This is a genomic window from Steroidobacter flavus (assembly GCF_042651805.1).
Taxonomy (GTDB): domain Bacteria; phylum Pseudomonadota; class Gammaproteobacteria; order Steroidobacterales; family Steroidobacteraceae; genus Steroidobacter; species Steroidobacter flavus.
In genome coordinates, this window is record NZ_JBHSDU010000003.1 from 2,072,196 (window position 1) to 2,186,385 (window position 114,190).

The window sequence follows — 114,190 nt, forward strand, 5'->3', positions numbered from 1 at the left end:
TACGTCATGCCGCTCCGACACGGCGCGAAACCGAAGCGCCTGACGTCCACCGAGATGCCGGAGTTTCATCCGAGCTGGTCGCCCGATGGCAAGCACCTCGTCTTCATCACCTGGACTGCGAAACAAGCCGGCCAGGTGTGGACCGTCGACGCGAGCGGCGGGACGCCGCGACAACTCACCACCGTCGCGGGCTATTACTCACATCCGGTCTTCACGCCCGATGGCAACTCGGTGCTGGTCGTGAGATCGGAGAACGAGGCGCGCTTGCGCAGCTCGATGGAATTCGGTCAGCACGTTCGAGATGCCACGCTGGTCTCGCTGCCCGTGGCAGGAGGCGTCGAGAAGGTCGTTGCGACCGGAACGTTCGGCGGCAAGCCGCATTTCTCGGCCAGCCCGAATCGGGTGTATGTGAGACAGGCCGCGGGCCTGAGCAGCATCGATCTCGCCAGCGGCGAGATCAAACCCGCAGTGGATGTGCAGGGGCCCAACTGGTACTTCGCCGAGAGTCTTGCGCAGGTGGATGACAGCCGATTGAGCCCTGACGGCAAGTGGGTGCTGGCGATCATTGCTCAACAAGCTCACATCCTCGCCGCGCCGAAGCCGGGCGAGACGGTCGACTTGTTGAAGCCTGGTCGCGAACATCGTCGTATCACCGACGTCGGCGCGGATTTCATCGACTGGTCTCACGACGGCAAGAGCGTCACCTGGTCGGTGGGCTCGACGTTCTATCGACGCGCGCTCGCCGATATCAAACTCAATCCCGCCAACAGCCCGAGCTGGAACGCCGATGTCCCCAAGCGAGGCGTCGATTCGTTTCAAGCCGTCGTCGAGGTGCCGCGCGATGATCCTCGTGGCAGCTTGGTGCTACGTGGGGCGCGTGTGATCACGATGCGTGATTCGGAAGTGATCGAGAATGCGGATGTGTGGGTTCGCGACGGGCGCATCGCTGCCGTTGGCCCGAACGGCTCGCTGAAATTTCCGGCGAACACCGATGTTCGCGATGTCACCGGCAAGACCATCTTGCCGGGATTCATCGACGTTCACGATCACGTGGCCGACATCCGCCGCGATGTGATTGCGATGGAGAGCTGGGGCCTGCGCGCACGCCTGGCTTATGGCGTCACGACTGCGTTCGATCCTTCGACGCTCAGCATCGATATGTTTGCTTATCAGGATCTGGGCGATGCCGGAATTCTGGTGGGCTCGCGCGTGCCGAGCACCGGCACCGCGATGTTCTCGTTCAATCGGCTCTCCTCGGTCGATGAGGCGCGTGCGTTGCTGACCCGGTACCGCGATCACTACCGTACCCGCAACGTGAAGCAATATCTGATCGGCAATCGTCAGCAACGCCAATGGCTGATCCAGGCCGCGAAAGAAGTGGTCGTGATGCCGACGACCGAAGGCTCGCTGTCGCTGAAGCTCGATCTGACACAAATCATGGATGGGTACTCCGGCAGCGAGCACGCGTTGCCGACGCCGCTTTATAACGACGTCATTCAATTCGTGGCACGCAGTGGCACGAGTTACGACGCAACGTTACAAATCAAAAACGGCGGCCCGGGGGCGCAGGACAACTTCGTCATTCGCGATCGGCCCTTCATGGATGCGAAGTACCGCCGATTCCGGCCGTACTACATCGCGGCTCAGCAGGCGCTGTCCCGTGAATGGGTCGAGCCGTCCACGATGCTTTACCCCCGCATCGGCGGCGATGTGGCTCGCATTCAGCGCGCCGGCGGCGTCACGGCGATCGGCTCGCATGGTGAGATCCAAGGCCCGGGGTTCCATTGGGAGCTGGAGGCGCATGTGGAAGGCGGCATGACGCCGCTCGAAGCGCTCCGCGCCGGCACCCTCGGGGGCGCGCAGGCGATCGGTCGGGTCGCTGAATTCGGCAGCCTCGAGCCGGGCAAGTTCGCGGACCTGGTCGTGCTCAATACCGACCCGCGGCAGGATATCCGCCGGACTCGAGATATCGCGCTGGTCATGAAAAACGGCCGGTTATATGAGGCCGCCACCCTGGATGAGCTGTGGCCCCGGCCGCGCCCGCTGGAAGCGCCCTGGTTCGCCACGGAGGGCCCGCCGGCCGCCGAGGAGTAGAGAATCAGTCCCTGGCGGCCATCGTTGCAACTCCCGATAATGCGGCTCTGATCCGGCCGCTTCGGCCTGCAACCCATTCAGTCGCCATGCCCCTGTCCATCGTCATCCTGGCCGCCGGCCAGGGCAAACGCATGAAATCGGACCTGCCCAAGGTCCTGCAGCCCCTGGCCGCCCGCCCCATCCTGTCGCATGTCCTGGACACCGCGAAACAACTGAAGGCTGATGCCATTCATATCGTGTATGGCCACGGCGGCGAACAGGTGCAGAAGGCGCTGGCGGCCGAGCCCGTCAGTTGGGTGTTGCAGGCGGAACAGCTCGGTACTGGCCATGCGGTTGCGCAGGCGATGCCGTCCATCCCGGACGATCACGATGTCCTCATACTGTACGGCGATGTGCCACTGGTTCGTCAGCCGACCTTGCAAACATTGCTCGAGCAATGCAATGCCAAGGCCATGGGCGTGCTCACCGTCGTGCTCGCCGATCCGACTGGTTATGGCCGCGTCGTTCGCGATAACGCCGGCAACGTCGTGCGCATCGTCGAGCAGAAGGATGCGAACACCAAAGAGCGCGCCATCAACGAGATCAACACCGGTCTCATGGCCGTGCCCGCGGCGTCCTTGCGCAAGTGGCTCGCCGAGCTGAAGAACGACAACGCGCAGGGCGAGTATTACCTCACCGATATCATCGTGATGGCCGTGCGTGCCGGCATGAAGGTCAACGCGGTGATCGCGCCGACGGAAATGGAAGTGCTCGGTGTGAACGACAAAGTGCAGCTGGCCCAGCTCGAAGGCGCGCTGCGCGCCGAGCGGGCCCGTGAATTGATGATCAATGGCGTGACGCTGGCCGATCCCGCGCGCATCGATATTCGCGGCAAAGTCACTGTCGGCCGCGATGTTTTCATCGACGTGAACGCGGTGCTCGTCGGCGACGTCCAGCTCGGCGATCGCGTGCGCATCGGACCGAATTGCTATTTGAAGGATTGCCGCATCGACGCCGACACGGAGATTCATCCGAACTGTGTCATCGATCGCGCCGTCGTCGGGCCGCGCAATGTCATCGGTCCGTTCGCCCGCCTGCGACCGGAGAGCGTCCTGCACGGCGACGTGCACATCGGCAACTTTGTCGAAGTGAAAAAGAGCGAGATCGGTCAGGGCAGCAAGGCCAATCACCTGACCTACCTGGGCGACGCCAGCGTCGGTAGCAATGTCAACGTCGGCGCCGGCACGGTCACCGTGAATTATGACGGCGTGAATAAACACCGCACCGAGATCGGCGACGGCGCGTTCGTCGGCTCCGGCTCCATGCTGATCGCCCCGATCAAGATCGGCCCGAACGCCAACACCGGCGCCGGCTCGACCCTGAGCAAGGACGCCCCCGAGGGCAAGCTCACCCTGGCCCGCGCCCGCCAGGTGACCATCGACGGCTGGAAGCGCCCCCAGAAAAAGGCGAAAGAATAGGCCAGCGGCCTTAAGGTCGGTTCCCGGCCGGCTCTCGAGCTGTGAGACTTTCCGCAGCCCCAGGGAACCCCGGTCGGCTACACTCTCTTTTTATAAACCAGCGGCTAAAACGGACCCTATTCCCATGTGTGGCATCGTCGGTGCGATTGCGGATCGCAACATCGTTCCCATCCTCATCGAAGGCCTGCGGCGCCTGGAATATCGAGGGTATGACTCGGCCGGTCTGGCCATTCTGAACGGCACCGGCCACCTGCGCCGGCTCCGCACTGTCGGCAAAGTTCGTAAGCTCCAGGACGCCCTTGCCGAGACCCCGGTCGACGGCCACCTGGGCATCGCGCACACCCGTTGGGCGACCCATGGCGTGCCGTCCGAGCGCAACGCGCACCCGCATATCTCGCGGGACGGCATCGCCATCGTTCACAACGGCATCATCGAGAACCACGAAGAGCTGCGTGAGGAGCTGACCAAACTCGGCTATCAGTTCACCTCCGAGACCGACACCGAAGTGATCGCGCACCGCATTCACTTCCACAAGCAGAAGCTCGGCGACATTTTTCGCGCCGTGCGCGCCACGGTTGCTGAATTGGAAGGCGCCTATGCGCTGGCCGTCGTTTCCGAAGATGCGCCGGACAGCATGATCCTGGCTCGCGCCGGTTGCCCGGTCGTGATCGGCGTCGGCAACAACGAACATTTCGTCGCTTCCGACGTCGCGGCGTTGCTGCCCGTGACGCGCAAGTTCATCTTCCTCGATGAAGGCGATGTCGCCGAGATCCGCCGCACCGGCGTGCGCATCCTCGATCACGAAGGAAACAATGCCCAGCGCGAAGTGCGCGAAAGCCAGCTGTCCGCCGACGCGGCCGAGAAGGGCGAGTTCGCGCACTACATGCTCAAGGAAATTCACGAGCAGCCTCGTGCTATCGCGCAGACGCTGGAAGAGCGTGTCGCCGGCGGCAAGCTGCTCGAAGCCGCGTTCGGCCCGCTCGCAACCGAAGTGTTCCGTCGTTGCGAAGCCGTGCAGATCGTTGCGTGCGGCACGAGCTATCACGCCGGCGCGGTGGCCAAGTACTACATCGAGCAGATCGCGCGTCTGCCTTGCTGGGTCGAGATTGCGAGCGAATATCGCTATCGCAGCCCGGTCGTGCCCAAGAACACGTTGTTTGTTTCCATCTCGCAGTCGGGCGAGACCGCCGACACACTGGCCGCGCTGCGCATGGCCAAGCAGTCCGGCTATCTCTCGACCTTGTCGATTTGTAACGTTCCGGAAAGCTCGCTGGTGCGCGAGTCCGAGCTGGTGCTGCTGACTCGTGCCGGCCCGGAAATCGGTGTCGCTTCGACCAAGGCCTTCACGACGCAGCTGTGCGCGCTCGGCATGCTGGTCATCGCGCTCGCCAAATTCCACGGCACCGATCCGGAGCGCGAGCGCGGCCTCGTGCAACGCCTGATCGAAATCCCGAGCCTGATCGAGAAGACCCTGCACCTCGACGAGACCATCAAGAAGCTCGCCGAACGCTTTGCCGACAAGCATCACGCGTTGTTCCTCGGTCGCGGTCAGATGCACCCGATCGCAATGGAAGGCGCGCTGAAGCTCAAAGAGATTTCATACATCCACGCCGAAGCCTATCCCGCCGGCGAGCTCAAGCATGGCCCGCTCGCACTGGTCGACGCGGATATGCCGGTGATCGCCGTGGCTCCGAACAACGATCTGCTGGAAAAGCTGAAATCCAATCTGCAGGAAGTGCGGGCGCGTGGCGGCGAGTTGTATGTCTTCGCCGACCCGGACTCCGGCTTCCAGCCCTCCGAAGGCGTCACCGTCATCACCATGCCCAAGCACGTCAGCCACTTCCAGGCGTCCGCTGTTTACACCGTGCCGCTGCAGTTGCTGGCGTATCACTGCGCCATCCTCAAGGGCACGGACGTGGATCAGCCCCGGAATCTGGCGAAGTCGGTGACGGTGGAATAGTTCCGCACCGCAAGTAGTCGCCGCCTCACGATCCCTCGGAGGCGGCCGATTGTACGGCCCTGGGTCTCGTGCCACTGTGTCCCAACCACAGGCCACGGAGATACCGCCATGAGCCGCCCAATCGCATTGCTGATATTGATGTCCGTCGCATCGACCGCCTTCGCGATGGATCAAACCACCCAACCCCCGCCCAGCTCCACCGAGCCCAGCGCCGCCTCGACTCCCCACCAGCAGCAGGCCATGCACGATCAGATGATGAAGGACTGCATGAAGAAGGAACATCAGAAGGATTCGTCCATGTCCAAGGACCAGCTGAAGAAATATTGCCAGGACCAGATGAAGATGAAGGAGCAGCCGAACGGCTGACTCTGTAGGAACTGCGGCGCCCGGATCTAAACGGCGCGAGTCCGGGCGTCAGGGCGTCCGTGCGCTCAGTCGTGAGCTTGCACTTCGCAAACCCTCCAGGATGCGCGTAGCAACGGCATCTGGAAACCCCTTGGGAATCAGCGCCGCGACCGTGTCGATGACGCGCGGAGTTGTATCGACCAGCTCCTGAATCAACGTATCGAAAGCGTTGGACATGCCGGTTTTGCGCGCGGTCTCCTGCCAGTGTCGATACAAAATCGAATCCCAAAGGTAGTGCCGATTCCTGCCGTCTACCGCCATCGCCATTTTCACTTTCTTTGGCGAGAGCTTTCCGGTGGAGGTTCCGAGCACGGGATACGCTGAGAGAATGTCGTATCGCGGAGTGAGACGATAGGCGCCTGCGGGCTCGAGGAAGATGCTGAAGTTTTTCGCATGGCCGTCGATGGCACACAGCATCCAGAACAGTATCTGTGTTTTGAAAAAGTCTTTGCGATCGTTCTGCGCGTTCGATGAGCCAAGCAATAGATCCATGATGACTCGTATGCCGGGTCCGCCATCGACTTCATATTTCCGATCGCCGGGTAAGCCGGTCGCCTGGCACATGTCCTCTTGCGGCAGACGGATGATCCACGAGCGGTCCATGGAAAAGCGACGATCGAAGCGTTCCACGACGAGGACGCGATACTCGCCAAACTGATCTATCCAGCAGTGCGAGACGGGCACACCGTAGGCTTTCAGAATCTGTGCGCACAGCCATTCATTCTCGACGGAGGTCGTGAGGTCGATGCCGCCGCCGCCGGTTCCCAGGGGGAGTTTGAGAATGTGTGTCGTAGGTGTCGTGCCCCCGGCACGCATCCATTTTCCCTCGAGTTGCAGCAGCGCTGTTTTTTCCTGAGCGCCGGCCAGCGAGATTCTGAAGTCATCGTCTTCGGCCTGACTGCCCGGTAATGCACGCAGCATCATCGAGAGTTGCTGGGAGACTTGAGTCGGAGATAGTGGTTCCGCCGTAATGGTCCGAACATTGGGAGGAGCGCTGTCCTCCGGTAACAGCTGGATGGCGCCCACGCAATCGCGTCCGATCTCCATCAGCAGATCGAAAGCACCGGTGGTGGCGGTTTCGAAGCGCCGCTGCAGTCGCTGACGAATACGTTGATTGTCGGGAAGCAGGTTATCGAAGAAGGCGGCGACCCGAGGTCCTTTGAACGGCTCGGGTTGTAGCACCATCGATAGCGATAGAGGACGAGCGTCCTCGGTCGCGAGCCACTCCTCGGCGTATACAAATTCGTCGGGGCGGCCCGGATGAGACGTCCATGTTCCTACGCGCTCTCCATTCATCCAGACGCCGAGGTCCCGCCGCGAAGACGGCCGCGGCATGAGCTACCACTCCCTCGGTTTTTGGGTACGTGCGGACTTGCCTCCGCGCTTCTTGTCGCGGATGACCAGTTCGAGATTCAGTGCGGAAAGCATCTTGTAGAGGGTTTCCACGCTGGTCCGTGCACCGATGTTTTCCAAGGAAGAGACAGTTTTCTGTTTCACGCCAACGCTAGATGCCGCACTTGTCTGCGACAGCCCCCGTCGGATACGAGCGCTTTTGAGAGCAGCACCAAGTTGGGCTGGGGTTCTCGCGACGACGTCCATCGGCAGCTCCTATAGGGTATAGGGGAATTTATACCCTATGGGTGATAAAGGCAATTTACCCCCTATAGGGTATATCTCGACGGTATACCCTATAGGGTGTAAACAGGTTGGAGACCTGAAGCTACAACGCGCTGTCCGGCGCCCCGTCCAGCAGCTTCTGCTCCCGAGACAGCCGTACCGCATCCCGGCGCGAGTTGACGCCGAGTTTTTCGTAGAGCGACTTCAGATGATATTTGACGGTGTTCGGCGAGATCTTCAGCAGGCGAGCGATTTCTTTGTTGGTATAGCCCTGGTCCAGATGCTTGAGCGTCGACAGCTCCGGGCCGCTTAGCAGGGTCGACTCGCGGCTCTGGGCTGAGTGGCGTTCCAGGGATTTGCGCAAGCGGCGAAGGAAATTTTCGCGGAAGCGGTCCGTGTGGCGCATCGTGCTCTGGCGGGCGTCGATGGTGGCGGACAGGCTGATGAAGCGCCAGCAATCCAGGAAAGGGCCGATGAAGCCCTGGAACATCGACATGCTCACCGCTTCGTCGAAACGGGCAATCGCCGGTTCGGGCTCTTTCGCCAGACGATGAGCGTGAGCCGCGAGGATACAGAGCGTGATCAGCAGCCGGCCGTGGCCGTGTTGTCGAGCCCAACGCTCGGTGCTCTCGATTTCAGACAACGCGGCGACATGATCGCCGCTGCATAGATAGATCTTCGCGAGACACACCGACGCGGCGAGCGCTACGTGGCGATAAGCGGGAATCTCTTCCTTCATCGCCGCCGCCATCTCACGAATTCCGATATCCTGGCCACGCTGACTGGCGGCATCGTTCCGGCCGGCGTGAATCAACGCCTCGACTTCATAAATATCTGCCAGCATCTGCAGCTGCTTCAGATGACGCCGATCGGCAATCGTCCGCATCCGAGCAATCAGTCGCTCTGCCTCCGCCGGGCTCCGGCCGAACGCAGCGCGAATAGCCGTGCAAAATCCGGATGCGTAGATCTCGAACCAACCGTCGGACTGCTCCATATGAGGCAGCGCCCAATCGAGCAGCGCCATCGCTTCATCGATCGCATCACGCTCGAACAACGTCTCTGCTTGATACACAGCGCAGTTCGCGGCCAGATCGGATCGGGGCCCGTAGGCGTGATGAATATCCGCGGCCGCTTCTTTCAAAACAATTTGAGCTTCGTCCAACCGGCCCTGCGCGAGCCGGATCCGCGCTTCGAGCAGGCGAGCAAACATTTCGCCATAAAGCGAACCGAGCGCCCGATGATGCTCACGCGCACGTCGGGTAGGCTCGAGCGCACGCTCGAGCCAGCCGCAATCGCAATAGCGTTCGCCCAACGACTCGCACACATTGGCGAGCATCAGATGATCGTTCGACGGCAAGCTGAGAATCAGCGCCTCTTTCGCGAGCAAATCCTCGCGCTTCACCGGCGCGTTCTCGTATTCCGAAAGCACCTCGCCGACCAGGTTCACCTCGGTCCACAAATCCGGCGACAGACTGGCGCGATCCACCGAGTTACGGAACAAATCGTAGCTGGTGCGCGCCGTCGTCATTTCGCCTTGCTTGATCAGGCGATACACATTGGCCAGCGTGAGGCGCGGATAGCGCGCGATGGTCGCACTGGAAACATGAGTGAGGCCGGCGAGCAGCGTCTCCATTCTTCCTTCCGGAATCATGCGCCAGCCGCCGGCGTCATCGAGAATGACGGCCAGAAACTCTTCGTCCGCCGCCCCGATAGCGTGAGCCACAGCCTCCGCCACCTGTCCGTGCGAGCTGAACCAATTCGCCGCCTGGCGATGCAGCTGTCGAAACAGCGCCGGATCGCGGCGTGCGAGCCGGTCGCGCAGGATCTGAGCGAACAGCTGGTGATAGCGATAGGTGAGGTGCTGCGCGTCCAGCGGCATCAGAAACAGATGCTGCTTCTCCAATTGCTCCAGCATCATCTGTCCATCAACACGCCCGCACAGCAGATTGACCAGATCGCCATTCAGCCGCTCGAGAATCGCGGTCCGCGTGATGATGTTTTCAATCTCTGGCGGCAGACTCGCCAGCACTTGTTCGGAGAGATAGCTCGCCAGCTCCCACGCCGGCCCGGAAAAATTGGCGATCAGCTCCGCGTGGTCGCAGCCTTTGCGTAACGACAAGGCGGTCATCTGGAGCGCGATGGGCCAACCTTCGGTGCGCTTCACCAGCCGCGCGATATCGTCACCGGCAAGCTGCTCGGACGCCGCGCGGTTCAGCAGCACCTGCGCTTCGTCGAGCGTGAACTTGAGATCGTCGACGCCGATCTCGAGCAGATCCTCATTCGCCGCGAGCACCGCCTGTCCGAGCTTCGGGTAATCGCGTGAGGCGATTACAACATGCAGCCGAGCGGGCGCGAGCTTGATCAAGCCGCGCATGAAATGCAGCACGTCCTCGCTTTCGGCGCGATGGAAGTCATCGAGGATCAGAACCGTATCGCGTTCAGCGAGCGACAGTCGGTTGACGATGGCGGACAGCGCGGCGCGAGTCGGCATGCTTTCGCCGCTGGTGCCGCCGCCGATCGCGACCATGAGGTATTCGGCGAACCGGGCCGCGTCGGACTCTTCTTCTTCCAGGGTGAGCCAGGCGACCTCGACCCCGCGCTCCACCAGCAGCCGATGCCACTGAGACAGCAAGCTGGTCTTGCCGTAGCCCGCGGGCGCGTGCACGAGCGTGAGCCGGCGGGTGACCACGTCGGCCAGGCGTTGAATCAGCAGATCGCGCGGCACGTGCTGGCTAGGCCGGGCCGAGGGCGCGGTCTTGGTGAGTATCGGATCACCGAGGCTGTTCACGGGGTGCCATGGTAAAGGTCTGGGAGCTCGGCCGAGCATAGCAAATCAATCGCGCTAACCATCGCAAGCGCTCCGACTGCCCACCGGCACCAGAAGTCCTACCCGTCTTAGCGCTGGGCGGGCGGATGCGCCCACGTAGACTGCCGCCCATGCGATTGGGTATCGATGTAGGGGGCACGAATACGGACGCCGTTCTGGTTTCAGGACGGACCGTATTGGCCTCGGCAAAACGGCCGACCACCGGCGACGTCAGCAGCGGCATTGTGAGCGCAACTCGCGCCGTGCTCGATGCTGCCGCCGTTCAGGCGTCGGAAATTGAAGGCGTGATGATCGGCACCACGCACTTCGTAAATGCACTGGTTGAGCGCAAAGGGCTGCTCGGCGTCGGCGTACTGCGCCTGGCGGGTGCGGCCGGCGAAGCGCTGCCGCCGATGAGCGGCTGGCCGGAGGATTTGAAGCGTTGTATCGGCGGCGTGAGCTTTCAGCTGCCCGGCGGCTACGAGTTCGACGGCCAGGAGAACACGGCGTTCAATGAGAATGCGGTTCGTAACGCGGCTCTGCAATTGCGTCGGAAGGGACTGCAATCCATCGCCATCTCGTGCGTGTTCTCGCCCATCAACCGCTCGATGGAGCAGCGGGCGGCGGCGCTCGTCAAAGAAGTCGCACCGGAAATTTCGGTTACCGTGTCGAGCGCGTTGGGACGGATCGGATTTCTGGAGCGTGAGAACGCCACCATTTTGAATGCCTCGCTGTCGCGAATGGCTCGGCATGTGATGGCATCCTTCACCACCGCATTCTCGGACATGGGCATTCGCGCGCCGCTCTACGTCAGCCAGAACGACGGCACATTGATCTCCGCCAAATACGCCGCGCAGTATCCGGTACTCACATTGGGCTCCGGCCCGACCAACAGCATGCGAGGCGCTGCGTTTCTGACTGGCATTCAAGACGCCATCGTGATGGATGTCGGTGGCACGACGACGGACATCGGCGCGCTGGTGAACGGGTTTCCGCGCGAATCTTCCATCGCGGTCAACATCGGCGGCGTGCGCACGAACTTCCGCATGCCCGACATCCTGTCGATCGGATTGGGCGGCGGCACGCGCATCAATCTCGACGCCGAGGGCCGGCTGCTCGCGATCGGTCCGGATTCCGTGGGCTACCGTCTATCGGAAGAAGGGTATTTGTTCGGCGGCTCGACCCTCACCGCCAGCGATATCGCAGTGAAGGCGGGACTGGCGCGCTTCGGCAACCCTGAAAAAATCCCGTCGCTCCGTCAAGGCGTGACCGAACAGATCCTCGCACGCTTCCGCGCCATCTTCGAAGACGGCATCGATCGCATGAAGACCGCGGCGGCCGATGTGCCCGTCGTGCTCGTCGGCGGCGGCAGCATCCTCGTCCCGCCTGAACTGAAAGGCGCGTCGAAAGTGATCAAGCCGGAGCATGCATCGGTAGCGAATGCAGTGGGCGCCGCCATCGCTCAGGTCGGTGCGGAAGTCGATCGCATCGTGGCCTACGACAATCAAAATCGCGACGAAGCGCTCCAACAGATCGAACGGGAAGCAGCGGAGCGCGCCATCGCCGCCGGTGCCGACGCCCGGACGGTGCGACTCGTCGACGTCGAAGAAACGTATCTTTCTTATCTTCCCGGCAACACGGTGCAGCTGCGCGCGAAGGTGGTCGGAGATCTGGCGGTGAGTGCCGCATGAACGCATCCCCCAAACTCAAAGGCAAAACGCTGACCCTCGAGGACGTCGCCGATCTGGCGCGTGGCTGTGCATTCCTGGGCTCGGGCGGCGGCGGCGATCCGCACACGGCGTTCATGGAGATCGAAGCGGCGCTGGCTGACGGCGATGTCGTCGAGCTCATCGATGTAGCGTCGTTGCCCGACGATGCCTTCCTCGCACCGTGCGGCTGGATCGGCGCACCGACGATTTCAGCGGAGAAACTGCCGAGCGGACGCGAAGCGTTGCAAGGTCTGCGCAGGTTGGAAGCGATTTCCGGTCGGCGTGTGGATGCAGTGCTGCCCGTCGAAGTCGGCGGAAGTAACGGACTCGCGGCGCTGGTGCTCGCGCTCAGGGCGGGCGTTCCAGTCGTGGACTGCGACGGCATGGGTCGCGCCTTCCCCGAATCGCAAATGGTGATCTTCAATATCCGCGGTCAGAAGGCGTGTCCCGCCATCCTCACCGACGACAAGGGCAATTGCGTGGTGCTCGAGACTGTCGACAACGTGAGCGAAGAGCGTTTAGCTCGCTCGGTCGCGGTCACGCTCGGGGGCTCCTGTCATCTCATCGAATACTCGGCGTTCGCTCACGAAATGAAGGCGAACGCACTACGAGGCACGATCTCCGACGCGCTCGCCATCGGCAGAAGCATTCGTATCGCGCGCGAAGCCGGACGTGATCCCTTCGAAGCGTTGTTCCAGGCGCTGAAGTCGTCGCGACAGTTCGACAAAGCCGGCGTGCTGTTCGATGGCAAGATCGTCGATCTGAAACGCGAGACTCGCAACGGATTCTCCGTCGGCCGCGCGGTGATCGATGCCTTCGGCGGCGGTGACCGCATGGAGGTGGAATTCAAGAACGAGAATTTGATCGCGCGCTTGAACGGTGAAGTGCGTGCGCTGGTGCCCGACATCATCAGCATTCTCGACCGCGAGACCGCCGAGACCATCGTCACCGAATGTTTGAAATACGGGCAGCGAGTGAAGGTCGTCGGAGCGAGCGCTCCGCAGGCGCTGTGCTCGCCACAATCTTTGGCCGTGCTGGGACCCGATGCTTTCGGATTGCCCGGACCCTATCGCTCGATCGCAGAGCTCAACGGATGGTAGTGATGTTTACATCGACCCATGGTTAGCGCCGTCAACGAACCCAAGACCACCGAGCACTTCGCCAACGCGCCGGTGCCGGAGAGCGAAACCGTCGGCGGCTGGCGAGTCGCGCTCATCTTGATCGGGTTCGCGATCTCACTGCCGAGCTTTCTCAGCAGTGCACAGATCTCGGCGGCGCTGGGCATGCGCGATGCGGTGTTCGTGGGATTCGTCGCCGGACTGATCCTGTGCGCGATGGGATGCCTCACCTCCCTGGTCAGCGTTCGCACGCGGCTCACCACTTATCTGCTCGTACAACGATCGTTCGGCATCCGGGGCGCCGCGCTGGTGAACATCGCGATCGCCTTCGTGCACTTCGGCTGGTTCGGCGTGAACGCGGCGTTCTTCGGTGACGCGATGGTGGCCGGCACGCAGGAAGTGCTGGGCGTCTCGGGCCCGTTCGCGGCCTTCGTAATCGTCGGCGGTCTGCTCATGGCGATCACGACGATCTATGGCTTCCGTGCGCTGGACCGATTGGCGTTGTTTGCTGTGCCCATCCTTGCACTGATCTTGGGCGCGGTGGTGGTCATGGCGGTGCGTCGCTACGGCGTCGTGTCCGCGCCCGATCCGACACCGCCGGAGCCGATGACCTTTGGTATCGCGCTGTCTGCATTGATCGGCGGCAACATGCTGACGGTCGCGGCGATGCCCGATCTCACGCGCTACATCCGTTCGGCTCGCGAATCCATCCTGGGCATGGTGCTGTCATTTCCTGTGGCGACACCGCTGCTCACATTGGCCGCCGCCATCCCGGTGCTGGCGACCAGCGAGATCGACATCATGAAGCTGATCATCGGCTTCGGCCTCGGCGTACCGGCGCTGCTGGTGCTGATTCTTTCCACCTGGACCATCAATTCCGCGAATCTCTATTCGGCCAGTCTTAGTCTCACCGCGACATTCCCTAAAGTTCCGCAGTGGAAGTTCACGATCGTCGCAGGCCTGCTGGGCTCGCTGATCGCGGTCGCCGGCATTCTCGATGCGTTCGTGTCGTTCCTGTTGTTGCTCGGCGCCATCATTCCGCCGATCGCAGCCATCTACGTCATCGACGCCTTCCGTTCCCGTAGTTCGCCAGGGCCGGTGAACTGGCCCGCCATCGTGACCTGGGCGGTGTCGGCTGGCATCGCGTTGCTGGCCAATTCCGGCTACTTCACGTTGACCACCGTGCCCGCCCTCGATGCAACGCTCGCCGCGTCATTGATTTACGGCATTTGGTCGCGGGTAGGCCGCAACGCGCGGTGGGTAGTGGACTAGCCACCGTCGGCTTCGACGCCCTACCTTCCATCGCAACGCTGGCGATATTTCCAAAGATCAGCATGGGGAGTGAAGGATGAACAAGATTTCTACGGCCGTTGCCTGCGCGCTGGCGCTCGCTTCGGCACAGCGAGCACAGGCCGCCGAGAGCGAAACGCTCGAGGAAGTGACAGTCCTCGCGGATCGCGCCGGTGCCGCGACCAAAACAGACACACTGATCGTCGAGATTCCACAATCCATCAGTGTCGTCACCGCCGAGCAAATCATGGAGCGCGGCGCGACCAGCTATCAGGAAGTGTTTCGTTATTCCGCCGGCGTGGCCACCGAGCTTTCCGGCGGCGACACACGGTCGGATTACTTCGCGGCTCGCGGCTTCGCCCTGAAACAATATCTGGACGGGCTGAACAAAACGCCGAAGGGTTTGTACGGCTCGACCACCGAAGTGTTCACTCTCGAGCGAGCGGAAGTGCTGCGCGGCCCATCGGCCGTGTTGTACGGCGCCGGCAGCTCGGGCGGCTTGTTGAACGCAGTCAGCAAACGACCGCAGTTCACCGCGGGCGGCGAGATCGGCCTGCAGCTCGGCAACCGGGATCGCAAACAATTGCAGGTGGATTTCACGGGGCCGCTGGGCGACGACTTCGCCGCACGTTTCGTCGGCGTCGTGCGCGACGGCGATCTGATGTGGGAAGGGCAGGCGAATGACAAGTACGTCGCGATGCCGTCCTTCACCTGGAAGCCAGGCGAGAATACCGACGTGACGCTGATCGGCTTGTATCAGAAGGAAGATATGGGCACGCAGACCTATCTGCCCATGTCCAAGACCCTGCAGGCCAACGCCAGCAATCCGAAAATTCCCATCGACTTCTTCGTCGGCGAGCCGGACTTCAATCACATGAAGACCGACCAGTACGCCGTCACGTTGCTGGTGAACCATCGCTTCAACGATCTGGTCGCGGTGTCGAGCAGCACGCGTTACCTGGATCAGAAGGTGGACTACGGCGAGGTGTATCCGACCTTCAACTACGGCGTCGATACGTTCATCGATCCGCAGCGCACGACATTGACCCGCGCGTTCTATCTGCTCGATGACTCGTACACCATCGTCAATTCCGACAATCACGCCCAGTTCGATTTCGAGACCGGCCCGCTGAGTCACAAAATCCTGGTCGGCATCGACTACACCTTGTTCGAGCAGGATCGTCGCGAAGGCTATTCCTGCGTCTTCTACTATCCGGGCTGCTTCCAGCAGATGACCATCCCGCTGAACGTCTACAACCCGGTGTACGGGCAGTCGTTCAACTACGGCTACAGCAACGCGTTCGACAGCCGCAGCACGCAGCTGGGCGTGTATCTGCAGGATCAAATGAAAGTGGGCGACCGCGTTTCATTCGTGCTCGGCGTGCGCCGTGACCGCGCCACGTCCGAGGCGACCCTCAGTCCGAAGGACACGATCGACGCGACCACGTTCAAGGTCGGTGTGATCGCCGAAGTGTTCAAAGGCTTCTCGCCGTTCGCGAGCTACTCCGAATCGTTCTCGCCGATCTTCGGCGGCGACTTCTACGGCAACCCCTACAAGCCGCAGGAAGGCGAGCAGTACGAAGTCGGTATCAAGTGGCAGCCGCTGCGGAACAGCCTGATCACCGCGACCTACTTCGACATCGAGGACAGCAACTTCCTGACCAGCGATCCGACCAACCTGCAGAACTTCGTCCAGAGCGGCGTGATCGGTTCCAAGGGTGTCGAGCTGGAAGCGGAAGTCAGCTTCGACATGGGCCTGCGTGTCAACGCCAGCTGGAGCTACACCAACGCCGAAGTGCTCAAAGGCACGTCGTCGCATCCCGCCGGCGATCGCATCGAAGATCTGCCCAACCATCTGGCGTCGCTGTGGCTGAGTCAGATGCTGTACGTCAACAACGACCTCACGATGCGCTTCGGTGCGGGCGTGCGTCGCGTGGGCGACAAGCTGGATTACTACCAGATCCAGAAGACGCCGGCGGTCACGCTGGTGGATGCGAGTGCCGAGGCCACTTACAAAGATTGGAGCCTGTCGCTCAACGTGAACAACGTGTCCGACAAGGAGTACTACGCCACCTGCGCCGCGTGGGCCGTGCCGTTCGAAGGCATGTGCACGCCGGGACAGACGCGCAGCATCCTCGGCACTGTGAGCAAGAAGTTCTAAGCAGGTGTGAACGCTTGATGAAAGTGCAAGTAACGCGGGTTCTGGTATTGGCGATTGCGGCTGTGGCGGCGGCGTGCTCGAAACACGAGCCGCCTGCCGCAAGCAGCGCCGCTGCGGATATCGTCCTCAAGAACGGTCATATCTATACCGTCGATCCCGCGTCACCGAGCGCGACCTGGATCGCTGTCAGTGGCGGGAAGATCGCCGCGCTCGGTAGCGGTGAAGCCACGAGCGCACTCATCGGGCCGAACACTCGCGTGGTCGATCTGCAAGGCCGGCTGGTGCTGCCGGCCTTTCACGATGCGCACACGCATCCGGTGTGGGGCGGTCTGAGTCACGCTGGCTGCAATCTCTACGACGGCAACTCGCCCGAGGATTATCAGAAGATCCTCGCGAAGTGCGCGGCCGACGAGCCGGGCGACGGCTGGATCTACGGCTCGGGTTGGAAAGATGGTTTGTTTCCTCCCGACGGCGTGCCGGACAAGAAGGTGCTGGACGCGGTCGTGTCGAATCGACCGGTGGCCTTCACGAACGTCGGCGGCCACGGCATTTGGGTGAACTCCAAAGCCCTCGAAGTCGCGGGCATCACGCGGGATACCAAAGATCCGCCGAACGGGCGCATCGATCGGGACAAGAAAGGCGAGCCCATCGGCTCGTTTCAGGAAGCGGCGGTGGAGTTGATCGTCAGCAAACTCCCGCCGCCCTCGGATAAAGCTCGCGAGCAGGCACTCGGCTATGCGCGAGATTACTTCAACAGCAACGGCATCGTCGGTTGGCATGACGCGCTCGTGCCGATTTCCGGCGACGAGCCGGGCCAGGCGATTCCGCCGGGCGTTCCGCAGACCTATGCCGAGATGGCCAAGAACGGCACCTTGAAGGGCCATGTTCGTTTGGCGCTCGCGTGGGACAAGAAGCGCGGCGTCGAACAGATTCCAGATTTGATCGCGGCCGCGGAGAAGCTTGCAGCGGCCGGTGTGCCTGCGAGATCGGTGAAGTTTCTGTTGGACGGCGTCCCGGCACAGCGAACGGCGGCACTCATCGAGCCGTACTCCGACATGCCGGGATTCAAAGGCGATCTGCACATCGATCCCGCAGTGTTGAAAGACGCAGTCACTCAACTCGATGCCGCGGACTTCCAGATTCATATCCATGCGATCGGCGATCAGGCGGTGCGAACTTCGTTGGACGCATTCACTGCAGCTCGCGAAAAAAACGGGGCAAAGGATCATCGTCACCTGCTGTCGCATGTGAATTTGATTGCCAAGGACGATCTGCCGCGCTTCAAGGATCTCGGTGTCGTCGTTGTCTTCCAGCCGCTGTGGGCCTGCATGGATGACTACATGGTCCTGGTGCGCGATCGCGTCGGGCCGGCTCGTATGGAACATATGTATCCGGTCATGAGCCTGCTGAAGGCCGGAGGAAAGGTCGCGTATGGATCGGACTGGCCGGTCGCGTCCGCCAATCCTTTGGAAGGCATCGAAGTCGCACTGACGCGGCTTGCTCCCGGCTCGACGGGTGGCGAGCTGTTGGCGCCCGACGAGCGCGTCACGCTCGAGCAAGCCATCGAGAGCTACACGATCGATTCGGCGTACGCCATGCATCTGGAGGATCGCAGCGGCTCGCTCGTGGCGGGCAAGAGCGCCGACCTGGTCGTGCTCGATCAGGATCTGTTCAAAATTCCGGCGAACCAGATCGCCAAAACCAAAGTGTTGTTGACGATGTTTGCTGGCGAAGCGGTGTATGGCGATCTGGATGTAGGGTCCGCGCCCGTCGCGAAAACGGCTTCGGTCGTGCTTGGCCGGACAGCTCATCGGGATTGACGCCATGAGTAGCACGGACAAGTGGGTCGAGTATCCGAAGCTCTTCATCGGTGGCGCGTGGGTTGAACCTGAAGACGGCGGCATGCTCGAGAGCATCGATCCGTCGACCGGCAGACCGTGGGCTCTCGTTGCGTATGGTGGCGCGAAGGACATCGACAAAGCAGTGGCCGCCGCGCGCAAAGCATTCGGGCCGTGGAGCCGGATGCCGGGGCATGAGCGTGCTGCGCTGATGCGTCGATTCGCCGATTTATACCGCGAGCGAGCGCCCGAACTGGCGGTGCTTGAGACTCGCGATAACGGACGTGCGCTCCGGGAATCGCGAGTGGATATTGGCGGTCACGCTACTGCGTATCACTGGTACGCATCGATGGCCGACAAGAACGCCGGCCGAACCATTCCGATCGACGACAGCGTGCACGCATTCACGACACGCGTGCCGGTCGGTGTCGTCGGTGCGATCACGCCTTGGAATGTGCCGATGATGGCGGCGATGTGGAAGCTCGGTCCGGCGCTGGCCGCGGGCTGCACCGTCGTATTGAAGCCCGCCGAGCAAACACCTGTGACTTCATTGGAGCTGGGCAAGCTGTTCGAGCAGGCTGGCTTTCCGCCGGGCGTCGTGAACATTGTGCCGGGCTACGGCAAAGGCGGCGCAGGCGAACGTCTCGTTCAACATCCCGATGTGAACAAGATTGCGTTCACCGGCGAAGGCACGACGGCTCAATCCATCCTGCGCGCCGGTGCGGATACGCTCAAACGTTTCACGTTCGAGCTCGGTGGCAAGGCGCCGCACATCATCTTCGCTGACGCCGACATCGAGCAGGCGCTGAACGCAGCGACTGGATCGGCCTGGGCGCTGTGCGGCCAAAGCTGCGCGTTGGGTTCGCGCGTTCTGGTCGAGCGACCCGTCTACGATCAGGTCGTTGCTGAATTCTCACGCCGCGCGAAGAAGGTGCGTGTCGGCATGCCGTTGCTGGAAAGCACGCACATGGGACCGCAGGCGCATTCCGAGCAGCTCACGAAGACGCTTTCATACATCGACATCGGTCGCAATGAAGGTGCCGAGCTGGTGGCCGGCGGACGCCGCTTGAGCGAAGGCGAGCTCGCCCGCGGATATTTCATCGAGCCGACGGTCTTCGCCAATGTTCGCAACGATATGCGTATCGCTCGCGAAGAAATCTTCGGTCCGGTCGCGGCGCTGATTCCATTCGATGGCGAGGACGAAGCCATCGCGATGGCCAATGACAGTTCCTATGGACTCGCGGCCGGGCTGTGGACGCGCGATGTCGGCCGATCGCTGCGCGTTTCATCGCGCATCGAAGCGGGCATCGTGTGGGTCAACACCTATCGGTTCATTCGCTGGTCCACACCGTACGGCGGCTTCAAGGCCAGCGGCTGGGGCCGCGAGAACGGACTCGAAGGATTCGATGCGTATCTGGAAACACGCACGACCGTCATCAGCACCGCCGGCCGCTTTCCGGATGCCTACGCTCAATAGAGCTCGATTGGTTTAGGGGGATTCATGCGCCTTGCAGGCAAACTCGCCGTCATCACCGCGGCTGCATCGGGAATGGGACGCGCGGGCGTCGAGCTGTTTTTGCGGGAAGGCGCCAAGGTCGCGGCTGTCGATATCAATGCTGGCGCGCTCGCGGATCTCGCCGGTTTGATGAAGCAGCAAGGTCACACCATCGAAACCGTGCAGGCCGATCTGTCTCGCACCGAAGATGCTCGCCGCTCGATCAATGAGGCTGCCGCGAAGCTCGGCGGTATCGATGTGTTGTGGGCACATGCTGGCATTCCCGGGCCTGCGAGCGTCGAAGGGTTGGATCTCGTCGAATACGATCGGGCGATCACGTTGAATGTGACTTCCGCGGTGCTCGGTGCGGGTGAAGTCATCGGGCACATGCGTAAGCGCGGTGGTGGCTCGCTGATCTTTACTGCGTCCGTTTCTGGCCTGGTCGGTTCGATGTTCAGTCCCATCTACTCGGCGGCCAAGTTCGCCGTCGTCGGCTTGACCAAATCATTGGCGCTGCGTTTCGCGGCCGACAACGTGCGCGTCAACGTCGTGTGCCCGGGGCTTGCGGATACGCCGATGAAAAGCGGCTTCACCGGTCGCTCCGGCGATCCCGCCGAGGCCGCTGCAAATCAGGCGCGATTGCTGACTAACGTGCCGATGGGGCGGCTGTGCAAGGCAGAGGAAGTGGCGCATGCCGCGCTGTGGCTCGCGTCGGACGATGCGTCGTTTGTGACTGGCGTGGCGCTGCCCATCGACGGGGGATTCACGGCGCGCTGATGAATGGATAGGGCAGCGACAGGGGGACTGACGCGTTGCTCGGAATTAGCAAACAAACCAAACGGGTGCTCGTCCATCGAGTGCTGGATGCGACCGCGCACGATAGGCGAATGGCACCACGGCCGCTCGCCCACGCTTCCGGGCAGAGTAGGCGAGCGGCCCCACGGCCGGACACTCATCGGCGGCCGCGCTTGGCGGGACGGGTTACGTCAGCGCTAGTTGCCCAGCTCGCGGGTGTATTGGCTGCGGCGTTCTTCTCATCGGCGCACGCGGCGGAGCCGCTAAAGGTCGGCGTGCTAGCGCCTATCACTGGCGCGACGGCTGCGGACGGTGCGCGCTTGCTCAAAGCGCATCAGCTCGCGGTGAACGAGATTAACTCTGCAGGCGGCATCGCGGGCCTGGGCGGCGCGAAAGTCGAGCTGCTGATCGCCGACACTCAATCGAAGCCCGAAGTCGGTCGACACGCCGCCGAACGTTTGATCGCTCGCGATGAAGTCAGCGCGCTGCTCGGCGCTTGGGCGTCAGCAGTGACGATGCCTTCGATGCAAGTGGCCGAGCGCTATCGCACGCCGTTCATCGTAACGAGCGCCGTCACCGATTCGATCACCGAGCGCAATCTGCAGTTCGTGTTCCGGGTCTCGCCGAAAGGCAGTTGGGCCGCGCGCGACGTCGGCAGCTTCATCAACTATTTGCGCGGTAAAGGCGTGACCATCGACAAGGTTGCGCTCGCGTACGAGGACGGGCCATTCGGTCAGGCGGTCTCGAAAGGTTACAAGAAGGGCTTGCCTGCCCAGGGCATCCATATCGTCGGCGAGGAAACCTTCCGTACCGGCTCGCCCGATATGTCCACTCAGGCTGCCAAACTGAAAGCCACCGGTGCGGACCTCCTGCTGATCGTTTGTTACGTCGACGATGAGGTCGTGCTGCTTCGAGCGCTCGCGGCTCAGCGATACAAACCGATGGTGCTCGGTTACGGCGGCGGACACGTGCATCCGACCTTGTTGCAGCTCGGGCCGATGGTCGACGGTGCGTTCGGTATCGTCGAATGGATGCCCGACCTGAAGAAGACGGCCACCGAGCAGTTCGCGAAAGCATACAAGGCTGCATACGGCGAAATGCCTTTGAGCAACGCCGCGCAAGCCTACGCCGCGACCTGGGCCATCGCGCTTGCGGCCGACGCCGCGCGAAGCCGCGATCCCGTCAAGCTCCGTGATTCTTTACGAACCCTGCGTCTCGATAAAGGCCCGGCATCTCTGTTGCCCAACGAGGCCTTGGATTTCGATGCGGCCGGCCAGAACAACGTCGGCAACGTGATCTCGCAAGTCATCGACGGGCGGTTCGTCACCATCTGGCCGGAAGCAGTCGCCGGCCAGTCGCTCAGGTTGGCGCACTGATGACGTTCGATATCTTCCTGCAAGCCATCGTCAGCGGACTCGCGAACGCGGCGATGTATGCGCTGATCGCGGTGGGGCTGACGCTGGTATTCGGCGTAATGCGCATCATCAACTTCGCGCACGGCGAGTTTTTGATGATTGCGATGTACGCCGGCTACTTTGCATGGTCGCTACTGGGCATCGATCCAATCGTCGCAATCGTGCTGGTGACGCCGGTGCTGATGCTCCTGGGCACGCTGTTGTACAGCGGAGTCATGCGCTTCGCTCTGCGGGTGCCGGAGATCAATCAGATGGCAGTGACGCTCGGGCTGTCGTTGCTACTTCAGCATCTGGCACTAGTCGCGTTCACGGGCGACAACATGCTCGTGACCCAGTCACGTGCCGTCGCCGGCGTGGAGCTTGGGCCGGTGGTTGTGCAGGTCAATCAGCTGATCGCCTGCGGGATCTCGATGGCGCTGCTCGGCGCGCTGTACCTGGTTCTGCAACGTACCGACTTCGGTTTGATCATGCGGGCGGTCGCGCAGTCACGCGATGGCGCGGCGTTGTCGGGCATCGACGTGACGGGCGTTTATAAGTGGGCTATGGCGGTGGGCATCGGCACGCTCGGCGTGGCGGGGCCGCTGCTCGTGTCCATTCTGTACGTGAACCCGCATGTCGGGGCGCTGTTTACGCTCAAGGCGTTCGTCATTGTCATCCTCGGCGGACTGGGAAATTTCACCGGCGCGCTGCTCGGTGCGTTGATCGTCGGCCTGGCCGAGAGCATCGCGGGCGCGTGGTTCTCTGCTTCGATCGCGGCTGCTGTGCCGTTCGTGATCCTGATCTTGATTCTGCTGACGCGGCCGGAGGGGCTGATGAATCGGAGCCGCCGCGCATGAGCAGCTTTCGTACGGTGACGATGGTCGCTGCCGTGCTGCTGGCCGCCTTCGTGGCGGTGAGCGGCAATCGTTACTACATGGATATTTTCATCTTCACGTGTTTCTACGGGACGCTCGCCGTCTGCTGGAACATGATGGCGGGGCTGACGGGTCTCATGTCGCTCGGGCATGCGCTGTTCGTGGGGATCGGCGCGTATAGCGTCGCGTGGGGCATGTCTGTTCATGGATGGTCGCCGGTTGTGACGTGGCCGTTGGGCGTGGGCCTCGCCGTGGCCGCTGCGTTCGTCATCGGAATGCTGTGCTTTCGTTATGGGCTGCGCGGCTACTTCTTCGCCATCGCGACGTTGGCGTTTGGTGAGGTGGCGTTCTTCACGGTCTCGGCGACAGAAACCTTGGGCCGCTCGGATGGCATGATCATGCCGATCTCCTCGGCGGATATTCCGGGGCAGTTGCAGTTCTTCGAGAAGTGGCCGTACGCACTGATCATCATGACGATTCTGATCGGCACCATCGGCATCGGCGAGGCGCTGATGAAATCGCGCACTGGCTACTACTGGCGAGCGCTGCGCGACAACGAGCAGGCGGCGGAAGCGTTGGGTGTGAATGCTCGCGCCTTCAAGTTGCGATGTTTCATGCTCAGTGCCGGAATTTCCGCGCTCTGCGGCGCGTTCTACGCAAACTACGTCGCCTTCGTCGACCCGCGCTCGGTCCTTGGTGTCGAGCTGTCGATTCAGATGCTCGTGTATTCGATCGTTGGCGGCATGTCGTTGCTGTGGGGACCGCTGGTCGGCGCGGCCGTGCTCGTGCCTTTCAGCATTCTGCTGCGTGATTACAGCGCGATGCCGGGTGGCGATATCGTCGTTTATGCAGTGCTGCTCGCCGTGCTCGCGCTGCTGTTGCCGCAGGGAATCGCGGGCTGGTTCGTTGGGAAGTGGCGTCGGACCGCGGACGTGGTCTCATGACACCGCTGCTCGAAGTCCAGAGTGTGAGCAAGTCATTCGGCGGCTTGCACGCGCTCAGCGACGTTAGCTTCGAGGTCGCGGCGGGCGAAATATTCGCTGTCATCGGACCGAACGGTGCGGGAAAGACGACGCTGTTCAATTGCCTCGCCGGCGCGGCGGCGCCTACCGCTGGGGCGATTCGTCTTGGAGGGGAGCGCCTCGACGGTCGACCGCCGCATGAGATTTGTCGTCGAGGTCTCGCGAGGACGTTTCAGCTGGTCAAACCGTTTCGCGGCATGACGGTGTTGGAGAATGTGAAAGTCGCTGCCTTCTCTCGGCATCCGTCTGCGAAGCAGGCAACTGCCGCGGCACAAGCTGTGCTCGATCGCGTCGGCATGGCGGACCTCGCAGAGGTCGATGCCGAAACGCTGAACGATGCCCAGCTGCGCCAGCTCGAGATCGCGCGAGCGCTGGCAACGCGGCCGCAGTTATTGCTCCTCGATGAAATGTTGGCGGGATTGACCGCGACCGAGTCGGCGGCGATGTGCGAGCGGATTCAACAGTTGCCCCGCGAAGGCATCGCGGTGATCGTCGTCGAACATTCGATTCCAGTGGTCACCAGTCTTTGTTCGCGAGCCGTCGTGTTGTGCTTTGGCAAAGTGCTCACGCGAGGCGCGACCCGCGATGTGATTGCCGACCCGCGCGTGCAAGAAGCGTATCTGGGTAACGCACACACATGAGCGCGCTTCGGCTAAAGGATGTTTGCACGGGCTACGGCCACATCAATGTGGTTCGAGGGATTGATCTGGATATCGGGTCGGGCCAGCGAGTGGCGCTCGTCGGATCGAATGGTGCGGGTAAGAGCACGATCGTACGCGCGATCAACGGATTGCTCCCGTTGCGCGACGGCCGCGTCGAATGGGACGGCGCTTCCATTGGTTCCTTGGGCGCATCTCAGCGCACGCGAGCGGGCATTGCGACGGTACCGGAAGGTCGACTGCTGTTTCCTGAATGCACCGTGCTCGAGAATCTGATCGCTGCCGCGACGTTCGGCGATGCCAAGGTGCATCGAGCGCAAAGTCTGGAGACCGTGTTCGAGTTGTTTCCTCGGCTGCGCGAGCGCGCCAAACAAATGACCGGCACGTTGTCCGGCGGTGAGCAACAGATGGTCGCCATCGGACGCGCGCTGATGACTCGACCGAAGCTCTTGATCCTCGACGAACCCTCGATCGGTCTCGCACCGAAGGTGGTTGGTGAAATCTTCGATGTCCTCGGGCGCCTGGCGAAGAGCGGGTTCAGTTTGCTGCTGGTCGAACAGAATGTGCAGCTGAGCCTGCGCTCGACCGACTATGCGTATGTGCTACGCCAGGGACAGATCGTGTTCTCCGGCGAGAGTGGCGCGCTGTTGGATCATCCAGAGGTCAGGCGCGCGTATCTCGGCGATTGAGCGCGCTACGTCGCTTGGCTATTTGCTGTTTCCATCTGCGCGAGGTACGACGCAGGATCCAGCACGAAATGCGCCGCCTTCGACTCCGCGGCGGCACGTAACAGCTGATCCACGTCCAAGGGCAGGACGCTGCTTGTTTCAACGACCACGATGGCGAGGCGCAGCTCCTGTGCCATGTGAATCACCTGCTGCACGAGAGTCATGTTCGGTTGGCGCAGGTCGAAGTACGCCACTACCGAGCTCACCTTGCCTTTACGACGCGACAACTGGATGCCGTCGGTCTGCTCGCTGCCCCAGGCGATGAGATCCGAATGCCAGGACTTCCGCTGGCTCAGCGCGCTGCCCAGAATTTGTTCGAGGTTCGGGTGCCGATAAGACCCCCACGCCGCCGCGGCGTCGAAGCCCCGCTCGTCGAACAACGAATGCACATCGCCGCCGGCATCGATCCAGTCCTGCGGCACGAATGCTATTGAGAATTGCCAAACAGCCACGGCGCGTGCTCAGTCAGCTAAAATAAATGGATGATTCATCGCATCGACGTTGGGTCAACGGAGCAAACAAATGTCGCCAGGAAAGATTGTCGCTACGTTGTTCGGCATCGTTGTCGTCATCCTCATTATGTTGAAGCCAGAAGGCGGTATGTTGCTGTCGGCGCAAACCGATGGTGTCGTGACTGTCTCGAAGGACGATCCTCATATGCTGGCCGCGCACCAGAAGGCACGGGATAGCCTCGACCGGTTTCTCGAGCTTGCCGCCGCTCCGCCGCCAAATACCGCTGGCTTCGCGGTCAAGGTGGGGATTTCGGACGGCGACGAGAAAGAGTACTTCTGGATAACGCCGTTCTCGCGCAATGGCAATTCATTCTCCGGTCAGGTCAACAATACGCCGCGGTTGGTCTCGACGGTCGCCGAAGGTCAGGAGATACACTTCGACCGCGCCGACGTGGTCGATTGGACGTACGAGAACACGGTGGATCACCAGAGTTTTGGCAACTTCACGGCCTGCGCTTTGCTGGTCCGTGCCAGCAAGGAGGAAGCCGCGGCGGTCAAGGCGGAGTACGGGCTCGATTGCGACACGTGAGTCAGCGCGAACATCACTTCTTGCACTGACTCGGGTCTTTGCTCGCCTGCTTCAAATAAGCGATCACATCCTTCCGATCCGCTTCCTGGCTGAATCCGGGGAAGCCCATGATCGTGCCGGGCAGGGCGAGGTACGGCGCAGCGAGGAATTCATCCAGGGTTTTCTCATCCCAGACCAGGCCCGAGGAGCGCATGGCTTCGGAATAAGGGAAGCCGGGCACGGTGCCGGCCTTGCGACCGAACAGGCCACAGTGCATCGGTGCGTTCTCGGTGCTGGCGGAGAGGGAATGACAGGCGGCGCACTCCTTGGTGTACAGCTCGCGACCGCGGGTCGCGTCGCCGCCCTTGGAGCCGCAGGCCGTCACGGCCAGCGACAGCGCCCCCACCAGGATCCAAGACCCATTCAACTTTGGCGAATACATTCAGGCACCTCCCCGAGGGCGGCGGAGTATATCCAACCTGGGCAAGTTGTCCCCGGGCCGGCGACGGGGCGGGCGTTTGCGCCTTCGATGGTCCATAATGCGCCGTTTCGGCCACCTGACTTTCGGGCCTTGTCATGCAAATTACTCAAGACGCTGTCGCACTGATCCACTACACGCTGACCGACGATGAAGGCAAAACCATCGACAGCTCGGCCGGCGGCGAGCCGCTCGCCTACATTCATGGCAACGGCAATCTGATCCCGGGCCTGGAGCGCGAGCTGGAAGGCAAGGGCGAGGGCGACAAGCTGGACGTGAAAATCACGCCGGCCGACGGCTACGGCGAATTCGACAAAGCGCTGATTCAGCAGGTGCCGCGCCGGGCGCTCAAGGGTGTAGGCAATATTCACGTCGGCATGCAGTTGCATGCTCAATCGGAGCACGGTGTGCGCGCCGTGACGGTCACCCACATTCAGGGCGACATGGTGACGCTCGACGGCAACCATCCGCTGGCCGGCAAGAATCTTAACTTCAAGGTGGAGATCGTCGGCGTTCGTGCCGCGACCGAAGAAGAACTGGCCCACGGCCACGTGCATGGCCCCGGCGGTCATCACCACTGATCGCGACCTGGAGGCTGTGCGACAGCACGGCTGAGGAAATCCCGCGGGAGACCGGAACGTACGCACTATCGACGTGCGTACGCCGCAGATCCCTGCACTCGTTACGCGCGGCTTTCCGACATTTCCTGGTCATATCCGCACCGTAGAATGACGCCGCCTCGGTGGCACACTCCATGCTTGCTCAAGGAGTGCTCACTCACGGTTCGAGGAAATGTCGATGGAAATCACCCCTGATTCCTCACCCGGCAAGCGCGCTCGCGCCAAGTCCAAGGTCGTCTCCAAAGATCCCGTCGAAGCGAAACCGGCCGCGGCAAAAAAACCGCGTGCTCCTCGCAAATCACCGACAGCCAAAACCGCGCAGGCGGAGATGGCGATCGTCGCGGCCACACTCGAGCCGATGCCCGAAGATGTAGGCAGCATGATTGCTACCGCTGCCTACTATCTGGCGGCGGCTCGGAATTTCTCGCCCGGCCATGAGCTGGACGACTGGCTGGAAGCTGAGCGCGTCGTGCACGCCAAGCTGTACGGCTGACGTCTGCACGCATTTCATCGCGCGTGTCTTTGGGAGTAGGCTGGTCCTCCTATAAGAAGGAGGGCTGCAATGCTGCGTGTAAGTTACCTGCTTGCCTTCAAGAACAAGTCGGTCTGGACCATCGGTCCCGAAGAGCCTGTGCTCGAAGCCATTCAGCTGATGGCCGACAAGCACATCGGCGCGCTGCCGGTCATGCGCGACCAGGAGCTGGTCGGCATCGTCTCGGAGCGCGATTACGCCCGGAAAGTGATTCTGCTGGGCCGCTCCAGCTCGGATACGCCGGTCTGGCAGATCATGAGCTCGCCAGTGACCACGGTGACCGCCGATGAGGGCGTGCATCGCTGCATGGAACTGATGACGGAGCTGCGCATCCGCCACCTGCCGGTCATGGAAAAGAACCGGCTGGTGGGGATGGTCTCGATCGGCGACTGCGTGAAGGCCGTGATTGAAGAGCAACAGCAGACCATCACCCAGCTGGAACGTTATATCGCTGGGTGACCCAGAACCCACCCCCTGGCCCCCTCCCGTAACCGGGAGGGGGAACAAGGAATGTTTGTTTTCTCCTGCTCAGCCCTGGGCGGTCGCGACGGGCATCGCGTCGTCCAGCAGGCCGCGCTGCAGGGCGCGGTTCACGGCGCTCAGCACAGCGAGCAGTGAGGCGGTCACGATGTTCTCGTGATAGCCGACACCGAACAGCGTGGCGCGTGCCGGTGTGGTGATCTCGACGAAGGCCATGGCCTTCGCGCCGCTGCCCGTGCCCACCGAATGTTCTTCATACGACAGCACGTCGAAGCGCAGACCCAGTGCGTCGACGATGGCGTCGATCGGGCCGTTGCCTTCGCCGTGAAGCAGGGCGCCCTGGCCGTTGCACTTCAGCTTCAGCGACAGCCGCTCGACTTCATGTTGATCTCGCAGGGAAGTCAGCTGGTGACCGCCATAAACATACGAGCCGTTGTCGCCGAGGAATTCCTGTTGGAACAGCGCCCAGATCTGCTCGGATGACAGTTCCTTGCCGGTCGCATCGGTGACCGCCTGCACGACCTGGCTGAACTCGATCTGCAAACGGCGCGGCATGGTGATGCCGTAGTCGCGCTCGAGCAGATAAGCGATGCCGCCCTTGCCCGACTGACTGTTGACTCGAATGACCGACTCGTAAGTGCGGCCCACGTCGCGCGGATCGATTGGAAGATAAGGAATCTCCCAAATGTCGCCTTCGCGGCGCGCGGCGAAGCCTTTCTTGATCGCATCTTGATGCGAACCCGAGAAGGCCGTGAACACCAGGTCGCCGACGTACGGATGACGCGGATGAATCGGCAGCTGATTGCAATGCTCGGCAATGCGCGCCGCTTCGTTGATGTTCGAGAAATCCAGGCCCGGATTCACGCCCTGCGTGTACATGTTCAACGCCAGCGTCACAACGTCGACGTTGCCCGTGCGCTCGCCGTTGCCGAACAACGTGCCTTCGACACGATCCGCGCCAGCCATCATCCCGAGCTCGGCGGCCGCGACACCGGTGCCGCGATCGTTATGAGGATGCAGCGACAGGATGATGCAATCGCGGTTCTTCACATTACGCAGGAACCATTCGATCTGGTCGGCATAGATATTCGGCGTCGCCATCTCCACCGTCGCGGGCAGATTGATGATGACCCGGCGCTCAGGCGTCGGTTGTAACACCGCATTCACGGCGTCGCAGATCTCAACGGCGAAATCCAATTCCGTGCCGGTGAAGCTTTCCGGGCTGTACTCGAAGCGCCAGTCGGTTTCCGGATGGCGCTCGGCGTGCTCGCGTACGCACTGTGCGGCCTTCACGGCGATATCGGTGATGCCGGCGCGATCCAGGCCGAACACTACGCGACGCTGCACCGTCGAGGTCGAGTTGTAGAAATGAACGATCGCGCGCCGGGCGCCTTTGAGGGCCTCGTACGTGCGAGCGATCAGCTCGGGGCGACACTGCACCAGCACCTGAATAGTCACATCGTCCGGAATCAAGTTCTGTTCGATGAGCTCGCGGACGAAGTCGAAGTCGGTCTGGGAGGCGGCCGGGAAGCCCACTTCAATTTCCTTGAAGCCGGTCTTCACCAGCAGATCGAACATGCGGCGCTTGCGGGCGCCGTCCATGGGCTCGATCAGGGCCTGGTTGCCATCGCGCAGGTCGACGCTGCACCACATGGGCGGCGCGCTGATGACCTTGCTCGGCCAGGTGCGGTCGGGCAGCGGGATGGGGGCGAATGAACGATATTTGCTAGCGGGTTCCTGCATCATGGTTCCGTTTCCTAGTACGCAGCTGGCATTGACCTTGTCAGCCGCTGTGAGCGATTCGAAGTACGGGACTTATTTTTTAGCGCCGATCCCGGATCTCATTTCAGAGGGGGAGGCGTTGGGGGTGTTATGTGCGTCTAGCGACGCAGGTGCAGGCGCGCACGCAGCAGCCCACTGCCGGGGGGCAGAGCAGACAATTGCTGGTTCGTACGCATGTGCATGAATCTAGCAGGCCACCTCCGCGAAACGCAAGGAGTTCCTGCGGCAATCCGTTACGGGGGTCACGTACAGTAGGGGAACTGCTCCCCGGGGCCTAGGGTTGATTGGATATGGTGCAACGGACCTTAGCCATGTATCTGCTGCTGGCGGCGGCCTTGGTCGCCCGCCCGGCGATAGCCCAGGAGGGGCCGTTCCAGATCGTCTGGGTCGTGATCGGCGAGGCCGCCAGCGGCTCCGACAAGGATCCGGCGCATGCCGGACGCCAGCTGTTCATGGCGTCCGACCTGGTCTCTAAGAGCCTGGCCAACGTCAAAGTGGAACAGGTCGATGTCGAGCCGGTGGTGAATGAGCTGGCGATCGGGCAGCGTCTGTGCGTGGCGAAGATGAATATCCGGGCCCTGGGCCCGGGCAAGCAGCCGATCGGCGGCGCGCCGCTGTCGATCTCGATACGACAGGATCACAAACAACGCCTGGGCCTGAGCCGGAGCAAACGAGATATTTGTTTGCAACCGAGCGAGGCGGGCGAATACCCGGTGCGCCTCACAAGTATGTTACCGGCGCGTGATGGCACGACGCGGGGCGCGCAAGTGTACTTACGGGTGAAACCGCGCGATCAAACCAACCATCCGTCGGCCGCCGACAATCTCTGACGCTCGTTAGAGACATTGCCCCTTCGGGCCAATCCCGAATTTCACGCGTTCTTCACGCGCGCAATCACTTTGTCGTCACGAGCCGGCGGCAAAGTCTCCACCATGAAAATCAGACACTCATTGCACGACTGCATTGCCGCGCCTTCGGTTGCTGAAGCTGCGCTCATGTCGCGCAACTGGGGCCGCTCTGGACAAGGTTTACAACTGTGGAGTACGACTCGTGAACATTCATACCAGGCTCGTTGGCGCTCTCGATGCCATTATTCTCTCTACCCTCGTGACCGTGATGGTCGCGATGATGCTCGCGTTGCTCGGCCCGCCGCCCAGCAGCGACTCGCATGAGTTGCTGAGCAAGCACGCAACGGTGACGATCGAGCAGATCGCGTAAGGGAAAGATCAGGACAGGGACAGAATCTGCAGCCAGTCGCGCCCGCGATCGCCGTAAACAAGGAAGTGCGGATTCAGCAGATCCGCTTTGGTGTTGTAACGCAGGCGCTCACCGTTTGTTTTGACCACCACGCCACCGGCGGCCTCGACGACTGCTTGCGCGGCCGCGGTATCCCATTCGCTGGTCGGACCGAAGCGCGGATAAAAATCCGCGCTGCCTTCGGCGACCAGGCAGAACTTCAGCGAGCTGCCGACGGCCACCAGCTCATACGGCGCCAGCTTCGGCAGATACTTGTCGAGCGTGTCGCCGCGATGTGAGCGGCTGCCGACGATTCGTAGTGGACTGTCGGCCGGCGCGCGAACCCGCAGCGGCTCCGGCGCCTGGCCATCGACTTGCTTGAAGGCGCCGACGCCCGTGGCGCCCGTGTATGTCGTGCTCGTGACAGGCACGTGCACGATGCCAAGCACCGGCACGTGATTTTCGATCAATGCGATGTTGACCGTGAACTCGCCGTTGCGGGACACGAATTCTTTTGTACCGTCGAGCGGGTCCACGAGCCAGTAACGCGTCCACTCGCGTCGCTGCTCGAAAGGAATATCGCTCGCTTCCTCGGACAGCACCGGCACGTCCGGTGTCAGTGTTCGCAATCCTTTGGAAATGATCTCGTGCGAGCGCAGATCCGCGACCGTCAGCGGCGACTGATCGGTCTTGTGCGTGACTTCGAACTGCTCGCTGTAGACGCTCAGGATCGCGTCGCCAGCCTGCTGGGCCAGCTTGACGACGTTCGCCAACAGTTCTGCTTGAGTCACGGCAATTCCTTACAAGCCGGACAACTCGTCCGCCGGATACAGCATACCGGCCTCACGCAGCTTGTTCATGATCTCCTCGGCCGCGGCTTCCGGAGAAGACAGTGCGGTGCGCAGATGAATCTCAGGATGCTCCGGCGCCTCGTACGGCGAATCGATGCCAGTGAAATTGCGCAGCTCGCCGCTGCGCGCCTTCTTGTACAGACCCTTCGGGTCGCGCTTCTCGGCTTCCTGCAGCGGCGTGTCGACGAACACTTCGAAGAATTCGCCCTGTTGCATCAGTTCGCGCGCCAGTCGGCGCTCGGAACGGAACGGCGAGATGAACGATACGAGCACGATCAAGCCCGCGTCCACCATGAGCTTGGAGACTTCGGCAACGCGACGGATGTTTTCGACGCGGTCCGCGTCCGTGAAGCCCAGATCCTTGTTCAGGCCATGACGCACGTTGTCGCCATCGAGCGTGTACGTGTGTCGACCGAGCGAGTGCAGACGTTTCTCGACCAGATTCGCGATCGTCGATTTGCCCGCGCCCGACAAGCCGGTGAACCAGAGCACGCAGGCCCGCTGTCCCTTCAGCCCCGCACGCGCGTATTTGTTCACATCGAGTGCCTGCCAATGGATGTTCTCGGCGCGCCGCAGAGCGAAGCTCAGCAGGCCGGCACCGACCGTGTCATTGGAGATCTTGTCGATCAGGATGAAACCGCCGGTCTCGCGATTGTCCGTATACGGATCGAAGGCGACGGCGCGGTCCAGGCTCAGATTGCACACGCCGATTTCGTTGAGCTCCAGCTGTTTCGCGGCCAGATGCTCCAGCGTGTTGACGTTCACCTTGTACTTCGGCGTCGTGATGCTGCCGGTGACGGTGCGCGAGCCGAGCTTGATCAGATAAGGACGGCCGGGAAGCATCGCTTCCTCGTGCATCCAGATGATGGTCGCTTGGAACTGATCGGCAACCGCCGGCGGCGAGGCGGCCGCGGCGATCACGTCGCCACGACTGATATCGACTTCGTCGGTCAACGTGAGCGTGATCGATTGTCCCGCGACGGCCTGCTCCAGATCGCCATCGTGAGTGACGATGCGGGCCACCTTGCTGGTGCGTCCCGACGGCAAGGCGCGAATCGTGTCGCCTTTGCGGATCACGCCGCTCGAGATCGTGCCGGCGAAACCGCGGAAGTCCTGGTTCGGACGATTCACCCACTGCACCGGCAGACGGAACGGCCGCTGCTGTAGGTCGTCGTCGATCTCGACGGTCTCGAGATATTCCATGAGCGTCGGACCTTGATACCAGCTCGTCGCTGAGCTGCGCTCGAGCATGTTATCGCCACGCAGCGCCGAGAGCGGCACGGGCGTGATATTCGTGAGACCGATCTGAGCCGCGAACTCGCGATACTCGGCGACGATCTTGTCGAAGGTCTGCTGCGAATAGCCGACCAGGTCCATCTTGTTGATGGCCAGCACCACATGTTTGATGCCGATCAATGACACGATGTAGCTGTGCCGGCGCGTTTGCGTCAGCACGCCCTTGCGAGCATCGATCAGAATCACCGCGACATCGGCTGTCGACGCGCCGGTGACCATGTTGCGCGTGTACTGCTCGTGGCCCGGTGTGTCGGCGACGATGAACTTGCGACGGTCCGTGGAAAAGAATCGATACGCGACGTCGATGGTGATGCCTTGCTCGCGCTCGGCGGCCAGGCCATCGACCAGCAATGCGAAATCCAGCTCGCCGCCCTGCGTGCCGACCTTCTTGGAATCGGCCTCCAGCGTAGTGAGCTGATCCTCGAAGATCATCTTGGATTCGTACAGCAAGCGACCGATCAGGGTCGACTTGCCGTCATCGACGCTGCCGCAGGTGATGAACCGCAGCAGGCTCTTGTGCTCGTGAGACTTCAGGTAGGCCTGAATGTCGGTGGCGATGAGATCTGATTTATGAGCCATGATTCAAATTACCGAAGCCGCGCTGGGCAGTTCTGACCAGTCAGTAGTCATTAGTCACCAGTCACTTCGGCCTAGAAATAACCTTCCTGCTTCTTCTTCTCCATCGACGCGGCGCTGTCGTGATCGATCACGCGGCCCTGCCGTTCCGAACTGGTCGTCAACAGCATTTCCTGGATGATCTCGGGCAGCGTGGCTGCCTCGCTCTCGATGGCACCGGTCAACGGATAACAGCCGAGCGTGCGGAACCGCACGGACTTCATTTCCGGTTTTTCGCCGGGGCGCAGGGGCATGCGGTCGTCATCGACCATGATCAGCGTGCCGTCGCGCCGGACGACCGGGCGCTTGGCGGAGAAATACAGCGGCACGATGGGAATGTTTTCCAGATAGATGTACTGCCAGATGTCCAGCTCGGTCCAGTTGGAGAGCGGGAACACACGCAGGCTCTCGCCCTTGTTCTTGCGCGCGTTGTACTGGTTCCACAACTCGGGGCGCTGACGCTTCGGGTCCCAGCGATGCTGAGCCGAGCGGAACGAGAACACCCGCTCCTTGGCGCGCGACTTTTCTTCGTCGCGACGGGCGCCGCCGAAGGCCGCATCGAAGCCGTACTTATCCAACGCCTGCTTCAGGCCCTGGGTCTTCATCACGTCGGTATGCACGGCTGAGCCGTGGGTGAACGGGCCGATGCCGCGATCCAGGCCGTCCTGGTTGATGTGAACCAGCAGCTGCAGCCCCAGGTCCTGGGTCAGCTTGTCCCGGAACGCGATCATGTCGCGGAACTTCCAGGTGGTGTCGACGTGGAGCAGCGGGAACGGCGGCTTGGCGGGATAAAACGCCTTCATCGCCAGATGCAGCATCACCGCGCTGTCTTTGCCGATGGAGTACAGCATCACCGGCCGCTCGCACTCGGCAACCACCTCTCGGAGGATGTGGATGGACTCGGCTTCGAGTCTTTGTAAATGGGTCAATCTGGTCATCGAAGAATTGTGCGTTAAGCGCCTTTGACTGCATATCGCAACTGGTACGGCGACGCTGCAATCTGGTTATAAGCAGGTCACCGTCAGCGGGCCGTCAGGACGGCGTCGCTAAAATTGCGGCCTTTTCAGATACATATGCTTACAATCTTTTAACACTACTTGGCCAGGGGCCGTGCTGAACTTCCATCCTGGCGCGGTAACTAACCAGCAGGCCAGCCCCTGGCCGGCCATTCGTATCGAAGGCTGGCCATCACGAAGAAGTCGTCCAGCATGCCCAGAACGCTCGCACAATCGTATTCGGCGTCGCCGTCGATAACGGCACGAAGCGCCGGCCTCTTCCGCTCGGTCGTGGCGGGGGCGGTCGTCGTGGCGCTCACCGGTTGTGCCGTGGGGCCGGATTATCGGCCGCCGCAGACAGTAACCCCCGACCAGTGGCACGAGTTGCCTGCGACCGGCGTGCGCGTCGAATCGCCGGATGCGCCGTCGCTGGCCGCCTGGTGGACCACGCTCAACGACCCGCAATTGAATGAATTGATTGAGCGTGCGCTCGCCGAGAACAAATCGGTGAAGCAGGCGTATGCCCGCGTCGTTCAGGCGCGTGCGCAACGGGCCATCTCGGGCGCCGGGTTCTGGCCGAATCTCAGTGGCTCGACCAGCGCCAGTCGCAGCGAGTCCGAGTCGAATCTCAATGAGCGCGGCGAGGCGGTCAGCACCGTCGGCGAAAGTTATAGCGCCGGCTTGTCGGCCAGTTGGGAATTGGATCTTTTCGGCGGACAGCGGCGCTCGTACGAAGCGGCCACTGCGCAGCTCGCCGCAACTGAAGCTGAGTTACGCGACGTGCTCGTGGTTCTGCTCGGCGACGTGGCGTTGAGCTACGTTGGTGTCCGAACTGCGCAATCGCGCCTCGATTTCGCCGAGCGCAATCTCGAATCACAGCGGGAGGCGCTGGATATCACACGCTGGCGGGCTGATGCCGGTTTGACGACCGTGCTCGATGTCGAGTCGGCCAACACCAGCTACCAACAGACGCGCTCGCAGATTCCGTTGCTGGAATCGAACCTGGTCCAGAACATGAATCGCCTGGCAGTGCTGACGGGCCAGACACCCGGCGCCCTGGAATCCGCGCTCCAGACGCGCAAACCGATTCCAGTGGCGCCCGTCGATATCGTCGCCGGTGTGCCTGCCGATGTACTGCGGCGTCGACCGGACATTCGCAGCGCCGAGCGTCAGCTGGCGGCACAAACCGCACAGGTCGGTGTCGCCACGGCCGCGCTCTATCCAAGCTTGTCGCTGACCGGCTCGATTTCCTGGCAATCGTTGACGGCCAGCGATCTGCTCGACGGCTCTCGCCTCGAGCGCAGCGGCGTGTCGTTGAGCCTGCCGCTGTTCAACGGCGGCGCCCTGAGACAGAACATCAAAGTCCAGAATGCGCTGGTCGATCAGGCGCTCGCTTCCTATGAGTCGGTGGTGCTGGCCGCGTACGAAGAGGTGGAGAACTCGCTGGATTCCTGGACCAGCGAGCAACGACGCCATGTCGCTTTGATCGAGGCAGTCGGCAGCGCGCGTCGCGCGGCCGAGTTGGCGCTGGTCCAATACAACTCCGGTCTGGTCGATTTCCAGACCGTGCTCACCGCCGATCGTCAGCTGCTCTCGTTAGAAGATTCGCTCGCGGTCAGCGACGGTGAGATGACTTCCAATCTGATTCGTTTGTACAAGGCGCTCGGCGGTGGCTGGTCGGTGTTCCCGACTGCGACCACTGGCAGCTGATGCCGCATCCTAAGGTTCCGCATGGACACTGAAACCACCAACTCCACCGACCTCTCGCGCACGTTGCGAGAAGGGCTCGAAAGCTCGCCGTGGCAGCGCTACCTGAAGTGGGCGGCGATCGTCATCGTGATCCTCGCGGCCGGCTATTTCACCTTCGGTCGCGGCGACAGCAAAGAGATCACCTACACGACGCAGGACGTCGTCAAAGGCGATCTGACCGTCACGGTCACGGCCACCGGCAATCTCGAACCGAGAAATCAGGTCGAGATCGGCAGCGAGCTGTCGGGCACGGTCTCGAAAGTGAATGTCGATGTGAATGACGAGGTCAAAGCGGGCCAGGTGCTCGCGGCCCTGGACACCACGCGCTTGAAAGCCCAGGTGTTACAACAGGAAAGCTCGCTCGCGTCGGCCGAGGCGCGAGTGTTGCAGGCGGATGCGGGCGCCAAAGAAGCTCGAGCGAACTTCGCACGCTTACAGAAGGTGCGCGAGTTGAGCGGCAACAAGCTGCCTTCGCAACAAGATATGGATGTAGCGGAAGCCGCGGTTGCACGCGCGGACGGTGAGCTGGCAGCGGCGAAGGCGGCGGTCGCTCAATCCCGTGCGAGTTTGGAAACGGTGCGCACCGATCTGGGCAAGACCGAGCTGCGCTCTCCTATTAATGGCGTGATTCTGGTCCGCTCGGTCGAGCCGGGTCAGACCGTGGCGGCTTCGTTGCAGGCGCCGGTGCTGTTCATCATGGCCGAAGATCTGAAGAAGATGGAGTTGCACGTGTCGGTGGACGAAGCCGACGTGGGCTCGGTTCAGGTCGGGCAGGAAGCGTCGTTCACGGTCGATGCTTATCCGAACCGTCGTTTCTCGGCGCACATCACGCAGGTTCACTTCGCGTCGAGCAATACCAAGGCGACGTCTTCTTCGAGCAGCTCCAGCCAGGCGAGCGCGACGTCGACCGGTGTTGTGACTTACGAGACCGTGCTCGAAGTCGATAACCCCGAGCTGCTGCTGCGTCCGGGCATGACGGCGACGGCTGAAATCGTTACGACGAATATCGACGACGCCGTGTTGGTGCCGAACGCAGCGCTGCGCTTCTCGCCTGAAGCCGCGAACGCGTCCGGCCCGCAAGCAGGTGGCGGTCCGCTGTCGGCGATCATGCCGAGAATGCGATTCGGCGGTCCTCGACAACAGCAGAAGGGCACGGGGCGCCGCCTGGGCCGTGCTTATATTCTTGAGAACGGCAAGCCGGCGCTCGTGATGTTCCGTGCGGGCGCGACCGATGGCCGCATGACTCAAGTGCTGCCGTTCGAGCGTCCGCCCAATGCTCCCGAAGGCGGCGGTGCCCCCCGCATGGGCGGCGGCAATGGCAACGCGCCTCCGGGCGTGGATCCGGAAGAAATGAAGAAGGCGTTCGAGCGCAAGCTCGAGCCGGGCACCAAGGTGGTCACCGACTCCTCTGGAGCGCCGACGCCGTGACCGGCATGCCTTCGGGGCCCACGCCCATCATCGACCTGTCGCAAGTGACCAAGATCTATGGTCACGGCGAAGGCGAGGTGCGCGCGTTGCGTGGTATCGATCTGCGCGTCAACGCCGGCGAGTTCATCGCGGTGATGGGGCCCAGCGGCTCGGGCAAATCGACGTGCATGAACATTCTCGGTTGCCTCGATACGCCGACCGGTGGAACGTATAAGTTTCTCGGCGTGCCCGTCGGCGGCATGAATCCGGATCAACGCGCGTTGTTACGCCGGAATTATCTGGGCTTCGTGTTCCAGGGCTTCAATCTGTTGAGTCGCACGACGGCATTGGAAAACGTCGAGCTGCCGCTGGTGTATCGGCACGTTCCCAAAGAACAGCGTCGTGCGCTGGCGCGCAAAGCCTTGCAAGAAGTCGGGCTCGGCGGCCGTGAGACTCACGTGCCGAGTCAGTTGTCCGGCGGTCAGCAGCAACGTGTCGCGATTGCGCGTGCCATCGTGTCACAGCCGCAAGTGCTGTTCGCCGACGAGCCGACCGGTAATCTCGATACCGCCACCAGCATCGAAATCATGAAGCTGCTGACCAGCTTGAACGAGCAGCGCGGTATCACTATTGCCATGGTCACGCACGAACCTGACATCGCCGGTTGGACTCGCCGCATCGTGCGTTTCCGCGACGGTCATATCGAAAGCGATCAGGTCAACGAGCCGGTGCGGGAACTGTAATGTTCGGCAATGCCATCATCCTCGCCTTGCGCGAGATCCGCCGGAACGTACTGCGCTCGACGCTGACCATTCTCGGCATCGTCATCGGCGTCGGCGCCGTCATCACCATGGTCACCATCGGTGAAGGCGCGACCGCTCAAGTGCAGCAGGACATTCAGAAGCTCGGCTCGAATCTGCTTCAGGTGTTTCGTGGGCAGGGATTCGGCGGTGGCGGTGGGTCGCGCTCGTCGGCGCCGCCGTTCACGATGGAAGACGTGAACGCGATCAAGAACGAAATCGCCGGCGTGCGTACGGTGGCGCCGAGCATCGGCACCGGTGCGCAGGCGATCTATGGAAATTCCAATTGGTCAACCCAGGTGCAAGGCACCGACGATCAATTCGTCATCGTGCGTGACTGGCCGCTTGCGAGCGGACGTAACTTTTCCGAATCCGAGCTGCGAGCGGGCGCGGCGGTCTGCATCCTCGGCTCGACTGTTCAGCGCGAGCTGTTTGGCTCGGAAGATCCGGTGGGCGCGAGCATTCGCCTGGGCAAGTTGTCGTGTCAGGTCATCGCCACGTTCACGTCCAAGGGTCAATCGGGTTTCGGTCAGGATCAGGACGATCTGGTGGTCGTGCCGATTCGCACCATGCAGCGACGCATGGTCGGCAACTCCGACGTCAACTCCATCATGGTGTCGGCGCGCGACGGCGTGTCGACCGAAAAAGTACAAGCCGACGTCGAATCGCTGTTACGCGAGCGGCGCAAGATCCGCCCCGGCGCCGATCCTGATTTCAATGTGCGCGATCTCAAGGAGATCAGTAGTGCGATGACCCAGACGACGCGCGTGCTCACCAGTTTGCTTGCGGCCGTCGCGGCGGTGAGCTTGCTGGTCGGCGGCGTCGGCATCATGAATATCATGCTGGTGTCCGTGACCGAGCGAACGCGCGAGATCGGCACGCGTCTGGCGGTCGGCGCCATGGCGCGAGATGTACTACTTCAATTCCTGATCGAAGCGGTCACGCTAGCGGCGTTCGGCGGCGTCATCGGAATCGCGTTGGGACTGTCGGCAGGCGCGCTCGCCACCCACGCATTCCATGTGCCGTTCGTATTGAACGTGGGCATCGTGATGCTGTCCTTCGCCTTCTCGGCGGCGGTTGGCATCATCTTCGGTTATTTCCCTGCACGGCGCGCCGCGCAGCTCGACCCCATCGAGGCATTGCGGCACGAGTAGCGGGGATCCAGATGAGTGACCGTCATGTCGTCACGCTCTGCGATCGTCCTGTGCGCATTGTTGCTGTCCGGCTGTGCCACGTTGCCGGACGACAAAGGCTGGGGTGAACAGGCGACGTTGACGCCGGGTTGGGGACGCGTTCGCGAGTCCGCTGTGAACGCTGCGAAGGACCCTTGGACCTGGGGTCCGTTGCTCGGCGCCGCCGCGTTTCAAATCGACGACTTCGATCGACGCACCTCCGACTGGGCCCGCGACCACACGCCGGTCTTCGGCTCACAACACAGTGCCGAGCAATGGAGCGACGACCTTCGCTCCGCGTCCAGCATCGCTAACTACGTCACCATCCTGGCGACACCGAGTGGCGATGAGCCCGGCGAGTGGCTGCTCAACAAGCTCAAAGGAACATTGGTGGACGTCGCCGCGGTGGCCGCGACGGGCAAGATCACCAACGTCATGAAGGACGCGGCCGGTCGCGAGCGACCGAACGGTGCCGATGACAAGAGCTTTCCTTCCGGCCACACCTCATCGTCGGCGGTGCATACACGACTCGCCTCGCGCAATCTGGAATCGATAGAAATGTCGGACGGGACGCGCACCGTACTCGACGTTGGCTTGCACGCACTCACAATCGGCACATCGTGGGCCCGCATCGAAGCCGGCTGGCACTATCCGTCGGACACGCTCTTCAGCATGGCGCTCGGCAATTTCATCGCGTCGTTCGTCAACGACGCCTTCATGGGTGCGTCGCCGTCGCAGCCGGCACTGACGATGCAGGTCGTCGACGACGGCGCGGTCATCGGGTTGCACGTGCGCTTCTAGGCAGGTGGCGCGACTTCGCCCGAAGGAGGACAATCCCAGGTCCCCCTTCAATAACACCAGCACCGCCATGAAAACCCGTGCCGCCGTCGCCCTTGCCGCTGGCAAGCCCCTCGAAGTCATGACCCTGGATCTGGACGGGCCGCGCGATGGCGAAGTGCTGGTGGAGATCAAGGCGTCCGGCGTCTGTCATACCGACGAGTTCACGCGCTCGGGCGCCGATCCGGAAGGCTTGTTCCCGGCCATCTTCGGTCACGAAGGTGCCGGTGTGGTGGTCGATGTCGGTCGCGGCGTGACCACGCTGAAGAAGGGCGATCACGTCATCCCGCTGTACACGCCCGAATGTCGGCAATGTAAGTCGTGCCTGTCCCAAAAGACGAACCTGTGCACGGCGATTCGCGCCACCCAGGGCAAGGGCGTGATGCCGGACGGCACCAGCCGCTTTTCCATCGGCAAGGACATGGTCCATCACTACATGGGCTGCTCCACGTTCTCCAATTTCACGGTGATGCCGGAGATCGCGCTGGCGAAGATCCGCGAGGACGCGCCGTTCGATAAGGTTTGCTACATCGGCTGCGGCGTCACGACCGGCATCGGTGCCGTCATCAACACGGCCAAGGTCCGGCCTGGCGACAACGTCGTCGTATTCGGCCTGGGCGGCATCGGCTTGAATGTGATTCAGGGCGCCCGTCTCGCCGGCGCCAACAAGATCGTCGGCGTCGACATCAATCCCGCTCGCAAGGCCCTCGCCGAGGAGTTCGGCATGACTCACTTCGTCAACCCGAAGGAAGTGCAGGGCGAGCTCGTGCCGTATCTGGTCGCATTGACCGATGGCGGCGCCGATTACAGTTTCGAATGCGTCGGCAACGTCGATCTGATGCGTCAGGCGCTGGAGTGCTGTCACCGCGGCTGGGGCGAGTCGATCATCATCGGCGTCGCCGGCGCCGGTCAGGAGATCAAGACGCGTCCGTTCCAGCTGGTCACGGGCCGCGTGTGGAAGGGCACGGCTTTCGGCGGCGCCCGCGGCCGCACCGACGTGCCGAAGATCGTCGACTGGTACATGGATGGCAAGATCAAGATCGACGAGCTGATCACGCACAAGATGCCGCTCGACGACATCAACAAAGCGTTCGATCTGATGCACTCGGGCGAGTCGATCCGTTCGGTGGTGGTTTATTGATCAACTCTGAGCACAAGGGGCGCCGGTCATGACACTCAATCTGGTTTCGGAGCACGCCTGTTTCGGTGGCTGGATGCGTTTTTATTCGCACGAGTCGCGCGAGTGTCGTACCGAGATGCGGTTCTCCGTGTATGTGCCGCCCCAGGCCGAGCAGGGCAAAGTGCCGGTGCTGTATTACCTCGCCGGCCTCACCTGCACCGAAGAAACTTTCATGGTGAAGGGCGGTGCGCAGCGCCTCGCCGCCGAGTTGGGATTGATGCTGGTGGCGCCGGATACCAGCCCGCGCAAGGCGCGGGTGCCGGGCGACGATGCGAATTGGGATTTCGGGTTGGGCGCCGGGTTCTACGTCGATTCCACGCAAGAGCCGTGGGCGCAGAACTATCGCATGTACAGCTATGTCACCAAGGAGCTACCAGAGATCGTGCAGTCGCTCGGCTCGGGCCGTGCGGATCGTCAGGGCATCTTCGGTCATTCCATGGGTGGGCATGGCGCGCTGGTGTGCGCTTTGCGTAACCGCGATCAATATCTGTCCGTGTCGGCGTTCGCGCCGATCTCGGCGCCCATGCAGTGTCCGTGGGGCCACAAGGCGTTCAGCGGATATCTGGGCGAGGACCGCGAGCTGTGGAAACAATATGACGCCAGCGAATTGATCCGTGCGCAGCGTTATCCGCGACCTATTCTGATCGATCAGGGCGACAAGGATAAATTCCTGACCGAACAGTTGAAGCCGGAGATCTTCGCCGCCGCCGCTCGTGAGTCGGGCAGCGAGCTGCGCTATACGCTGCGGCCCGGCTATGACCACGGTTATTACTTCATCTCCACCTTCATGGAAGATCATTTGCGTCATCACGCGAGGCAATTGATCTCTTCGTGACCCGATCCTCGCGTCGCTTACCCAGTTGGCTGATTCTTGTCGCAGCGATGACCGCCGTCGGGCCGGTCTCGATCGATATGTATTTGCCTGGCTTTCCCGCCATCGAGCAGGAGTTCGGCACGCGCGGTGTCGAAGTCACGATGGCGGCGTTCATCATCGGCATTGCCGTCGGTCAGTTGTTCTATGGACCGATCAGCGACCGCTTCGGTCGCAAGCCGCCGCTGTACGTCGGCTTCGCGGTTTACATGATCGGCGCGTTGGGCTGTGCGTTGGCCGTCAACATGACGATGCTGACGGTGATGCGCGTCGTTCAAGCGCTGGGAGGATGTGCTGGGTTGGTTATTGGTCGCGCGATCGTTCGGGATCGCTGTGAGCCTCACGAAGCCGCTCGTGCCTTCACCACACTCACGATGATCGTCGCTCTGGGCCCGGTACTGGCGCCCGCGGTTGGCGGTGTCGTTGTCACTTACTTTGGCTGGCGCGCGACGTTTGTCGTGCAGGTGGCGCTTGCACTGACGCTGATGCTGACCATGCATCGGGTGCTCACCGAATCCAATGTGACTCGCGATACCGGCGTGAGCTTTGCCGACATTCTTCGTAACTACGGACGGTTGAGTCGCGATCGCCAGTTCATGGCGTTCTCGCTGCTGCTCGGCTTCTCGATGGCGTCGATGTTTTGTTACGTGACGGGCGCGCCCAAGGTCATCACGCAGAACTATGGACTGTCGGCTCAGCAGTTCGGTGCGCTCATCGGGTTGAACGGACTGGCGTTCATGTCGGCGAGCATATTGAACATGCGCGCCCTGCGGACGATGACGCCGCGGCAAGTGCTTGCTCGATATGTGTGGGCGTCGCCACTGCTTGGATTCGCCCTGTTTACGCTGAGTTTGCTATTCGCTCTGCCGCTCTACGTGGTTGTGGGCTTGCAGCTGCTCTTCTTCCTCACCGTTGGCCGCGTCAGCCCCAACGTCTCCGCCCTCGCTCTCGCCCCTCACGGCCGCGCCGCCGGCACCGCTTCGGCGTTGATGGGCGCCACGCAGTCCGCGTTGACCACATGCGCCGGCATCGCCGTCGCCATCTTCAACGACGGCACCGTCCACACCCTCGCCGCCATCATGGCGACCGGCGCGTCGTTAGCGTTGCTGTGCTATCTGTGGATTAGGCAAACCCTGACGAAGCAGGGTTAATTCGTTTCTTAGCGTCAAGATTCAGGTCACGGCCTGAACAGTGATGGATTTACGCTTCGTGCATGCCATCACAACAACATGAAGTCCTGGTCGATCTTTTTCGCAATCGCCCGCAACTCGCGCCCCAGCGAAGACCGGGCCCGGCTGTATTTTGATTTGATTCTGAATTCAATTAGCGAGGCGGCCCGCGAGGTGCTGTTGGAGACCATGCGTCCATTCAAATACGAATATCAAAGTGACTTCGTCAAAGGTTACGTCGCCCAGGGTCGGGCGGAGGGGCGAGTCGCGATCCTCACGCGCCAGCTGACAGTGCGATTTGGTTCATTGAGCGATGAGGTGAAGGCGCGCATTGCGTCCAAGTCCATCGAGGAACTGGACGCAATTGCCGATCGCTTGCTGACCGCCGTGACCTTGGAAGAAGCGTTAGCCCTGCAAAGCTAACGCTGACGCTTCAAGTCCAGCCTTCCAACTTCGCCTCCATCGTAATCTCCGCCTTGAGCAGGCGGGAGATCGGGCAGCCGGCTTTGGCAGCTTCGGCGGCTTTTTGGAAATCTGGAGGCGTGGCGCCGGGAACCTTGGCGCGGACTTTCAAATGGACGGCGGTGACGGTGAAGCCGGCGTCGGTTTTCAGCAAAGTCACGGCTGCCTCGGTCTCGATCTTCTCGGCCGTTCTGTTTTCATTGCCCAGCTGAGCGGACAGCGCCATGCTGAAACATCCGGCATGGGCGGCGGCGATCAACTCTTCGGGATTCGTTCCTTTACCTTCCTCGAAGCGAGTGGAAAAGGAATATTGAGTGTCGCTGAGCACACCGCTTTCGGTGGAGATCGAACCCTTGCCGTCTTTCAGGCCGCCTTTCCAGACGGCGGAGGCCGTGCGTTTCATGACGTTGCTCCCGTGGAAGTGGGTTGAGACTCGACGAGTGTGATGGTGTGCGTCAGCTCGGCCGTCTTGGCCAGGATGGCGCTGGCCGAGCAGTATTTCTCGGCGGACAGCGCCACCGCACGCTCGACTTTCTTGCTGTCGAGCGCGTGGCCGGTCACGGTGTAGTGCATCTGGATCTTGGTGAAGACCTTCGGATCGGTGGTGGCGCGCTCGGCTTCGATCTCGACGACGCAATCGGTCACCGCTTCACGGCCGCGCTTCAAGATCAGCATGACATCGAAAGCGGAGCAGCCGCCCAGGCCGAGCAGCAGCATCTCCATGGGCCGGAAGCCCAGATTCCGGCCGCCGGCATCGGGTGCGCCGTCCATCACGACGGAATGGCCCGAGCCGGACTCGCCGACGAACATCACGTCCTGAACCCATTTGACCCGCGCTTTCATCAGCTGACTCCGCCGATGCACAGGTACTTGATCTCGAGGTAGTCCTCGATGCCGTACTTGGAGCCTTCCCGGCCGATGCCGCTTTCCTTCACGCCGCCGAACGGCGCAACTTCGGTGGAGATGATGCCTTCGTTGATGCCGACGATGCCGCTCTCCAGCGCCTCGGCCACGCGCCATACGCGCGCGATGTCACGAGTGTAGAAATAAGAAGCCAGGCCGAACTCGGTGGAGTTGGCCAACCGAATCACTTCTTCTTCGGTCTCGAACTTCATCAAAGGCGCCACCGGGCCGAATGTTTCTTCGCGCATGGCGAGCATGTCGGCCTTCACGTTGGTCAGCACCGTCGGCACGTAGAAGTGACCACCGCCTTCGGCGCGCTTGCCGCCGACCAGCACTTTCGCGCCTTTGCTCACCGCATCGCGCACGTGCTCTTCGACTTTAGCGACGGCTTTCTCTTCGATCAGCGGTCCGATGATCGTGCCCTGATCCAAACCGTTGCCGACCTTCATCGCCGACACCTTCTCCGCGAGACGCGCGGCAAAGCGGTCATAGATGCCGCTCTGAACGTAGATGCGGTTGGCGCACACGCAGGTCTGACCGGCATTGCGATACTTGGACGCGATCGCGCCATTGACCGCCGGCTCGAGGTCCGCGTCGTCGAATACGATGAACGGCGCATTGCCGCCCAACTCCAACGACACCTTCTTCACCGTGCCCGCGCACTGAGACATCAGCAGCTTGCCGACCGGCGTAGAGCCCGTGAAGGTCAGCTTGCGCACGAGCGGATTGCTGGTGAACTCGCCGCCGATGGGCTTCGGATCGCCAGGGACGACGGAAATGATGCCAGGAGGCAGGCCCGCCTTCTCAGCGAGCACGCACAAAGCGAGCGCCGAGTACGGCGTGAGTTCCGAAGGTTTGATGACCATCGTGCAACCCGCCGCGAGCGCAGGCGCGACTTTGCGAGTGATCATCGCGGTCGGGAAATTCCAAGGCGTGATCGCGGCACACACGCCGATGGGCTGCTTGATCACCACGATGCGCTTGTCCGGGCCGTGACCCGGAATCACATCGCCGTAAACGCGTTTGGCTTCTTCCGCGAACCATTCGATGAAGGACGCGGCATAGGCGATCTCGCCGCGGCTTTCCACCAGCGGCTTGCCCTGCTCGACGGTCATGAGCACGGCCAGATCTTCCTGATTCGCCATGATCAGATCGAACCATTTACGCAGCAGCTGGGCGCGTGCTTTCGCGGTCCGTGAGCGCCACTCGGGCAGCGCTTTATCGGCGGCTTCGATGGCTTCGCGCGCTTCCTTGGCGCCGCAGTTCGGCACGGTGCCGATGAGTTGCCCATTGGCGGGGTTGAGGACTTGCTTCACTTCGCCGCTGGCTGCATCCACCCAGCGTCCACCGACGAAGGCTTGCTGGCGAAACAGACTCGGATCGCGAAGAGAAAGCGTGCTCTGAGGGGCGGCGGCCATGAAATGCTCCGGCTAGATGAAAGTCAGTCAGCCGATCGATCAATCGTCGACCAGCTGCTGACCAGGAAACAAAGCTTCGTTGAAACCAAAACTGCGCAGGTCGCGGATGCGCATGGGATAGAGGATGCCGTGCAAGTGATCGACTTCGTGTTGCACGACGCGCGCGTGAAAGCCGTCCACGGTGCGATCAATGGGCTGGCCTTTGGGATCGAAGCCGCGATAGCGCAGCTTGGTATAGCGCGGCACCAGGCCACGCATGCCCGGCACCGACAGACAACCTTCCCAGCCTTCTTCCATCGCGTCGGTCTGCGGCTCCAGCACCGGATTGATCAGCTCGGTGTACGGCACTTCCTCGGCCTGCGGATAGCGGGGATTCTTACCCACGCCGAAGATCACGACTTGGAGGGACGTGCCGATCTGCGGAGCCGCGATGCCAGCGCCGTTCAGCGCGGCCATCGTGTCTTTCATATCCTGCAGCAGGGCGTGCAGCTCGGGCGTGTCGAAGCGCTCCACAGGCTTTGCCACCTGCAGGAGCACGGGATCGCCCATTCTCAAGACCGGCCGGACCGACATGTCGATAATCGTCGTAAAGCAGAGAGATGAGATACCAGTATAGTCTCGCCCTAGATAGTATCGTCATGGGCAAGCCCAAGAACTTGACCTGGAACGCCTGTCATCCAACTGTCACCGCCTGTCACTGATGTCCGCTCCGCCTCATGTCCTGGTGTTGGCCGCCGGCGCGTCCCGTCGCTTGGGTCAGCCGAAGCAATTGGTGAAGCTGGCCGGCCGGCCGGCACTACATATTGTCGTGTCGAACGCGGTGGCGGTCGCAGGTCATGCGGTCACCGTCGTGGTCGGCGCGCAGGCGCGGGAGATGACGCATTTGCTGGCACACTCGCCGGCCTCGGTCATCGTCAATCGGCATTGGGAAGAAGGCATGGCGTCGTCGCTGCGCTTCGGCGTCGCATCGCTGCCGCCGGGCTGTCAGGCGGTGATGGTATTACTGGGCGATCAAGTGGCGGTGACCGCCGACGATCTCAAACGCCTGGTGAGTGCCTGGAAAGGTGAGGAAAGCATGATCGCCGCCAGCGTGTACGAACAGCGCGTCGGTGTGCCCGCGATCTTTCCCCGCTTGAGTTTCGGTGAGCTCGCCGAGCTGCGCGGCGATCAAGGCGCACGCATGGTGCTCGAACGTAACAATTACCGCCTGGTGCGCGTGCCCATGGCAAACGCGGCCATCGATCTGGATACGCCGGAAGATCTGGCCGCGCTGAACGAGCGTTTTCAGCGGGCGGAATCGACCTACAACCCCGAGAAGTAAAAGATTGCGCGTCGTCATCATCCTGCTGCTCATCGCCTTTGTGATTGCGGTCATCTGGCTGCGAGCCAAGCGCAAACGCTGAAACATCGTTCGGCGCTCAGCCGTTTACCGTTGCGACCGTCGTCGCGGAGGTAGGCGTCATGCAGGAGTTTTTCCAACAGCATTTAGCGGCTGTGGGGGTATTGATCGCGCTGGCGATCGCACTCACCGTCTTCGTGTTCCGTAAACGGAAGTTCGACCCCGGCTACCGTAAGGGCGAGGCGGCGAATCCACAGAAGGTCAAGGAACAGAACCGGCCCGACGAGTGGAGCCGCAGTCACTGAGCGGCATCAGTCCTGAGGCGACGGCGCGGGTACGCCGAGCGAGGCGAGCGCGCCGATCAACATGGAGGCCGTGTATGGCTTCACCAGGACGCCAATGCGCTTGTCCGCGGCAAATTTGTCTTTGAGCTCGCGCTCGCTACGGCCGCTGGCGATCAGGATGGGCAGATTCTGCAACTTGGCGCGCAGCTCGGCCGCCAGCTGGTCGCCGGGTCGATCCGGTAATCCCATGTCCACGATGACTGCCGAGACATCCGTTGCGCCGGCCAGGGCGGAACTCGCCTCAGAGGCGTCGCCCGCCTGCAACACCTGGAAACCGACATCTTCCAGGGCGTCGACGGCGAACATGCGTACCAGCATTTCGTCTTCGACGATGAGTACTCGAGCAGGTCCCGATTGCTGATCTGTCATGGGTATTGGTATTGCTTGGTTGCCGCCATGGCGACCTTGAGCGCTGCGGCGGAGTGTACTGCAGTCCCTGGGCCGTGCGTATAACGTGCGGTAAAACTCGGGAAAAGTACGTCATAACGCACCTCAGGTAAGTTTTTCAAGGACAGCGCGGCAGATTCGGGCGCGGCGGCGCGGAACTTTCTACACGAGTGGCGCATTGGGTGGTCTGCGTCGCGACCTGGCTCGAAACAACGACATATTCTCAAGGTGCCGCGGGTTCGGGTGCAGTAGGGCCGTGGCCGCCTTGGGTGACGAGGCCCGTTTTGACGCAACAACTTCCGGAGTAGCGGCGCGGTGGACGAGCTCATCGCATGCACATGAATTCCGATCCTTCCGCAGCGGCCGCTAGCACGCGCGTATTACGCGTATTGATAGTCGAGGACGAATCGCTGGTCAGCCTGTTCCTGCAAGGCGTGTTGCGGGATCTGGGCCATGAGGTCAGCGGTATCGCCCCATCCTTGAGAACTGCCCTGGCGTTTGCCGCGGGCACTCCAACGGACCTGGCCATCGTGGATGTCGGCCTGGCCGGCGACGGCGGAGACGGCATCGATGCAGCCGTTGCCTTGCGCGCCCGCCATGGAATTCCCGCCCTGCTGATGACAGGAGCCCCGTTGGCCTCCCTGGGCGAGCGGGTCAAGGATGCCCAACCTCTCGGCTTCCTCGCGAAGCCTTATACCGAAGCGGATGTGGAGCGAGCATTGATCGAGGCAGTGGCACAGCTGCCGCTAAAGATCTGACAGCTCCCAGCCGCACCTGGACCGTCGACGGGTGAGCAATGGCCCAAGCTGTAATTGATACGACATCGTCACTGGACCGCGGCGATATCCTCAAAGCCCTGCGCTTGCTGAAGCGCGGCGACTTTTCGGTGCGCATGCCGATGGATCTGGCGGGCATCGACGGCGAAATCGCCACCGCCTTCAACGATGTGGTCGAGCTCAACGACTCCATGACCCGCGAGTTCGCGCGCCTGCGCGAAATGATCGGCCGCGAAGGTCGCATCTCCGAGCGCGCCCGCCTCAACACCGCCAGCGGCAGCTGGTCGCACTGTATCGATTCGGTGAACGGCCTCGTCGGCGAAATGGCGTACCCCGTGTCCGAAGTGGCGCGCGTGATCGGCGCGGTCGCCAACGGCAACCTGTCGCAGTCCATGAATCTGGAAGTCGACGGCCGACCGATGCGAGGCGAGTACCTGCGCATCAGCACCGTCGTGAACACGATGGTGGACCAGCTCGCCTCGTTCGCGTCCGAAGTGACGCGCGTGGCGCGCGAAGTGGGTACCGAAGGCAAGCTCGGCGGCCAGGCGCACGTGAAAGGCGTCGCCGGCACCTGGAAAGATCTGACCGATTCCGTGAACCACATGGCCGCGAACCTCACCGGCCAGGTGCGAAACATCGCCGAAGTCACCACCGCGGTGGCCAGCGGCAATCTGTCCAAAAAAATCACCGTCGATGTCAAAGGCGAAATGCTGGAGCTGAAGAACACCGTCAATACGATGGTCGACCAGCTCAATTCGTTCGCGTCCGAAGTGACGCGCGTGGCGCGCGAAGTGGGTACCGAAGGCAAGCTCGGCGGCCAGGCGAAGGTCGAAGGCGTCGCCGGTACTTGGAAAGATCTCACCGACAACGTGAATCACATGGCCGCGAACCTCACCGGCCAGGTGCGAAACATCGCCGAAGTCACCACCGCGGTGGCCAGCGGCAACCTTTCCAAGAAAATCACCGTCGATGCGCGCGGCGAAATTCTGGAGCTGAAGAGCACCGTCAACACGATGGTCGACCAGCTCAATTCGTTCGCGTCCGAAGTGACGCGCGTGGCGCGCGAAGTGGGCACCGAAGGCAAGCTCGGCGGCCAGGCGAAAGTGGAAGGCGTCGCCGGTACCTGGAAGGACCTGACCGACAACGTGAACCACATGGCCGCGAACCTCACCGGCCAGGTGCGAAACATTGCCGAGGTCGTGACGTCGGTGGCCGATGGCGATCTGAAACGCAAACTGGTCGTGGAAGCGAAGGGCGAGATCGCCGCGCTCGCCAACACCATCAACGGCATGATCGACACGCTCGCGACGTTCGCCGACCAGGTGACCAACGTGGCGCGCGAAGTGGGTACCGAAGGCAAGCTCGGCGGTCAGGCCAGCGTGCCGGGCGCCGCCGGCTTGTGGCGCGACCTCACCGATAACGTGAATCAGCTCGCCGCGAACCTCACGACGCAGGTGCGAGCCATCGCCGAAGTCGCGACCGCCGTGACCAAGGGCGATCTCACTCGATTCATCACGGTGGAAGCCTCGGGCGAGGTGGCCTCGCTCAAGGACAACATCAACGAGATGATTCGTAACCTCAAGGACACGACTCAGAAGAACAACGAGCAGGATTGGCTGAAGACCAATATCGCGCGCTTCAACCGACTGCTGCAGGGCCAGCGCGATATCCGTCACGTCTCGAATTTGATTCTGTCGCAGCTGGTGCCGCTGGTGAACGCGCACCAGGCCCTGTTCTATCTCACTCGTCAGGACGGGGGAGAGAACATTCTCGAGCTGGTGGCGAGTTACGCCGCGCCGAATCGTCGTCGTCCGCCGCCGCGCCTCCGCCTGGGCGATGGCCTCATCGGTCAGTGCGCGGCCGAGAAGCGCTCGATGCTGTTGACCGATGCGCCTCACGATTACATGCGCATCACGTCGGGCCTCGGCGAAGCGAAGCCGTCCACCGTGATCGTGTTGCCTGCCCTGTTCGAAGGCGAAGTGAAAGCGGTGCTGGAACTGGGCTCGTTCGAGCGCTTCAGTACCATTCACACGTTGTTCCTCGATCAGCTGATGGAAAGTATCGGCATCGTGCTCAACACGCTGGCCGCGAACATGCAGACCGAAGCGCTGCTCGCTCAGTCGCAGTTGCTGACCGGAGAGCTGCAGAGTCAGCAGGAAGAGTTGAAAAAGACCAACGACCGCCTCGAACAGCAGGCCGCGACCCTGCAACGTTCCGAAGACCTGATGCGCTCCCAACAGGAAGAGCTGCGCGGCAAGAACGAAGAGCTGGTCGAGAAAGCCAACCTGCTGTCCTGGCAGAACAAGCAGGTGGAAGCGAAGAACCAGGAAGTGGAGCGCGCCAAGGAAATGCTCGAGGAAAAAGCCGAGCAGCTGGCGCTCACGTCCAAGTACAAGTCCGAGTTCCTCGCCAACATGTCGCACGAGCTGCGCACGCCGCTCAACAGCTTGCTGATTCTTTCCAAGCTGCTCGCCGACAACGCCGACGCCAACCTGACCGGCAAGCAGATCGAGTTCGCGCAAACCATCAATCGCGCGGGCACGGAGCTGCTGGCGCTGATCAATGACATTCTCGACCTGTCGAAGATCGAGTCGGGCACGGTTACGCTCGATGTGAGCACCGTGCACTTCGCCGAAGTGGTGGACAACCTGCAGCGGAGCTTCGAGCAGGTGGCCAGCGACCGGAAACTGCAGCTCAAGATCGAGCTGGATCCGTCCTTGCCGCGGACCATGATCACTGACGAGAAACGTCTGCAGCAGATCTTGAAGAACCTGCTGTCGAACGCGTTCAAGTTCACTCACGAGGGCGGCGTCGAGCTGTCCATCTACCGTGCCAGCAATGGCTGGAATCACGGCAACCAATCGCTCAACGCGGCGTCGTCGGTGGTCGCCTACTCCGTGCATGACACCGGCATCGGCATCGCGGCCGACAAGTTGCGCGTGATCTTCGAGGCATTCCAGCAAGCCGACGGCACGACCAGTCGCAAGTACGGCGGCACCGGCCTCGGCCTGTCGATCAGTCGTGAAATCTGTCGCTTGCTGGGCGGTGAGATCAGCGTGGAAAGCAAGCCGGGCGTCGGCAGCACGTTCACGCTGTACTTGCCGATGACGCACGATTTCTCGAAGGCGCCGGTCACGCATACCCCGGCTCCTCCGCCGACCACGCTCATGCATACGCATGCGCCCTCGCAGATCGTCGTGAGTCGCGAGTCGACGCCGCTGCTGGTCGCGTCCGAGCTCACTGACGATCGACAAAATATCCAGCCGGGCGATCGGGTGCTGCTGATCATCGAAGACGATGTGAAGTTCGGTCGCATTCTGCTCGACCTCGCGCACGATCGCGGCTTCAAGGCGGTGGTGTCGGCGACGGGCAGCGGCGCGTTGCCCCTGGTGCGACGGTTCAATCCGTCCGTCATCACGCTGGATATCAACTTGCCGGACATGGATGGCTGGCGTCTGCTGGATATTCTCAAACGCAGCGCCGAGACGCGGCACATCCCCATTCACATCATCTCCGTCGACGATCCGCGCGAGCGCGGTCTGCAAATGGGCGCGTTCTCCGTGCTGGAAAAACCGGTGGATCACACGACGCTGCAGCAAGCGCTGGCTCGCACCGAAGAGTTCATTGCTCGCAAGGTGAAAGAGCTGTTGCTGGTCGAGGACGACGACCTGCAGAGCAACGAGATTCAGAAGCTCATCGGCAATGGCGATGTGCACCTCACGCGCGTGACCAACGGTCGAGAAGCGTTGAAGGCGCTGGAGTCCAAGGAATGGGACTGTGTGGTGCTCGACCTGGTGCTGCCGGATATGGACGGGGTGCAGCTGATCGAAACCATTCGTCGCGATACCTCGCGGCGGCTGCCGGTGATCATTCACACCGCCAAGGATCTCAACCCCGCCGATGAGGCCAAGCTGCGCAACCTGGTCGAGTCGTTCATTCTCAAAGGGCCGGAGTCGCACGAGCAGCTGTTCGATGAGACCGCGCTGTTCCTGCATCGCTTCGTGGAGCGCATGCCCGAGGATCAGCGCCAGATCATCGAAAAAGCGCGACGGCGCGAGCCCGGCCTGGCGGGCCGCAAAGTGCTGATCGTCGATGACGATATCCGCAATATCTTCTCGCTGACCGGTGTGCTCGAACAGCACGACATCGAAGTGCTGCATGCAGAGAGCGGCCGCGAGGGCATTGCCATGTTGAACCAGACTCCCAGCATCGACATGGTGCTGATGGATGTGATGATGCCGGACATGGACGGTTACGAGACCATGCGACAGATCCGACGCAACGAACGCTTCCGCAAGCTGCCCATGATTGCGATCACTGCCAAGGCGATGAAGGGCGATCGCGAGAAATGCATCGAGGCGGGCGCCTCTGAATACATTTCCAAACCGGTTGACGTCGATCAACTGGTTTCGATGATGCGCGTGTGGCTGCGGCGCGTTTGAACAAAGGCATGCAGGCCCTGGGCCCGCAGCTCGCTGACACCGATGAGGTGCCGGCGGTGGACGCTACTGGCACTTTGCCGGCGTTGCCGATGCGCGCGACGATCTTGATTGTCGATGACGAGCCCAACAATCGCTTCGCGTTGGCGCAGGTGCTGACAGAGCTGGAGGAGACCGTTGTCGAGGCGGCGTCCGGCGAGGATGCACTTCGTTTCCTGCTTCGGGAGGAATGTGCCGTCATCCTGCTCGACGCCAACATGCCGGGCCTGGACGGTTACACCACCGCCGAGTTGATCCGCCGTCGCGAACGATCGCGCCACATTCCCATCATCTTCGTCAGCGCCATCGATCGCGACGACGAGCACATCGCGCGTGCCTATTCGATGGGCGCCGTCGACTATGTGTTCAAGCCGGTGGACCCGGTGATCCTGCGCTCCAAGGTCGCGGTGCTCGTCGATCTGTATCGCAAGAGCGCGGAGGTGGAGCGGAAAGCGGCGCTCGAACGTTTCCTGCAGGAAGAGAATCTGCGCATCCGCCAGGAAAAGCTCGAAGCCGAGCGACAGTTGCGGCAGGTCGAAGAGCGGCAGGCTGCCATCGTGCGCTCGCTGCCCATCGCGCTGTATAGCGCGGCGATCGACTCGAAATTCGCCGGCCCGCGCTTCATCAGCGACGTTCTTGCCGATTCCATCGGCTTCTCGCCGAATCTGTTTGTCGACTACCCGCAGCTGTGGGCCGACAACATCCATCCCGACGATCGGGATCGCGTGCTCAATGAAGTCGCGCTGATCCCGACGCTCGGCGGCATGTCGACCGAATATCGCTGGGTCTGCGCCGACGGCTCGCATCGCTGGTTCCTGGACCGCGCGGTGCTGATCCGGCAGGACGGCCGGCCGTTCGAGATCTTCGGCAGCTGCCTGGATATCACCGATCGACGCAGCGTCGAGCAGCAGCTCATCCAATCGCAAAAGATGGAAGCTGTCGGTCAGCTCACCGGCGGCATCGCGCATGACTTCAACAAAATGCTGACCGTCGTGATCGGCAACCTCGACTCGCTGGCCCGCGCGCTGAAGGGCACGGGACGTAATTTCGATCGCGCGCAGATGGCGCTTACCGGTGCATTGAGCTGCGCCGAGCTGACCCGTCGCATGCTGGCGTTCGCTCGCCGTCAGCCGCTGCAGCCCAGTGCGGTGAATCTGGGTGAGGTCAGTCGGAATATCACCAAGCTGTTGGGCCGGACGCTGGGCGAGCGTATTCAGATCGATGTGCTGGTCCAGGATGAGTTGTGGAATGTGCTGGCCGATCCGGCGCAGGTCGAGTCGTCACTCATCAACCTGGCCGTCAATGCGCGAGACGCCATGCATGAGGGCGGCACGCTGACCATTGAAACGCGCAACGTCGGTCGCAACGAGCGCGATGCCGATCTGCCGGAAGGCGAGTTCGTGTTGCTCTCGGTGACGGATACCGGCGCGGGCATGACACCCGATGTGTTGGAGCGGGCGCTCGAGCCGTTCTTCACCACCAAGCGTATGGGTCACGGCACGGGCCTGGGCTTGAGCATGGTGTATGGCTTCGTCAAACAATCGGGCGGCCATGTGAAGATCATCAGCACCCCCGGTCGCGGCACCAGCGTGAGAATTTATCTGCCGCGCACGGATGCCGTTCCTTCCGTGGCAGCCATGCTGGGTGAGGATCTCTCGCTGTCGGGGCAGGACCGCACCATCCTGTTGGTGGAAGACGATGCCGGCGTTCGAGCCGTCACGGCGGCGATGCTGAAGGAGCTGCAGTTCAACGTCATCGAGGCGGACAACGGCGCCCGCGCGTTGGATATCGTCGATCGAGAGTCGACCATCGATTTGTTGTTCACCGATATCGTCATGCCCGGCGGCATGAACGGTTTCGAGCTCGGCCGCCTCGCCCGCGAGCGCCGCCCGCAGTTGCCGGTGTTGTATGCGACGGGCTATTCGGCTTCGTATGCAGCGCCGGAGAAGGGCGCGGATATGTTGGCGAAGCCGTATCGTGAAGCCGACCTGCGAAGCAAGCTGCGCGGCCTGCTGCCGGTCCGCGCGCGAGCGTGAACGTCACATCCGCTCCTTTCATTGAAAAAGCAACAGTCGCGCATTTCGGTTTTCCGAAGCCTCTCTCGCGCTCACGTCGTTCTTGATGTGACGTCGCTCACGACCCGGCAGCACGCGTGCGCTGCAAACTCCGTTCCTGACCAAGGCGCGTGACGAGGCTCGACAAGGATCATCGGTTGACTGCTCAAGGATAGAGGTGATCCGCCTTGGACGCCCTCTGTGTCTTCGCACGCTGGCCAGCGTGTGTGCAGGTCCATCGTGACCCTGCCTTGCCTCTCTCGTGCACGGATCGCTGAGTAGTTCACGGAGAGTTGACGATGAATGCATTGAAGGGACCGCTGGCCGTTGCAATCGCTATTGCCCTGATGCCGCAGGCCAAGGCCGAGGAATACTCGGTGAGCACCCTGGCGCAGCTGCAGGCGGCCATCGACGACGCCAACGGCAAACCAGATGCCACCGCGACGATCAGGCTGACGGCCGACATCAACTTGTCCGGAACGTTGCCGACGCCCACCAAGCCGATCACGATCGACACCCAGAACTTCACACTTTCGGGCCAGATCAATCCGGCACATACGAGCGATCAGACGCTGACTTTGGCGGGCACGATCACCGGCGGCGCGAACCAACGCGGCCTCAGCCTTACGAGCGGCACTATTCGCTCCTCCGTGATCAACAACGGTTCGATCAGCGGCGGCCCCGGCAACTCGAGCTCCACCAGTGCGGGCGCTTTCCTGAACATGGCGACGTTCGTGAACCAAGGCACGGTGCGCGGCGGAGATAACGCGGGAACGGACAGCGGCGGCAACGGCGTCATTGCTCAACGCGGCGTCAACGTTACCAACGAGGGCGTCATTGAGGGTGGGGACAGCGTCGGCGGTAGTGGCGGTACAGGGGTCTTCCTGGGCGGCCCTGCAGGCGCCATCAGCACCTTGACCAACCACGGCATCATCCGTGGCGGTGACGGCGTGAACACAGCGTTTGGGCTCGGGCTCGACATACGGGCCAACTCCGGTCTCGTGATCAATGCCGGCACGATCGAGGGCGGGATCAACGGAGTCGCGATCCTTGTGAACATGACCGACGCCACGGTCACTAACAGCGGCATCATCCGAGCGGGCGCAGGCGAGGCCAACGCCATTCAGATGGGAGGGGCGGCCCGCAGTCTGATCCTGGAGCTGCAGGCCGGCTCGGTCATTGAAGGCAATGTTGTCGCCAACGCAACCTTGGCCGACACGCTGCGACTGGGCGGAACGGCGAACAGCACGTTCGATGTCTCAGGCATCGGCGCCGCGGCTCAATATCAGAACTTCGATGTGTTCGAGAAAACCGGCACCAGCACCTGGACGCTGCTTGGCGTCGGTGCGGCAGCGACGCCCTGGCAGATACTGGACGGCACGCTGCAACTCGGCGATGGCGGCACGAGCGGCAGCATCATCGGCGACGTGCTCAACAACGGCACGCTCGCATTCAATCGCAGCGATGCGCTCACTCACAACGGCGTCATCAGCGGGACGGGATCAATCCGCCAGTCCGGCACGGGTACCACGATCCTGACCGCCAGCGGATCGCAAGCCAGCGCGCTCGATATACAGCACGGCACGCTGGAGATCGCGAGTGGCGCGAGCCTCGAAGCGGCAACGACGACCATCGCCGCTGGCGCGACTCTGCGCAATGCCAGCACGTTCACGGCCACCACAGGCGACAACACCTTCACGCTCGCTGGCACATTCATTGGCAACGCCAACTTGCTCGACGGCAACGATCAAGTGGAGATCGCCGACGGAGCCGTTTTCTCCGAGGCGGTCTTCGATGGCGGCGCCGGCACAGATACGCTCGATCTCACATACAACACTTTCCTGACACTCGCACCGACAGTTGCTGTCAACTTCGAGCATCTGATCAAGCGCGGGAACGGCGAACTTACGCTGGCTGGTAACTTCGATGGGTTTTCGGACAGCATCATATTGGCTGGCGGCACGGCGCATTTGTCGAATGCCACTATCGATACGGCTGAGCTGCGCATCGACTCCGGCGTCACTGTGACGGGCGCCGGATCGCTCACCGGAAGGCTGCGCAACGCCGGCGTGCTGTCGCCGGGAAACAGCCCGGGCACGATCTTCGTCGGCGGTGACTACTTGCAGGACGCGAGCGGCACCTTGGTCTCGGAGATCACGCGCACGGGCACGGATCTACTCCACGTCGCGGGTGGCGCGACACTCGCCGGCACGCACCAGATCCATATCGACTACGGACTCTATCTCGATGGCACCACGCACACCTTGATCCAGGCCGACGGCGGTATCACGGGCGACTTCGACAGCGTGCAAATGAATACGAGCGCGCTGATGCAAGGGGAGCGTGTGCTCAACACCAACGCGCTAGATGTAACCTTCGAACGCGCCGCGTTTACCAGCGTAACAACGCCGAACAGTGGCCAAGGCAGATATGCACAGTGGCTCGAAGAGCAAATCGCAGCGAGCGGTCTCGATGCCGAGCTGACCGCATATATCGACACTCTGTTGCAACAATCCTCGGCCGACGGCGTCAGGCGCCTGTTGCGTCAGCAGTCGGAGCCCGTGGCGAGCGTCACCCAGAACAGCGTCGCCATTCTCGGCGCGGGATTCGTGCGCACCGTCTTCGACCGCTTCACGGTCGGCGATACGGCTCAATGCACGGCAGCGCGAGGCTCGAGCGATGCACTCAATTGTTTCTGGGCGCACGGCCAGCGTCAGTGGGGCGATTCGGACGGAGATGCTTTCGGGGCCAGCTATGACTGGACCACCGAAGGTGGCCAGATTGGCGTCGATCGCACGCTGTCCTCGGCGTGGGCTGTAGGAGCGACCTTTGGGTACGCCGATAGCGGCATCCACGACCTCAATGGTGGCCACAACAATGTGCGCTCGAAACTGGGCGGACTGTATGCGAGCTACTCGGCGGGGCGACTGGGTTTCGCCACCGTCGGTTTCTATAGCGACAATCAGAACGAGACGGCTCGCAACGTGCAGATCGGCCTCGGTACGCAGCAGCCGCGTGCCGAATTCGATACCGACAGCTACGGCGTCGGTGCGCGTCTCGGCTATCGGCTGATGAGCGAGTCGAGTCTGCTCGTGCGACCCTTCGTTGAAGTCATCTACGACCACTTGGAAGGCGCGACAATCGCCGAGCGCGACGGCGGCGCAGGCAACCTGAGTGCGCGTCTGCACGATCGCGATGGATTGCGCGGCGCATTGGGACTGCAGCTGGCTGAGAACTTCGAAGGTTTCGGACAGACGTTCCGGCCGGTGCTTGAGCTCGGTGTGACCCGTCAGTTCGAAGATGTTCGTTCCACGCTCGATCTGCAGCCTGGCAACAGTGCGGACGGGTTCCGTACCTACGGTGCGGCGCTCGATCGCACGGCCGTGGTCGGCAACATTTCTCTCGCGGTGGCGCTCGGTGCCAATGCAACCGTATCGCTCGGCTACGGTAGGGAGCGTGCCGACAACTATTCACAGCACGAAGGCAATCTGAACTTCCGCATTGCCTGGTAAACGGGAGCAACGACCCGGAGAGCACGCGGCTGTGCCCTCCGGGTCGCAAATGAGCCTGAAATTTCAGCTACCGCTCAATTGCAGCGTCCGCAGCTCTTGGTCCGCTGCAATCTCAGCGTCCGTGAACGGCAACTTCAACCACTGACTCTTCGAATACAACTTCGTCTGGTCGGCCGCGTACGGCGAATCCTCTTCTTCCGATTGCGAGTACGCCAGGATGCCGCGTGCATCCACCTCGCCCGCATCGGTCCACGTCACCACCTGCATCCAGCTGTTGCCGGTCACGATGGGCGAATAGCCTTTGCCCGGCGTGAGCTTGCCGACCATGACGCTGAACGCTCCGGCACCATGGGTGCCGCCGGGCACGCCAATCCTCTCGCCATTGCGCTCGGTGAATTGCACGTCGCCCCACAGCGCATCCAGCGGAATCTGCGCGTCGTTGAATTTCTGAGTCGCGGTCGCGAGCGCTTGCATGACCGCCTTGCGGACCTTGGCGTCGCCGACTTTGATCTGGCGCGGTGTGTTCACTGCATCCTTCACATCGAACGGCACCTGCCACAGATCCGGAATCGCCGCGATCAACGGCAGCGTCTCGGTCCAGATATGCGCGCCGCGGCTCGTGATGTCGTGCCTGCGATCCCAGCCCGCCAGCACTTCGCACGATTTGGTCACGTCCACGCTGTTCTTTTCCAGCTTCACCGTCTTCGGCTCGCGCTTGCAGATCGCCAGGATTTCATCGAGCACGAGCTCGGCGCCGTAGCTGCGATGATTGAACAGCAGATCCTGCAGACGCTGCGCATCGAAACGATTGTGTTCCTTCGCCTGCAATACCTCGTTGACCATGACCAGGCCCGCCCGAGTGCGCAATGAGCGCTCGGTGCCTTCGGCGCCGATGATGGGAGAGAACCCTTCCAGCGGCTGCGTGGGATTCGACAGCCAGTAGCTGTCATTGGAGTTGGTGACGTAGTCATCGCGGATCAGGTGCGGCATCTGTTGCGGCGGCAGAATGCCTGGCTGCTGAGCGCGCTCGTCGACGCGCCACTCACATTCAGGGGCGCCACGCAGCACTACGACGCGCCACGCGCCCCAGCGGCCTTCCTTCTCACCGGCGCAGGCCTTGATCAGCGCGGCATCGACGTTCGGCACCACCGACATGTCGGCATACAGCGCCTTGCCATCGCGATCGGCGGCGATGGTGTTCACCCAGGCGGTGCCTTGCGATGTTTGCAGCGATGTGAGGATGTCGTCGACGTTCTTGGCACGCGCAAACTTCAGATACTGTTCGGTGGCGCGATTGTTATCGAGGTTGGAATCGCGAACCGCATACGCGCGCTCGCGGGTCCAGGGCAGATCCTTGTCCTCGAGGATCGGGCCGAAATGACTGAAGTACGTCGTGCGCTGCTCGGTCTTGAGCGAGCCGTCGGGCTGGCGCACTTCGACACTCACCGTGCGGGGCGTGAGCTTGCGCGTTTCAGTGCCGTAGCGATACGACAGCGGATCGTTCGGATCGAGCGTCAATTCATACAATGTGGAGCGCATGCCGCTCGAGACAGTGTGCGACCACGCGATGTCGCGATTGAAGCCGATGCTGATGAACGGTGTGGAAATCAGGCCCACGCCCATGACATCCACCTGATCCGGAATCGTGAGATGCGCCATGTGGAAGCGACTCGAGCCCCACCAGGGATAATGCGGGTTGCCCAACACCATGCCGCGGCCGTTGCTGGTGGCCGCTTTGCCGAGTGCGATGGCATTCGAGCCCATCATCGTTGCGTCTTCCGGCGCGGGCGGCGCCACGCGGGATGTCTTTTCATCCTTGGTCGGAGGCGCGGCGTTCGCGATTGCCGCGGGCGAACGACCTACGCCATAACGAATGCCGACACCGATGCCGACGCGTGCCATATCCACCGCATCGATCGGGCGCACCCACGATTGGTTGCGACAGCTCGCCGGCAGTTGGTCACCCGAATGATCCGCGAGATAACGGTTGTAGCCGGCAATATAGCCTTCGGTCATCGCGGCCATTTCGGCCGGCACACGGGCGCCTGCGTGAGCTAGCGCCTCATCGGTGATGATCGACTTGTGAAAAACGTCGCTCTCGAGACGACCTTCCTCGGGACCGAAGAATTTGGCTTGTTCGCCGCGCACAGTGATGAATTCTCGGGCCAGTGTGCACACCGAATCGGTCGCGACCGCGTAGGCGAGGCCGTAACCCAGGCCGGCCCAATCGTTCGCTTTGACATGAGGCACGCCGTGAGCGGTCCATCGCACGGTGGCGTTGTAGCGTTCCTTGCTCGCTGCCGCCTCGTTCGACGGGGGCTTGCTACACGCGACGGTGATCGCGGCACAGGCCAACATCAGCACTGCGCTTCGAGTTGTATGGTGGGCACGAGTAGTCATAAACGGTCCTTCCGTTGTGGCGCACGTCGATAGCGCAAAATTACAACGCCGCACGGTACGGCGCTTCGCGTTCAGGACGGGGCGAGCGTCGCAAACGGGCCCTGTGACGCGCTCTGCGGAATTAAGCTCGTCAAATCCGCTCAATCCAGGTACAGTGCGCGCTCTTCTCAGCCGCCATCCGGTCGGCTTCACCCCTCGGGTTCGTTGGCCCCCTATTGTTAGACTTGGGCCCGCCTCGATTTATCTCCCGCCTCACTGGATCCGAAACGTAAGTTTCTGCAGGCTGGTTGAGGGTTTGTTTTCATGCCTTTTGCTGCTCTCGGGCTCATCCCCGAACTGACGCGTGCGCTCGCCGATCGTGGCTATACCGCACCCACTCCCGTGCAAGCGCGAGTGATTCCTGAAATTCTCGCCGGCCACGACGTGCTCGCGGGTGCCCAGACCGGCACCGGCAAGACCGCCGGCTTCACGCTGCCGTTACTGCAACGTCTGCAGGATGGCGCTCCTTCCAAAGCACCCCGCGTGCTGATTCTCGTGCCGACGCGTGAGCTCGCGTCGCAGGTGAATGAAAGCATCCAGAGCTATGGCAAATATCTGCGCCATCGCAGCCTCGTGATCTTCGGCGGTGTGAGCATCAACCCGCAGATCGAGAATCTGCGCCGTGGCGCCGAGATCCTGGTCGCGACGCCGGGCCGATTGCTGGATCACGTTCAACAACGGACCGTCGATTTGTCGCGCATCGAAATCTTCGTGCTCGATGAAGCGGACCGCATGCTCGACATGGGCTTCATCGCCGACATCCGTCGCGTCATCAAGCTGCTGCCGAAACAGCGGCAGAATCTGCTGTTCTCCGCGACGTACTCGGATGACATCCGGAAACTCGCGCAGGGTCTGTTGCACAACCCGGTCGAGATCGAAGTCGCGAAGCGTAATGCCGCCGTCGATACGGTCGAACAGCGTGCGTATCTCGTCGGCAAGGAGCAGAAGCGCGCGTTGCTGTCGCATCTGATTCAGGACGGCGATTGGCAGCAGGTGCTGGTGTTCACGCGGACCAAACATGGCGCGAACCGACTGACCAAACAGTTGGAACAGGACGGCATCGAGGCCGCGGCCATTCATGGCAACAAGAGTCAGAACGCGCGCACGGCCGCGCTCTCCGACTTCAAGAACTTTCGCATTCGCGCGCTGGTCGCGACGGAAGTGGCGTCACGCGGGCTCGATATCAAAGAGCTGCCGCATGTTGTGAATTACGAGCTGCCCAATGTGCCCGAGGACTACGTGCACCGTATCGGTCGCACGGGCCGCGCGGGCGCGACGGGATTGGCGGTGTCGCTGGTTTCTTCCGATGAGTCTGGATTGTTGAAGGACATCGAGCGGCTGCTGCGCAAGTCCGTGCCGAAGGCGGATGTGCCTCACTTCAAACCCGCTCCGCCGCCGGTTCGCGGTGAGGAATCACACGAACGGTCGTCACAGCCTCGTCAGTCGCAGTCCGAGCTCGCCCGGTCGCAAGCCCGGCAAGGTCGACCGCAAGGTCAGCAGGGCCGGCCCTCTCATCAACAGCACGGCGACGCTGCTCGCCCTGCCGGCGAAGGCGCCGGCCGTCGTCGCCGCAAACGTCGCGGCGGCGGTGGCGGTCAGCAACAGCCTCAGCAGTCCCATCAATCCCAGGGCCAGCCGCGTCACGCTCACGGCCAGCGGCCGTCGCGTCCGCACGGCCATGGGCAAGGACAGGGCGGCGGTCACGGACAGGGTCGCTCGAATCAGCAGCGCAACTCCTCTCGCGGCCATCGCGGCGGGGATCGGAATCGGAGCGCTTAACTCCGACCGGAAGAAAACGTCGCCGCTGTCACCCGGGCGGCGACGTTTCTGGGGAAATGTCCGGCCCGTTGCCGCCCGGATCTTCTATTCAGACCTCTGGCCGAGCGCTTCTCGTACGGCAGCATCAAGCTCAGGCATCGAAGTGGTCCGAGGATACTTCTCCCTGTAGGCGCGTATGCGCGCCAAAGTCTGTTGCACCTCTTTCGAGGATTCGCCCCGGAGTCGGAACACGTGGATCGCGAGAATATCGAGCACCGTCTCGTGTTCTTCAATGTCCGCGAGCATTTCAGAACCTTCCGCTTCATCAGGCGCCGCTTTCGCTCGGATCTGTTCCAACGCGGCCAAAGCGGTATCTATCTCTTCGATGTGCGTAGTGTCGAACTCCGACATCAACATGCCCCACGCCAGGAGCCCCGCCGCTCCCACGCATAGCGCGACCACAAGCGCGAGCACATTGCGCTTACCTGCCTTCGTCATATCGGCTAACTTATTTATATGGACGACTTGAGGGTCGACATCAAAGCGGAAGCACGTTACAAGCGTTAGACAACACCTATGGACGATTGGGAACCGATATCTAGGGAAGAGTTCGATGTGCTGCTCGCGAAGGAACTCTTAACCTTCGAGGCAGCCGACCATGAGCTGTGGTCCAGGTATCGAGTCGGGGTGCGTACCGCGCCGATCGTGAGGTCGCAAGAATACGGCGCAGAGCAGGTCTTCGTAGTGGCTGTCATCGGGGATCGAATTCTGCTTTTCGACGACGTTGAGGATGAATTCGGTGTCGCTCGTCTACCACCAGATAAACCTCTCGAAGATTACGGAACGTACGGTGAACTGCGCTTTGCACTTAGAGCCCTGGCTTTCTCCGGTGTCGCCACAGCCGCGGCTTCTGAAGGAGTCTGACAGCGTCAGGCCCGAATGAAGACGCCTTGACTATTGCATGGCTAGCCACGTGAATAAGAAAGCGATGCTAAGCGCGTGTGGCGTAGCTGGCGTCTGTGCGGCAGCTATGGTTACCCTCGCCACTTGGCCTATGACGGACTCGGTCACTTGGAAGCCGCTAACGCCGCCGGCGTGGTGGCAGTTCGAAGGGTTGGCAGCCTTGGGTTTTTGGCTGTCTGCTCTACCCAGCCTGGTCATTTTCAAGTTTGATAGCTTCTTCGCGGCGAATGAGTGGTTGCGAGAGCCAGCCTCTTGGTTCCTCATCCTTCTAGAGGTGCTGATGATGTGTTTCGCGATCTATAAGCTGGTTGCGTCTGCACGTCGATCTTCATAATGGAACATCAGGCCAAGCTTCAATACGACGCCTCGCTGCTGCGTGAAGCGTTGTTCGGTTTTTGGTGGCGCGCTATCACGGGCCGCCTGCTCCTTGCTCTCGTCGTCTGCATTGCCAGCTTCGCCTACTTCTGGGCGAACGGCGATCGGTCGTGGATTGTCGGGGCGTTCGGGGCACTGCTGCTGTTTAGCGTCGGCATGATAGTGGCTGTTTACTTCGTCCATTCCGCCAATATGAATCGTAAGCTCAAGGACATGGGCACGCCGGAAGCGATATTCACGGCATCAGAAACATCTTTCTCGGTTGTGTCCGGCGCCGGCAGCTCCACCATTCCATGGTCCTCGATCACCGACGTCTGGAAGCTCGAGCGTTGTTGGCTCTTGCTATTCTCCAAGGCGCAATTCATCACTGTGCCTCTTGCAGACGTTCCTGAAGAAATGCGCGCATTCATTTTGCAGCGGATATCGGCGGCCGGAGGTAAGGTCGATGGCTGACAAGCTCATCAAGGCCCCGGTTTATTCACAGAGATCTGCATGAAGAGCAGAAATGCGAATGCCCGATCGGGATCGCCTTCGTCACGTGACGTCCGTTGGGAGCTATGGCGAGCGCTGGGCGGTGCTTTCATTGGCGCCATGGCAGTGGGTGCGGCGGTGATGGCATTTGCATGTGGCCTGCTGAACTTCAGCGGGCTGCCCCGAACATCAGCGGTTGTTGTCCTGCTGGGCGTCGTGGGTTTTATCTATGGCGCGCTAAAACTTGGCGCGGGTATTGCTCTGCTCGGCGAGCTAAGGTCAACTCGCGCCCGAGCGCCACGCGTAGGCTAGGGTTTCAAAGCCGAATCTTGCATCGGGGGCGTAAGTCGTGGCGATTCAGTTCCACACTCTATCCAAGGAGCCGAGCTCCCTGCACGCCGCCTTTCCGAAGGTCGCGGCTATCGCGCACGAGCTTCGCACCTGCCTCGATCGAGACGAAGCGCAGCTGGAGCTGAAGGCGCGACACGTCTTTGGCGCTTCCAGTCATGCCATACAAGAAGTCATTCTGAAAGACGCCACCGCACTGGGGTTCCAATCTGAAAAGAAGGGTCTGTTTGGTGGATATTCGGTCGCGCAACTGCGTCCGGACTACTACATGGCCGTGGAGGACTCGGGAATTTTGCTCGAGGTTGAGCGTGGCAAGGCTATTACCAACAATATGGACCTGCTCGATCTTTGGAAATGTCACATCTGTGCTCATGCGAGCTTCTTGTTCCTGGTCGTTCCCGTGGAAAGGCCGAGTGAGAACCAGCGGAAGGTGAAGGCGTTTCAGGACGCCTGCAGGCGCCTGGCGCCATTCTTTGAGCCGAAGAACTATGTCAATGTGGATGCGGTGTTCCTGTTCGGGTACTAATGGTCCAACAATGCACAGAATCGCCGCGCTGATTGCATGCGTCTCCATGCTCTGCGTGGGGTCCGCGTGCAGCCGTGAATCACAGATGAGCGAATCCCCCGTCGCTGGCTCGGAGAAGACCGTGATATCGAATGAGCAAATCAAGAGCCATGCATTTCTGCAGTGTATGTACGACGACGAGTACTTCCCAAAGCACCTGGTGGACAAGGGAAAGAAGATTTTGCTTGGGCTATGCGAGCGCATAGAAAAGGAGAAGCCGGCGGACGAGGCGGCTCTGTACAGCCTCACTCACAGCGCAACGAATGAGTTCAATGACCTGGCGGAGGAGTTCTTCGAGGCCGACAGCGAAATAGAAACTGCCGCGAGAGAATGCATTGCATCGGACTTCGAGTTCGTCGCCAAAGCCTATGGCTTTGTTAATGCGGACATCGAAGAGCTCATTGCGACAAGAGATTGGTAAGTAAGCGTCATGGGCGGAAAAGGTTTCCGGCCGATGGTTGTGAACGGTCAGCGATTCAGATGGCGTTTTGCTGAGCGAGTGATTGTGGTGCCGGACGGAACGTCCGGTCGTCAGGTGGTCGACCTCGAGAATAGTGTTTGCGTTGGACGCAAAGGCTCCTGGGAGTTGCGCGCCTCGAATGACATACAAGGCTTGCTGAACCATGGAATTCGCTGATCTGAAAGGAGCGTGGATACTTTCCGAAGGCTTTGCGCAGTCCGTTCCGGAGAGCTGCAGAGATCTGACCATTGAAGTATCCGATCGGTGCCTCACGACGTACTCTGGCAAGCAAGTGATCACAGCCGAATGCCAGATCGGACGCAGGCCCAATGAGTTCGTCGTCGTTGTTTCCGCGGTTCACGTGAACGACGAGTTGGGGTGCGACGGCGCGACTCCCGATGAAGTCAGGAGAAGGTACAGAAGGGTGCAGATTTGGCGCCCGGAGGGCGCCGGGATAAAAGTGCTTGCGCCACGCCCCATATTGGAGCTGGTGAAGCTCAAATCCTCTCGGCAGCCCTGAAGGCGCGTGATCGCTTGCCTTATCCGAGAATCGCCTCCCGCTGATACAACTTGATCGCAACCCCAACCAGTAGCGCTCCCAACGCCAGCGTCGTGCCCGCGCAAATCAAAACATGCAGCGCCGGGATCGAATCTCCACGCATCAGGCTTGTTGCGATCAAGTGCTGACTCAAGCTCGGCACGGCCATCAAGCCGGCGCTGGGCTTCGTGCCGGTTACGACGGCGAACATGATTGGCGCGATCGGCAGCATCATCACCACTGACAACCACGACTGCGCCTCGCGATTGCTCCGCGTGAACGAGGCGACGACGGTCATGAGGCCCGCGCCCATGGGCACGAAGGTCATCATGATCGCGAAGATCGTCAGGATCACGCGCGGCCCGAAGTTGGCGGACATGCCGAGCGCTTCCAGTGGAATGTAGGTGAGCACGACGCCGAACGTCGCGAGTGTCAGCAGCAGCGAGACCGACATGAAGGCCGACGTCGCCAGCATCTTGCCGACGATCAGCTGAGAACGACTCACCGGCAATGTGAGCAACGGCTCCAGCGAGCCGCGCTCGCGTTCGCCGGCGGTGGTGTCGATGGCGAGATAGAAGCCGCCGACCAGCATCGACATGAAGCAGAAGTAAGTCATCATGCCGAGGATCAACAGCGACCGTCCGGCCGGTGTGGCCACGTCCAGCGTATGCACGCCGACCGGCTCGATCACCGTCGGGTTGATGCCTCGAACCATCAATCGAAGCACCGCCAGCTGATGGCCATACGCACTGAGCAACTGTCGTGCGCGATCCGCGCTCGGTGAAGTGTTGCTGTTGGACGTATCGACCACCAACGACAGCGGCGCCGACTCACCAGCTTTCAACGCTTTGCCATAGTCATCGCCGACAAGCAGCACCAAGTCTTGCGCGCCCGAGCGGACTGCTTCCATTGCTTGATCGCTTGAAAGGTCTACAGCTGCGACCTGCACGCCATTCTCACGCAGAAACTGCACGAGATTCGGCGCTCGATCGGCGCCGGCGATGGGCAGGTTCAACGGCTTGTCCTGATTTGCGACGGCGCGTTTCGACACCATCGTCGTCGTCAGGCCGAAAATCACCGGCGCCAGCAGCACGCCGAAAAAGAATGCCGACACGATCACGCGACGGTCGCGCAGGTTTTCCAGCACTTCCTTGCGGAAGACGGTCCAGATGGCGCTCATCACGCCACCTCGCCGGGCTGATCGTCTTGATCGGCAGCGCGCACGAACGCTTCTTCCAGATCGGGAGCGCCGGTGGCCTGGAGAATTTCTGCCGGCGTGCCCCGCACGACCACGCGGCCGTGCGAGATGATCACGATGTCGTCGCACAAGGCCGCGACTTCCTGCATCACGTGACTGGAGAACAGCACACATCGACCCGACTCGCGCAGCTCGCGAATCAACTCGCGCAACATGCGCACGGCATTCACGTCGAGTCCGTTGGTCGGCTCATCGAGAATGATGGTCTGGGGCCGATGGATCAGGGCACGCGCCAGGCTGACCTTGAGGCGTTCGCCTTGTGAGTAACCTTTGGCCCGTCGTTCGGCTACGCCGCCGAGCGCGAGGCGTTCGATCAGCTGATCGATGGAGCGGTTCAACTCGGGGCCACGCAGGCCGTGCAGCTCGCCGTAGTAGCGAATGTTTTCGCGACCGCTGAGATGCGCGTACAGCCCGCTCGCATGCGGTAACACGCCGAGTGAGCGGCGCACTCCGAGAGGATCGGTAGCGCAATCGTGGCCGTCGATCAACGCGCGGCCTTCATTGGCACGAATGACGGTGCTCAAGATGCGCAGGGTCGTGGACTTGCCGGCGCCGTTGTGACCGAGCAGGCCGGTGATCTTGCCGTCGCCGGCCGAGAACGAAACATCCTGCAACGCTTGCACCGCGCCGAAGCGCTTTCTCAAACCGTCGACTTGAATCATGGGGCGGGCGCCGAGCGTGACAGCAGGAACGGAGCGGGGGCGACGGTTTTCAGGCACTCGTCGTCGAGCGATTTCACGGTGCCGGCGGTAATGAACTCGGCGACCACGCGCGGCATGCAGCCGACGGCGATCTGACCGTGACCTTGGCCGTCGAGCACGAGGTGCTTGGAGTTCTTCAAGCCCGCGACGATTTGTTCGCCATAACGCGAGGGCGTCACGGGATCGTTGCCGCCGGAAAGCACCAGCGTTGGTATCGAGCTCTGCAGAGGCTTGCCGAAGTCCTGATCGACCGGGCCGCGCGGCCATTGTTCACAAATGCTTCGCATCGCCTGCATGAAGGTTTCGCCGATATAGGTCTTGGCCAGGTCGGAGTCTGCGACGGGGCGCTCGTGCCAGCGCGGGGCGTCCTCACTGCACACGACCGCGAAGTGCATGCCGTTGGCGATCTGAGTATCGAGGCTGCGTTTGATCATCAGATACTGCGCGGCCAGCGCTTGCGGCTGTCCGATCTCGGCCTCGTGAATGAGCAGCGGCAACGTCGAGACGGTTTCATCGGAATAGCTCAGCAACCGAACGGCGGCACTGAGCTCGGCAGCTCCCAACTGTGTCGTTGTCAGCTCCGCGCTCAGGGGATCCGGAATCGAAAGGGGCAGCGGCTTCTCGAGCACTCGGGCACGCAGGGTCGCGAAGGTGCCTGAGATATTTGGGAAAGCGCGCTTGCAGTCCGCGTTCGAATCGCAACGGGCGAAGGCGCGATCGATGGCGGCTTGCGCGTCGAGGGCCACATCCGGCCCCAACGGCAGCTCCGGTGGCACGACACCATCGAGAATCGCGACACGCACTCGTTCCGGATAACGTCGCATGTAGTGCTGTGCGACTCGCGTCCCATAAGACACGCCATATAAGTCCAGTCGTTGATAGCCCAGCGCCGCGCGGACATCGTCGAGATCGCGCACAGCGACGCTGGTGGTGTAGTAGCGCGGATCGCCGGGCAGCTTTTCGAGACACGCGCGCGTCAGCTCGCGCAACTGCTGTGGATCGCTGAACGTAATGTCGCTCTCGTCCGGGAACGTGCAGTCGAGACGATTCGATCGCCCGGTGCCGCGTTGATCGACGATCACGATGTCACGATCGCGCCGGACCCGCGCCAGCGCCGGCGCGATGGAGATATAGAAGTCGCTGGCCGCTTGACCCGGGCCGCCGCTCAGCACGAACAGCGGATCGCCGGCGGGCTCGGTGCGCAGCGAGCGAATGACCGCGACATGCAGTTGGACCTGCTTGCCCGAGGGTTGTTCGCGATTTTCCGGCACCGACAGCCAGGCGCACTGAGCCGCCACGCCGCCGCCGGCGATCTCGCTCTGCAGCCGACAATCCTTGAGCGACAACCTGGCGGCATGCGCCTGGAATGCGCTGCAAAAGGTCAAGGGCAGCCAGCTCACTGCGGCCAGGGCGCGCAAGCTCTTATGAAGGGCCGACATCGATTTCCCGGTGCGAAAGGTCACGGGCTGCAATGGTAGAGGAACCTGTGTGGGCCCGTAACGGTCTGTTACATTCGCACGCCCAACAACTATCTCAACGAGCCCCTGGAGTTACGCATGCGTTCATCGTCGTTACTCGCCACTGTCGCCGCGGTCGCCTGCGCGCTGCCGCTGACGGGCGCCTTCGCCAAGGACGAGGCATTGGCCAAGGCGGTGGCCTCCGAGTCCCGCTCGCCGAATTTCGTGGCGCGCGATAAATACCGGAAGCCGGAGCAAGTGCTCGAGTTCGTCGGCGTGAAGCCGACCCAGACCGTGGTGGAAATCGCGCCGGGCGGCGGCTATTGGACGGAAATCCTCGGTCCTTATCTGCACGATAAAGGCACTTATTACACGGCCATCACGCCACGCGCCGCCAGTGAGCGGGCCGCGGCCGCCGCGGATACATGGCAGAAAAAGCTCGACAGCGACAAAGCGCGCTACGGCAACGTGAAGATCGGTGACTTCGGCGGCGGCAAATTCGAGCCCGCGCCGGCCGGCTCCGCCGATGTGGTCGTGACCTTCCGCAACGTGCACAACTGGATGGGCCAGGGCACGGCGGAACAGGCGTTCGCTTCGTTCTACAAGACACTCAAGCCGGGCGGCATTCTGGTGGTCGAGGAGCACCGCGCGCCGGCTGACAAGCCGCAGGACCCGAAGGCGGCCAGCGGTTATGTGCGTGAGGACTACACCATCGGCCTGGCGGAGAAGGCCGGCTTCAAGCTGGTGGGCCGCTCCGACCTGCTGAACAATCCGAAGGACACCAAGGATTATCCGAAGGGCGTATGGACCTTGCCGCCCACCCTGGCGTTGGGCGATCAGGACAAAGCCAAGTACGAAGCGATCGGCGAGGCGGATAACTTTCTGGTGAAGTTTCAGAAGCCGCAGTGAGGTCCGCCGCGAATTGACTGAGCGGAATTGACGCGCCGAGGAGCCACCCGTGGAAGACGAACAAAAGAAATGGTTGTACTGGGCCATCCCTGTCGTGGTCGCGGTGGCGATCGGCGCGGCGTTGTATTACGGGCGTTCGCATCGGCAGGCGGAGCAGGCCAAGCAAGCGCCTGCTGTCGCGGTGCCCGAGGCCACGACGCCGGCGGCGGAGCCACCGATCCGCAATCCGGTGGCTGAGACGCCGCCGCCGAAGCCGCTGCCGCCGTTGGCCGATAGCGATCCGTCGCTGCAAGAGTCGTTGAGCGGTGTGTTTGGACGCGCGCTCGAGCCGTTTCTGGTGCCGAAGAACATCGTTCGACACACGGTCGTGACCATCGACAATCTGCCTCGCAAGAAAACAGCGGTGCAGATGTGGCCGGTGAAGCCGATCGGCGGCGAAGTGCTTGCTAAAGGGGATGGCGAGGAGATGACGCTCGACGCGAGCAACTACGCGCGTTACGAGCCGGTCATCAAGATCGTGCAGAACATGGATACCTCGCAGGTCGCGACGCTCTATAAACAGTATTACCCGCTGTTCCAGGAAGCGTATGTGTCGCTCGGCTATCCGGACGGCTATTTCAACGACCGGCTGGTCGAGGTGATCGATCATCTGCTGGCGACCCCGGACGTGCCCGGCCCGATCAAGTTGAAACGGCCGAGCGTCAATTTCGAGTTCGCCGATGCCGAGCTCGAAGGGCTGTCGTCGGGACAGAAATTGTTGATCCGCATGGGCAGCGCCAACGCCGCCATCGTGAAGGGCAAGCTGCGCGAGTTGCGCGGTGCCATCGCCAAACAGGACGCCGCGACGAGTCGATGACACTGGGGCGCGGCAGGCGTCAGTGAAGACAGGAGTGTCGTCATGAGCAAAGTCGTGTTCATCTCTGTGGCTTCCGCCGCGGCCTTCGGGCTGTTGAGCTTGCATTTGGTGAAGCAGCTCAAGGCGGGCGAGGCGACGATTGCCGATCTGCAAGCGCAGGTGGCCACACTGAAAGAACAGCAGCAACAGCCGCCGCCGCGCGAAGCAAAGCCACCGGCCGAAGACATCGGCCCGCAGCCGACCGAAGCGATCGGCACACCGCCCAAAGAACCGCAGAAGCTGGTCGGTGTTCTCACGAGCCCCAATCAAGCAGGGCCGTCGGGCATGCCGAATCGCGACGAGCGCATGCGCATGTTTCGTGAGCAGCGCGAGCGCCAGCGCCAGTTGATGCAGGATCCCGAATATCGCGCGGCGATGCGCGTGCAGACACGAGCCAATTTCGCGCGTCAGTACCCGGGCGTGGTTCAGGAGCTCGACCTGGACTCGCAGCAAGCAGACGCGTTCTTCGACTTGCTGGCCGAGCAGCAGCTGCGTGCCAACGACCAGATGCAGGGGCTGTGGGAGATGGAGGGCGTCGATCCCAACGACCAGGCCGCCATGCAGGAACGCAGTCGCAAGATCCAACAGGCGGCGCAGGAGAACCAGCGCCGGAACGAGGCGGAGATCACCGCGCATCTCGGCGCCAAAGCGCAGGCGTGGAAGGAATATCAGTCGACCATGGGCGTGCGCTATGAGCTGGAGAACATGCGCAACACGCTCTCGGCGAATGGCTTGCCGATCAACGAGGAAATGAGCAAGCCCATGCTCAAGGCCATGGCGCAGGCGAGTCAGGCCGACATGCAGGAGAACAACTCTTTCGTCAATCTGATCGGTGGGCCGCAAGCGCTGGCGACGCGCCCGGGCGTCAATCCCGGCGGCTCGGATAACATGGAGCGTCACCTCGAGATCGCGAAGAAGCGCAATCAGCGCATGCTGGATGCGATCTCGCCGTACCTGTCGTTCGAGCAGCGCGCCGCCATCGAAAAACAGCAGGAAGCGCAAATGAAAATGCAGGAAGCCCAACTCCGCCTGATGCGCGCTCAAAGCAAGTCGGAGAACAACGGGGTGTATTTCCTGGAGAGCTCGGGCGTGACCGTCGCTCAGCCGTGATCGGGTAAGACTTCCATGCAAAAGCAACAAATCGCTTCGACGATCGCATCGATGACCGCACTGCTCGGCGTCGCCGCCTGCAGTAAACCCGAGCCCGCCGCACCACCTCCGCCACCGCCGCAATCGTCCGCGCAGGCATCGGGCTCGGAGGAGCTTGGCCAGCCTGCCGATCCGCGCTTCATCGGCAAGATCTGGATGTCGACGACGCTGGGGCATCCGCGCGGCACGATGATGATCTTCCTGCCGGACCGCTCGCTGTTGATGGACTCGTGCTTCGAGACCTACCGCATCTCCAAGTGGGGCGCGGAGGGCGATCGCATCCGCTGGATCGAGGACACCATCCCCATCGAAGGGACGATCTCGATGCCGAGCGATCACGAATTGAACCTGCAGATCGCGGGGCAGGACAAAGTGCAGTCGTATGTCATCGCCGATGTGCCGTTCGTCTGCCCCGATATGCCGCGATGAGTTCGAGCGGAACGTTGCACCGTCGGTGTTTCACGTAAGCGAAATCACCCAACCGTCTTTGCCGACATCGGACGATTGCAAGCGCTGCGACGCTGGTTTTAAAGCGATAACAAACAACCGACGGCCAGCATTTTTTTCACGTCCAGCCGCAATGTTTCTAACGCGAGACGAGTGAATGCATTCGCAGACACTGTCTGAACGTTACGACATTTTGCGCAAACGAACTTCTTCTCGTTAACTGCGCCCCGCCCACGAACGACACTTCGTCACATCGACAAGCCTCAATGCATGCGATGGCCGACCAGGACGAGTCAGGCAGAACGATAGATCGCAACTCTGGGTGAGCGCCGTACCGCGCGCGTAAGCGGTACGGCTCCCGTGTCATACCCGCGAGGATTGTCCATGCGCACTTCAACCAAGTGCACGCCCGGCTTCGGCGTGTCCGCCCTCTTTTTCGCGCTCGTCTGCGCGCTCTCTCTGCTGAGCGGCATCGCTCAGGCCACACCGACGATATCCGGCACGCCGAAAACGACGTTCGGTGTGAACTCCTGGTATAGCTGGGCGCCGACCGCGCGCGACCCTGCTGTCGAGCAGCGCACGCTGCGCTATTCGATCGTCAACAAGCCCTCGTGGGCGTCGTTCTCGGTGTACTCCGGAAAGATCGAAGGCGCGACGCCGGCGACGCCGGGTACCTGGTCGAACATTCGTATCACTGTGAGAAGCGCGACGGGCACCGCGACCCTGCCGGCGTTCTCGATCACGACGTACCGGCCCGGTACTGGCGGCACGACCAATCGTCCGCCGGTCGTGAGCGGCACGCCGCCGACTTCGGTGACCGCGGGTACCGCGTACTCGTTCCGTCCGACGGGCTCGGATCCTGAGGGCCGCACGCTGACCTGGTCGATCACGAATCGTCCCGCGTGGGCGACGTTCAACACCTCGACCGGTGCGCTCACGGGCACGCCGACGGCCGCACAGGTTGGCACGACCTCCGGCATCGTGATCGCGGCGAGCGACGGCGCCAATCGCACCGCGCTTCCGTCCTTCAACATCGCCGTCAATGCGGCTGGCAGCAGCACGGGCTCGGCCACGCTGAGCTGGACTCCGCCGACCGCCAACACCAACGGTTCGACGCTGAGCAATCTCGCCGGCTATCGCATCTACTACGGCACGAGTGCGAGCAACCTGTCGCGCACCATCCAGGTGGCCAACGCGGGCGTGACGCGCTACGTGGTGCCGGATCTGGCGGCGGGCACGTGGTACTTCGCGGTTCGTGCGTACACTTCGACGGGCGGCGAAAGCGCGAACTCGAACACCGGTTCGAAGGTCGTCCGCTAGTTCGTGAGTTTGCAAGCTGCTCTCCCGTGGCCGACACGGGGCGGGAGAGCAGCGCGCACCGGCTACTGCCGGCGGCGTGACAGCCAGTCCACCATCGTGTTGCTGACCAGCTCCGGCGCGTCCTGCTGCACGAAGTGATTCGCGCCAGGGACGGTGACGATGGTCAAGTCCTTCTCCACCCATTGCCACGTGCCATTGAGCGCGCCCGGCAGCAGCGCCTGATCCTCCAGGCCGTGGATCATCAGCACCGGCACTTTGACCTTGGGGAACGTGAAGTTCTCCGGCGGGGGCGGTGCATCGGGCTTCGGATAGTTCGCCTTGTAGTAGTTGAGCATCCCTTCGACGTCCGATTGCTGGAACGCTTGCAGATAACGAGGCCGCACGGCTGGATCGGTGACCCATTGCGTCAGGCGCTCCAGCGAAATGACCTTGTGCGCGTCCGGCTTCTGGAAGTTGAAGGCGTACTCGCTGTTTTTCTTCTGCTGAGGATTGGTGGCGATCTCGCGCGCGATGCCGGCGGGGTGCGGCAGATTGCATATGATCAGCAGCCGCGTGATATCGGGCCGGCGCATCGCCACGTTCCACGCCACCGAGCCGCCCCAGTCATGACCGACGATCGCTGCGCGCTCGACCTGTTCTGCTTTGACCACCGCAGCAATATCGCCCACCAATAACGGCATGGCGTAGTTCTCCACGCCCTTGGGCTTGTCCGAAAGGTTGTAGCCGCGCAGATCGACAGCGGCCGCGCGATAGCCCGCATCGGCGAGCGCCCGCATTTGTTTGCGCCACGTGTACCAGAAGTCCGGAAAGCCGTGGACCATCACGACCAGCGGTCCCTGTCCCAGTGCCGCATAGTGGATCTTCACGCCGTTGGCATCGGCGTACTTGTGCTCGACCTGATCCCACACATCCGTCGTGTCGGCCATCGCGATTCCCCCTTGCAGGACTAACAGAACAACTGCCCAAGCCCAGCTACGCATGCGAGCTCCTTCGCTTCCGTGCCCGCGCCGACTATATAACGGTGTCTGATTCGTTACTGCCCGACAGTAGGACCCAGTCCGCCGCTGTGACAGTCACTCCTATGCTCGCTGTGCGGATCGGGCCTATGATGGACGCGTCCTCCAACCGGTCGGAGCTTCGTATGTCTCTTCGCGGCAAGACACTGTTCATCTCGGGCGCCTCACGCGGTATCGGACTGGCGATTGCGGTGCGGGCGGCGAAAGACGGCGCCAATATCGCCATCGCGGCCAAGAGCGATCAGCCCAATCCCCGCTTGCCGGGCACCATTCACACCGCGGCCGAAGCGATCGAAGCGGCCGGTGGCAAAGCGCTGCCCATGCAGGTCGATATTCGCGACGAGAACGCCGTCGCCGAGGCGGTGAAGAAAACCGCCGAGCATTTCGGCAGCGTCGACATCCTGGTCAACAACGCCAGCGCGATCTCGCTCACCAGCACGCTCGACACGCCGATGAAGCGTTTCGATCTGATGTTCGGCGTCAACGTTCGTGGCACGTTCGTGTGCTCGCAAGCCTGCATTCCCTATCTCAAGGAATCGGCGAAGGCGGGCCGCAATCCTCACATTCTCAATTTGTCGCCGCCGTTGAGCATGAAGCCGCGCTGGTTTGGGCCGCACGTCGCGTACACGATGGCGAAGTACGGCATGAGCATGTGTGTGCTCGGCATGGCGGAAGAGTTTCGCGCCGACGGCATCGGCGTCAACGCGCTGTGGCCGCGCACCGTCATCGCGACGGCTGCGTTGAATGTCATCGCGTTGGCCGATCCAAAGAAAGGTCGCAAGCCGGAGATCATGGCGGATGCAGCGCATGTCATCTTGACGCGCGATCCTCGTAGCTGCACCGGCAACTTCTTCATCGACGATGAAGTGTTGGCCAGCGCGGGGACCGCGGATCTGGATCAGTACGCGGTCACGCCCGGCACCAAGCAATTCCAGCCTGACTTCTTCGTTGACTGACCGTGCAACGGCTGGCGTTTTTTTTCCTCGCGATGGTGTCGACGATGAGCGGACCGGTGCAAGCGCAATCCTCTGCAACGAGCGGCAAATGGGCGACGCTGGACGGCTCGCCGCCGCTGGTGATTGCGCATCGGGGCGCGTCGGGCTATCGGCCCGAGCACACGCTTGCATCTTATCTGTTGGCTATCGAGTTCGGTGCCGACTATGTCGAGCCCGATCTGGTCGCGACGCGCGACGGCCATCTGATCGCGCGCCACGAGCCCCTGCTGGACGACACCACCGATGTGAAGTCGCGGCCGGAGTTTGCGTCACGCAAGAGCACCAAGACGCTCGACGGCAAACCAATCACCGGCTTCTATGCCAGCGACTTCACGCTCGCAGAAATCCGTCAGCTGCGCGCCGTGCAACCGAACCCGGCGCGCTCCAAAGAGTTCGACGGCAAGTTCACCGTGCCGACCTTCGAAGAGATTCTGGACCTGGTCGAGCAGGAGTCGACGAAGCGGGGGCGGCGCATCGGCATCTATCCGGAAACCAAACATCCCGCGTTTCATCTGCAGTTGCAGTTGCCGCTGGAAGATCGATTGCTGGATGCGTTGAACCGCCGAGGCTTAAACAAGGCCGGCACGCCGATTTTCATCCAATCGTTCGAAAGTGCGAACCTGCAGTACTTGCGGGACAAAACGCCGTTGCCATTGGTGCAGCTCATGGACGACGGCGCGCTCATCTACGACCAAAGCGGCACGCGCGTCGTGCGAGTCGCCATCCCTGACTACGGCGATCCCCGCGGTGGCGAGCGGCCGAACAGTCTCGCCGACGTGGCGAAGTACGCGAACGCGATCGGCCCGTGGAAGCGGCAGATCCTGCGCGATGTGGGACAGCCGAAGCTGCTGACGACCACCGTGATCGAGCAGGCCCATCAAGCCGGCCTGCGCGTGCATACCTATACTTTTCGTAATGAGCCGGCGACCCTGGCGCCCGAGTACAACAACGATCCGCTGCAGGAATACCGGCGCTTCTACGACCTGGGCATCGACGGCGTGTTTTCCGATTTCTCCGATACCGCGCTCAAGGCGCGGGCGTCACGCTGATCGACGGCCAATCGCGCACCCAACAACACACGTGATCGAACCCTTCGAGGGTTCGCTGTTGCGCGCGGGGATAGCGAGCGAAGTAACGTTCGGTGGTGGATGGCGGTACGACGAGATCGTTCGCGCCACGCAAATGGAGTTCAGGCCAGGGATGCGGCTTGTCGCTCAGTGCCGGATTCAACGATTGCGACAGCCGTAGATACTTGTGATGGTCGGTCCACGCATCGGTATCGAGGTTGGCGCCGATGGTAACGACGGACGCGACGTCCTCGAGTCGTTCCGCAATCAACACCGCCAGCGCGCCACCGCCGCTGTAACCCACCAGCGCAATGTTTTTCGCGCCTACGCGTCGTTGCACCTCGCGAACGGTTGCCACCATGCTTTCGACCACTTCGGTGGAATAACGCGCTCCGGTCCAAAGCTCGAAGTGACATTTGTCTGAGCGAAGGCCGTTGTAGCACGGACGTGTGACGTACGCGGCCGGCGCCGGCGAGCGCATCAACATTTCCAGCGCCACCGGCTCACGCGTGGTGGGATCGTTGCTGGGGGTGCGGCCGAGCCAGGGAATACCGTCGCTTTCCAGAAATAGGGTCAGCCGTTCGGTGGCATGATCGGCGCCGGCGCTGCGTTTGAGATAAACGACGCTGGGAAACGAGCCCGCCTCAATATGAACGACTTCGAGGCCGGCCTCGCGAGCTCGCTGATCCAGCCGCTGCCCGGGCGAGGTGCAGCCGCCGAGAAACAGCGTCGCGACCAGCACGGCATTAAGGGCAACCCTGAGCTTCATGACACGCGATTGCGACCTGCGTCACAACGGAAGTCAACCCCGGGCGGCACAGTTCGCCCGGCCGTAACGGCCGGATGCCTGCACTAAAGACCCGTTGCGGTCGCGGGATAGTGGCGGATAACTACGCAGCAGCTCATACGAATAACCCAAGGGAGAGCTTGCAATGAAGGTAGCGGCGCTCGGAGCAGCCGGACGGACGTTGGCAGCATGGATGGGCGGCGTCGCGTTGCTCGCGATGGCGCCGTTGGCACAAGCCATTCCGCCGACTTTCACCAGCCAGGTCAATATTCCCATTCCCGGGCCCAGCCAGAGCGTGATCGTCAACTTGCGCGCGGCGGGTGTGCTCAGCGGCTCGCCCGAGACCGATCTCATCGACTTTGGCCAGGGCATCATGCTCAACCGCGGCGGGGTCATCACGGCCAGCAACCTGACCATCGATGTCTTCGATCTCAACGACGCGGGCGGCGTCTGCGTCCAGGTCAGCAACGCCGGTAACTACACGCCCATCGCTGGCGACGTGTTGTCCGTGACGATCACGGCCGACAACGAGCTGGGTCAAACGGGTAGCGGCGCACTCACGATCGTCAACGCGCCTGGCGCGGGCATCGTCAATCCAAACAACCAGGCGCAAGTGGACGCCTGCGCGGATCCGAACCAAGCACCGACCGTCAGCATCAACGGCGGTAGCCGCACCGTGAACGATACCGACGGCGCGCCCGGCGAGAACGTGACGTTCAGCGCGACCGCCACCGATCCGGAAGGCGAGACGCTCACCTATGCCTGGTACGGCAGCGATGGTGAAACTCAACTTTCCACCTCGCCGAACCCGACGATTGCTCTGCCAGACGGCGTTTCGACCGTCACGTTGATGGTCCGCGACGCCACCAACGAGTTCACCGGCGGCGAGCCCACTCTCTCAAGCGTCACTATCACCGTCGGCAACGCCACCGGGCCGACTGCAAACGCGGGCGCGGATCGCAGCATCGCCGATACCGACCACGAGGTAGGTGAGAACGTGACGCTCGACGCCAGCCTGTCGACCGACACGGACGGTACGATCGCGACCTATCGCTGGTCGCGCATCACTGACGGCGAAACAGAAGAGTTGCTCGGCACCACCAGCGCTCCGACGCTGCAGGTTCGCTTGCCGGACGGTGAGAATCTGATTCAGCTGCTGGTGATCGACAACGCCGGCCTGCAAAGCACGGACACTGTGACTATTACTGTCGCGGACGGCCCGGTGATCACGACGCTCTCCGATATCCCGAATCTGTCGCCGAACCAACGCCGCGTCGCGCTGGCGTTGGATCGTATCTGCGGCCAGCTGCGCGATCTGTCCGAGCTCACATCGGATCAGCAGGATCTGTTGATCCGTTGCAACGGCCTGCAGATCAACAACACGACAGAGAATCAGCGCGATGCGCTCGACGAGCTGGTCGCCGACGATTTCGCCGTCGCGCGCACGCAGACGCTGTTGTTCGCGAACACTCAATACGCCAGCGTGATGGACCGTTTGATGGCGCTGCGCGGTGGCGCGAAGGGCCTGAGCCTGGCGGGTCTGAATATCATCGTCGATGGCAAGCCGGTGCCGCTCGCCCAGTTGCACGACATGGTGACGAGCATGTTGGGCGGCGGCGCCAGTGCCGACGATGAGCCGGGCGGCTTGCTCAGCGATAAGTGGGGCATGTGGGCGCGTGGCAATTACAGCTTCGGCGAGAAGGATCGTAATAGCAGCAGCCCGGCCTTCGATGCCGATCAGTGGGCGTTGGTCGGCGGTCTGGATTATCGATTCAACGACAAGCTGGTCGGCGGCGTGTCGCTGGCCTACGGACAATCGAGCATCGACTTCAATCCGCGCAAAGAGGGCGGCCTCGATACCGATACGTGGGCGGCCTCTTTGTACGGCTCCGTGTATGTGGCCCGGAATCTGTACTTCGACGCCATCGTCAACATCGCCAACGCCGACTACGGCGCCGATCGCAATATCACTTATGTGGACGGCACGGGATTGGTAAACGTCGATGCGCGCGGCGACACGAGCGGCATGACCTATAGCGCCGGTCTTTCGGGCGGCTATGACTTCCTGGTCGGAGGACTGACGCTGTCGCCGACCATCGGCTTCTTCTACATCGACGCCACCATCGACAGCTTCACCGAGAGCGGCGCCGCCGGGTTGAACCTGATTTACGACGAGCAGACATTCCAATCGTTCACGGGCAACCTGGGCTTCCGTGTCACGTACGCGTGGAACCTGAGCTGGGGTGTGCTGTTGCCCCACCTGCGCGTCGACTACGTGCGCGAGTTCAAAGACGACGTCGATGTGTTCGGCGTACGTTTCGCGGCGGATCCGAATGCGACGAGCGCGCCGCCGATTCTGGTGGAGACCGACAATCCCGACGAGTCGTACTGGCGTCTGGCCACCGGCCTGTCGGCGCAGTTCATCCATGGCATTTCGGGATACATCGAGTATCAGCGCCTGGAGAGCTTCGAGTTCATCAGCTTCCAGGATGTGAGCATGGGCCTGCGCTTCCAGAAAAGCTTCTGATATGAAAACGCCTCACCTGCCGAAGACTCTGGGTCGAATCGCGGCGTGGCTTGCGCCGAGCTTGTTCGTCGTTGCTTCGGCAGCGTCGCCCACTCAAGGCATGGTGAAGCGTTCCGATCTGGAGATCGTCGATTGCCTGTTGCCGGGCCAGGTGCGCCAGCTCGGCAACAGCAGCTTCCTGTCGCAACGACGACCGATTCGGACTACCGCGTCGGAGTGTTCGATTCGTGGCGGCGAATACGTCGCCTACGATCGCGCTGACCTGCAATCCGCGCTGCGTATCTGGATGCAAGCCGCCGAGTCGGGCGATGTGGAAGCACAAACAAACGTCGGCGAGATTTACGAGCGCGGCATGGGTGTCGCGCCCGACTACGAGGCGGCCGCGAAGTGGTATCAAAAGGCAGCGGACAAGAACTACGGACGCGCGCTGTTCAATCTGGGCACGATGTATGAGCAGGGGCTGGGCGTGCCGCAGGATCCGCTCAAGGCGCTGAATCTGTATCGCCAGGCCTGGGGTGTGCCGGCGGACAACATCATTTTCACGTCGGCCGCGCAACGCGAGCAGGACGAGCTTCGCAAGGAGCTCGATGCCGCCATCGCGGAGAAAGACGCGCAGCTCGGCCTGCTGCAGAAACAGCTGAAGGACTTGCAGGAACAGCTGGCGAAGAAGCCGGCCGTCGAGCAGACCGCCGATAACGGCAGCAAGGAAATCGAAGCGTTGAAGCGTTGGATTGCGCAGCTCGAGTCGGAGCGTCGCAAGAGCACCGAACGTCTGGCCGGCATTCCGAAGACGCGCACTCCGCAAGGCACGACCGAACTGGCGCAGCTGCCGCCGACCGCTGACGAGCGCACGCTCGAAGGCATGAACTTCGGCCGCTACTACGCCATCGTCATCGGCAATCAGAACTACCAGAGCATCGAGAGTCTGGCGACTCCCAGAGCTGACGTTTCACGTGCTGCGCGCATTCTTGCCGATCGCTACGGCTTCACCGTCTCGATTCTGGAAGATGCCAACGACGTCACCATGTTGAAGGCGATCAACGACCTCAACGCGGTGCTCAAGCCCGAGGACAACCTGCTCATTTATTACGCCGGTCACGGCGCACGCCTGCAGAGTGGCAAGAGCGAGGCGGGCTATTGGTTGCCGGTGAATGCGGACGCGCCGCCGAAAGATACTTACTGGGTGCCGAACGAGCAGATCACCGGTCATCTCGGCCGCTTGCCGGCGAAGCGCGTGCTGGTGGTGGCGGACTCGTGCTACGCGGGCTTGCTGTCGACCGACCCGAGCTATCTATTCCTTAACGACAAAGTCACTTACTCGAAGGATTACATCAAATTCAAACTGCCGAAACGGGCGCGGCTGCTGTTGTCATCGGGTGGCGATAAGCCGGTGCTCGATGAAGGCAGCGGCGGCAACTCGGTGTTCGCTCGCGCGTTTCTTGACGAGCTGGAGAGTAATCAGAGCATTCTTTCCAGCCCGGAGCTGTTCAGCCGTATTCGTAAGCGCGTCGAGATTGCCGCGCATAGGAACAAATTCGTGCAGGTGCCCGAGTTCAAGTCGATCAAGGGCGCCGGGCACGAAGTCGGCGATTTCTTCTTCGTGCCGCGGGCCAGGAGCTAACCGCCGCGGCCGACCACGCCGCCGCCGTCGATCACGATGGTCTGACCGGTCATGAACGAGCCGCTGGGGCCGGCGAGGAATACGGCGGCGCCGGCGATTTCATCCGGCTCGCCGATACGACGCAGCGGATAAGCTTTCACGGTGTGCTCGTAGACCTTCGGGTCTTCCCATAGGGTCCGCGCGAAGTCGGTGCGGACCAGGCCAGGCGCGATGCAGTTGGCGCGAATGTTCTTCGGGCCCCACTCGGCGCAGAGATTGCGCGCGAGCGCCATGTCCGCCGCTTTCGACAAACCATACACGCCGAGCGTGGGCGAGCCGATCAAACCGGCGATGGATGAAATGATGACGATGGAGCCGCCGCCCCGTTCCGCCATCTGCGGCAGCACCATGTTGCACAACCAGAAGTTGCTGCGAACGTTGCTGTTCATCACTTTCTCATACGCATCATCTGGCATGCCGATGGAAGGGCCGTAGTAGGGATTGACCGCGGCGTTACAGACCAGCACGTCGATGCCGCGCCAATGTTTGACGGTGTCGTCGACCAGTTTCTGTAGGTCTTCCTTGCGGCTGATATTGCAGGCGAGTGCGATGGCTTCGCCGCCCTTGGCCTGGATCGACTTGACCACTTCCTCGCACGCATCGAGCTTGCGGCTGGTCACGACGACTTTCGCGCCGTGTTCCGCCATGCGCTCCGCGATGGCGCGACCGATGCCGCGACTCGAACCGGTGATCACCGCAACTTTGCCGGTGAGATCGAACAGAGTGGATGTCATGACGCGTTTCCCCAGCGATGAGGGAATGGATGATAACGAAGCGGCTGCATGGCTGAGACAAGTTTCGTGAGTGCTCTGCAGGTCGGAAAGGGTGGGCCAAATTTTCCGGTTCTGTGCGCCCTGTCGCTAAACGGCAGCAGTCGCGTGCCGATGTCTCCGACTAAGCCTGCGGAACTGCCTACGCGAGCGGAACGTTCTGAGATCGGAGAGACGCGAGGTTCATATGAAATCCACTCAGCAATGGGGTAAGCATTTACGTGAGATGGTGAACGCCAGCATGGATCCCATGGTCTACGCGTTGCAGTGGGCCCAGGATCCGCGCTGTATGCAGCGAGGGCTGCAACATCGACGCGTCGGTGCGACGATTGAACGTAATGCGACCGTTTGTCGGCTGTGGCTGGGCAAGCAACGCTGATTTTCGGCGCTTTGGCTGAGGCCATTTCTCGGCAAACCCACAATCAATCGAGTTAGATCGCCACGGGCGCGGCAGGTACGCTGCGCTCCATGCTGACCAAAGACTTCAAGGATCGAAGCGAAGCGCACGCCCTGGCGGAACTGCTCGCCGCCCGCGAGCTGCGCGAATACCCTCTGACCCGCCACTGTGAAATCGGCCCGTTCGTGGTCGAGTACCTGTTTGCCGAACAAGCGCTGGTCGTCGAGCTCCAGCCTTCGGACACGCGCCTGAAATTCCTCACCGAAATGGGTTACGACGTGCTGGCCGTCGATCCCCGCGAGTTGGTTCGTCATCCGCGGCGGGTCCTCGGCCGGCTGCGCGCAGCTTTAAGGGGCTGATTCCATGAATGATCGAGCGCTTTCAGCATCGCACTGGTGTTTAGTCCAAAATTGGAGTAATTTTGCCATTACTCCATTGGAGGACTGGCCCATGATGCAACCTCATAGTCTCGAGCGCGCCGGTTTCGATCCGGATGCGTTAGGTTCCGCCGCTCTGACGGCCTTTTTCAACATTACCGCCGCCTGGCGCCTGGGCGCGGAAGAGGAGCGGGTTCTGTTGGGCTCACCGCCCCGCTCGACCTTCTTCAAATGGAAGAGCGACCGCGCCGCGCGCCTGTCCGCGGATACCATGGAACGCATCAGCTACGTGATGGGCATCTATAAGGCGCTGCATATTTTGTTGCCGACCCAGGAAACGGCGGATGCCTGGGTGAAGAAGCCCAACTCGGCCCATGGCTTCGGCGGCAAATCGGCGCTGGAACGAATGCTCGCCGGTCGCGTCCTGGACCTGGCGGATGTGCGCCGTTATCTGGACGCGCAACGCGGATGACCGCCGAGCCGCGCGCGGTCACGCTCCGTTGGCAGAAGATGTATCGCATCGTCGCGTCCCGGCATCCGCCGGTGAACGTGTTCGAGAACATTCTGCCGCCGCAACAGAGGGAGCTGGGTTATTTCATCGAAGGTCTCACCAACGATCGGCTGCGTGACGAGAGCGGCGAGGCGCCGGTCATGCCCGATGAGGATCGAGTGCGCGGGCCGGGCGCGACGATTGTGATGGCTCCGTTCACGCACACTGGATTTCCCAGTCGATTCAGCGACGGCAGTTACGGCGTCTACTACGCCGGGCACACGTTGGAAACGGCCGTGCGCGAGACTGTCTATCATCGCGAAATATTCATGGCCTCCACCAACGAGAGTCCGTGCGAGGTCGACATGCGCGCTTATGTGAACCGGCCGGTGCAGCCGTTCCTGGATGTTCGCAGTCCGCGCTTCGAACATTTGCACCACCCTGACGATTACAGTCCCTCGCAGGCATTTGCGAAACCGTTGCGCGATGAGGGGCACTGGGGACTGGTGTTCAGAAGCGTGCGCCACGAGGGCGGTGAATGCGTTGCGGCTTTCAAGCCGCAGGCAGTGAGCATTCCGGTCGCGGGCGCGGCGCTCGCCTACGTGTGGGATGGCGAGCGCATCGGCAAGGTCTATGAAAAGTCTGAAGTGCTGTTCGACTTCAGCCCGCCTAGCGATAGCGAGCCATGATTTTTTCCAGTCCCTTCGAGCCCGGCGTCAGCTTGGTATAGGGCAGCTGATTCACCGGCGTGGCAGTCGTGCCGCTCACTTCGTGAAAGTCCGGGCTTTTCTCGTCGATATAGATCAGGCCGGTGACGTATTCATTTTGCGCCAGTTTGTCGCGCAGATAATTGAACGCCTGGCCGCGATGCGTCGGGTCGTAAGAAGGATCCAGCTTGCGTAGCAGGATCCGGCTGCCGTCGTGCATGGTGACGGGCATCACATCGCCTTGCGCGTACTGCGCGGTGATCTCACGGGCCGGCGGAACGAAATCCGCGTGCACGACTTCGTCATAGTGATCGCGTACAAACTCGTAGCTCTTGGTCGAACCTTCGTGATCGTTGAAGGTCACGCACGGCGACAGCACGTCGATCAGCGCGAAGCCGCGATGTTTCAAGCCGGCGATGATCAGCGGCACCAATTGTTCCTTGTCGCCGGAAAAGCTGCGCGCCACGAAGGTGCCGCCAAGTGTGAGCGCGGCCAGTACTGGATCGATAGGCGGCTGCAAATTCTCTTCGCCCTTCTTGGCCTTCGAGCCGATGTCGGCGGATGCGGAGAACTGTCCCTTGGTCAGCCCGTACACGCCATTGTTCTCGACGATGTAGAGCATGTTGAGGTTACGCCGCATGGCGTGCGCGAACTGGCCGAAGCCGATGGACAGCGTGTCGCCGTCGCCGGAAACGCCGATGTAATAAAGATCCTTGTTCGCAGCGATCGCGCCGGTCGCGATCGACGGCATGCGGCCGTGCACGGAGTTGAAGCCGTGACCGCCTCCGACGAAATAAGCCGTCGTCTTGGACGAGCAGCCGATGCCCGACAGCTTCACCAACTGTTCCGGACGCATCGACATCTGCCAGCAGGATTCGATGATGGCGGCCGTGATCGAGTCGTGGCCGCAACCGGCGCACAGCGTCGACATGCCACCTTCGTAATCACGGCGCGTCAGCCCGAGCTCGTTCTTGGGCAGGCCGGGATGCGCGATCTTCGGTTTAGCGATGAAGCTCACGATCAACCTCCCACGGCCAGGCGCTGTTCGGGCACGCTGGCCAGCACGCCGTCGACGATCACGCTCGATGACATCGGCAAGCCACTGTAGTGCAGGATGGAGTGCAGCTTGGCTTTGTCCACTGCGGTTTCCAGTGTCAGCAGGCTGCGCAGCTGCGCATCGCGGTTCTGTTCGACCACGAAGATTTGTGAATGAGCGGCGAGAAAATCTTCGACTTCCTGGCCGAATGGAAATGCTCGCACGCGCATGTAATCGATGTGCACGCCGCGCCGGCGGAGCAGATCCAGAGCCTCGCGCACGGCTCCGTCGCAACTCCCCAGAGACACCAGCCCAAGGTTGGTCGAGCCGCGACCATCGAGAACTGCTTTCGGCACCAGCGTCTTGGCCGTATCGAACTTGCGCTTCAGTCGATCGAGCACGATCTGATATTCCGTCGAGTCTTCGGTGTATCCGCCGTACTGCGTGTGGCCTGAGCCGCGCGTGAAATACGCGCCCTTGGGATGCGTGCCGGGCAGCGTACGATAGGGGATGGCGTCGCCATCCTTGTCGAAGTAACGATAGAACTTGTCGATCTGGTCGAGCTGTTCCTTGCTGAGCACCTTGCCGCGATCGGGCACGTAGCTGTCGTCCCATTTCAGGTCCGGGCACATCCAGTCGTTCATGCCGATGTCCAGGTCGGACATGACGAACACCGGCGTCTGCAGGCGCTCGGCAAGATCGAACGCATGCACGGACATGTAGAAACATTCTTCCGGACTGTTGGGGAACAGCAGCACGTGACGCGTATCGCCGTGCGAAGCGTAGGCGGCGATCATCAAGTCGCACTGCTGAGTGCGCGTCGGCATGCCGGTTGACGGGCCGACGCGTTGAATATCGAAGATCACGGCCGGCACTTCGGCGTAGTAGGCCAGCCCGATGAACTCGTTCATCAATGAAATGCCCGGGCCGCTGGTCGGTGTGAATGAGCGTGCGCCATTCCATGAGGCGCCGATGACGGTGCCGATCGCCGCCAGCTCATCTTCACATTGGACGATCACGAAATTCCGCTTGCCGGTCTCGGGATCGACGCGCCACTTCTGGCAGAAACTCTTGAAGCCATCCATCAGCGACGTCGACGGCGTGATGGGATACCAAGCGCCCACCGTCGCGCCGGCGTACATGCAGCCGAGTGCGGCCGCCGTGTTGCCGTCGATCATGATGTGATTCGCGGTCTTGTCCATGCGCGCCACGCGCAGCGGCAGCGGGCAGGGGAAATGTTCCTTCGCGTAGTTGTAGCCCAGCTCCAGCGCTTTGACGTTGGAGTCGAGCAGCGACTTCTTGTTCGCGTAGCTCTCGCCGAGCAGCGAGCGCATGACATCGAGCTCGATGTCGAGCAGCGCGCCGAGCACGCCGGCGTAGACAATGTTCTTCAGCAGAATGCGCGAACGCACGCCCTGAAAGGTTTCGTTACAGATGCGGGCCAGCGGCACGCCGAAAATGGTGATGTCGTCGCGCTTCAACAGCGCGGGCCGCGGCCACGTCGAGTCGTAGAGCAGATAGCCGCCGGGGCTCACGTCCTTGACGTCCTTCGCATACGTCTCGGCATTCATCGCGACCATGACGTCGATGCGACCGGAGCGCGCGACATAGCCGTCGCGCGAAATGCGGATCTCATACCAAGTAGGCAGCCCCTGGATGTTGGAGGGGAAATAATTCTTGCCCATCACCGGAATGCCCATCCGGAACAGGGATTTCATCAGCAACGTATTGGCGCTGGCGGAGCCGGTGCCGTTCACGTTCGCGAGCTTGATGACGAAATCGTTTAGCCGGTCCGGCGAATCTTGGCTGGCTGCGTGCTGCATGGAGTGGTCTCGTCGCTCGCATAAGGAATGCGGATTTTCGACTTCTGCATATCCCACGCCGCTGTCGGGCAGCGCTCGGCGCACAGTCCGCAATGTACGCAGACATCTTCGTCTTTGACCATGACCCGCGCCGTATGTTGCAACGGTGCGGAAACAAACAAGGGCTGCGTGACGCGCAACGCCGGAGCTTTCAGCCGGGTTCTGATCTCGGCTTCCTCTCCGTTCGTCGTCATGGTCAGGCAATCCACGGGGCAGATGTCGATACAGGCATCGCATTCGATACAAAGGCGCGCATCGAACACGGTCTGCACGTCGCAATTGAGGCAGCGCTGGACTTCGGCGGCGGCTTGCTCGGCGGTGAAGCCCAGCTCCACTTCGATATTGATCTTCTTGAAACGCTCCTTCAGATCGACGTGCGGCATCAGGCGCCGTTCGAGCGGGTTGTAGTCGTTCTTGTAGGCCCATTCGTGCAGGCCCATCTTACGACTGGATAGATTCAGCAGGGGCGGCGGCCGCTGCGTCACATCCCGATCCTGGCAAAACTGATGAATGGAGATGGCCGCCTGATGGCCGTGCTCCACCGCCCAGATGATGTTCTTCGGCCCGAACGCCGCGTCGCCGCCGAAGAAAACCTCCGGCCGCGTCGACTGGAACGTGGCCGCGTTCACCTTGGGAACGTGCCATTGATCGAACTCGATGCCCAGATCGTTCTCGATCCAGGGAAACGCGTTCTCCTGGCCGATCGCCAGAATCACGTCGTCGCACGGAATGAGTTTCTCCCCGACCGTGCGCTCGGCGGTGATGCGGCCGTTCGCGTCCAGGTCGTATTCCATGACATCGAAGCGCATGCCGGTGAGCCGGCCGTTCTCGGTGACGAACGCCTTGGGCGCGTGATTCACCACGATTTCGACATTCTCGGCTTCGGCATCTTCCAATTCCCATTCGGATGCCTTGAAGAAGCCGCGCGGCTTGCGCGCCATCACTTTCACATCGTCGGCGCCCAGTCGCAGCGATGAGCGGCAACAATCCATCGCGGTGTTGCCGACACCTATGATCAACACTCGCCGGCCGATTTCTTTGACGTGACCGAAGGCCACGGATTCCAGCCAGTCGATGCCGATATGAATATGCGCCGCGGCGGCCGCCTCTTTGCGTCCAGGCAAATTCAGATCCTTGCCCTTCGGCGCGCCGCTACCGACGAACACAGCGTCGAACTCGCCGGTGGCGAGCAGTTGTTTCATGCTCGTCACCGGCGAGCCCAGCCGCAGATCCACCCCCAAATCGATGATGTAGCCGATCTCATCGGCGAGCACCTGCTCCGGTAACCGGAACGAAGGAATGTTGGTGCGCATGAGTCCGCCGGGTGTATGCCACTTCTCGAAGATCGTGACTTCGTAACCCAGCGGCATGAGATCGTTGGCCACGGCGAGCGAGGCCGGCCCGGCGCCGATGCACACGACGCGCTTGCCATTCTTCTGGGCCGGTGCCTTCGGCAGATAGGGACGCACGTCGTCGCGATGATCGGCGGCCACGCGCTTCAAGCGACAGATCGCGACGGGTTCCTGTTCGACGCGGCCGCGCCGGCAGGCGGGCTCGCAAGGCCGATCGCAGACGCGACCGAGAATGCCCGGAAATACGTTGGATTCACGGTTGACCAGATAGGCGGCCGTGAACTGTCCCTGCGCAATCAAGCGGATATATTCAGGAACATCCGTATGGGCGGGGCACGCCCATTGGCAATCGACGACGCGATGATAATAGTCAGGATTCGCAGTATCGGTTGGTTGCACCGTTACTCAGCCCCCTATCACGACGACACTGCGCCGAATCGTTGCCGGCGCTGTGATAACTCGATCGATGAGCTAGGGTACACCTAAGCAGTGCGAGGCACCACCGGAACCGCCGAAACGAACTCTGAAGTAATGATGGGCTCCAGGATGCGTCGCCGGCTGTCGAGTGTCAGGCGATCCCAGTGCACTTTGTGTATGGCGGCGGCCCGCAGTTCAGCATCGGTGACGGTGCGGACGACTTCGCTCGCTGGCGCAGGTATCGCGGTGGAAAGTCGCAGGGTCTTTCCTTCCTTCAGGATATTCGTGACCGCGGCCAGCACTTCATTGTTATTGGTGAGCGCGCCGTGATTCTCCTGAACGAACCAGGTATCGGCGCCTTCCCAAAGGGCGCGGGCCAGCGGCACTGTGCCATCGCCATCGCGGCGGACAGAATATTCGAAGCCGCCGTCTCGCAACCTGAGTGACGTAACGGTTTCCTGATTCGTGCCGACGATGACTGCGCAGCGTTCATCCGGCGCCGGCATCCGACTACGTACTTTGTATGCACGGTTCAGCATCGTGGCATCGGGCACGAGATCGTCCTGCGGCCACTGCGCCGGGTCGAACAGATTCGGCTCATCGGGCGTCAGTGCCGACGGCAACATTTGATAGAGCCCGGGCAAGGTGAGGAACACAGTGCGGGCCAGTTGCTCCGCCGTACTGAAATGATCGAGTGCCGCAATCTTGCGAACGGTGGGATAGGCGGCGCGCAAGGCTTGCACTGGTGCGAACGACCCCTGATTGGGCGCGCCCAGTTGCACCAGCCGTTGAATCCGCTCGTTGCGATCGTTACCCAGCGCGATTCTCGCGACCACGCCGCCCATGCTGTGCGCGACGATGTGCACTTTACGCGCGCCGGATTTCTCGATGGCTCTGAGCAGTGCGCGAGCCAGCGTCTCGAGATCCGAGCGCCAGTCGAACGGATGGAACACCGGCACGAATCCGGCGATCTCCAGCGACAGTCGCAGCTTCAAATAGCCCGGCAGCATCACTCCCAACGCGCGCAACGATTTGCCGGCGGGCAGCGCCAGCTGCGACAGCCCGCCCTGCGCGATGGCCATCGGATGCAGCCAAAGTAAAGAAGTCGTTCGTCGCTGCATCGAGCCTAGCCGCGAGCCCATGATGCCGGGCAGGATGAACACCACTTCGCCACGATCGTTGCTGCGCGTGGCGGCGATCTTCGCCAGTTGCGCCAGCTCCCGGTATTCAACTTCGCCAAAGTACGCACTCAACAACGCCGCGTGTGCCCCGGACCGCAGCAGTGCGATGATCTGGTCTTCGTGTAAGTCGGCGGGGCTGGGCAGGGCGGGCGGGTTGGACATGTGTTGCTAAACGCTGTTAGCGGCTGCCGAGTTCAACGACCTGCACTTGAATCGTCTGTGCCGGCGCGTGCTCGAACTCCAGCGTCATCGGGAAGCGCAGCCCCGCGGTCAGGGGCTGGCGTAAGTCCACCAGCATGAAATGGGCGCCACCGGGCGCGAACGTGAATGGCTTGCCTGCGGCGAGCGGGACGTTCGACAGCGGCCGCATTTGCATCATGCCGTTCTCTTCGCTGTTGGTGTGCATTTCGATGTGATCGGCCACGGTGGTGGTCGCCGACAGTAATGTGTCGGCGTCCCGGGTCGTAATCTTTAGATAGACGGCACCGATCGTGGCGCCCGCCGGTGTGGCATTGGCCCAGGGATCTTCCACGTTCACCGTCGGGCCGGACGAGTTGCAGCCGCCGGCCATCAGCACGAAACCGGCAATCACGAGATTCCGCAGCACGCGAGTCATGAGCTCACCCGAGGATTATTCGTCCATCGCCGATTTGATCACATCGCACATGGCGTTGATGGCCTCGGTGCGCGACGTGCTCTTGCGCCAGACCGCGCCGACGGTTCGGGTCGGGATCGGTCGCGCGAATTCTTTCACCGCCAGCCCCTGACCGGAACCGAACGGCCCACGCGTCGCGAGATCCGGCAACAGGGTGATGCCGAGGCCCGCGGCCACCATCTGACGCAATGTCTCCAGGCTGGTGGCGCGATAGTCCTCGTTCTCTTTCACGTCGATGCGGTTGCAGACGTCGAGTGCCTGATCGCGCAAGCAATGCCCGTCCTCGAGCAGCAGCAAGGTCTCGCCAGTCAAGTCGTCGAGCTTGATCTGCGATTTCTTCGACAGCGGATGATTGTTCGGCACCGCGACGTTGAACGGCTCGTGATACAGCTCGCGCGATTCCAGTCCGTCCATCGGTACCGGCAGCGCCAGGATTGCGACCTCGATCTCGCCATCGCGCAATTTTTCGAGCAGTTGCGCAGTCTGATATTCGTAGAGCATCAGCTTCAGTTGCGGTAACTGTTTGCGCAGCCGGCGCGCCACCAGAGGCAATAGGTAAGGACCGATGGTCGGGATCAGGCCGAGCTTGAGTTTGCCGGATAAGGGGTCATGTTCGTTACGGGCCAGCGAGATGATCTCGTCGCTCTCCTGCAGGATGCGGCGGGCGAGCGGCAGGATTTTCGCGCCGGTCTCGGTCAGCGTGACCCGTCGCGGCTGTCGCTCGATCAATTGCACGCCGAGGTAGTTTTCCAGCTTCTTCAGCTGCGCCGACAGCGTCGGCTGACTCACGAAGGAGCGCTCGGCGGCTTTGCCGAAGTGCTTGGTGTCGGCGAGCGCCACGAAATAACGCAGATCGCGCAGATTCATGGGCGGAATACCCCATTCGTCATGAAGGACGGGTAGAATAGGCTCATAGGCGGAGTCTATCAAACTTCCAGAAACAATCGATTGGCGATTGTGGGTTCCGCCTTCATAATTGCATCCGTCGCCTCAGAGCGCTCCACCGAAGGGGCGCTCCGCGGCACATTCTTTGAAAACCGCGCCCAGCCGCAAGCCAGCGCTAAATTTTGATGATGGAGGAGTAGTTCATGTTAGGTGTAGGTCAAAAATTCCCGCAGTTCTCGCTGACCGGCGTGGTGTCGAACGATCTGAACAGCGCGTTCCAGCCGTTCGACTCGAACAGCAACAATGGCAAGTGGAAAGTCGTGTTCTTCTGGCCGAAGGACTTCACCTTCGTCTGCCCGACCGAGATTGCCGCGTTCGGCAAGCTCAACAAGGAGTTCGCGGACCGTGACGCCGTCGTCTACGGCGTGAGCACCGATTCCGAGTTCGTGCACCTCGCCTGGCGCAAGGACAAGGAAGAGCTGCGCGATCTGCCGTTCCCGATGCTGTCGGACATCAAGCGCGAGCTGACTTCGGCGCTCGGTGTGCTCGATGCGGAAGCCGGTGTTGCTCAGCGCGCGACGTACATCGTCGATCCGCAGGGCGTGATCCGCTTCGCTTACGTCACCGACCTGAGCGTCGGCCGTAACCCGCAGGAAGTCCTGCGCGTGCTCGATGCGCTGCAGACCGACGAGCTGTGCCCCTGCAACTGGAAGAAGGGCGAGGACACGCTGAAGGCTGCCTGAGCCTGACGCGATCAGTCGCTTGACGATCGATGCCGGCGCGGATTCGTTCCGCGCCGGTATCCCACAGCTCGATGCTCAATTGCCGGAGGTTCAAGTCATGTCTCTCGATACGATCCGCGATCAGCTGCCGGACTACGCGCGCGATCTGAAGCTCAATCTCGGCAGCGTGCTCGCTCCCACCGGCGCCCCCGGCCTGAGCGAAAAGCAGATCGCCGCAGTCGCATTGTCGACCGCGATCGCCGCCCGTAATACACACCTCACGCTTGCGATCGAGACGTGGGCCAAGCCGCACCTCGACGACGCGTACGTGAATGGCGCGCGTGCCGCGGCCGCCATCATGGGCATGAACAACATCTATTACCGCTTCCTTCACCTGGTGGAAGATGGTGAGTATTCGACCATGCCGGCCCGGCTGCGCATGAACATCATCGGCAACCCGGGCATCGACAAGCTCGATTTCGAGTTGCTGTCGCTGGCGGTGTCGGCCGTCAACGGTTGCGGTATGTGCATCACCTCGCACGAGAAGAAGCTGCGCGAAGGTGGCATCAGCCGCGAGCAGATCCAGAGCGCGGTCCGTATCGCGTCGGTGATCCACGCCGTTGCTGGCGTACTGGAATATCACGCCGCGTCGGCCGCCGCCGCAGCCAGCGTGTGAGAACCCGGGCTGGCGGCTATAATGCCGCCATGTCCCCCCGCCCCACGAGATTGTCCGCCGGCGTGGTTGTGATTCGTGAGAGTCACGAGGGCTGGCTTTACCTGTTATTGCGGGCCTACAACCACTGGGACTTTCCCAAGGGCATGGTCGAGCCCGGCGAAGAGCCGTTCGCCGCCGCGGTTCGCGAAGTGCGCGAAGAGACCCTGATCGAGGATCTGGAGTTCGCCTGGGGCGAGATTTACACCCAGACCAATCCTTACAGCCGCGGCAAAGTCGCCCGCTATTACCTCGCCAAGACCCGGACCGCGGAAGTGTCGCTGCCCGTGATCGAAGCGCTGGGCCGCGCCGAGCATAACGAGTTTCGTTGGGTGGACAGGGCGCAAGCGATGCGATTGGTTTCGCCTCGGGTCGCCCCCATCATCGAGTGGGCGGACGGCTATATCGAGCCGCGCCAGAGCGCGTTGGATATCGGCGAGGCGTCTGGATAAATGAGCGACAAACAAGTCGTCGTGGTGGGTGCCGGGTTCGCCGGCTTGAATGCCGCGAAACGACTGGGCAATGTTCCTGGCATCGCCGTCACGGTGATCGATCGAGAAAATCATCACCTGTTCCAGCCTCTTTTGTATCAAGTCGCGATGGCCGCGCTCAGCCCGGCCGACATCGCCGCTCCCATCCGCAGCCTGCTCGCTAAATATCGAAACATCCGCGTCCTGAAGGCGACGGCACAGAGCATCGATACGGTCAACCGCAAAGTCGTGACCGACTCCGACGTGGGCGACGTTCCTTATGACTATTTATTGCTCGGTTGCGGTGCGCAGCACGCGTACTTCGGGCACGAAGAGTGGGAGCCGCACGCTCCCGGGCTCAAATCATTGCCGCAGGCGACCGAGATTCGCCGTCGTGTGCTCGAGGCCTTCGAGATCGCCGAGCGCGAATCGAATCCCGAAGAGCGACGTCGACAACTCACATTCATCGTCATCGGCGGCGGCCCGACGGGCGTCGAGCTGGCGGGCGCCATCGGCGAGATGAGCCGGTTCACGCTGGATCGCGATTTTCGCAGTATCGATCCGCGTCAGACGCGCGTGATCCTGGTCGAGGCGGGGCCGCGAATTCTCACCAGCTTCGACGACAAGCTCGCCTCGCGCGCGATGCGAGACCTGGAATCGTTGGGCGTGCAGGTTTGGACGGGCGCACGCGTGACCGATGTGACTTCTGACGGTGTCGTCATCGGCAACGACAAAATCGCGGCCGCGACGGTGTTGTGGGCGGCGGGCGTTCGTGCCGCGGATATCGGTCGCTCGCTCGGCGCGGCCCTGGATCCAGCGGGACGAGTGATCACGAAGTCCGATTGCACGATCGAAGGACATCCCGAAGTCTTCGTCATCGGCGACATGTCGAGTCGCGCCGGTTCGAACGGCCGGCCGCTGCCAGGCGTGGCGCTGGTCGCCATGCAAGAAGGCGTCTTCGCAGCGGACATCATCAAGAAAGAAGTTCGCAGCGGCGCGCCGGTGACGCGGCCCGCGTTCGAGTATGTGGATCTCGGGCAGATGGCAACCATCGGTCGTAGCCGCGCCATCAGTGAGTTTCGCGGCTGGAAGCTGACGGGCGTGCCGGCGTGGTGGTTCTGGTTGTTAGTGCACATCTATCGACTGAGCGGCTTTCGGAACCGCTTGTCGGTGCTCGTGCACTGGGCGTGGTCTTATATAACGTTCGAGCGCGGCGCCCGCTTGATCATCGCCAAGGACTGGCAGTCGTACCCGGATAAGGCGGCTAGTCCCGGAAATTCTTGAACTGTAGCGGCATGTCGAGCTTGGCGTTACGCGCCAGCCGGATCACTTCCTGCAGATCGTCGCGACTCTTGCCGGTCACGCGCACCTGCTTGTCCTGAATCGCGGCCTGCACCTTCAACTTCGAATCCTTGATCAGGCGCTGCAGCTTCTTGCCCAGCTCGCTTTCGATGCCCTCGCGCAACGTGACGACCTGGTGCGCTGTCTGGCCGAGGACTACCGGCGGATCGACCTTGGTGCAGGCAACATCGATGCCGCGCTTGGACAGCTTGAGCATCAGGATGTCGAGCATCTGCTTGACCTGAAACTCTGCTTTCGCGTGCAGCGTGATGACCAGATCCTTCAGCTCGTACTTCGCGTCCGTGCCTTTGAAGTCGAAGCGCTGGCCGACCTCGCGATTGGCCTGGTCGACGGCATTGCTCACTTCGTGGGCATCGAGCTCGGAAACGATATCGAACGATGGCATGGCAATTCTTCAGCGGCTGACCAGAGGCGCGGCGGGCTGCAGGTCGATACGGCAACCCATGGCGCTGCTGGTGAGCGCGGCCTCGATGACCCGGATTGTGTCATACGCCTGTGCGGCTGACACGGGGACCGGCCGGTCGTGCTCGATGGCCTCACGCATGCCTTCATAGAAGGAGACCCAGCGGCCGGTCTCGGGCGTAATGATTTCACGCTGGCCGCTTTCGCCATGCACCAGCGTGCCCCATTGCTCGGTGGGCTCACTGCCAAAGACATGCTCGTCCGGTTCGACGCCGGCGCGCAATTGCGCCTCTTGTTGATCGAGGCCCGCTTTCAAGAACGAAGCCTGCGAGCCGTTGACGCGATACCGATAGCCGCCGTCGGCACACAGCAGACTGACGCCGAGCGTCATGCGCAACGAGCCCTGACCGAGCAGGATCTCAAAGCCGTCCACCGTCACGCTGTTCTCTCGCTGACTGAAAACATTGGCGTACAACCATTCGGGCGGGCCGAACAGCGTCAGGGTCTGATCGATCAGATGCGTGCCCAGGTCGTAAAGAATGCCGTTGCCCGGATCGTCGCGATCGCGCCAGCGGTCGGTGACCTGCGGCCGGAAGCGATCCCAGCGCGCATGAAAGGAATTGATTTTGCCGAGCCGTCCTTGCTCGAGCAGTTTCTTGATCGTCAGGAAATCGCTATCCCAACGCCGGTTCTGGAACACCGACAGCTTGCGCTTGTATTGCTGGGCCAGTTGCTCCAGCTCGCTGACTTCCGCGGTGGTCGGCGCAAGCGGCTTGTCCACGACAACATGTTTGCCGGCGCGAAGCGCTGCAGCCGCATGCGCCACGTGCATCGGGCTCGGCGAGGCAATCGCGACCAGGTCGATATCTTTGCGTGCGAGCAGTTCGTCGGCGCTCGCGAGCACGTCGACATCGCCGAGATATTCCTGCGCTGACGCGGGCTTGCTGGTCACCACCGCCGGAATGGAAAAGCCGGCGGCCCGCAGCAACGGGGCATGAAAATACCGACCCGCGACGCCGAAGCCGAGGATGCCTGCTCGTAGTGTCATGTCGTTAGCCTCGCATGCCGATCGCGACCAGGATCACGCCGAACAGAGTCAGCACGAATGTGATCATGATCGTCAGCAGGAACAAGCGCACCCACGCGCCGAAACGCGAGACCCCATAAGCCCCGCGCAGCTGCTTATAAAGATGCAGGGGCGGCACGATGGCGATCGCTGTGCCCCAGATCCACCCGCTCACGCCCAGCTCGTACAGCAGCGTCACGATGGTGGCGAACAGCATCATGAAGCTGATCGAGTACGTGATGAAGATGGCATGATCGTAGGCGTGAATGTCTCGACGCCAGAAGAACAATAACCACAGGAATGGCACGCTCAACGGAATCAGCGCCCAGGAAAATTTATAGCCGGTGGTCTTGAGCTTGTAGGCCAGCAGCGCGGGATTGTCGGTGGCCTGCTTGACGGCGTTTTTCAGCCGGCTCTCGGTGTCGTCGATCTTCTTGCCGACCCCCGGCGCCGCCGACGCGTCGGTTTTGGCCTGGGCCTTCGCTTGAGCTTCCTGTTGCTCGGCGAACTTCACCATGTCCTTCCAGTCGCCGCTGATCATGGCCTTCTGGGCTTCGCGCGTGGCTTCCAGGCCGACGATGTCGTCCTGAATTTTCTTGCGCTCCTCGGGGGTGAGCTCGGACTCGGCCAGCTTTTCGCGCTGAGCTTCGAGCTTCCCGTCGATCTCCTCGAGGTTCGACTGGATGTTCTCTTTGAATTGCTCAGCAACGCCCAGCGGGTCCGCGCCTTCGAGCTTGATCGAATCCTCGCCGGTGCCGGTGAACGGAATCACCGCGAACATCAGGAACACGATGAACAGATACAGCGCCATGGGCGAGACGAACCTGGCGCGCTCGCCGTCGATATACCGGCGCGTCAGGCGACCCGGACGAAACAACAGCTCCGGCACGGTGTGCCAGACCTTGCCTTCGAAATGGAACACGCCGTGCAGGATGTCGTGGCCCAGCGAGACCAGGCTGCGATGCAAGTGGGCGGGCTGGCCGCAGTTGGAGCAGTACGCGCCAGTGACAATCGCGCCACAGTTGCGGCACGCGCCGTGCTCGTGTTCTTTCGATTCACCCGCAGTCGGTTCGACGGCGCGAGCGACCACCGCGCCTGTGATGACGTCCGCCGCTGCTTCGCTATGTCCTTCCATGGACGAAAAATATCATGTTCTATCGGTGCCGTAGCGCACCCTGCCGTCCACCAACGTGCCCAGCACCTTGGCCCGCGTGATCTGCTCCGGTGCACACGTGGTCAGGTCGGTATCCAGGATGGTGAGGTCGGCCAGATAGCCCGGCGCGATCAGGCCCAGCCGGTCTTCCTGGAAGCCGGCGAAGGCATTGGTCGTTGTATACGCGGTCAATGCTTCCTGCACCGTGATCTTCTGTTCCGGTACCCAGCCGCTCGGATTCGCGCCGTCGATGGTCTGACGGAGCACGGCCGCCGCGACGCCGACCAAGGGATCGATGGGCGCCACCGGCCAGTCCGATCCAAACGTCACCTTCGCCTTGGCATCGAGCAGTGAACGGATGGCCCACGAAGTATGCAGACGTCCCGGTCCCAGCGGCTTGATGGCCCAGCGGCCGTCGTCGATGGCGTGATACGGCTGCATCGACGCGATGATGTTCAGCTTCGCGAAGCGCGGCACATCGCTCTCCAGCAGATGCTGGGCGTGCTCGATGCGGAAGCGGCGATCGCGGGCACCGTTCTTGGCAATCGCTTCCTCGAACATGCCGAGGACTTTGTCATTTCCTTCGTCGCCGATGGCGTGCACGGTGATGTGCAGACCGGCCGCGTCGGCCTCCAGAATCAATTCGCGCAGTCGTTCCGGTGGCGTTCGATAGATGCCGTGATTCGCCGGATCGTCCGCATACGGTTCGTGGAACACAGCGGTGCGCGATCCCAAAGAGCCGTCGACCAGGCCCTTCAACGCGCCCCATCGTACCCAATCGTCGCCCCGACCTTCGGCTTTGACCAGCGCATCGAGCTTGCGCCAGTCCTCGAGCGGCACGAAGGAATAAAAGCGCATGCCGATCCTGTTGGCCTGGCGCAGTCGACGTAGCGAATCGTGCGTGACCCAATCGAGCTCGGTCACGTGAACCTGCGTGACACCTTTCGACAACGCATGCGCGGTGCCGACGCCGATGGCGGCATCGATGTCCGCATCGCTCGGCTTCGGAATGGCGACCTTCAGCAAATCCTTGGCCTTGTCTTTGATCAGGCCGGTTGGCTCGCCCTTCTCATCGCGAACGATCAGACCGCCTTCGGGATCGGGCGTGTTGCGATCGATGCGCGCCAGTTTCAGCGCCAGCGAATTCAACAACGCGACGTGCTGATCCAAACGGACCACGGCGACTGGCGTGTTCGGCGTGACCGCGTCGATCCATTGACGTGAGGGCAATTCGCCGCCCCACATCTGCTCGTCCCAGTTGCCACCTTGCAGCCACTGCCCGGGCCGCAACGCCTGCGCCGATTTCGCGATCCGCTCGATGAACTCTTGTTTGGTCTTTGCCGTTCGCAGCTCGGGCGCGCTGAGTCCGAACGAAGCCCGCAAGAAATGCGTGTGATTGTCCATGAAGCCCGGCATCACGAACGCGCCCTGCAGATCGACGATACGTGTGCGCTTACCCGTCAGCTTTTTGATACGTTCGTTGTCGCCGACGACCGTGATCCGATTGGTCGAGATACCGATCGCACTGGCGAGCGGCACATCGCGCTGACCGGTCCAGACCTTCGCGTTCACATAAGCGAGGTCGAGCGGACGGTCGGCAGCGAACACGTGGCGGGCGGCGAACATCGCGCCCATGCCGGCCAGCAGTTCTCGTCGATTGATCAAAGCACGTCTCCGGGCTGCGGCTGGCCATTGATGCTCGGAGCGAGCAACTTGGCTTGCGCATCCAGTTCCTTTAGAAACAACTTGGCGGCAGGCGAGAGCGAGCGCGCCGCATGAGTGACGACGCCGATGGAGCGCGCCACGGTGGGATTGCGAAGTTTGCGATACGCCAGCGTCGGCGAGTCGAGCTGCGCCAGCGTCAGTCGGCTGAGCGCACTGATGCCCAGGCCGGCATTCACCAGACTGCCGATGGTGGTCGGCTGCTTACAATTGAACAAGGGTTCGGCAGCCACGCCGGCCTCATCCATCGCGCCGTCGATCATGGCGCGCAGTCCCGTTTCGGGGGAGAGGATCACGAACGCACGAGTCGCAAACACGGACCAGTCATGTTCTTCGCGATGCGCGAGCATGTCGTCATTGCGACAGACCAGCACCACTTCATCTCGCAACAGCGGGCGATAACGCAAATCGCTGCTGATGGGCGGCGGCGTCGACAGGCCGATGTCGGCGCGACCTTCGAGCACAGCCTTGTGCACCGGTCGGCCCACGTCTTCCCAAATCTGGATACGCACATCGGGCTGACGTTCGCGAAAGCTCACGATCGTGCCCGGCAACAGCAAGGCCGCGACCGAGGGAAAGGCGGCAATGCGGACCACGCCCTGGCGGCCGGCGACGAAGTCGTCGAACTCGGCGAACACCTCCTGGTATTCGTTCATGAGTCGGCGGGCCAGCGGCTCGAGGCGCTCGCCGGCTGGCGTCAGGCGCAGCTTGCGCGTGTCGCGGTCGAACAGGCGTGTGCCTAATTTGCCTTCGATCTGCTGGATGGTGCGGCTCAGCGCCGGCTGCGAGACCCCCAGCGCCTCGGCCGCATCGCCAAAGCTGCCGGTGTCCGCCAGCGTCAAAAAGGCCGAAAGCTGTTGGAGATTGAGCCGGGATTGCATCGAACTGAACTGTTCCATGGCGTGTCACACATCGGCAATAGATTTCAGCGCGGCTATGCATAAATAACCACGGCTGTATGGCTGCGCCGGGCGGTCGGCGCCGTATGCTCCCGCCCCATGATTCCACTCCTGGCAGGCACCCGAATACTGGAGCTGAGCGCGGTCGTCATGGGCCCGTTCGCCGGCCAGATCCTCGCCGATCTGGGGGCTGAAGTAATCAAGGTCGAGCCCATCGAAGGCGATGTGGCCCGCGCCTCGCAGCCTTCGGCCAACGGCATGGGGGCGCTGTACGTCAACAACAATCGTAACAAGCGCGGCATCGCTCTCGACCTGAAGAGCAAGGGCGGCAAGGCCATCGTCGAAAAGCTCATCCAGCGCAGCGACGTGCTACTTCATAACATGCGGCCGGATGCGGCGGATCGTCTCGGCCTGAGCTTCGACGCGGTCGCTGCGATCAATCCTCGCATGATCTATTGCTCGGCGATTGGCTTCGGTCAACGCGGTCGCTATCGGGGGCGGCCGGCGTTCGACGATGTAATTCAGGCCGCCGCTGGTTTGGCCGGCATCGCCGAACACAACGGCGAAGACCCGCGCTTCATCCCGACGATCCTGGCGGACAAGGTCGGGGCGTTGCACGCCGTGTACGGAATTCTCGCCGCGCTGGTCGCCCGGTCGAACGGGCGGCAGGACGCGTTACGAGTCGAGGTGCCGATGTTCGAGGCGCTTACGTCGTTTGTGCTCAACGAGCACCTGGCGGCGGCGACCTTCCAAGAGGACGGTAAAGTCGGTTATTCCCGCGTGCTGTCGCCGGATCGCCGTCCTTATCGAACGCGCGACGGCTGGATCGCGGTGTTGCCGTATACGGGCGAGCAGTGGCGACGTTTTCTCATCGAGGCGGGTCGCGCCGATGTGCTCGATCAGCCGTGGTTTCATCAGCCCGACAGCCGGCATGCGCACATCGATTATCTATACAGCGTGATTGCCTCGGTGCTGCCACAACGCGCTTCGGCGGACTGGCTGGAAACATTGTCGCGTCTCGATATTCCGTGCTCGCAGGTCAACCGGTTGGAGGATCTGCTGGAAGATCCGCACCTGCATGACGTGGACTTCTTTCATGTCGGCGAACGCTATCCGTCGACCATCAAGCGCATGTTGCCGCAGCCGGTGGTGTTCGGCGGCGTTGCTCCGGAAGCCGACATTCCGCCGCCGGCGCTGGGCGAGGACACGCGCATCGTGCTGAGCGAATGCGGATATTCGCAGCCGGAAATCGACGATCTGCTGGCCAAAGGCATCGCGCGAGGCTCGAACCGATCGTGACATTCGCACTCAGTCATCGGCAGCGCCTGGCTGCCATTGCCACCGGCTCCGCGGGCAATCTGATCGAGTGGTTCGATTTCTACATTTACGCGTTCACCGCGCTGTACTTCGCCGCCAGTTTCTTCCCAGAGGGCGATCAGACCGCGCAGCTGCTGCAAGTGGCGGGTATCTACGCTGTCGGTTTCTTGATTCGTCCCGTCGGTGGCTGGTACTTCGGCCGATTCGCCGATCGTCACGGTCGGCGTGCGGCGCTGGTCGCGTCGGTGTTGATGATGGGTGCGGGCTCGTTACTGATCGCCACGCTGCCGACTTACGCGAGCATCGGTGCCTGGGCGCCGGGCTTGTTGTTACTTGCGCGATTGCTTCAAGGGTTCTCGACGGGCGGCCAGTTCGGCGCGGCGGCGACCTATCTGAGCGAAGTGGCGGCCGACGCGCGTCGCGGGTTCTACGCTTCCTTCTTATATGTGACCTTGATCGCCGGGCAGTTGTGCGCGTTGCTCACGCTCGTCGCGCTTCAACAGTTCCTCGATGAAGCTGAGCTGCGCGCGTGGGGCTGGCGCGTGCCGTTCGCTATCGGTGCCTGCATGGCGCTCATCGTGCTGCTGCTACGGAATCACCTGCACGAGACCACCGACAACAAGACCACGAAGTCCGCCGAGGCGGGCAGTCTGCTTGCGCTGCTTCGTCATCCCAAGGCGCTGTTTGTCGTCATGTCGCTCACTGCGGGCGGCGGTCTGTGCCTGTACACGTTCACCACGTACATGCAGAAGTTTCTGGTGAACAGTGCGGGCATGGATATCAAAGTCACTAGCAACGTGATGCTCGCCGCGATGTTCGGCTTCATGCTGTTGCAGCCGGCGATGGGTGCGCTGTCCGACCGCATCGGCCGTCGTAAATGTTTGTTGCTGTTCTCCGGCCTGATGACGTTGAGCGCGGTGCCGATTCTCACCGCCTTGTCGAAGGTGCAGGATGTGGGCACGGCGTTTCTGCTGGTGCTGGCCGCGCTCGCCATTCTCAGTCTGTACACGTCCATCAGCGGCTTGTTCAAAGCCGAGTTGTTCCCACAGCACATTCGCGCGCTCGGCGTCGGACTGGCGCATAGCATTTCCATCGCGATCTTCGGCGGCTCGGCCGAGTACATTGCGCTGTTCTGCAAGCGGGCGGGACAGGAGCAGATTTACTTCTGGTACGTCGCGGCGATCTGCGCCGTCGCGTTCTTCACGGCCTTGTTCATGCGCGAGCCGCGTCGCGCGACCATGATGGATAACTAAAATGAACGGTCGATGGCTGGTGTCCGCGACACTGTTGATTCTCGGTGCGTGCGGTAAGAGCCCCGAGCTAGCGAAAGACACTGCCCCCAAAGCTCCGTACGGACGCATCGATCAGGCACGCGTCGCCGCGGCCAACAACGAGCCGCAGAACTGGTTCACCACCGGGCGTACGTTCTCCGAAGAGCGCTTCTCGCCGCTCGATCAAATCAACGTTAGTAACGTTCAGCAGCTCGGCTTCGCCTGGCACTATGACTTGCAGACCGAGCGCGGCCTGGAAGCGACGCCGGTTGTTGTCGACGGCGTGCTCTTCGCAAGCAGCAACTGGAGCAAGGTGTACGCGCTCGATGCCCGCACGGGTCGCGAGTTGTGGGCGTTCGATCCCAAGGTGCCTGGGGAATGGGCGCGCAATGCTTGTTGTGACGTCGTCAATCGAGGCGTTGCCGTGTGGCAGGGCAAAGTCTATGTAGGCACGCTCGACGGGCGCTTGATCGCGCTCGATGCCAACACCGGCAAGGAGCTGTGGAGTCAGGACACCCTCATCGATCACTCGCGCTCTTACACCGTCACCGGCGCACCGCGTATCGCTGGCGGCAAAGTGATCATCGGCAACGGCGGCGCTGAAATGGGCGTGCGCGGATACATCACTGCCTATGACGCCGAGAGTGGCGCGCAGGCGTGGCGCTTCTTCACTGTGCCTGGCGATCCGAAACTTCCGTTCGAACATCCCGAGCTCGAAGCGGCGTCGAAGACCTGGGATCCGAACAGTCGATGGGAAGCGGGCGGCGGCGGCACGGCGTGGGACGCGATGGCCTACGATCCGGAGCTCAATCTGCTGTACGTCGGCACGGGCAACGCGAGTCCGTTTCCGCAATCGGTGCGCAGTCCCAAGGGCGGCGACAATCTATATCTCAGTTCCATTCTCGCCATTCACCCCGACACCGGGCGATTGGCCTGGCACTATCAAACGACGCCGGGCGAGTCGTGGGATTACACCGCCGTTCAACACATCATCCTGACCGATCTGCAGATCGGCGCAACGACTCGCAAGGTGTTGTTGCAGGCACCGAAGAACGGTTTCTTCTATGTGCTCGATCGCGCCACGGGCGAGCTGTTGTCGGCGGAGAAATATGTCGATGTGAACTGGGCCAGTCATGTCGATCTGAAAACCGGCCGTCCGGTGCCGACCGGTCAGGGCGATTATTCGAAAGAGCCCAAGCGCGTCGCGCCGGGCCCGTTCGGCGGTCACAACTGGCAGCCGATGGCGTTCAGTCCCCAGACTGGCCTTGTTTATATTCCGACGCTGGATCGCACGGCGTATTACGCCGCCGATCCGGACTACAAATATATCCCGCGCCGTTCATTCAACATGGGTCGTGCTGGAGCGAAGGAATATGCGACTCAGGTTCGCGATGGCGCGGTGATGACGCGTAAAGGCGCGTTGAAGGCGTGGGATCCGATCGCGCAGCGTGAAGTGTGGCGCATCGATTATCCCTGGTTCTACAACGGCGGCTTGCTCGCGACGGCGGGCAATCTGGTGTTCCAGGGCACGACGGATGGATATCTGAAAGCTTACGCCGCTGACTCCGGCAAGCTCGCGGCGGAAGTATTCGTCGGCACGAGCATCATGGCCGCACCGGCCAGTTATTCCGTCGACGGCGAGCAATACATCGCCGTGCTCGCGGGCTACGGCGGTGCGCAGCTGGATGAGTATCTCGAAGGATCTGCTGCTCGTAAGTATGGCAACGCCGGTCGCATCGTGACGTTCAAGCTCGACGGCGGAAAAGTGCCGGTGCCGCCGGAGAAGGATTGGAATGCAAACATTCCGCCGCTACCCGAGCGCATGCAGGCCGATGCGGCGACGTTGGAGCGGGGCGCGCTACTGTTTGGACAGCATTGTGGCGTGTGCCATTCGCTCAGCGATACGCCCGGCGGTTATCCCAACCTGCTGCGGCTGGCGCCGGGCAAGCACGCGATCTTCGATGAGATCGTGCTACGCGGCGCGCTGGCGAGCCGCGGCATGGCGAACTTCTCGAAGGAGATCAGCGAAGCGGATGCCCATGCGATTCACGCCTTCCTGATCGATCAAGCTTACGAGGCTAGCGCGAAGCGCTGACGGGCGCGGCGGCTGGTTCGGCCAGCAGCGAATCGATCAGGCCACGAAACTCGGCGACGTATTCCTCATAATGCCGGCCGGTCGCCGGGCCCGAGAAGCCCACGTGAATGTCACGCACTGTGCCGGCTCGATCCACGACGATGGTGGTCGGGTAACCATAGATGCCCGTCAGGGTCGGCAAGGCTTTGCTGGCCTCGTCGGTGTCCGAGACGCCGGCGATCAATGTCGTGAATTTGATGCCAAGGTCTTTACGATAGCCCCGCACCGCCTGCGCGGCCCGATCGAACTCGCCGTGACGCTCGAACATCAGCGCGACGATTTCCACGCCCTTGGATTGATACTCGTCGTAGAAGGGCACCAGGAACGTGGCTTCGTCGTGACAATTGGGGCACCAGCTGCCTCCCAATGTCACTACCACCACCTTGTTCCTGAATTTCTCGTCGTGCAGTGAGACCTCATTGCCGTCGAGATCGCGAAAGGTGAAGTCGAAACGGGACGTTTCATCCTTGAGCTGGGTGTTGGGCTCTTTGCCGTCGAGCGTGGCGTTCTCGTCGCGTCGGGCCTTTACCTTCGAGTGCGAGGCCAGGCCCTGCCACATCTCGCCTTCCAGCTCGCCGTGCTGATTCACTTTCACCTTGTACAGATATGCGAGCCCGCCGGCGAACGTCGACAGCTGCGCTTCTTCGCCGTGCACCTGACCTTCGAGGAAGCGATGATCGCCGGTCGGCGTCATCACGGTGCCGGTGACGCGATCGTGTTGTTGCTCGAAGATTCCGACCGCCGCGCCGGCCTTGCCGTCGTCGCCGGTCAATGTCATTTCCCAACGGCCGGCGAGATCGGCGTTGTCGGTCAGCGGTTCCCTATAAAAACGATACGTTGCCTCTTTCTTACCCTGCAGCCGCGCCTCGAACGGGATCACTTGTTCCTTGCTACGGTCCTTGATGAGCGTGACCGTGCCCTCGAGTCGATCGCCGTACATGCGCGCTTTCAACGAATTCTCATAACCGGGAAACACGGCGGTCAGCTCGCCGCCTGCCAGCGTCACGTTGTCGACGCGCGTGCGTTCGGCCGCATTTTCTAGGTACAAAACGAAGCGTTTGTTTTCTTCGCGGACTTCCAGGCCGAACGGCGTCTCGCCGCCGGGCAATTGCAGTGTGGCGCGATAACGGCCTGTCTGTGGTTCATCTACGGGCCGGCCGCACGCCGCCAGGAGGGCAACCACGCCGGCCAAAACCAGACGCAACCGCCACCGATGGGCTGAATTCCAAGCCGCTGAGTGCATGCATCGCTCCGCTTCGATGCGGCAGTGTCGGGCGTCTGCCTGCGGAGTGCAACAACGGAACCTTTGCTAGCGTACTTGACACGGAAAAAACAGTGGCCCCAGGGCCGGGAACCGCGCTGACGAATGGCGCGTTTTCGGACCACTGAATCCAACGCATACCCGTGGAGGCAAGTATGAGAAGCCCGAATTTCCGGATGGGATTGCCGATCGTCGGCCTGATCGCGGCCGGCGTGCTCGTGGGATGCAGCAGTGTTTCCGATGTGACCAGGGAACGCGTCGCTCGCAGCGAGCAGTCATTTCAACAAGCGCAACAGACGGTCGGCCGCTCCGAAGCGGGGGCGCTCGAGTTACAACGCGCCAAGGACAATCTCGATCAGGCCAAGATGGCGTTGGACAAGAAGGAATCCCAGAAGGCCGAGCGCTATGCGCAGCTCGCGCAGCTGGATGCGGAACTGGCTGTGTCGAAGTCACAAAGCGCGGCGGCTCGTAAGGCCGCCGATGAGTTGACGGCGAGTATTCAGCAATTGCGCCAAGAAGTGTCGCGCGGCATGCCGGTCAGCGAACAGTGAGGGAGAGGTACTATGAACCGTTCATACAATCTGTTGTGGATCGCTGCCGCCGCCACCCTGCTCGGAGCGTGCAGCTCGACGCCGGAGCGCGTTGAAGATTTGGAAGTGGCGCGTGCAGTGGTGCCGCAAGTGGAAGCTTCGCCGCGCGCTGGTGTCGCTGCGAGCAATGTTGCCGAGGCGCGCAAGTCGTTGGATCGAGCCAATAAGCTGTCCGATGAAGGTGGCAAGATCGGCGATATTCAATTTGAATCGCAAGTCGCGGCCCGCAATGCGCAGATCGCGAACGAGAAGATTCTCGCAGCGCAGGCGCGTGAAGAGATCGAGAAGGGCAATGCTGAGCGTCAGGCCGTGTTGGTCCAGGCGCGCGAGGCGCAGGCGAAGGCTGCTGAGCGCCGTGCCAGCACGTTGGAGCAGGAACTCGCCGACATGCGCGCGAGGAAGACCGATCGAGGCATGGTGCTCACTTTGGGTGACGTGCTGTTCGATACGGGTAAAGCGACGTTGAAGCCGGGTGCATATACCACGGTGGATCGTCTCGCAAATGTGCTGAAGGAATCGCCGGATCGCAAAGTGATGATCGAAGGCCATACCGATAGCACCGGCTCTGAGGAATTGAATCAGGCGCTGTCGGAACGTCGCGCGGCCGCTGTGCAGACAGCTTTGCTCGAGCGCGGTGTGAACGCGAACCAGATTGCCGCGGTGGGTAAGGGCATGGCCTATCCGATCGCCAGCAACAACGACGCCGCCGGTCGGCAGCGGAACCGCCGCGTCGAAATGATCTTCACGGACAGTAAATCGCAGGTGGCTTCCGACGTGAACTAGTCGGGCTGCAATGACAAAAACATCCTGGGTCTTTTCTTGACCCCCTCTGCCTGAAACGGCAGAGGGGGTGTTGCCGTTGGTTTGCCGTTTCGTAAGGAGCAGTCATGAATGTACGCATTGTCGTTGCCGATGAACGTCAGGCGAGCTTTTTCGACGCCGTCACCCCCCGATCGCCGATGACCGAGCGCGGCTCGCTACACAATGAAAGGAGCGGCAAAAGAGATATTGAGCTGGAGACGGACCGGCCGGGTCGCCGCTACGGCGGCAGTAACGGAGTCGGTCATGGCATGGGCGGGGTCGAGGGGGCTCACCATGGCGTCACGGGAGAGAAGAGCACCGTGCAGCACGAGCTGACTTTGTTTGCCAAGGAAGTGGCGAGGAAGATCGAGACGGACCGGGCCAGGAATGAGTTCGATCGATTGGTGATCGTGGCCGGGCCGAAGATGCTCGGGCTGCTGCGACAGTCGCTGTCGAACCCGACGCAGTCGATGCTGGCGGGGGAGATTTCGAAAGATATTTTACGGCAGGGGCCGGACGTTATTTTGAAGGCGGTGCCGATTGAGGCGTTTGAGACTTATCGGATGCAGTAACTAAGAGTCGGAGCGTCGGTGGCTGGCAGTGCGAGTCAGGCGGCGAGCGTCAACTCGGCACCCACAGCAGGGCGATCGTGCGGACGTCGATATCGGTCTTGCGCGGTTTCACGGCGGTTTGGTCGATCGCCACTGTCGTGGGGTCGAGTTCGCTGCGGAGGCGGGTTACTTCTGACTCGAGTTCGTTTTGCATCTCTGTGAGGCGCTGCTGAATCACCTCGCGGTTCTCTTCCGCGCGGTCGACATCGTTGCCTTCTTTGCCGAGGCGGCCGGCGCTGCGGGCGGCGGTGCCGACGCGTTGGGCGTTGGTGACGCTCATGGCTTTGCGGCCGAGCAGGGCGCCCAGGATCGATGTGCCGACCGAGATGGCCGTCTGCATTTTGTGCTGTGACAAATCCGAGCGCTCCCGCTCGACTCGCTCATCGGCGCGGCGCAGTTGATCCTGAAGGGTGGTCAACTTCGGCGCATATTTCTTTCGGAGCTTCTCGATTTCAGCATCGCGCTTCTCGCGTAACGTCAGGCCGAGCTTGGCGCGGAAGTCGCCTTCGCTGGTGCCGGGCGCGACGGACTGGCCGACGGAGGGGCAATGGAAGATCGGCAGCTCGGCGTTCGAATAGAGATGGCTGACCAGTTCCTTCTGCCACGAACGATAGTTGGGGGCTCGCAGCAGCGCGGCAGGCACTTCGGCGTATCGAGCATGATCGGGCGGAGAAGTGGAAAGTTGCTTCTGCAGATCGGCGCCGACGTGGGCTTGCGACCAGTCGACGTTGGCTTCGTTGTCATCGAGCGGAGCGATGTAAGAACGGGTTTCCCAAACATCGAGCCCGGCCGTCTTGTCAACGAAGTGCAAGCGAGCGATGCCGAGAATGCGAGGCAGATACCTTGCGTCCGCCTGTGATGTTTCGAGATACAGTTCAGTGATGCCGGCAGGCACCACTGGTTTATCCGATTCAGAGCTGGCTTCTGAAGTTCGGCTTGTATCCGCAGCAGCATTGATATTTCTTCCTGCGCTCGGCTGGTCCGGAGAAGCAGGGGAAATTTTTTGAGCGGCAGCAGAGCCGAAGGATGTAGACGTTTGCGCGGCGGCGGAGCCGCGGGCGGAAGTTTGAGTGGCGGCGGAGTCGGACGAAGAGGGTTGCGCGGCCGAGCTGGAAGAAGATGTGGCTGACCGCGACAGCTTCGCAATCTCCTGCAACGTCAGCGGCCCGCGAAGATAGGACAGTGTCCACCGCGTCCTAAACAACACCGGCGCGGCATCATGCACGTTCCGCATCAGGAACACGCGATTACCTAAATTCGCGAGCAGCTTCTCCAACTGCCCCTTATCCAGCCCTTCGCCACCCGCCCCAAGCAACCCATCGATCACTCGCGCCTTATCACGCTCGGTCTGCAAGCGACCGATGAACCACGTGCCCGCATTCGATAACCCCTTGTAATCGAGATCGACCGGATTCTGCGTCGCCAGCACCACGCCCAATCCGAACGCACGCGCCTGCTTCATCAACGTGAGCAGCGGCAACTTCGACGGGGGCGAGGCGGTCGGCGGGAAGTAGCCGAAGATCTCGTCCATATATAGAAGCGCACGCAAGCTCGACGTGCCCGACTGACGCCGCATCCACGCGACGATCTCACCCAGCAACAACGTCACCACGAACATCCGCTCGGCATCGCCGAGGTGAGCGATCGAGATGATGGAGATGCGGGGCTTGCCCTCGGCGGTGAACAACAAGCGCTGCACGTCGAGCGGTTCGCCCTTCATCCACGGGGCGAAGCTCGGGGCGGCGATCAGGTTGTTGAGCGACATTGCCAACTGCAGTCGCTCTTTCGAGGGATAGAAAGTCTCGAGGTCGAACACGCCGACCTTGTCGAAGGGCGGCTTTTGAATGCCTTGAATCAGCGCGGCCAGGGAGAGATCGCGGCCGGCCGTCCAGGTCTGCTCGAACAGAGTCGACAGCAGAATGTGTTCGCGACTCTGCAGCGGGTCGGCCTCGATGCCGGCCAAGCCGAGCAATCCACCGACCGTGGCACTGATCCGTTCGCGGAGGGCGCCGCTGTCGAGCCTCTGCTCCTCGGGAGGTGCCGTAAAAGACTGTAAGACAGAGAGCGGGCGGCCGGCTTCGCTGCCGGGCGTGTAGATGGCGAGCTCAACTGCGTCGCGAAAGCGCGCGATCCGGCCGCCATCTTGGTCCCAATCGGCCAAACCTTTGCGCCAGGTCTCCGCGGTCTTCGTGGCCGCGTCTTCTGGTTTGAGACCCTGGCGGGCCGCGGCGCCGGTGTCGATCCACGGTGCGAAGTCTTCGGGGCGCAGCGACGGGAAACTCAGCAACAGGTTGCCGAGGTCGCCCTTGGGATCGATGGCAATGGCCGGCACGCCATCGATCGCGGCTTCCTCGAGCAGTGACAGGCACAGACCGGTCTTACCGCTGCCGGTCATGCCGACGCAGACCGCGTGAGTGGTCAGGTCGCGCGAGTCGTAGAGCAGCAGATCGGGTCGATCGGCACCACGCTCAGCGTCGTATTCACGGCCCAGATAGAAGGAGCCGAGGGCTTCGTAAGAAGGGAGGGTCGCCATGAAAAAATTGCTCGTTGCAAGGACGGCGGCTAGAACTTTTAGCGATGACCCGGCGTCGTTCGCTTCTGACGTTATAACCGTTTTGTAACCCGTCGATTACTGACCTTATCACTGCCGGCCGGTAAGCTCCGGGCCCGTATGTCCATCACGCTCGATCAAGTCACCAAACGGTATCAAGGCTCGCCGGTCGTCAACGACGTTTCGTTGGAAGTCGGCGAGGGCGAGTTTTACGTCCTGCTCGGCCCGAGCGGTAGCGGCAAAAGCACCCTGTTGCGCGCCATCGCGGGCTTGACCGGCGTCGATCATGGTCGCATCGCGTTGCATGGCAACGATGTCACGCATGTGTCCGCTCGGCAACGGGGCGTCGGGCTGGTGTTCCAGAACTACGCGCTGTTCCGGCATATGACCGTGGGCGAGAACATCGAGTTCGCGCTCAAGGTCCGGCGCATGAAGGCCGCGGAGCGTCGCGAGCGTCGCAAGGAGCTGTTGCGGCTGGTGGCGCTGGAAGGCATGGACGATCGATTGCCGACGCAGCTGTCGGGCGGTCAACAGCAACGCGTCGCGGTGGCCCGCGCGCTGGCGCATAAGCCGCCGGTGTTGCTGCTCGACGAACCGTTCGGCGCGTTGGACGCCAAGATCCGCGAAGAACTGCGTCGAACGATTCGCCAGGTGCAGCGTGAGCTGAAAATCACCACCGTGCTGGTGACGCACGACCAGGAAGAAGCGTTCGCGATGGCCGATCGT

Annotated in this window: 101 protein-coding genes and 1 pseudogene (2 of these 102 only partly in view); 66 read left to right on the forward strand and 36 right to left on the reverse strand. The window is 61.8% G+C overall.

Annotated elements, in window-relative coordinates; genetic code table 11:
- From ACFPN2_RS14500 to ACFPN2_RS14515, 4 genes are all read left to right on the forward strand, one after another.
- Window positions 1-2,094: the 3' portion of an amidohydrolase family protein gene (locus tag ACFPN2_RS14500; RefSeq protein WP_380597678.1), read on the forward strand. Its footprint begins 1,233 nt before the window's first position; the window shows 2,094 of its 3,327 coding nt (coding positions 1,234-3,327); its start codon lies beyond the left edge, outside the window; the stop codon is at window positions 2,092-2,094.
- A gap of 86 nt (window positions 2,095-2,180) precedes the next feature.
- Complete coding sequence (gene glmU, locus ACFPN2_RS14505) at window positions 2,181-3,551, forward strand: bifunctional UDP-N-acetylglucosamine diphosphorylase/glucosamine-1-phosphate N-acetyltransferase GlmU (protein WP_380597680.1); 1,371 nt, start codon at window positions 2,181-2,183, stop codon at window positions 3,549-3,551.
- 124 nt (window positions 3,552-3,675) lie between these two features.
- Window positions 3,676-5,511, forward strand: coding sequence for a glutamine--fructose-6-phosphate transaminase (isomerizing) (glmS, locus tag ACFPN2_RS14510; RefSeq protein ID WP_380597682.1), 1,836 nt, complete (start codon window positions 3,676-3,678; stop codon window positions 5,509-5,511).
- 108 nt (window positions 5,512-5,619) lie between these two features.
- Complete coding sequence (locus ACFPN2_RS14515) at window positions 5,620-5,877, forward strand: hypothetical protein (RefSeq protein ID WP_380597684.1); 258 nt, start codon at window positions 5,620-5,622, stop codon at window positions 5,875-5,877.
- 48 nt (window positions 5,878-5,925) lie between these two features.
- Here ACFPN2_RS14515 and ACFPN2_RS14520 read toward each other — a convergent pair whose 3' ends face one another.
- From ACFPN2_RS14520 to ACFPN2_RS14530, 3 genes are all read right to left on the reverse strand, one after another.
- Entirely contained in the window at window positions 5,926-7,251 is a 1,326-nt protein-coding gene (locus ACFPN2_RS14520) for a type II toxin-antitoxin system HipA family toxin (protein ID WP_380597685.1), read from the reverse strand.
- Window positions 7,252-7,254: 3 nt separating this feature from the next.
- Complete coding sequence (locus ACFPN2_RS14525; RefSeq protein ID WP_380597687.1) at window positions 7,255-7,515, reverse strand: helix-turn-helix domain-containing protein; 261 nt, start codon at window positions 7,513-7,515, stop codon at window positions 7,255-7,257.
- Window positions 7,516-7,636: 121 nt separating this feature from the next.
- Window positions 7,637-10,321 (reverse strand): winged helix-turn-helix domain-containing protein, encoded by a 2,685-nt coding sequence (locus ACFPN2_RS14530; RefSeq protein WP_380597689.1) that lies wholly within the window; start codon window positions 10,319-10,321, stop codon window positions 7,637-7,639.
- Between the two features lie 149 nt (window positions 10,322-10,470).
- Here ACFPN2_RS14530 and ACFPN2_RS14535 point away from each other — a divergent pair, with 149 nt between their 5' ends.
- The 12 genes from ACFPN2_RS14535 to ACFPN2_RS14590 all read left to right on the forward strand — a co-directional run bounded on the left by ACFPN2_RS14535 (window position 10,471) and on the right by ACFPN2_RS14590 (window position 25,384).
- Complete coding sequence (locus tag ACFPN2_RS14535) at window positions 10,471-12,030, forward strand: hydantoinase/oxoprolinase N-terminal domain-containing protein (RefSeq protein WP_380600133.1); 1,560 nt, start codon at window positions 10,471-10,473, stop codon at window positions 12,028-12,030.
- Window positions 12,027-13,148 (forward strand): DUF917 domain-containing protein, encoded by a 1,122-nt coding sequence (locus ACFPN2_RS14540; RefSeq protein WP_380597691.1) that lies wholly within the window; start codon window positions 12,027-12,029, stop codon window positions 13,146-13,148. The genes ACFPN2_RS14535 and ACFPN2_RS14540 overlap by 4 nt, the downstream gene beginning before the upstream one ends.
- Window positions 13,149-13,166: 18 nt before the next feature.
- Entirely contained in the window at window positions 13,167-14,438 is a 1,272-nt protein-coding gene (locus tag ACFPN2_RS14545) for a cytosine permease (RefSeq protein ID WP_380597693.1), read from the forward strand.
- Window positions 14,439-14,514: 76 nt separating this feature from the next.
- Window positions 14,515-16,617 (forward strand): TonB-dependent siderophore receptor, encoded by a 2,103-nt coding sequence (locus ACFPN2_RS14550; RefSeq protein ID WP_380597695.1) that lies wholly within the window; start codon window positions 14,515-14,517, stop codon window positions 16,615-16,617.
- A 17-nt stretch (window positions 16,618-16,634) separates the two neighbouring features.
- Window positions 16,635-18,437, forward strand: coding sequence for an amidohydrolase (locus tag ACFPN2_RS14555; protein ID WP_380597697.1), 1,803 nt, complete (start codon window positions 16,635-16,637; stop codon window positions 18,435-18,437).
- A gap of 4 nt (window positions 18,438-18,441) precedes the next feature.
- Window positions 18,442-19,932 (forward strand): aldehyde dehydrogenase, encoded by a 1,491-nt coding sequence (locus ACFPN2_RS14560; RefSeq protein WP_380597699.1) that lies wholly within the window; start codon window positions 18,442-18,444, stop codon window positions 19,930-19,932.
- Between the two features lie 24 nt (window positions 19,933-19,956).
- On the forward strand, window positions 19,957-20,727 hold the full coding sequence (locus tag ACFPN2_RS14565; RefSeq protein WP_380597701.1) for an SDR family NAD(P)-dependent oxidoreductase: 771 nt from the start codon (window positions 19,957-19,959) through the stop codon (window positions 20,725-20,727).
- A gap of 191 nt (window positions 20,728-20,918) precedes the next feature.
- Complete coding sequence (locus tag ACFPN2_RS14570; protein WP_380597703.1) at window positions 20,919-22,121, forward strand: ABC transporter substrate-binding protein; 1,203 nt, start codon at window positions 20,919-20,921, stop codon at window positions 22,119-22,121.
- On the forward strand, window positions 22,121-22,996 hold the full coding sequence (locus tag ACFPN2_RS14575) for a branched-chain amino acid ABC transporter permease (RefSeq protein ID WP_380597705.1): 876 nt from the start codon (window positions 22,121-22,123) through the stop codon (window positions 22,994-22,996). Before ACFPN2_RS14570 ends, ACFPN2_RS14575 begins: the two co-directional genes overlap by 1 nt.
- Window positions 22,993-23,958 (forward strand): branched-chain amino acid ABC transporter permease, encoded by a 966-nt coding sequence (locus tag ACFPN2_RS14580; RefSeq protein WP_380597707.1) that lies wholly within the window; start codon window positions 22,993-22,995, stop codon window positions 23,956-23,958. The genes ACFPN2_RS14575 and ACFPN2_RS14580 overlap by 4 nt, the downstream gene beginning before the upstream one ends.
- A complete protein-coding gene (locus ACFPN2_RS14585) occupies window positions 23,955-24,677 on the forward strand; it encodes an ABC transporter ATP-binding protein (RefSeq protein WP_380597709.1) in 723 nt (240 codons plus the stop codon). The genes ACFPN2_RS14580 and ACFPN2_RS14585 overlap by 4 nt, the downstream gene beginning before the upstream one ends.
- Complete coding sequence (locus tag ACFPN2_RS14590; protein ID WP_380597711.1) at window positions 24,674-25,384, forward strand: ABC transporter ATP-binding protein; 711 nt, start codon at window positions 24,674-24,676, stop codon at window positions 25,382-25,384. The genes ACFPN2_RS14585 and ACFPN2_RS14590 overlap by 4 nt, the downstream gene beginning before the upstream one ends.
- A 5-nt stretch (window positions 25,385-25,389) precedes the next feature.
- Here ACFPN2_RS14590 and ACFPN2_RS14595 read toward each other — a convergent pair whose 3' ends face one another.
- Window positions 25,390-25,875 (reverse strand): hypothetical protein, encoded by a 486-nt coding sequence (locus ACFPN2_RS14595; RefSeq protein WP_380597713.1) that lies wholly within the window; start codon window positions 25,873-25,875, stop codon window positions 25,390-25,392.
- Between the two features lie 97 nt (window positions 25,876-25,972).
- Between ACFPN2_RS14595 and ACFPN2_RS14600 the strand changes: the two genes are divergently transcribed.
- Entirely contained in the window at window positions 25,973-26,464 is a 492-nt protein-coding gene (locus ACFPN2_RS14600; protein WP_380597715.1) for a YegJ family protein, read from the forward strand.
- Between the two features lie 13 nt (window positions 26,465-26,477).
- Here ACFPN2_RS14600 and ACFPN2_RS14605 read toward each other — a convergent pair whose 3' ends face one another.
- Window positions 26,478-26,885 carry a c-type cytochrome gene (locus ACFPN2_RS14605; protein WP_380597717.1) on the reverse strand — a complete coding sequence of 136 codons (408 nt, stop codon included), beginning with the start codon at window positions 26,883-26,885 and terminating at the stop codon, window positions 26,478-26,480.
- Between the two features lie 134 nt (window positions 26,886-27,019).
- Here ACFPN2_RS14605 and ACFPN2_RS14610 point away from each other — a divergent pair, with 134 nt between their 5' ends.
- From ACFPN2_RS14610 to ACFPN2_RS14620, 3 genes are all read left to right on the forward strand, one after another.
- The gene (locus ACFPN2_RS14610; protein ID WP_380597719.1) at window positions 27,020-27,502 is read left to right on the forward strand and encodes an FKBP-type peptidyl-prolyl cis-trans isomerase; all 483 of its coding nucleotides are present in this window, start codon (window positions 27,020-27,022) and stop codon (window positions 27,500-27,502) included.
- Window positions 27,503-27,719: 217 nt separating this feature from the next.
- Window positions 27,720-28,034: a DUF2934 domain-containing protein gene (locus ACFPN2_RS14615; RefSeq protein WP_380597721.1), complete on the forward strand. Its 315-nt coding sequence runs from the start codon at window positions 27,720-27,722 to the stop codon at window positions 28,032-28,034.
- Between the two features lie 69 nt (window positions 28,035-28,103).
- Window positions 28,104-28,532, forward strand: a complete 429-nt coding sequence (locus ACFPN2_RS14620) for a CBS domain-containing protein (protein WP_380597723.1) — start codon at window positions 28,104-28,106, stop codon at window positions 28,530-28,532.
- A gap of 69 nt (window positions 28,533-28,601) precedes the next feature.
- On the opposite strand, the gene leuA is transcribed toward ACFPN2_RS14620, so the two are convergent.
- Window positions 28,602-30,299 (reverse strand): 2-isopropylmalate synthase, encoded by a 1,698-nt coding sequence (gene leuA, locus ACFPN2_RS14625; RefSeq protein WP_380597725.1) that lies wholly within the window; start codon window positions 30,297-30,299, stop codon window positions 28,602-28,604.
- A gap of 347 nt (window positions 30,300-30,646) precedes the next feature.
- Here leuA and ACFPN2_RS14630 point away from each other — a divergent pair, with 347 nt between their 5' ends.
- A complete protein-coding gene (locus ACFPN2_RS14630; protein ID WP_380597727.1) occupies window positions 30,647-31,165 on the forward strand; it encodes a hypothetical protein in 519 nt (172 codons plus the stop codon).
- A 41-nt stretch (window positions 31,166-31,206) separates the two neighbouring features.
- Here the strand turns inward: ACFPN2_RS14630 and ACFPN2_RS14635 are convergent, their stop codons facing one another.
- Window positions 31,207-31,332 (reverse strand): hypothetical protein, encoded by a 126-nt coding sequence (locus ACFPN2_RS14635; RefSeq protein WP_380597729.1) that lies wholly within the window; start codon window positions 31,330-31,332, stop codon window positions 31,207-31,209.
- Window positions 31,333-31,385: 53 nt separating this feature from the next.
- Between ACFPN2_RS14635 and ACFPN2_RS14640 the strand changes: the two genes are divergently transcribed.
- Window positions 31,386-31,553 carry a hypothetical protein gene (locus ACFPN2_RS14640; protein ID WP_380597731.1) on the forward strand — a complete coding sequence of 56 codons (168 nt, stop codon included), beginning with the start codon at window positions 31,386-31,388 and terminating at the stop codon, window positions 31,551-31,553.
- 8 nt (window positions 31,554-31,561) lie between these two features.
- Here the strand turns inward: ACFPN2_RS14640 and cysQ are convergent, their stop codons facing one another.
- From cysQ to cysD, 3 genes are all read right to left on the reverse strand, one after another.
- Window positions 31,562-32,362: a 3'(2'),5'-bisphosphate nucleotidase CysQ gene (gene cysQ, locus ACFPN2_RS14645; protein ID WP_380597733.1), complete on the reverse strand. Its 801-nt coding sequence runs from the start codon at window positions 32,360-32,362 to the stop codon at window positions 31,562-31,564.
- A gap of 9 nt (window positions 32,363-32,371) precedes the next feature.
- Window positions 32,372-34,297, reverse strand: a complete 1,926-nt coding sequence (gene cysN, locus ACFPN2_RS14650) for a sulfate adenylyltransferase subunit CysN (protein ID WP_380597735.1) — start codon at window positions 34,295-34,297, stop codon at window positions 32,372-32,374.
- Window positions 34,298-34,368: 71 nt separating this feature from the next.
- Window positions 34,369-35,307, reverse strand: a complete 939-nt coding sequence (gene cysD / locus ACFPN2_RS14655; RefSeq protein WP_380600135.1) for a sulfate adenylyltransferase subunit CysD — start codon at window positions 35,305-35,307, stop codon at window positions 34,369-34,371.
- A 234-nt stretch (window positions 35,308-35,541) separates the two neighbouring features.
- Here cysD and ACFPN2_RS14660 point away from each other — a divergent pair, with 234 nt between their 5' ends.
- The 9 genes from ACFPN2_RS14660 to ACFPN2_RS14700 all read left to right on the forward strand — a co-directional run bounded on the left by ACFPN2_RS14660 (window position 35,542) and on the right by ACFPN2_RS14700 (window position 44,936).
- Complete coding sequence (locus ACFPN2_RS14660) at window positions 35,542-37,038, forward strand: efflux transporter outer membrane subunit (RefSeq protein ID WP_380597737.1); 1,497 nt, start codon at window positions 35,542-35,544, stop codon at window positions 37,036-37,038.
- A gap of 21 nt (window positions 37,039-37,059) precedes the next feature.
- Complete coding sequence (locus tag ACFPN2_RS14665) at window positions 37,060-38,505, forward strand: efflux RND transporter periplasmic adaptor subunit (protein WP_380597739.1); 1,446 nt, start codon at window positions 37,060-37,062, stop codon at window positions 38,503-38,505.
- A gap of 5 nt (window positions 38,506-38,510) precedes the next feature.
- On the forward strand, window positions 38,511-39,227 hold the full coding sequence (locus ACFPN2_RS14670; RefSeq protein WP_380597741.1) for an ABC transporter ATP-binding protein: 717 nt from the start codon (window positions 38,511-38,513) through the stop codon (window positions 39,225-39,227).
- Window positions 39,227-40,438, forward strand: a complete 1,212-nt coding sequence (locus tag ACFPN2_RS14675) for an ABC transporter permease (protein WP_380597743.1) — start codon at window positions 39,227-39,229, stop codon at window positions 40,436-40,438. Before ACFPN2_RS14670 ends, ACFPN2_RS14675 begins: the two co-directional genes overlap by 1 nt.
- 24 nt (window positions 40,439-40,462) lie before the next feature.
- Window positions 40,463-41,257, forward strand: a complete 795-nt coding sequence (locus ACFPN2_RS14680) for a phosphatase PAP2 family protein (protein ID WP_380597745.1) — start codon at window positions 40,463-40,465, stop codon at window positions 41,255-41,257.
- A 67-nt stretch (window positions 41,258-41,324) separates the two neighbouring features.
- Entirely contained in the window at window positions 41,325-42,434 is a 1,110-nt protein-coding gene (locus tag ACFPN2_RS14685; RefSeq protein WP_380597747.1) for an S-(hydroxymethyl)glutathione dehydrogenase/class III alcohol dehydrogenase, read from the forward strand.
- 28 nt (window positions 42,435-42,462) lie between these two features.
- Window positions 42,463-43,308 (forward strand): S-formylglutathione hydrolase, encoded by an 846-nt coding sequence (fghA, locus tag ACFPN2_RS14690; protein WP_380597749.1) that lies wholly within the window; start codon window positions 42,463-42,465, stop codon window positions 43,306-43,308.
- On the forward strand, window positions 43,305-44,495 hold the full coding sequence (locus tag ACFPN2_RS14695) for a multidrug effflux MFS transporter (protein WP_380597751.1): 1,191 nt from the start codon (window positions 43,305-43,307) through the stop codon (window positions 44,493-44,495). The genes fghA and ACFPN2_RS14695 overlap by 4 nt, the downstream gene beginning before the upstream one ends.
- A 78-nt stretch (window positions 44,496-44,573) precedes the next feature.
- Window positions 44,574-44,936, forward strand: a complete 363-nt coding sequence (locus ACFPN2_RS14700; protein WP_380597753.1) for a DUF4351 domain-containing protein — start codon at window positions 44,574-44,576, stop codon at window positions 44,934-44,936.
- A 10-nt stretch (window positions 44,937-44,946) separates the two neighbouring features.
- Here ACFPN2_RS14700 and ACFPN2_RS14705 read toward each other — a convergent pair whose 3' ends face one another.
- The 4 genes from ACFPN2_RS14705 to def are packed head-to-tail and all read right to left on the reverse strand — an operon-like array spanning window position 44,947 to window position 47,869.
- The gene (locus ACFPN2_RS14705; protein ID WP_380597755.1) at window positions 44,947-45,378 is read right to left on the reverse strand and encodes an OsmC family protein; all 432 of its coding nucleotides are present in this window, start codon (window positions 45,376-45,378) and stop codon (window positions 44,947-44,949) included.
- A complete protein-coding gene (locus ACFPN2_RS14710; RefSeq protein WP_380597757.1) occupies window positions 45,375-45,818 on the reverse strand; it encodes an OsmC family protein in 444 nt (147 codons plus the stop codon). The genes ACFPN2_RS14705 and ACFPN2_RS14710 overlap by 4 nt, the downstream gene beginning before the upstream one ends.
- Window positions 45,818-47,296, reverse strand: a complete 1,479-nt coding sequence (gene gabD / locus ACFPN2_RS14715) for an NADP-dependent succinate-semialdehyde dehydrogenase (RefSeq protein WP_380597759.1) — start codon at window positions 47,294-47,296, stop codon at window positions 45,818-45,820. The genes ACFPN2_RS14710 and gabD overlap by 1 nt, the downstream gene beginning before the upstream one ends.
- A 39-nt stretch (window positions 47,297-47,335) precedes the next feature.
- A complete protein-coding gene (gene def, locus ACFPN2_RS14720; protein WP_380597761.1) occupies window positions 47,336-47,869 on the reverse strand; it encodes a peptide deformylase in 534 nt (177 codons plus the stop codon).
- A gap of 127 nt (window positions 47,870-47,996) precedes the next feature.
- Between def and ACFPN2_RS14725 the strand changes: the two genes are divergently transcribed.
- Window positions 47,997-48,617: a nucleotidyltransferase family protein gene (locus ACFPN2_RS14725; RefSeq protein ID WP_380597763.1), complete on the forward strand. Its 621-nt coding sequence runs from the start codon at window positions 47,997-47,999 to the stop codon at window positions 48,615-48,617.
- A gap of 140 nt (window positions 48,618-48,757) precedes the next feature.
- Entirely contained in the window at window positions 48,758-48,940 is a 183-nt protein-coding gene (locus ACFPN2_RS14730) for a hypothetical protein (RefSeq protein WP_380597764.1), read from the forward strand.
- Window positions 48,941-48,946: 6 nt separating this feature from the next.
- On the opposite strand, the gene ACFPN2_RS14735 is transcribed toward ACFPN2_RS14730, so the two are convergent.
- Window positions 48,947-49,348, reverse strand: coding sequence for a response regulator (locus ACFPN2_RS14735; protein ID WP_380597766.1), 402 nt, complete (start codon window positions 49,346-49,348; stop codon window positions 48,947-48,949).
- A gap of 350 nt (window positions 49,349-49,698) precedes the next feature.
- Here ACFPN2_RS14735 and ACFPN2_RS14740 point away from each other — a divergent pair, with 350 nt between their 5' ends.
- The 4 genes and pseudogenes from ACFPN2_RS14740 (at window position 49,699) to ACFPN2_RS14755 (ending at window position 60,186) form a co-directional block, all read left to right on the forward strand.
- The gene (locus ACFPN2_RS14740; RefSeq protein ID WP_380597768.1) at window positions 49,699-50,124 is read left to right on the forward strand and encodes a response regulator; all 426 of its coding nucleotides are present in this window, start codon (window positions 49,699-49,701) and stop codon (window positions 50,122-50,124) included.
- A 227-nt stretch (window positions 50,125-50,351) separates the two neighbouring features.
- Window positions 50,352-54,584, forward strand: a pseudogene (locus ACFPN2_RS14745) (response regulator); the annotation flags it as partial.
- Complete coding sequence (locus tag ACFPN2_RS14750; protein ID WP_380597770.1) at window positions 54,566-56,656, forward strand: response regulator; 2,091 nt, start codon at window positions 54,566-54,568, stop codon at window positions 56,654-56,656. The pseudogene ACFPN2_RS14745 and the gene ACFPN2_RS14750, both read left to right, overlap by 19 nt.
- A gap of 317 nt (window positions 56,657-56,973) precedes the next feature.
- Window positions 56,974-60,186, forward strand: a complete 3,213-nt coding sequence (locus ACFPN2_RS14755) for an autotransporter family protein (RefSeq protein WP_380597772.1) — start codon at window positions 56,974-56,976, stop codon at window positions 60,184-60,186.
- Window positions 60,187-60,249: 63 nt separating this feature from the next.
- Here ACFPN2_RS14755 and ACFPN2_RS14760 read toward each other — a convergent pair whose 3' ends face one another.
- Window positions 60,250-62,586 carry an acylase gene (locus tag ACFPN2_RS14760; RefSeq protein ID WP_380597774.1) on the reverse strand — a complete coding sequence of 779 codons (2,337 nt, stop codon included), beginning with the start codon at window positions 62,584-62,586 and terminating at the stop codon, window positions 60,250-60,252.
- Between the two features lie 303 nt (window positions 62,587-62,889).
- On the opposite strand from ACFPN2_RS14760, the gene ACFPN2_RS14765 reads away from it, so the two are divergent.
- Window positions 62,890-64,404 carry a DEAD/DEAH box helicase gene (locus tag ACFPN2_RS14765; protein WP_380597776.1) on the forward strand — a complete coding sequence of 505 codons (1,515 nt, stop codon included), beginning with the start codon at window positions 62,890-62,892 and terminating at the stop codon, window positions 64,402-64,404.
- Window positions 64,405-64,488: 84 nt separating this feature from the next.
- Here the strand turns inward: ACFPN2_RS14765 and ACFPN2_RS14770 are convergent, their stop codons facing one another.
- Window positions 64,489-64,881: a hypothetical protein gene (locus tag ACFPN2_RS14770; RefSeq protein WP_380597778.1), complete on the reverse strand. Its 393-nt coding sequence runs from the start codon at window positions 64,879-64,881 to the stop codon at window positions 64,489-64,491.
- 78 nt (window positions 64,882-64,959) lie between these two features.
- Between ACFPN2_RS14770 and ACFPN2_RS14775 the strand changes: the two genes are divergently transcribed.
- The 4 genes from ACFPN2_RS14775 to ACFPN2_RS14790 all read left to right on the forward strand — a co-directional run bounded on the left by ACFPN2_RS14775 (window position 64,960) and on the right by ACFPN2_RS14790 (window position 67,526).
- Complete coding sequence (locus ACFPN2_RS14775) at window positions 64,960-65,307, forward strand: hypothetical protein (RefSeq protein WP_380597780.1); 348 nt, start codon at window positions 64,960-64,962, stop codon at window positions 65,305-65,307.
- A 372-nt stretch (window positions 65,308-65,679) separates the two neighbouring features.
- Entirely contained in the window at window positions 65,680-66,174 is a 495-nt protein-coding gene (locus ACFPN2_RS14780) for a YcxB family protein (protein ID WP_380597782.1), read from the forward strand.
- A 367-nt stretch (window positions 66,175-66,541) separates the two neighbouring features.
- Window positions 66,542-67,066: a hypothetical protein gene (locus tag ACFPN2_RS14785; RefSeq protein WP_380597783.1), complete on the forward strand. Its 525-nt coding sequence runs from the start codon at window positions 66,542-66,544 to the stop codon at window positions 67,064-67,066.
- An 85-nt stretch (window positions 67,067-67,151) separates the two neighbouring features.
- Complete coding sequence (locus ACFPN2_RS14790) at window positions 67,152-67,526, forward strand: DUF5713 family protein (protein WP_380597785.1); 375 nt, start codon at window positions 67,152-67,154, stop codon at window positions 67,524-67,526.
- A 578-nt stretch (window positions 67,527-68,104) separates the two neighbouring features.
- On the opposite strand, the gene ACFPN2_RS14795 is transcribed toward ACFPN2_RS14790, so the two are convergent.
- Genes ACFPN2_RS14795 through ACFPN2_RS14805 form a run of 3 tightly spaced genes read right to left on the reverse strand, consistent with a single transcriptional unit; the run spans window position 68,105 to window position 71,501 of the window.
- Complete coding sequence (locus ACFPN2_RS14795; protein ID WP_380597787.1) at window positions 68,105-69,283, reverse strand: ABC transporter permease; 1,179 nt, start codon at window positions 69,281-69,283, stop codon at window positions 68,105-68,107.
- Window positions 69,283-70,023 carry an ABC transporter ATP-binding protein gene (locus tag ACFPN2_RS14800; RefSeq protein WP_380597789.1) on the reverse strand — a complete coding sequence of 247 codons (741 nt, stop codon included), beginning with the start codon at window positions 70,021-70,023 and terminating at the stop codon, window positions 69,283-69,285. Before ACFPN2_RS14800 ends, ACFPN2_RS14795 begins: the two co-directional genes overlap by 1 nt.
- Complete coding sequence (locus tag ACFPN2_RS14805) at window positions 70,020-71,501, reverse strand: alpha/beta hydrolase (protein WP_380597790.1); 1,482 nt, start codon at window positions 71,499-71,501, stop codon at window positions 70,020-70,022. The genes ACFPN2_RS14800 and ACFPN2_RS14805 overlap by 4 nt, the downstream gene beginning before the upstream one ends.
- Window positions 71,502-71,618: 117 nt before the next feature.
- On the opposite strand from ACFPN2_RS14805, the gene ACFPN2_RS14810 reads away from it, so the two are divergent.
- The 5 genes from ACFPN2_RS14810 (at window position 71,619) to ACFPN2_RS14830 (ending at window position 76,239) form a co-directional block, all read left to right on the forward strand.
- Window positions 71,619-72,428, forward strand: a complete 810-nt coding sequence (locus ACFPN2_RS14810) for a class I SAM-dependent methyltransferase (RefSeq protein ID WP_380597792.1) — start codon at window positions 71,619-71,621, stop codon at window positions 72,426-72,428.
- A 49-nt stretch (window positions 72,429-72,477) separates the two neighbouring features.
- A complete protein-coding gene (locus ACFPN2_RS14815) occupies window positions 72,478-73,284 on the forward strand; it encodes a DUF3014 domain-containing protein (RefSeq protein WP_380597794.1) in 807 nt (268 codons plus the stop codon).
- Window positions 73,285-73,326: 42 nt separating this feature from the next.
- The gene (locus tag ACFPN2_RS14820; RefSeq protein WP_380597796.1) at window positions 73,327-74,433 is read left to right on the forward strand and encodes a hypothetical protein; all 1,107 of its coding nucleotides are present in this window, start codon (window positions 73,327-73,329) and stop codon (window positions 74,431-74,433) included.
- A gap of 15 nt (window positions 74,434-74,448) precedes the next feature.
- Window positions 74,449-74,901 (forward strand): hypothetical protein, encoded by a 453-nt coding sequence (locus ACFPN2_RS14825; protein WP_380597798.1) that lies wholly within the window; start codon window positions 74,449-74,451, stop codon window positions 74,899-74,901.
- A 402-nt stretch (window positions 74,902-75,303) separates the two neighbouring features.
- Entirely contained in the window at window positions 75,304-76,239 is a 936-nt protein-coding gene (locus ACFPN2_RS14830) for a putative Ig domain-containing protein (RefSeq protein ID WP_380597800.1), read from the forward strand.
- Window positions 76,240-76,301: 62 nt separating this feature from the next.
- Here the strand turns inward: ACFPN2_RS14830 and ACFPN2_RS14835 are convergent, their stop codons facing one another.
- On the reverse strand, window positions 76,302-77,219 hold the full coding sequence (locus ACFPN2_RS14835) for an alpha/beta fold hydrolase (protein ID WP_380597802.1): 918 nt from the start codon (window positions 77,217-77,219) through the stop codon (window positions 76,302-76,304).
- Window positions 77,220-77,380: 161 nt separating this feature from the next.
- Between ACFPN2_RS14835 and ACFPN2_RS14840 the strand changes: the two genes are divergently transcribed.
- Both ACFPN2_RS14840 and ACFPN2_RS14845 read left to right on the forward strand, forming a co-directional pair.
- A complete protein-coding gene (locus ACFPN2_RS14840) occupies window positions 77,381-78,211 on the forward strand; it encodes an SDR family oxidoreductase (RefSeq protein ID WP_380597804.1) in 831 nt (276 codons plus the stop codon).
- Between the two features lie 44 nt (window positions 78,212-78,255).
- Entirely contained in the window at window positions 78,256-79,299 is a 1,044-nt protein-coding gene (locus tag ACFPN2_RS14845; protein ID WP_380597806.1) for a glycerophosphodiester phosphodiesterase, read from the forward strand.
- Here ACFPN2_RS14845 and ACFPN2_RS14850 read toward each other — a convergent pair.
- Complete coding sequence (locus ACFPN2_RS14850; protein WP_380597808.1) at window positions 79,277-80,086, reverse strand: alpha/beta fold hydrolase; 810 nt, start codon at window positions 80,084-80,086, stop codon at window positions 79,277-79,279. The genes ACFPN2_RS14845 and ACFPN2_RS14850 overlap by 23 nt on opposite strands.
- A gap of 163 nt (window positions 80,087-80,249) precedes the next feature.
- On the opposite strand from ACFPN2_RS14850, the gene ACFPN2_RS14855 reads away from it, so the two are divergent.
- Together ACFPN2_RS14855 and ACFPN2_RS14860 are read left to right on the forward strand one after the other, a co-directional pair.
- Entirely contained in the window at window positions 80,250-82,631 is a 2,382-nt protein-coding gene (locus ACFPN2_RS14855) for an autotransporter domain-containing protein (RefSeq protein ID WP_380597810.1), read from the forward strand.
- A 1-nt stretch (window position 82,632) separates the two neighbouring features.
- Window positions 82,633-84,252, forward strand: coding sequence for a caspase family protein (locus ACFPN2_RS14860; RefSeq protein WP_380597812.1), 1,620 nt, complete (start codon window positions 82,633-82,635; stop codon window positions 84,250-84,252).
- Here ACFPN2_RS14860 and ACFPN2_RS14865 read toward each other — a convergent pair.
- The gene (locus tag ACFPN2_RS14865; protein WP_380597814.1) at window positions 84,249-85,025 is read right to left on the reverse strand and encodes an SDR family NAD(P)-dependent oxidoreductase; all 777 of its coding nucleotides are present in this window, start codon (window positions 85,023-85,025) and stop codon (window positions 84,249-84,251) included. The genes ACFPN2_RS14860 and ACFPN2_RS14865 overlap by 4 nt on opposite strands.
- Window positions 85,026-85,248: 223 nt before the next feature.
- Here ACFPN2_RS14865 and ACFPN2_RS14870 point away from each other — a divergent pair, with 223 nt between their 5' ends.
- The 4 genes from ACFPN2_RS14870 to ACFPN2_RS14885 all read left to right on the forward strand — a co-directional run bounded on the left by ACFPN2_RS14870 (window position 85,249) and on the right by ACFPN2_RS14885 (window position 87,014).
- Window positions 85,249-85,440 carry a hypothetical protein gene (locus ACFPN2_RS14870; RefSeq protein WP_380597816.1) on the forward strand — a complete coding sequence of 64 codons (192 nt, stop codon included), beginning with the start codon at window positions 85,249-85,251 and terminating at the stop codon, window positions 85,438-85,440.
- Between the two features lie 89 nt (window positions 85,441-85,529).
- Complete coding sequence (locus tag ACFPN2_RS14875) at window positions 85,530-85,817, forward strand: DUF559 domain-containing protein (RefSeq protein ID WP_380597818.1); 288 nt, start codon at window positions 85,530-85,532, stop codon at window positions 85,815-85,817.
- Window positions 85,818-85,908: 91 nt separating this feature from the next.
- Window positions 85,909-86,307 carry an MbcA/ParS/Xre antitoxin family protein gene (locus ACFPN2_RS14880; RefSeq protein WP_380597820.1) on the forward strand — a complete coding sequence of 133 codons (399 nt, stop codon included), beginning with the start codon at window positions 85,909-85,911 and terminating at the stop codon, window positions 86,305-86,307.
- On the forward strand, window positions 86,304-87,014 hold the full coding sequence (locus ACFPN2_RS14885) for an RES family NAD+ phosphorylase (RefSeq protein ID WP_380597821.1): 711 nt from the start codon (window positions 86,304-86,306) through the stop codon (window positions 87,012-87,014). Before ACFPN2_RS14880 ends, ACFPN2_RS14885 begins: the two co-directional genes overlap by 4 nt.
- On the opposite strand, the gene ACFPN2_RS14890 is transcribed toward ACFPN2_RS14885, so the two are convergent.
- The 6 genes from ACFPN2_RS14890 to ACFPN2_RS14915 all read right to left on the reverse strand — a co-directional run bounded on the left by ACFPN2_RS14890 (window position 86,995) and on the right by ACFPN2_RS14915 (window position 94,402).
- On the reverse strand, window positions 86,995-88,050 hold the full coding sequence (locus ACFPN2_RS14890) for a 2-oxoacid:ferredoxin oxidoreductase subunit beta (protein WP_380597823.1): 1,056 nt from the start codon (window positions 88,048-88,050) through the stop codon (window positions 86,995-86,997). The two genes, ACFPN2_RS14885 and ACFPN2_RS14890, sit on opposite strands and share 20 nt — an antisense overlap.
- Before the next feature lie 2 nt (window positions 88,051-88,052).
- Window positions 88,053-89,891 (reverse strand): 2-oxoacid:acceptor oxidoreductase subunit alpha, encoded by a 1,839-nt coding sequence (locus ACFPN2_RS14895; protein WP_380597825.1) that lies wholly within the window; start codon window positions 89,889-89,891, stop codon window positions 88,053-88,055.
- Window positions 89,852-91,681: an FAD-dependent oxidoreductase gene (locus ACFPN2_RS14900; protein WP_380597826.1), complete on the reverse strand. Its 1,830-nt coding sequence runs from the start codon at window positions 91,679-91,681 to the stop codon at window positions 89,852-89,854. The genes ACFPN2_RS14895 and ACFPN2_RS14900 overlap by 40 nt, the downstream gene beginning before the upstream one ends.
- 83 nt (window positions 91,682-91,764) lie before the next feature.
- Window positions 91,765-93,042, reverse strand: coding sequence for a lipase family alpha/beta hydrolase (locus ACFPN2_RS14905; protein ID WP_380597828.1), 1,278 nt, complete (start codon window positions 93,040-93,042; stop codon window positions 91,765-91,767).
- Window positions 93,043-93,058: 16 nt separating this feature from the next.
- Window positions 93,059-93,496, reverse strand: a complete 438-nt coding sequence (locus ACFPN2_RS14910) for a copper chaperone PCu(A)C (RefSeq protein ID WP_380597830.1) — start codon at window positions 93,494-93,496, stop codon at window positions 93,059-93,061.
- 15 nt (window positions 93,497-93,511) lie between these two features.
- Window positions 93,512-94,402 (reverse strand): LysR substrate-binding domain-containing protein, encoded by an 891-nt coding sequence (locus tag ACFPN2_RS14915; RefSeq protein ID WP_380597832.1) that lies wholly within the window; start codon window positions 94,400-94,402, stop codon window positions 93,512-93,514.
- A 221-nt stretch (window positions 94,403-94,623) separates the two neighbouring features.
- Between ACFPN2_RS14915 and ACFPN2_RS14920 the strand changes: the two genes are divergently transcribed.
- The 4 genes from ACFPN2_RS14920 to ACFPN2_RS14935 all read left to right on the forward strand — a co-directional run bounded on the left by ACFPN2_RS14920 (window position 94,624) and on the right by ACFPN2_RS14935 (window position 97,608).
- A complete protein-coding gene (locus ACFPN2_RS14920) occupies window positions 94,624-95,163 on the forward strand; it encodes a peroxiredoxin (protein ID WP_380597833.1) in 540 nt (179 codons plus the stop codon).
- A 97-nt stretch (window positions 95,164-95,260) separates the two neighbouring features.
- Window positions 95,261-95,818, forward strand: coding sequence for an alkylhydroperoxidase, AhpD family (gene ahpD / locus ACFPN2_RS14925; protein WP_380600137.1), 558 nt, complete (start codon window positions 95,261-95,263; stop codon window positions 95,816-95,818).
- A gap of 29 nt (window positions 95,819-95,847) precedes the next feature.
- The gene (locus ACFPN2_RS14930) at window positions 95,848-96,306 is read left to right on the forward strand and encodes an NUDIX domain-containing protein (RefSeq protein ID WP_380597835.1); all 459 of its coding nucleotides are present in this window, start codon (window positions 95,848-95,850) and stop codon (window positions 96,304-96,306) included.
- Window positions 96,307-97,608, forward strand: a complete 1,302-nt coding sequence (locus tag ACFPN2_RS14935) for an NAD(P)/FAD-dependent oxidoreductase (protein WP_380597837.1) — start codon at window positions 96,307-96,309, stop codon at window positions 97,606-97,608.
- On the opposite strand, the gene ACFPN2_RS14940 is transcribed toward ACFPN2_RS14935, so the two are convergent.
- The 5 genes from ACFPN2_RS14940 to ACFPN2_RS14960 are packed head-to-tail and all read right to left on the reverse strand — an operon-like array spanning window position 97,589 to window position 102,928.
- The gene (locus ACFPN2_RS14940) at window positions 97,589-98,071 is read right to left on the reverse strand and encodes a YajQ family cyclic di-GMP-binding protein (protein ID WP_380597839.1); all 483 of its coding nucleotides are present in this window, start codon (window positions 98,069-98,071) and stop codon (window positions 97,589-97,591) included. The two genes, ACFPN2_RS14935 and ACFPN2_RS14940, sit on opposite strands and share 20 nt — an antisense overlap.
- A 9-nt stretch (window positions 98,072-98,080) precedes the next feature.
- The gene (locus ACFPN2_RS14945; RefSeq protein ID WP_380597841.1) at window positions 98,081-99,136 is read right to left on the reverse strand and encodes a Gfo/Idh/MocA family oxidoreductase; all 1,056 of its coding nucleotides are present in this window, start codon (window positions 99,134-99,136) and stop codon (window positions 98,081-98,083) included.
- 4 nt (window positions 99,137-99,140) lie between these two features.
- Window positions 99,141-100,289 carry a DUF3667 domain-containing protein gene (locus ACFPN2_RS14950; RefSeq protein WP_380597843.1) on the reverse strand — a complete coding sequence of 383 codons (1,149 nt, stop codon included), beginning with the start codon at window positions 100,287-100,289 and terminating at the stop codon, window positions 99,141-99,143.
- A 12-nt stretch (window positions 100,290-100,301) separates the two neighbouring features.
- Entirely contained in the window at window positions 100,302-101,972 is a 1,671-nt protein-coding gene (locus ACFPN2_RS14955; RefSeq protein ID WP_380597845.1) for an amidohydrolase, read from the reverse strand.
- Complete coding sequence (locus tag ACFPN2_RS14960) at window positions 101,969-102,928, reverse strand: LysR family transcriptional regulator (protein ID WP_380597847.1); 960 nt, start codon at window positions 102,926-102,928, stop codon at window positions 101,969-101,971. The genes ACFPN2_RS14955 and ACFPN2_RS14960 overlap by 4 nt, the downstream gene beginning before the upstream one ends.
- 99 nt (window positions 102,929-103,027) lie before the next feature.
- On the opposite strand from ACFPN2_RS14960, the gene ACFPN2_RS14965 reads away from it, so the two are divergent.
- The 3 genes from ACFPN2_RS14965 to ACFPN2_RS14975 are packed head-to-tail and all read left to right on the forward strand — an operon-like array spanning window position 103,028 to window position 107,611.
- Window positions 103,028-104,227, forward strand: coding sequence for a CaiB/BaiF CoA transferase family protein (locus tag ACFPN2_RS14965; RefSeq protein ID WP_380597848.1), 1,200 nt, complete (start codon window positions 103,028-103,030; stop codon window positions 104,225-104,227).
- Window positions 104,155-105,498, forward strand: coding sequence for an MFS family transporter (locus ACFPN2_RS14970; protein ID WP_380597849.1), 1,344 nt, complete (start codon window positions 104,155-104,157; stop codon window positions 105,496-105,498). Before ACFPN2_RS14965 ends, ACFPN2_RS14970 begins: the two co-directional genes overlap by 73 nt.
- A 1-nt stretch (window position 105,499) precedes the next feature.
- The gene (locus ACFPN2_RS14975) at window positions 105,500-107,611 is read left to right on the forward strand and encodes a PQQ-dependent dehydrogenase, methanol/ethanol family (RefSeq protein ID WP_380597851.1); all 2,112 of its coding nucleotides are present in this window, start codon (window positions 105,500-105,502) and stop codon (window positions 107,609-107,611) included.
- Here the strand turns inward: ACFPN2_RS14975 and ACFPN2_RS14980 are convergent.
- Window positions 107,595-108,893, reverse strand: a complete 1,299-nt coding sequence (locus tag ACFPN2_RS14980) for a peroxiredoxin family protein (protein WP_380597853.1) — start codon at window positions 108,891-108,893, stop codon at window positions 107,595-107,597. The genes ACFPN2_RS14975 and ACFPN2_RS14980 overlap by 17 nt on opposite strands.
- 173 nt (window positions 108,894-109,066) lie before the next feature.
- On the opposite strand from ACFPN2_RS14980, the gene ACFPN2_RS14985 reads away from it, so the two are divergent.
- From ACFPN2_RS14985 to ACFPN2_RS14995, 3 genes are all read left to right on the forward strand, one after another.
- A complete protein-coding gene (locus ACFPN2_RS14985; protein WP_380597855.1) occupies window positions 109,067-109,462 on the forward strand; it encodes a DUF4398 domain-containing protein in 396 nt (131 codons plus the stop codon).
- 12 nt (window positions 109,463-109,474) lie between these two features.
- The gene (locus ACFPN2_RS14990; RefSeq protein ID WP_380597857.1) at window positions 109,475-110,284 is read left to right on the forward strand and encodes an OmpA family protein; all 810 of its coding nucleotides are present in this window, start codon (window positions 109,475-109,477) and stop codon (window positions 110,282-110,284) included.
- A gap of 104 nt (window positions 110,285-110,388) precedes the next feature.
- A complete protein-coding gene (locus ACFPN2_RS14995; RefSeq protein ID WP_380597859.1) occupies window positions 110,389-110,874 on the forward strand; it encodes a host attachment protein in 486 nt (161 codons plus the stop codon).
- A 49-nt stretch (window positions 110,875-110,923) separates the two neighbouring features.
- On the opposite strand, the gene ACFPN2_RS15000 is transcribed toward ACFPN2_RS14995, so the two are convergent.
- Window positions 110,924-113,446, reverse strand: a complete 2,523-nt coding sequence (locus tag ACFPN2_RS15000) for an ATP-binding protein (protein WP_380597861.1) — start codon at window positions 113,444-113,446, stop codon at window positions 110,924-110,926.
- A 138-nt stretch (window positions 113,447-113,584) separates the two neighbouring features.
- Between ACFPN2_RS15000 and ACFPN2_RS15005 the strand changes: the two genes are divergently transcribed.
- A protein-coding gene (locus ACFPN2_RS15005) for an ABC transporter ATP-binding protein (RefSeq protein WP_380597863.1) crosses the window boundary here: on the forward strand, window positions 113,585-114,190 show its 5' portion. It continues 1,188 nt past the right edge of the window; the window shows 606 of its 1,794 coding nt (coding positions 1-606); its start codon is at window positions 113,585-113,587; its stop codon lies off the right edge, out of view.

Bases quoted from the DNA above. Each gene is read 5' to 3' on its own strand.
- ACFPN2_RS14545 (WP_380597693.1), top strand. From the start codon at position 13,167: ATGGTTAGCGCCGTCAACGAACCCAAGACCACCGAGCACTTCGCCAAC.
- ACFPN2_RS14965 (WP_380597848.1), top strand. From the start codon at position 103,028: ATGATTCCACTCCTGGCAGGCACCCGAATACTGGAGCTGAGCGCGGTC.
- ACFPN2_RS14915 (WP_380597832.1), bottom strand. From the start codon at position 94,402: ATGAATCTGCGCGATCTGCGTTATTTCGTGGCGCTCGCCGACACCAAG.
- ACFPN2_RS14710 (WP_380597757.1), bottom strand. From the start codon at position 45,818: ATGAAAGCGCGGGTCAAATGGGTTCAGGACGTGATGTTCGTCGGCGAG.
- ACFPN2_RS14765 (WP_380597776.1), top strand. From the start codon at position 62,890: ATGCCTTTTGCTGCTCTCGGGCTCATCCCCGAACTGACGCGTGCGCTC.
- ACFPN2_RS14770 (WP_380597778.1), bottom strand. From the start codon at position 64,881: ATGACGAAGGCAGGTAAGCGCAATGTGCTCGCGCTTGTGGTCGCGCTA.
- ACFPN2_RS14660 (WP_380597737.1), top strand. From the start codon at position 35,542: ATGCCCAGAACGCTCGCACAATCGTATTCGGCGTCGCCGTCGATAACG.
- ACFPN2_RS14520 (WP_380597685.1), bottom strand. From the start codon at position 7,251: ATGCCGCGGCCGTCTTCGCGGCGGGACCTCGGCGTCTGGATGAATGGA.
- ACFPN2_RS14875 (WP_380597818.1), top strand. From the start codon at position 85,530: ATGCTGACCAAAGACTTCAAGGATCGAAGCGAAGCGCACGCCCTGGCG.
- ACFPN2_RS14610 (WP_380597719.1), top strand. From the start codon at position 27,020: ATGCAAATTACTCAAGACGCTGTCGCACTGATCCACTACACGCTGACC.
- ACFPN2_RS14780 (WP_380597782.1), top strand. From the start codon at position 65,680: ATGGAACATCAGGCCAAGCTTCAATACGACGCCTCGCTGCTGCGTGAA.
- ACFPN2_RS14525 (WP_380597687.1), bottom strand. From the start codon at position 7,515: ATGGACGTCGTCGCGAGAACCCCAGCCCAACTTGGTGCTGCTCTCAAA.
- ACFPN2_RS14665 (WP_380597739.1), top strand. From the start codon at position 37,060: ATGGACACTGAAACCACCAACTCCACCGACCTCTCGCGCACGTTGCGA.
- ACFPN2_RS14895 (WP_380597825.1), bottom strand. From the start codon at position 89,891: ATGCAGCACGCAGCCAGCCAAGATTCGCCGGACCGGCTAAACGATTTC.
- ACFPN2_RS14800 (WP_380597789.1), bottom strand. From the start codon at position 70,023: ATGATTCAAGTCGACGGTTTGAGAAAGCGCTTCGGCGCGGTGCAAGCG.
- ACFPN2_RS14960 (WP_380597847.1), bottom strand. From the start codon at position 102,928: ATGGAACAGTTCAGTTCGATGCAATCCCGGCTCAATCTCCAACAGCTT.
- ACFPN2_RS14920 (WP_380597833.1), top strand. From the start codon at position 94,624: ATGTTAGGTGTAGGTCAAAAATTCCCGCAGTTCTCGCTGACCGGCGTG.
- ACFPN2_RS14700 (WP_380597753.1), top strand. From the start codon at position 44,574: ATGAAGTCCTGGTCGATCTTTTTCGCAATCGCCCGCAACTCGCGCCCC.
- ACFPN2_RS14725 (WP_380597763.1), top strand. From the start codon at position 47,997: ATGTCCGCTCCGCCTCATGTCCTGGTGTTGGCCGCCGGCGCGTCCCGT.
- ACFPN2_RS14755 (WP_380597772.1), top strand. From the start codon at position 56,974: ATGAATGCATTGAAGGGACCGCTGGCCGTTGCAATCGCTATTGCCCTG.
- ACFPN2_RS14705 (WP_380597755.1), bottom strand. From the start codon at position 45,378: ATGAAACGCACGGCCTCCGCCGTCTGGAAAGGCGGCCTGAAAGACGGC.
- ACFPN2_RS14795 (WP_380597787.1), bottom strand. From the start codon at position 69,283: ATGAGCGCCATCTGGACCGTCTTCCGCAAGGAAGTGCTGGAAAACCTG.
- ACFPN2_RS14985 (WP_380597855.1), top strand. From the start codon at position 109,067: ATGAGAAGCCCGAATTTCCGGATGGGATTGCCGATCGTCGGCCTGATC.
- ACFPN2_RS14805 (WP_380597790.1), bottom strand. From the start codon at position 71,501: ATGTCGGCCCTTCATAAGAGCTTGCGCGCCCTGGCCGCAGTGAGCTGG.
- ACFPN2_RS14540 (WP_380597691.1), top strand. From the start codon at position 12,027: ATGAACGCATCCCCCAAACTCAAAGGCAAAACGCTGACCCTCGAGGAC.
- ACFPN2_RS14820 (WP_380597796.1), top strand. From the start codon at position 73,327: ATGAGCAAAGTCGTGTTCATCTCTGTGGCTTCCGCCGCGGCCTTCGGG.
- glmU (WP_380597680.1), top strand. From the start codon at position 2,181: ATGCCCCTGTCCATCGTCATCCTGGCCGCCGGCCAGGGCAAACGCATG.
- ACFPN2_RS14630 (WP_380597727.1), top strand. From the start codon at position 30,647: ATGTATCTGCTGCTGGCGGCGGCCTTGGTCGCCCGCCCGGCGATAGCC.
- ACFPN2_RS14685 (WP_380597747.1), top strand. From the start codon at position 41,325: ATGAAAACCCGTGCCGCCGTCGCCCTTGCCGCTGGCAAGCCCCTCGAA.
- ACFPN2_RS14740 (WP_380597768.1), top strand. From the start codon at position 49,699: ATGCACATGAATTCCGATCCTTCCGCAGCGGCCGCTAGCACGCGCGTA.
- ACFPN2_RS14760 (WP_380597774.1), bottom strand. From the start codon at position 62,586: ATGACTACTCGTGCCCACCATACAACTCGAAGCGCAGTGCTGATGTTG.
- ACFPN2_RS14550 (WP_380597695.1), top strand. From the start codon at position 14,515: ATGAACAAGATTTCTACGGCCGTTGCCTGCGCGCTGGCGCTCGCTTCG.
- ACFPN2_RS14635 (WP_380597729.1), bottom strand. From the start codon at position 31,332: ATGAGCGCAGCTTCAGCAACCGAAGGCGCGGCAATGCAGTCGTGCAAT.
- ACFPN2_RS14675 (WP_380597743.1), top strand. From the start codon at position 39,227: ATGTTCGGCAATGCCATCATCCTCGCCTTGCGCGAGATCCGCCGGAAC.
- ACFPN2_RS14535 (WP_380600133.1), top strand. From the start codon at position 10,471: ATGCGATTGGGTATCGATGTAGGGGGCACGAATACGGACGCCGTTCTG.
- ACFPN2_RS14905 (WP_380597828.1), bottom strand. From the start codon at position 93,042: ATGTCCAACCCGCCCGCCCTGCCCAGCCCCGCCGACTTACACGAAGAC.
- ACFPN2_RS14735 (WP_380597766.1), bottom strand. From the start codon at position 49,348: ATGACAGATCAGCAATCGGGACCTGCTCGAGTACTCATCGTCGAAGAC.
- ACFPN2_RS15000 (WP_380597861.1), bottom strand. From the start codon at position 113,446: ATGGCGACCCTCCCTTCTTACGAAGCCCTCGGCTCCTTCTATCTGGGC.
- ACFPN2_RS14670 (WP_380597741.1), top strand. From the start codon at position 38,511: ATGCCTTCGGGGCCCACGCCCATCATCGACCTGTCGCAAGTGACCAAG.
- ACFPN2_RS14790 (WP_380597785.1), top strand. From the start codon at position 67,152: ATGAGCGAATCCCCCGTCGCTGGCTCGGAGAAGACCGTGATATCGAAT.
- ACFPN2_RS14605 (WP_380597717.1), bottom strand. From the start codon at position 26,885: ATGTATTCGCCAAAGTTGAATGGGTCTTGGATCCTGGTGGGGGCGCTG.
- glmS (WP_380597682.1), top strand. From the start codon at position 3,676: ATGTGTGGCATCGTCGGTGCGATTGCGGATCGCAACATCGTTCCCATC.
- ACFPN2_RS14995 (WP_380597859.1), top strand. From the start codon at position 110,389: ATGAATGTACGCATTGTCGTTGCCGATGAACGTCAGGCGAGCTTTTTC.
- ACFPN2_RS14555 (WP_380597697.1), top strand. From the start codon at position 16,635: ATGAAAGTGCAAGTAACGCGGGTTCTGGTATTGGCGATTGCGGCTGTG.
- ACFPN2_RS14910 (WP_380597830.1), bottom strand. From the start codon at position 93,496: ATGACTCGCGTGCTGCGGAATCTCGTGATTGCCGGTTTCGTGCTGATG.
- ACFPN2_RS14880 (WP_380597820.1), top strand. From the start codon at position 85,909: ATGATGCAACCTCATAGTCTCGAGCGCGCCGGTTTCGATCCGGATGCG.
- ACFPN2_RS14930 (WP_380597835.1), top strand. From the start codon at position 95,848: ATGTCCCCCCGCCCCACGAGATTGTCCGCCGGCGTGGTTGTGATTCGT.
- ACFPN2_RS14850 (WP_380597808.1), bottom strand. From the start codon at position 80,086: ATGAAGCTCAGGGTTGCCCTTAATGCCGTGCTGGTCGCGACGCTGTTT.
- ACFPN2_RS14990 (WP_380597857.1), top strand. From the start codon at position 109,475: ATGAACCGTTCATACAATCTGTTGTGGATCGCTGCCGCCGCCACCCTG.
- ACFPN2_RS14840 (WP_380597804.1), top strand. From the start codon at position 77,381: ATGTCTCTTCGCGGCAAGACACTGTTCATCTCGGGCGCCTCACGCGGT.
- ACFPN2_RS14855 (WP_380597810.1), top strand. From the start codon at position 80,250: ATGAAGGTAGCGGCGCTCGGAGCAGCCGGACGGACGTTGGCAGCATGG.
- ACFPN2_RS14830 (WP_380597800.1), top strand. From the start codon at position 75,304: ATGCGCACTTCAACCAAGTGCACGCCCGGCTTCGGCGTGTCCGCCCTC.
- fghA (WP_380597749.1), top strand. From the start codon at position 42,463: ATGACACTCAATCTGGTTTCGGAGCACGCCTGTTTCGGTGGCTGGATG.
- ACFPN2_RS14865 (WP_380597814.1), bottom strand. From the start codon at position 85,025: ATGACATCCACTCTGTTCGATCTCACCGGCAAAGTTGCGGTGATCACC.
- ACFPN2_RS14585 (WP_380597709.1), top strand. From the start codon at position 23,955: ATGACACCGCTGCTCGAAGTCCAGAGTGTGAGCAAGTCATTCGGCGGC.
- ahpD (WP_380600137.1), top strand. From the start codon at position 95,261: ATGTCTCTCGATACGATCCGCGATCAGCTGCCGGACTACGCGCGCGAT.
- ACFPN2_RS14825 (WP_380597798.1), top strand. From the start codon at position 74,449: ATGCAAAAGCAACAAATCGCTTCGACGATCGCATCGATGACCGCACTG.
- ACFPN2_RS14885 (WP_380597821.1), top strand. From the start codon at position 86,304: ATGACCGCCGAGCCGCGCGCGGTCACGCTCCGTTGGCAGAAGATGTAT.
- ACFPN2_RS14975 (WP_380597851.1), top strand. From the start codon at position 105,500: ATGAACGGTCGATGGCTGGTGTCCGCGACACTGTTGATTCTCGGTGCG.
- leuA (WP_380597725.1), bottom strand. From the start codon at position 30,299: ATGATGCAGGAACCCGCTAGCAAATATCGTTCATTCGCCCCCATCCCG.
- ACFPN2_RS14935 (WP_380597837.1), top strand. From the start codon at position 96,307: ATGAGCGACAAACAAGTCGTCGTGGTGGGTGCCGGGTTCGCCGGCTTG.
- ACFPN2_RS14575 (WP_380597705.1), top strand. From the start codon at position 22,121: ATGACGTTCGATATCTTCCTGCAAGCCATCGTCAGCGGACTCGCGAAC.
- ACFPN2_RS14980 (WP_380597853.1), bottom strand. From the start codon at position 108,893: ATGCACTCAGCGGCTTGGAATTCAGCCCATCGGTGGCGGTTGCGTCTG.
- ACFPN2_RS14560 (WP_380597699.1), top strand. From the start codon at position 18,442: ATGAGTAGCACGGACAAGTGGGTCGAGTATCCGAAGCTCTTCATCGGT.
- ACFPN2_RS14730 (WP_380597764.1), top strand. From the start codon at position 48,758: ATGCAGGAGTTTTTCCAACAGCATTTAGCGGCTGTGGGGGTATTGATC.
- ACFPN2_RS14940 (WP_380597839.1), bottom strand. From the start codon at position 98,071: ATGCCATCGTTCGATATCGTTTCCGAGCTCGATGCCCACGAAGTGAGC.
- ACFPN2_RS14680 (WP_380597745.1), top strand. From the start codon at position 40,463: ATGTCGTCACGCTCTGCGATCGTCCTGTGCGCATTGTTGCTGTCCGGC.
- ACFPN2_RS14515 (WP_380597684.1), top strand. From the start codon at position 5,620: ATGAGCCGCCCAATCGCATTGCTGATATTGATGTCCGTCGCATCGACC.
- ACFPN2_RS14580 (WP_380597707.1), top strand. From the start codon at position 22,993: ATGAGCAGCTTTCGTACGGTGACGATGGTCGCTGCCGTGCTGCTGGCC.
- ACFPN2_RS14620 (WP_380597723.1), top strand. From the start codon at position 28,104: ATGCTGCGTGTAAGTTACCTGCTTGCCTTCAAGAACAAGTCGGTCTGG.
- ACFPN2_RS14945 (WP_380597841.1), bottom strand. From the start codon at position 99,136: ATGACACTACGAGCAGGCATCCTCGGCTTCGGCGTCGCGGGTCGGTAT.
- ACFPN2_RS14835 (WP_380597802.1), bottom strand. From the start codon at position 77,219: ATGCGTAGCTGGGCTTGGGCAGTTGTTCTGTTAGTCCTGCAAGGGGGA.
- cysN (WP_380597735.1), bottom strand. From the start codon at position 34,297: ATGGCTCATAAATCAGATCTCATCGCCACCGACATTCAGGCCTACCTG.
- ACFPN2_RS14810 (WP_380597792.1), top strand. From the start codon at position 71,619: ATGCGTTCATCGTCGTTACTCGCCACTGTCGCCGCGGTCGCCTGCGCG.
- ACFPN2_RS14565 (WP_380597701.1), top strand. From the start codon at position 19,957: ATGCGCCTTGCAGGCAAACTCGCCGTCATCACCGCGGCTGCATCGGGA.
- ACFPN2_RS14970 (WP_380597849.1), top strand. From the start codon at position 104,155: ATGCGGATATTCGCAGCCGGAAATCGACGATCTGCTGGCCAAAGGCAT.
- ACFPN2_RS14950 (WP_380597843.1), bottom strand. From the start codon at position 100,289: ATGGAAGGACATAGCGAAGCAGCGGCGGACGTCATCACAGGCGCGGTG.
- ACFPN2_RS14870 (WP_380597816.1), top strand. From the start codon at position 85,249: ATGAAATCCACTCAGCAATGGGGTAAGCATTTACGTGAGATGGTGAAC.
- def (WP_380597761.1), bottom strand. From the start codon at position 47,869: ATGTCGGTCCGGCCGGTCTTGAGAATGGGCGATCCCGTGCTCCTGCAG.
- gabD (WP_380597759.1), bottom strand. From the start codon at position 47,296: ATGGCCGCCGCCCCTCAGAGCACGCTTTCTCTTCGCGATCCGAGTCTG.
- ACFPN2_RS14860 (WP_380597812.1), top strand. From the start codon at position 82,633: ATGAAAACGCCTCACCTGCCGAAGACTCTGGGTCGAATCGCGGCGTGG.
- ACFPN2_RS14845 (WP_380597806.1), top strand. From the start codon at position 78,256: ATGAGCGGACCGGTGCAAGCGCAATCCTCTGCAACGAGCGGCAAATGG.
- ACFPN2_RS14615 (WP_380597721.1), top strand. From the start codon at position 27,720: ATGGAAATCACCCCTGATTCCTCACCCGGCAAGCGCGCTCGCGCCAAG.
- ACFPN2_RS14775 (WP_380597780.1), top strand. From the start codon at position 64,960: ATGGACGATTGGGAACCGATATCTAGGGAAGAGTTCGATGTGCTGCTC.
- ACFPN2_RS14590 (WP_380597711.1), top strand. From the start codon at position 24,674: ATGAGCGCGCTTCGGCTAAAGGATGTTTGCACGGGCTACGGCCACATC.